Here is a 115343-nt window from a genome sequence, read left to right as displayed (position 1 = left end):
GATTAGCCAGCACGCACCGAGCCCACCCAAAACCAGTGATTGCCGCTGGCGAACTGCTAACCCTAATGCTTGGGCCAAATGGGGAGCAATAAGAGGTGTGGTTGTGGCATATCGCAAAAGCCAAATAAGCACGAGGCCAACAGGTAGGATCCCGAGTAACCATAGGGGCGAAAGAAACATAAACTCAGACATGATGTCTCCTCAGCATCATCAAAATGATAGAAAGTAACAAACTTAGTGCTAACGGATAGCTGAATATTTCTTTTTGAGGTCGCCACACATGAGTCGCTTGCTGAATCGGTTCAAGTTTATCGATCGTCTGATAAATGGTCTGTAAATCCTGTTTATCACGCGCTCGGAAATACTGTCCCCCCGTCAAATCGGCAATCTTTTGTAATGTTTCTTCATCAAGATCTTCAGCAGTATTAATACGACGCGTCATAAAAAAATCCCTGACCATCATTTCACCTGCACCGACACCCACCGTGTAAATCGTGGTGTGATACTGTTTGGCGATTTGCGCCGCTTCGATAGGGTCAAGTACGCCTGCATTGTTACTGCCATCACTGAGGAGGATCATCACCCGCTGCGGGGCATCACTCTCAATAAAGGTTTTGGTCGCGAGGCCAATACCATCGCCGATGGCAGTTTGAGTGCCAATCAGACGTAAAACGGCTTGATTAAGCTGTTGAGCGACGGTAGTTCTATCGAGAGTGAGCGGTGTTTGTAAATAGGCGTGATCCGCAAAAAAAATTAGTCCGAGACGATCGCCTTGCCGCTGAGCGATAAAGTCACTAAGTACCTGTTTGACCGCCGTGAGACGATCGATATAGTCATCGCCCATCTGCATGTCTTTTTGATTCATAGAATAAGACAAGTCGACCACCAACATCATGTCTCTATGAGGCTGAGAGTGTGTAATGGGTTCACCATACCAAACAGGGCGCGCAGCCGCTGCGACGAGGCTTATCCAAAGTGTTAGCACCAAACCTTTCATCAGCCATTGCTGTGGTTGGTGGTTATCACTGGACGGAGGAAGATAAGCGAGAGGTACTGCAGTAGTGGGTGGTTGCGGCGGTAAAAAAAAGTACACCAGCAGTGGCAGTGGCAGTAACGCCCACAGCCACCACCATACAAATTCAACGTTTGCCAAGGTTTCGTAAACTCCTCTTTGTTGGGGGCAACGCTTTATCTATCCACAAGTAGCAATCCGCAACCAAACGCTCCGGATGCTCGATGGGTTGTTTTTGATATAAGGCTTGTTGCCATAACGCGAGATTTGGCACAAAGAGTGGTTGCCCCAATTGGTTATCTAAAAAAACGTACCAGTCATGGCCCGTGAGGTGAGCAATATCTTCACGCGGGAAATAACACAGCGCGGCTTGTCTCAGCAATTCAATCGCAGAAGAGGGGGTTTGATAACCCGCAGGCATACCGAGTAAGCGTAATGCGGTTTTCTTCGGAGCGAGACGCTTACGTTTCCAGTGAATCAAAAAGGCAACCAGCAAGATAACGCTAACAGCGGCTGCCGCGCTTACCCACCATCCCCACGCTAATGGCCACCAAGAGGGCAAAGCAGGAAGATGAAGAGCATTAAGGTCGAGTAGTGATGAGGCTGCCTGCATTTAATTTAGAGTCCGGATAGTTGTGGTAACAAAGGCCGCCCACAAGAGAGTAGGCGATAGTCCATTGCCATACGTTGGCTCAATAATTTTAGTTTTAGTTTCTGAGATTCAAAGGATTTTTTGATACCGTCGCGGGTATTATTTGCTGAAAAGTTGAGCCAGAGCGTGTGTTGGTTATTTCTTACACGTTCTCTACCACGAAAAGCGGTGATCCCTTGCTCCAATGGATCGGCAATCTGTACTATTCGGACTTGATTATGGCGACTTAATCGACTCAATAGTGGCTGCATTCCGTCATCATAGCGTACGAAATCGCTGAGCAAGATAATCTCACTGCCTTTAGGACAGAGTCGATCAAGCGTGAGTAAGCCTTCCTGCATGGAAGAATTTGACGCAGTGGTCGTCTGCTGCGCTTGTGTTTGTCTACTGATTAGTTCAGATAGAATACGTAATGCGCCATTACGCCGTGCGGTGGGTTTTAGTTCAATTAACCGGTTTCCAAGATCAATAACCGCGCCAATTCGATCTTGTTGCGCCACGGCTAACCAACTGATTAAACTTGCCATATGAGCGGCTTGCACGGATTTAAACAGTAAAGTTGAACCAAACTGCATCGAAGGGCTAAAATCGACATAAAGAATAACGGGTTTTTCTCGCTCTTCACAAAAAAGCTTAGTGTGTGGTTTACCCGTTCTTGCTGTCACTCGCCAATCAATGCTTCTAATATCATCGCCAGCCTGATACTGGCGCACTTCAGCAAAATCCATCCCACGACCAAGTTGACGGCTTTGGTGTTGACCGAGCAATGGGGCCCACAAACTTTTAGCTGGAGGGAGCCATTTTACGGCCTGTTGCTGGTAAGGCAGTAGTTCTTCAAGGCATAAGGTAACGCCATTGGCGTGCTCAGGTAATGATGATAGAGAAAGATTGGTCATCTATTTATCCTAGGCGCTGCCGACTAATGTCAGTAAGTGAGCAATAACTTGGTTAGGCGTGATGCCTTCTGCTTGTGCTTGATAAGTTAACAGTAATCGATGGCGAAGCACGGGATAGATCATCGCTTGAACATCCTCCGGGCTGACAAAGTCTCTGCCACTGAGCCAAGCATGAGCACGAGCACAACGGTCTAAGGCGATGGTTGCGCGTGGGCTAACCCCCATCTCAATCCATTGAGCTAGTGTTGGGTCATACTCACTGGGATGACGGGTGGCCATGATAAGGCGGATGATATACTGCTCGATGGCCTCAGCCATATGGATATTGAGTACGGTTTGTCGGGCAGAGAAAATATCCGATTGACTCAAGACGGGCGGAGTAATAGAACGCTGTCCCAGAGCTTCTCCACGGTTAAGACGCAAAATAGCCAATTCATGTTCAGCGTCAGGATAGTCAACTTCTAAATGCAATAAAAACCGATCCAACTGCGCCTCAGGTAAGGGATAAGTCCCTTCCTGTTCAATCGGGTTTTGTGTCGCCATCACCAGAAAAAGAGGCGGTAGTGGGTAGGTTTTACGACCTGCGGTGATCTGTTTTTCAGCCATTGCTTCTAGCATTGCCGCTTGTACCTTGGCTGGAGCACGGTTTATTTCATCAGCGAGAACCAGTGAATGAAAAATAGGCCCAGGTTGGAAGGTGAATTCTCCCGTTTCTGGGCGGAAAATATCGGTACCGGTTAAGTCTGCTGGCAGTAAATCAGGGGTAAATTGTATACGATGAAACTCGCCTTCAATGCATTCAGCCAGTGATTTTACCGCACGAGTTTTTGCTAATCCTGGGGGGCCTTCAACCAAAATATGCCCATCCGCCAGTAAAGCAATTAGCAACTGTTGGATTAATGAAGATTGACCAATCACTTGCTGGTTTAAATAGTCTTGTAGTGTTTGAAAGGTAGTTAACTGCATTGACCTTAAACTCCCGATAGAAAAATCAGCTTTTGGTCAATGTATTACCCGAAAAGTTCCCACCAATACAGCAAAAAAATGCGGTACTTGAACCGATGGGTGATGATTTCGACGCCGACATTACGATGAGAAATGGGACGAAGTTCGGTATATAAATAAATGATTGGAAGAATACTCACCAAATTGCAACCCATTTCGTGATTTTTAATGGTTTTGTGCTAAACATCTAAGTAGCAAAACTTCGATTTTATTAGTCTCAGCAGACATTGTTTGGTGAAGAGGATCCCATGCTCAAAAAATTAAGAATGACATCAAGGCTGATCATTGTGTTCAGTATTCCTTTGACCATCAGTTTGTTACTGGCTGCTTGGATAGTAACCAATCAAGTCAGCTCCAGAGTGGTGGGGTTAGGAGAAACATCAGTCAGCCGTACGGCGCAAAGTAGTTCGGAAATGGTCAGCAGTTGGGTAGAAGCCCGCATGGCGGTTGTCCGCTCCTTGGCACAAACAGAGACGTTAGCTTCCGGAGATACGCAAGCCATTTTTAACTACGTTAAACACTTTGGCAAAAACATGAGTTCAGAATTTGAAGTGATGTTCTTTGTCGATTTAAAAGGGGATGCTTACCACCACAACGGCGTTGTTGCGAGTCGAGCCGATCGTGGTTACTTTCAGCAGTTAGTGGTACAAAAAACTCAGCAGTCACTGGTCAGTGACCCGCTTTATTCGGGAACTTCAGGCAATGCGATCATTGTTTTGGCTCATGTGGTAAAAAATCATCGTGGTGAAGTGATTGGTTTATTAGCCGCAACCGTAACGCTGAATACTTTGACTCAACTGGTTGATAGTGTCGCTACCAATAATGCAGAAGCGTGGCTGGTTGACTCGCGCGGTGTCTATGTGGCACATAAAACGGCAGCCAAACGCCTAAAAGATAATGCAACTCAGGACAGCAACACGGCTTACGCACAAATGAGTAGATTAATGGTTGCCGGTCAATCTGGGTTAACCGATCTGTATTTAGAAAATAAGCAACATTATATGGTGGCTTACCATCCGGTCGCGAATACCCCGGGTTGGTCGCTCGCGGTTGCTCAACCGTACGATGATATTATCTCTACGGCACGTGAATTAACCGTCACCTTGTTACTGGCGTTTGCGGTGACCTTGATTTTATTAATCGTCATCATTCTTTTGGTCGCTAAAATGATTGTCAGACCAATCAACGAAACGCGTGAGGCACTAGAGCAAATTGCTGCGGGAGATGGTGATTTAACTCAGCGTCTTAATGAAGAGCGCCACGATGAGTTTGGCGATTTGGCGCGCAGCTTTAACGCGTTTGTGGGAGGGGTGCATAGCTTGGTAAAACAAGTGGCTGAAGCTTCCATTCAGTTAGGTGCCGCGGCTGAGCAATTGGCGGTTTCAAGCCGAGAAGCGAATGATCAAGTACAGAAACAACGTCACGAAACGGATCAAGTGGCTACCGCGATGACAGAAATGGCCGCAACGGTGAACCAAGTTGCAGAAAATGCCGGTAATGCGGCTCAAGCGGCGGACCGTTCAAGTAAATTTGCTCAAGAAGGTGAAGTCGTGGTGACGAAAACCACTAACGAAGTCCTGTCCTTAGCGAAAGAGGTACAAACCGCGGTTAATGTGATAGAGAAACTACAGCAAGACGCAGATTCTATCGGCAAAGTGCTTGAGGTGATTCGTAGCATCGCTGAGCAAACGAACTTACTGGCTCTTAACGCAGCAATTGAAGCTGCTCGAGCTGGTGAACATGGCCGAGGCTTTGCGGTGGTTGCAGATGAGGTTCGAACATTGGCAACACGTACGCAAAGTTCTACCGAAGAAATTCGTGACATTATTGAGAAGCTACAATCAGCGTCGAAGAATGCTTCGCAAGTCATGGATGGTGGTTATCGTAAGGCTAATGAAGTGGTCGACTGGGCCGAACAGGCTTCGGAAAAGCTGCGTGAAATTACCACCGCAATCATTACGATCAATGACATGAACATCCAAATTGCGACGGCAACCGAGCAACAATCAATAGTGGCTGATGATGTAAACCAAACACTCAACCGAATCAGCGGTGGGGTAGAGCAATTATCCGATGGCTCAACCCATATTGCGGCGGCCAGTGATGAGTTGGCACGTTTAGCGACGGATCTACAGAATAGAGTCGGTCGCTTTAAGGTTTAAATTTTACTCTTTTCAATCAACATCGCCCCTAAAACTAGGGGCTTTTTTATATCTTTTCTACCTAAAAATCGAGTCATAGTCACTACCATTATTACTCTCAATGATCCTTAAAGAGCAATCGACAACGGCATCAATTTATTGAAAAAGTGTATGGTTGATTGACGGTCTCGCTGTCGCCTTACGCGATTGGAGTATTGATATTTGGTGAATAATTATTAGTTTTTAATGAATTGAAGGCTTACCATTATGGTGGGATGTGCGTAAATATGAATTGGTTACCGATTCTATTATACTCCTGACTTGATAATGTTGGTTCTACCCCCTGAAGGGATATCTATATAAGGTTGTACTATGTTTACATTCAAAAACATGACCATAAAAAGTAAGGTTGTGCTCGGTATGACGCTAGCCGTTTTAGCGTCGACGACCATTCTTGGTTTAATGGCTCAGCATCAAGCTAGGCAGACGCTAGAGCACCGTTTGGTTGATATTGAGCTCCCAACGATGCTGCATCGAATTGCGGAACAAATTGATCGAGACGTTAGTACCCTATTGCAAGCTTCTCAACAGATTGCAAACAATGTGTTTATTCAAGAAGTGATTGCGACCACCGATAGAAATGCAGAGCAAGAAGCTCAGCTTGTTCTTCAGCTCAACAATATTCGTCAGCAATACCGTTTAGATGATGCTTCAGTGGCGAATCGAGAAACGGCTTTTTATTGGAATCAAAATGGATTTCTCCGCCAATTGAATCGTCAGCAAGATGGCTGGTTTTTTGGTTTCACGGACTCTCAACAGCCAACGATGGTCAGTATGTTTAGAGAGCCGACTGGTGAGGTAAAACTGTTTGCTAACTACCAAATTGTCAATGGGATTAGTATGTCGGGTTTGTCTAAATCAATGGATGACATGGTACGTTTATTGACCAGCTTTAAAATTGAACAAACCGGCTTTGTTTATCTGGCGAATGCTCAGGGTGAGATTCAAGTTCATCATCAAAATGATAAACATCAACGTTCATTAAGCCATATTTATGGCCCACAAGCCTCATCTCTACTTAATAAATCAACCTTTAATTTAATGACGGCTCAAGACAGTGGTGAAGAGGTATTTGTTGCCAGTCTCTATATCCCGAGTATGGATTGGTTTGTCGTTGCTTCTGTGCCTGTTCGAGAGGTTTTTGCTGATCTGAATAGCATGGGACAACGGATGATATTATTAACCTTGATGGTGGCCGGAGGGTTCATTGTTGTGGGGATTATTTTGGCCAACAGTATCGCCAAGCCTATCCGTCATATCGCTCAACGATTTACCGATCTCGGACAAGGCGATGGCGACCTGTCTCAACGTATTGAGATTGAGGGCACCGATGAAATTGCTCAGTTATCACAAGGATTTAATGGTTTTATCGATAAAATTCATCAATCGATGAAAGAGGTTTCTGCGACGAGTCGAGCGTTGCATCATGCCGCTGCGAATGTGTCGAACAAATCGCAGACCACGTTTGATAATAGCCAACATCAGCGTGAACAAACGGTTCAAGTGGTGACAGCGATGAATCAAATGGGTTCGACAATTAGTGAAATTGCCGCCAATGCTGCTACCGCTGCTGAAACCGCTAATGAGGCGGCAACCAGCACGCTACAAGGCAAAAAAGTGATCACTCAAGCCAAAAACACCATTGATCGTTTAGCTACTGATATCATGAATACCGGTGAAGTGGTTGGACAGTTGGCGAAGAAAACCCAAGATATAGGTAGTATTTTAGATGTGATCCGAGACATCTCTGATCAAACCAATTTATTAGCATTGAACGCAGCAATCGAAGCTGCGCGTGCAGGCGATCAAGGTCGTGGTTTTGCGGTGGTTGCCGATGAGGTTCGTAATTTAGCCAGTCGTACGGCAAGCTCGACCGAAGAAATACAAACTATGATTCATCAACTACAAGCTGATGCGAAAGCGGCGGTACAAGCGATGGAAACGGGGAGAAGCGTTTCAGCCGAGGGGGTTGAATTTACCCAATCAGCCGCTCAAGAATTAGAAATCATTTTACTGAAGATTCGAGACATTACTGATAGAAATACTCAAGTTGCCACGGCGACAGAAGAGCAATCGACGGTTGTTTACACCATTAATAGCAATGTTGAAGAAATTAATGTTGTGAATGAGAAAACGACGGTGACGGCAGAGCAACTCGCTCAAGCGAGCCAAGAGTTAAGTGACTTATCGCAGCGTCTTGATTCGATGGTGAGTAACTTTAAACTCTAACGTAGTCTAGCTACCTTGTGGTGACTTAAGTAGACTACAAGGTTTTTAATTGAAGAGGCATACTATGAAAGATATTGAACAAGAGTTAGAGAACATGACCGCTCAGCTTAGCGACCAACCTGAAACACCACTACCAAGTTTGGAAGAACAGCGTGCTTTGGTGGCTGAATTTAAGCGTTTAGAAGCGGCTGGTGAACTAACTCCAGAAATATTAGAGCAACATTTTGGGCCGTTTTTTGCTGCCAGTGATGCCCCTGTACACTAATTTTCTTTTTTTATTCAATCACAAAGGCGCTTTACTGCCTTTGTGATTTTCTGCCTATACCGTACGACGAGCAAATGTGATTTCTTGACGGTTTTTTAATCCATCCTAAACATTTCGTTGCCTAGCGAAAGCGTGATTCTACGCCTTGGGTCTCCACCATCAATAATTCCATAAAGGGGGATGGCGCTTTGCTCCAGCAACCTATAATCATGGTCACTATAATCGAATTGTTCTAGCGAGCTGCATTCATTGATTTTTTAAGTTTTCTTTCGCTGGCTAGATAAACAGGAGTATTCAAGATGATCAGTTCTCAGCCGACGGATGTCATTTTACATGTTTTTGATTGGCCTTATGCCAAAGTCACCGAGCATGCGTCAAAGATTGCCAAAGCAGGCTATAAAGCCGTACTAGTTTCACCGCCGATGAAGTCTTACCAACAACCGAGTGGTACTCCTTGGTGGCAGCGTTATCAACCACAAGATTATCGAGTGATTGATAATCAATTGGGCAATACCAGCACGTTTCAAGCGATGGTTACGAGTTTAGAAGCGCTGGGTTTATGGGTGTATGCTGATGTGGTATTTAATCACATGGCCAATGAATCAACCCATCGCTTGGACTTACAATATCCAAGTGATGACGATCTTAACGACTATGCTCAGCGTGATGAGTATTACCAACAACAACGTTTGTTTGGTGACTTATCTCAACCCCTGTTTACCGAAGATGATTTTGTCGAAGCCTTTGGTATTAAAGATTGGCAAGATAAATGGCAAGTGCAAAACGGACGTATTTCAGGTGGTCCACATGATGCAGGTTTACCTACATTACGTGATAATCCTCATGTCGTTGCACAGCAGCAAGCCTATCTGTTGGCGCTAAAAGCAATGGGCGTGAAAGGGTTTCGGATTGATGCTGCCAAGCATATGACCATTGAGCATCTCAAGCGTGTATGGAGTGAAGAGATCACTCATGATGTGCATATTTTTGGCGAGATCATCACCGATGGTGGCGCGACCAAAGCGGAATATAAACTGTTTTTAGAGCCCTATTTAGAGCAAACCCGTTTGGGAGCTTATGACTTCCCCTTATTTCAGACCGTCTTTAATGCGTTACAGCCGAAAGGCAGTTTAAAGGCGTTAATTGACCCCTACTGTTTTGGTGAAGCGTTATCGAAAGAGCGCGCTATCACCTTTGCTATCACTCATGATATTCCTAATAACGATGTGTTTATGGATCTCGTGATGTCAGAAACGTTAGAGTCGCTGGCGTATAGCTATATTCTTGGTAGAGATGGCGGAGTACCGTTGATCTACACGGATTTAAACCCCAGTGGACTCTGTGCTCGTAATGGAAAACCGCGTTGGCAGAATGCTTGGTGTGATCCTAAGATTTTGGCTGGGATTGCCTTTCATAATCAAATGCATGGGCTACCCATGTTACCTATCGAAGCCAGTGATGATCTATTGGTCTTTCGCCGAGGTGAACAAGGGGTCGTGATCATCAATAAATCGGCTCGTAGTCAATCCGTTGAGCTTAAGCAATGGACGAATGGATTGTACGATCTCTACACTGGTGAGACGTTTGAAGCCCAAGGTAGTATGACGACTATTGAAACGCCAGCAATGAGCAGCCGAATGCTAGTGCTTCAGCGCTAGTGGATGAATGGTATTCTTTTGATGAAAAAAGCGCCTCTTGAATCGATAAGTTGATATCAAGAGGCAAGACGTCGTTAGCGAGATGTTTAGAGAGTTTAAGCCGTTTGAATCGTTAATATCTGTGCATTAACCAGAAGCGAGTTACCTTATTATTTTAGTAATGATGACGAAAAACGCCAATGAGCGGCTCAATAAATGTACATTTTATGGTTTTTGCTGGAGCAGTCTCTCATTTTTTTTCTGATCTTTCTCTCTCATTGACTCATCCATCCCCTGTGACTAATCCACTAAAAACTGATTTATAGCAAGTTATCTTATTAGCAAAGACGTACTATCAAAAGTAATCAGTAGCGTATCAAGCCACATCGTCTCCGTCTATTGGGCGAAGATGGGCTTTGATGTTGTATACGTTTTTAATTGCCTTGCCAAATAGTGAGTATTTACTATGCAGAATCTTGTTGAGCGTTTTTTACGCTATGTGACTTATGATACCCAATCTAAGCCGAAAAATACGCACACGCCCAGCTCCAGTGGGCAAATGGTTTTTGCGCGGCACCTTGTTGAAGAATTACAGCAAATAGGATTGAGTGAGGCGAGTGTGGATGAATACGGCTATGTAATGGCCTGCTTGCCCTCTAATGTTCACTATACGGTTCCTGCGATCGGGTTTATCGCTCATTTAGATACGGCACCAGACGCTTCAGGTAAACACGTCAAACCGCAAATTGTCGAACATTATCAAGGGGGAGACATTGCTCTTGGTAAAGGCGATGAAATTCTCTCACCGATTCAATATCCAGAGCTGCATCAACTTCACGGTGAGCACTTAATCACTACCGATGGCCATACCTTGCTCGGCGCTGATAATAAGGCAGGCATTGCCGAAATCATTACCGCCATTGAGATGCTGATTGCCGATCCTTCCATTCCTCACGGTGATATTTACATCGCTTTCACTCCTGATGAAGAAATTGGTCGTGGTGCTGATCATTTTAATCGGCAAAAGTTCGCAGCAGAGTGGGCCTACACCGTTGATGGTGGTCCTGTCGGGGAGCTGGAGTTTGAAAACTTCTATGCAGCCACCGCTCAGGTTATTTGCCACGGTGTTAATGTTCATCCTGGAACGGCGAAGAATAAGATGGTGAATTCGATGTATCTCGCCAGTGACTTCATTGCCATGATGCCGATGCAAGAGACACCAGAGCATACCGATGGCTATCAAGGTTTTTATCATCTTAAATCCGCTAAGATGAGCGTTGCATTATCACAGTTAGATTACTTAATTCGTGATTTTTCACGTCAAGGTTTTGCCGATCGTAAAGCATTTATGCAGCAACAAGTACAACGGCTTAATCAACGTTTGGCTAAAGGCCATATTGAATTAGTCATAACGGATCAGTATGCGAATATGAAAGAGCAAGTGATGGTGCACCCACATATCATTGAATTAGCCCAATCCGCGATGCTTGAGTGTGGTATCTCGCCAATCATTAAGCCTATCCGTGGTGGAACAGATGGTGCGCGTTTATCTTTTATGGGATTACCTTGCCCGAACCTTTTTACTGGCGGCTATAACTTCCATGGTATTCATGAGTTTATTACTATTGAGGGAATGGAGAAAGCGGTTCAAGTGATTGTGAAATTAGCAGAGAAAACCGCACAGCGTTACGCATAAAGGTTTGTTGTCAATCAACGCTAAGGGATCGCTTTAGCGTTTTTTTATGGTTTTTGGGTGCCTAAGCAACTTCATGTAGGCATAAGACCATCAATACGGTATAAAACACTCAATAAAAAAGATAATGGATTAGGAATTTTTACCATGCAACATCTCTACGTCGCCATTGCGTTTTTACAAGAAAATAAGTTGATATTAACGCTACTTATTATTTTCTTGATCATGGCACTAAAACGGTTAGTGCTATCGCAAATTCGTGGTGAAGTCTCTTTTTTGACTGAAGAGCAGCGTAAATGGATGTCACGGACCAAAAATGGTGCTTTTGTTGCCACGATTTTAATTTTATTTTTACTCTGGAAATCAGAGATCAGTCAGTTTGCACTATCAGTAACCGCGATTGCCATTGCGATTGTGGTGGCTTCAAAAGAGATCATTCTTTGCTTCACCGGTTCAATTCAACGCGCCAGCTCTCGCTCATTTCGTATGGGGGATTGGATAGAAGTGGGCAAACTGTGTGGTGAAGTGATTGAGCACAACATGATGGCGACCGTCATTCAAGAGATTGATTTGCAGCATGGTCAATACCATTACACAGGCAAAACGGCGACGCTACCTAACAGTATGTTTTTTACTTACCCAGTGAAAAATTTAAACTTTATGAAGCGTTATGTCTTCCATAACTTCACCATTATTGTGCCCCGATTCGTTAATTTGTATCCCTTGTTACCGATCATGTATCAGCGAATGGAAACGCATTTTGCTCATTTTATTGATGTTGCTCGGCGTTATAACAATATGATTGAGAAACATGCTGGCGTTGATTTACCCAGTGCTGAGCCGCACATTGAAATTTCCAGTGCAGGGGCGGGCGAGCAAGTGGTGCACTTTATGATCTTTTGCCCAACCGATAAAGCGAACCAACTAGAGCAATTGATCCGCCGAGATTTTATGGAGGCGTATGAAAAAGCTTTTCCACCTGAGCCAGCCGTAGCGCAAGAACTTGCCCAAGAGAGTGAGAGTTAACGCGTCAAGTCATTCAATACTGTGGTTTCTGTGCAGTTGTATGCCGAGTCGTTTGGCAAGACGAGTTAAGTTGGCACGATCCACATCGAGTCTTCGTGCCGCTTGAGCCCAGTTGTATTCTGCTTCCTCCAACGTTTGACAGATCAATTGACGTTGAAACGCATCGGTTGCAGTGCGTAAGCCCAATGATTCCTGATCTGACGCCCTGACAGCTTGCTCGGCACAAGCTTGTGGAGGATGAGTCGCGATTAAAGACTCATCGAGAGTCCCGATTTCCATTAAATCAATGGTCACTAAGGATTGGTTAGGCTTTAGAGCGCGAGCTTTGAGTGCGGAACGATTAATGACATGCTCTAACTCTCGAACATTGCCAGGCCATGAGTAATGGATCAGGTAACTGAGCGCTGGGGCGGCGATTTTTAATTGCACGATACCGAGTTTGCGTCGAGTTTGTTCCAGAAAGTACCCGACTAATAAGGCAATATCACCGGTGCGTTCACGAAGTGGGGGGACCCAAATGGGGTAAACACTTAATCGATGGTAAAGATCGGCTCGAAAACGACCGGCTTGAACCTCTTGTTTTAAATCCCGATTCGTTGCGGCAAGAATACGAACATTGACGGTTTGTACCGTATCTTGACCGACAGGTTGAATCTCATTGTTTTGTAATACACGCAGTAATTTACTTTGCGCTAATAAAGGCAATTCACCAATTTCATCTAAAAATAACGTTCCCCCATCGGCTAAAGCAAATTTCCCCATTCGATGACGTTCAGCGCCGGTAAAAGCGCCTTTTACATGCCCAAATAGCTCACTTTCGACTAAATTTTCAGGGATAGCCGCACAGTTCACATAGACCATAGGTTGGTGTTTGCGAGCAGATAGCTGGTGAATGGTACGCGCAACCAACTCTTTTCCGACTCCTGTTTCACCATGAATCATAATGGTGAGATCGGAGGGAGCGACAACGTGGATATCCGACATCATGATCCGTATAGCATCACTATTGCCAATGATGTCCCCTTTTTCTCGTTGCCAGACATCTTCGTTGAGGGCTTCTAGACGCTGCTGGCTATATTTAGCCTGAGCTTCCAGTTGTGAGAGAGTCAATGCTAACTTCAATGTTGAGGCCGCGATCGCCGCTAAAGCCTCTAGACTGCGCATGGGTATGTCATTAAAAGCATTGGGGGTGAGGCTATCGAGGGTCAGAACACCTAATAATGCATCGCCAAAGAGTAAAGGTAGGCCCATACAAGCGTGAATAGGCAGATCATCGTCATGCTCCATCAGTAAACCATCAAAAGGATCGGGGAGTGGGCAGTCGGCTCCGAATCGCACTGGAGAGCTCGATTGGCAAATAATATCCAGTCTCGGGTGCTCTGAGATGATAAAACGCCGCCCCAGTGTATCTCTGGTTAAGCCTTGCATCGCTAGTGGAATAAGCGTGTCATTTTGCCGTGACATCAACACCACACAGTCACATTGAATGGTCTTGCGAATCGCATCCAATAAGCGATGAAAACGATCTTGATCGTTAATACCGCTGGCTAAGCCAATCGTCATGTCTACTACGGTGGAAACAGAAAAATCTTGCATGGTCATCGCTCCTTTTGGACATGATAGAGTCAAAATGACCAATTTAAAAGAAGTTAATTTGACATGATTTTATAGGTGTCTGTGTAATTATCTTTTAATAACAATAAGTTAATTTTTGGCATTGAACCTGCAATGGGATAGTGGAAGTCAGTTTATTTTCAATTATCTTATATCAGGAGACGTCGATTTATGCTCAACAACCATACTATCGCAATCATTAAAAGTACGATTCCTTTACTAGAGTCTGCAGGACCCGCACTTACGGCTCATTTTTATCAGCGTATGTTTACTCATAACCCTGAATTAAAAGATATTTTTAATATGACCCATCAAAAAACAGGTCGTCAAAGTGTTGCTCTGTTTAGTGCTGTCGCCGCTTACGCTAAAAATATCGATAACTTAGCGGCTCTCACTAGTGCTGTTGAACGTATCGCTCATAAACATACTAGCTTTAATATCCAACCGGATCATTATCAAATCGTCGGTCATCATTTGATTGAAACATTACGAGAGTTAGCACCAGAGGCTTTTACGAGCGAAGTAGAACAAGCGTGGACAGAAGCCTATCTCTTCTTAGCACAAATTTTTATTGATCGAGAAGGTGAGCTCTATTTACAGCGTAAACAAGCGATCGGCGGTTGGTCTAATGCACGCGAGTTTATTGTTGCAGAAAAGCGTCCAGAATCATTATTGGTGACCAGTTTTATCCTAAAACCCAAAGATGGTTTACCAGTACTTGCTCATCAAGCAGGTCAGTATATAGGATTAGAAGTGAAACCTGCGGGGCATCGATATCAAGAAATCCGCCAATATTCGTTATCTCATGCGACAAACGGTGAGTATTACCGGATATCGGTCAAGCGTGAAGGAGCGGACAATCAAAACGCGGGGGTAGTCTCGCACTATTTGCACGATAACGTTCAAGTTGGCGACTCGGTTGCTCTATATGCGCCAGCGGGTGATTTTTACTACGTTGAGCGTCAGCGTCCAGTGGTACTTATTTCTGCTGGCGTCGGTGTTACTCCGATGCAAGCGATGTTACAGACTCTTGCCGAGCAGGATAAAAATCAGGTGCATTATTTATACGCTTGTCATGATCGACAGCAACACACCTTTTTAGAAGAAACGGCGACACTCATCGCAGCCCAGCAAACCTCAGGCAAAGAATGGCAACAGCAGGTTTGGTATTTACGTGGTGAAGGCGCTAACACGCATACTGGTCAAATGGATTTATCAGCCGTCACTTTGCCAATTAATGATGGGGATTATTATCTCTGTGGTCCACTTGGTTTTATGGAAAATACAGTAAAACAGTTGATGAGTTTAGGCGTTGATGCGGAACGGATTCATTATGAAGTGTTTGGCCCTCATGCCGAGCTGAATCGTTAAGATATGAGAATATAAAATGAAAATAGCCAGCTAAAAAGCTGGCTATTAAGTATTAGGTTCGTCTATTACAGGACTTTGATGCTTTCAGCTTGAGGGCCTTTTTGACCTTGTGTGATCACAAACTCAACTTTTTGGCCTTCAGCCAAAGTGCGGAAACCTTCACTTTGGATAGCACTGAAATGAGCAAAAACGTCAGGACCGTTTTCTTGTTTAATGAAGCCGAAACCTTTAGTTTCGTTGAACCATTTAACGGTACCAGTAACAGGAGTAGACATAGTAAAAATCCTAAAAAACATTTTGTATATAGGCCGAATTCGGCACGGATAGCATGGAAAAGTAGCTTGCTATTGCGTACGACACGACGGGAGTTACAAGGAATCCAACGAAACAATGTGTATACAACGAACTTCATTTCTAGCTGTCAGTGAGTCTAGATCAATCTGTATCGTTGTCAATTGGAACTTGCGATGAATTGCAAGAGTTTTAATTATTTTTTGCTCTAGGTGTCATTTCTGTGTAATTGATCATGTACTCAGTTCACTTTTAGCTCCAGTATGGGGGAATCTTTGAGCGTTTATTGCTTGTTAAAGAAAGGCTTGTTATCGCTATAGCGCGAAAATGGCTCTGTGAGCTAACCTCAAGAGTTCAATGATCAACCTTGTCTTTTATTATGCAAAGGCGTACATAATAAAGCGTTAATATGAGGTGTGGGTCGAGGTGAGTAGAACGGCCTCATTTTAGCGGCATATTTCCTCCTTTCACTAAGGTAGGCCACGATGAAAATATTAATCATTGCTGCGGTCTCTTTATTCGTCGCTATTCTCGCCTCCGCCGAGCACTTTCCTTCGTTATTACTTGGTTCTCTTACTGCTATCACGGCCGTCGCCGGGTGTTATGGTTTGGCGTTTAGTCGCGCACGATTTCCCGAACAAGGATTACTGCTGCTTTTTTGCGGTTTACTATTTAAGTTTGCGATCACCATTATTGGTGTCGTTTGGGGGATGGCGATGGGTTGGATGACTTCTCCTGCGATCTTTGCACTCTCGTATTTAATTTTCTCTATCGCGGCGACGTCATTAGGCTTTTATCTTCGCTCCCGTCAACGGGCCGCTCCCTCGCCAATGACTAAATCGTGATGTTAAGCTTACGGATAGCTTGGCTATATGACTTCACCGTATCGAGTAACGTCATCAAATGGTTTTTAAAAAGTGCCATTTATCAATAATTAAATCACGATAACCTAGTACGCTGATTCGATTTGGGTATACACTTTTAATTAATAAAAGCTAACAATAGGTGGTGGTATGTCTTACCCAGTGTTGATCTGCGATGATTCTGCATTAGCCCGAAAACAAATGGCTCGTTCTTTACCCGCTTCGTTGAATGCAGACATCACCTTTGCTGTACATGGTGTTGATGCATTGGAGCAGCTTGATAAGCACTCGTTTAAGTTAATGTTCTTAGATTTAACCATGCCAGAGTTAGATGGTTTTGAAACGCTTGAAGCTATGCGAGCGCGTGGTGACCAGACTCCCGTCGTGGTGGTCTCTGGTGACATCCAACCCAAAGCCAAAGAGCGAGTGATGGCGCTCGGTGCTCGCGCATTTATTCAAAAACCTATTGATAAAACGATCTTAAACGATGTTCTGCGTGAGCTGGTTGAGCCGCCGACGCAGCCGCGTATTGTCACGCCAGTTTCGATTGATCTGCCTATCTTACGGCGTCGTGATGTTTACATGGAAGTGGCTAACGTATCGATTGGTCAAGCGGCCGACGCGTTGGCACGCCATTTTGATGTATTTGTTGAGTTACCTTTACCTAATATCAATATCTTAGAAGTCAGTGAACTGCATATGGCTTTGCGTGATCTGGCCGATAATGTTCAGGTTTCTGGTGTTTGTCAGGGCTTTAGTGGTGAAGGGATTGCTGGAGAGGCTTTGGTGTTACTCAGTGATTCCAGTGTCGCGGATTTAAAAAAATTAATGAAAGTCCCGGTGGACAGCGAAGAGTTGGAAGAGCTTGAATTATTAATGGACGTTTCGAATATTTTGGTCGGCTCATTTCTTAATGGGCTCGGTCAACAATCGGAGGTGCGCTTTTTTCAAAGCTCGCCCGTCTTACTTGGTCAACATATTTCGATAGACTCGGTGATTCAATCAACCGCAGGTTCATTTACCAAAACCATGACTTTTGAGGTCAGCTATAATATTGAAGGCACCTCAATTCGTTGTGATCTGCTGTTTATGTTTGTCGATGAGTCGTTGCCGTTGCTCGATAATAAACTGGCTTATCTAATGGAGGATTTTTAATGCTTTCTCTCCCTGCTGAATTTGAGCAATTCCACTGGATGGTGGACATGGTCCAGAACGTTGATATGGGATTAATCGTCTTAAATCGAGACTACGAAGTACAGGTATGGAATGGGTTTATGACCCATCACAGTGGTAAGCATGGTCATGATGTGATTGGCAAATCTATCTTTACTATTTTTCCTGAAATCCCGTCAGACTGGTTTAAATTAAAAACCAAGCCCGTTTATGACTTAGGCTGTCGCAGTTTCATCACTTGGCAGCAGCGCCCTTATCTCTTCAAGTGTCGTAATGTCCGGCCCATTACCCAACAAGCGGATTTTATGTACCAAAATATCACTCTTAACCCGATGCGTACGCCGACAGGAAAAATCAATTCTCTTTTTCTGTCTATTCAAGATGCGACCACCGAGGCGTTGGCCTCTTTACAATCTCGACAGTAAGTTAACGCTATGTGTCTCATCTAGTGTTGTAGGAAAATTATCATGCCTTTGCCCAGACTTTTTTATACCCCACAGCAAGTCAAACAAGGTGAACAGTTAGCCGCTAAGGCGCAAGGTTTAGAAATGTTTCGGTTGATGGAGCGTGCTGGCCAAGCGGTATTTACCATTGCTTTAGCTCAGTATCCGGCTTCTCATCACTGGTTAGTGTGTTGTGGCAGCGGCAATAATGGTGGCGATGGTTATATTGTTGCACGGCTGGCTCAATCGGTGGGTATTCAAGTCACGGTATGGCAGTTCGGCGATCCTGAATGTTTACGTGATGATGCACGAAAAGCTTATTATCACTGGTTAGATAGTGGCGGAGAAGTTTTTCCTTGTAGCGATACTATTCCAGATCATATCGATGTGATTATTGATGGATTACTAGGCATTGGTATTAAGGGAGCCGTTCGTCCTAAATTGCAAGCGGTGATCGAGACGATTAATGACCATTCAGCCCCTGTCGTTGCGATTGATGTGCCATCGGGGTTATGCGCTTTGACAGGATGTGCGCTTGGTTGTGCTATTTATGCGCAGCATACGGTGAGTTTTGTCGGCTTAAAACAAGGTTTAGTGACAGGGAAAGCGAGGGATTATGTTGGCCATCTGCATTTTGCAGGGTTAGGCATCGAAGAAGCTTTTAATGCGCAAAACTCCCCTACGCTGAAAGCTATCGATGTCAAGTCACCTCAGCGTTATTTACAGCCCAGATCAAGGACCGCTCATAAAGGTTTGCATGGTAAGGCGCTCTTTATTGGTGGTAATAGTGGTATGGGTGGCGCCGCCATTTTAGCGGTGCAGGCATGTGTGCGAACGGGAAGTGGTCTGAACGCAGCCTTGGTTCACCCTGGAAATACCACAGCGATGTTGGTCAGTTGCCCAGAGGTGATGGTCGCCAGTTGGTCGGATGCCAGTTTGCTTGAACAACGTTTAGCATGGTGCAGCGTGGTTGCCATTGGTCCTGGTTTAGGACGAGATGAAAAAGCGCAACAGCTAATCAGAGAAGTTCAAAGCCTCAATAAGCCGAAAATAATGGATGCGGATGCGTTGTATTTCCTCGCTCAATCCGCCTGTTTCGATCAGCAGCGAATTATCACACCTCACCCTGCAGAGGCCGCAAGAATGCTCGCGACCGATGTTGAAATTATCGAAGCCGATCGTTTTCAGGCCGCACGCGCCTTACAGCAAAAATACGGCGGCGTTGTGGTATTAAAAGGCGCTGGTACCTTAGTCTATGATGGCGAAAGCCTGTATGTCTGCTTGGCGGGTAATCCCGGCATGGCGAGTGGTGGTATGGGGGATGTGTTGACTGGGGTAATTGCTTCCCTACTTGCGCAAGGACTCTCTTTGTTTGATGCGGCTAAAGTAGGGGTTTTGATCCACAGTCAAGCGGCGGACCAAAACGCCCATGAGCATGGCGAAAGAGGGCTCATCGCGAGCGATCTCATTCCCCATTTACGCCGTTTAGTTAATCGTTGATCAACTCATTGCCGGATAGCTTACCTTGGCTAAATACTAGAATATTATTTAACGTGGTTTGCGCGATATTATTTAACGCATCTTCGGTCAAGAAAGCTTGGTGTCCGGTAAAGAGTACATTGTGGCATGATGATAGACGGCGGAACACATCATCAACAATCACATCATTAGACTTGTCCTGGAAGAACAGATCTTTCTCATTGTCATACACATCTAAGCCTAATGAGCCTATACGACCACGTTTCAACGCTTCAATTGCCGCCGCAGAATCAAGCAGTTCTCCGCGACTGGTGTTGATGATCATCACTTTGTCTTTCATCTGATCAAACGCTTGCTCATTGAGCAGATGATAATTTTCTTTCGACATGGGGCAGTGCAACGTGATCACATCACTATTGGCGTATAGCTCAGGCAGCTCAACGTATTTTGCCCCTAATTCAAGCGCCGCTGGATTTTGATAAGGGTCGTAGCAAAGCACCGTCATACCAAGCCCTTTTAAAATCCGCATGGTGGCAACCCCAATTTTCCCCGTACCGATCACCCCAACGGTTTTACCATAAAAGTTAAAGCCGACTAAACCTTCTAAAGAGAAGTTGGCTTCACGAGTACGTTGGTAGGCTTTATGAAAACGACGGTTAAGGCACATCATTAAGCCCACGGTATGCTCAGCCACCGCTTCTGGTGAATAGGCAGGGACCCGCACTACCTGTAAACCTAATTGTTTCGCTGCTGCCAAATCAACTTTATCAAAACCGGCGCAGCGCATGGCAATTAAACGAGTGCCACCTTGATAAAGTGTTTGCAGCACTTCTGCATCCAATTCATCATTTACAAAGGCGCAAACAACTTGGCAATCTTTAGCCATTTGTGCGGTCTTTTGGGTTAAACGGAAATCATGAAAATGAAAGGTGAGCTGCTGAGGGTCAATAAATCGGTTGAAAGAGAGTTCATCGTAGTTTTTCGCGCTAAAAAAAGCGACATTGATCATGGTGCTGTCTCCTCAAATAAGATCAGGCGAGTCAAAATAGTACGCACTAATGAGTATCATTGTTCTCGGTATAAACCTAATCGTAATAAAAATAAACCCCATTTTTTTTCTGGGATAGAGAGGTTCAGCCAGTGTTTCAGTCACATTCATCTCAAGAAACCGTTGTCGCAACCGTTTGCAAACGAGGTCTGCCATCACACTTTTACTAAAGATCAAACATAAAATGCCACAGGCGGGTTTTATTGCTCAAAGCGTTAAATAAAACACATTTAGAAGATTTGGTGTTAACTTGTTGATTTAACGTGTTTAATGGACTTTTTTTGCGTGTGGGTGGGTGTCGTTAGATAAAGGATATGAAATCTTCGCTAGCGTAGCACAAAAAAAAGTGAAATATCAGACTTGCCGGAAAGAAATCACGCCCTATAATGCTGAAAACCGGAGCGTCTGCCAACGCTCCGGTTTTTTTGTGTCCGAAACATACTCAGGTCTGCCAACTTGGGTATGCCGCACCCTTGCGCTAAGGCACAAACAGTGAATTAACTAAGGAAATAACCATGCGTATCGAACAAGAACTTAAGTTAGGTTTTAAAGATGTCCTGTTTCGCCCGAAACGTTCTACTCTCAAAAGTCGTTCTCAAGTTAACTTAACCCGCGATTTTACCTTCAAGCATAGTGGCCGTCAATGGTCTGGCGTGCCTGTGATTGCCGCCAACATGGACTCCGTGGGTAGTTTCGCGATGGCGAAAGCTCTCGCTGAACATGGGGTCATGACCGCGATTCATAAGCACTACACAGTGCAAGATTGGGCTGACTTTGTGCAAACAGCGAATAGTGAAACCTTAAATAAGGTGATGGTTTCTACCGGCACTTCACCGCAAGATTTTCAGAAAACTCAAGATATTATGGCATTATCGGATGATCTGCTGTTTATCTGTATTGATATTGCTAACGGTTATTCAGAGCATTTGGTCGATTACGTACAGCAAGTGCGGGCGGCCTTCCCTGATAAAGTGATTTCTGCGGGTAACGTAGTGACAGGGGATATGTGTGAAGAGCTGATCCTCGCTGGCGCGGATATTGTTAAAGTTGGTATTGGTCCAGGTTCGGTTTGTACCACACGGGTGAAAACGGGCGTGGGTTACCCTCAGCTCTCGGCGATCATTGAGTGTGCCGATGCTGCCCATGGTTTAGGCGGTCGTATCATCGGTGACGGTGGCTGCGCTTGTCCGGGCGATGTGGCGAAAGCTTTTGGCGGCGGCGCTGATTTTGTCATGCTAGGCGGTATGTTAGCCGGTCATGAAGAAGCGGGCGGTGAGCTGGTGGTGAAAGACGGCGAAACCTTTATGAAGTTCTACGGCATGTCGTCAAAGAGCGCCATGGAGAAGCACTCTGGCGGCGTAGCCGGTTACCGCGCTGCGGAAGGTAAAACCGTATTATTACCATTTCGCGGCAGTGTCCACGGCACCATTCAAGACATCCTCGGCGGCGTGCGCTCAACCTGCACTTATGTCGGCGCAGCGGAGCTTCGCGAGCTCACTAAGCGTACAACGTTTATCCGCGTGTTGGAGCAAGAGAATACGGTGTTTGGTAAAGAGAAGTAAGCCAATACTTCGAAAATAATGAACACAAAAAGAGCCGTTTCTAACGGCTCTTTTTTAATGAAGTTGTAATCACTGAATGGGTGACTTTCCCCCATCGTTTGCGCTATGTTGCGAAGCTTATGGTTATCCACATCGCTATTCATCAATGTGTGGTCGTAGGATGGATACTTCTATAAGTCGCAGCTTTACTTTTAGTAGCAACAGTAGCAAGCCCTTGCGTACGCGCTAACCGCTCTACCCTGTCGGGTAGCATTCGCAGAGCCAAGGTTTTTTTGAACAGTCTTTTAAGTTACGGATAGACATAGATAAACGATATTTTACTGTGTGCAACAACAGTATAAGCGCAATCGCTATCAAACAATGTTCAATATCGGATCAAAAGCACAAAAGGTCAGTAATTGTGTGCAATATATTGTAAGTTCTTACTGTGCTTTATCAATAAGCAATATTTATCCTCTTCTATATTTATGATTATTAAGGATATGTTTATGTCTTGTTCTCGATGCATGTGAGACAAATCTATTCAATTGATTGGTGACATAGGTTAATATCTTATTCAAGAAATCTTATAAGTTGACCACTTAGATGAACGAGAATACGAACTGATGTTAAACCCACATTCTTTAAGTAAAAAAAGAGAGCTGGGTGCTTATTACACACCACCAGAATTAAGCCAAGTTTTAACCGATTGGGCTATTGTGCGTTCGTATGAAGACATTCTAGAACCAAGTTTTGGTGGTTGCGGTTTTTTTGACAGCAGCATAGCAACGTTGCGGCGCCTTGGTTGTAAATCTCCAGAGAAACAGTTGTATGGAGTGGATATCGATGGCTATGCATTCAGTATTCTGAGTGATAAGTTTGGGCAGATGGTCGAAACCTCTAGCCGCTTTATCCAAAATGATTTCATATCCGTTCAGCCAAAGGATTTTTTGGTAAACGAGTTTGATGTGGTATTGGGCAACCCACCATATGTCTCGATGCATAATATGACGGAGAAGCAGAGGGATGCATGTGAAATTGTTCTACGTGAATCGCCTTTTTCCGGCTTAACCATGGGGCGTAATGCAAGTCTATGGGCCTTCTTTTTACTTCATTCATTAAGCTTTCTTAAAGAAGGTGGACGCGTTGCTTGGGTTCTTCCAAGCAGTCTACTACATGCAGACTACGCAAAAAGATTGCTAGCAATACATAGAAGCCATTTTCAAAGTGTTAAGGTTTTAAAACTAGCGGAGCGCTTTTTTAAGGAAGAAGGTGCGAAAGAGACATCGGTTATTTTAGTAGCAGAAGGTTTTAGTGCAGAATCAATGGAAGATACCCACTTTTCTGTGACTTCGGTAGAAAATGTGATTGAGCTTAAGCGAGCTGTTGAAAGCCAGTTGCAAGCAACAGAATTAGGCATTGATGGGTATAAGCTAGATTTAGTTAGCCAAGAAGCAAAGAAAGCATACTTTGATTTGATGAACTCTGAGAGTTCTAAGTCGATTGGCCATTACGCAGATATCAAAATTGGCATGGTAACCGGTGCTAATAAATACTTTATTGTTGATAAAAAAACGGTAGAGAAGTTTTGCTTGCCTGATGATGTGCTAAAACCTGCAATTGGAAAGTTTTCTTTTTTTTCAGGGATCACACACGATATGCGGAACCATAAGAAGCTCCAGCGTGATGGCTATAGAGCCTATCTAGTGTGCCCTACAGAAGAACATATGCAGAACCCTGAACATCCAGTATCAAGGTATTTAAATCAGATCACGCAGCAAGAAAGAGATAAAAACAGGACCTTTGCAAAACGCCCACATTGGTTTGCACCAGGTTACGGCATTGATGGTGTTGTTGCAGATTGCTTCATGTCTTACATGATCCACCTTGGGCCAAGAATGGTTGTAAATAGGGCTAAGTTAAACTGCACGAACTCTATCCATAAAGTGCTTTTCCGAGAAAAGACGCCTGCATTAGTTAAACAAGCTTTTGCAATGACACTACTTTCTACGTACTCCCAGTTTTCAGCAGAGATTGAAGGCAGAGCCTATAGCTCAGGTGTTCTCAAGATAGAGCCCTCAGCTGGCAGAAACATAAAAGTACTATTTACTACTGAATGTATTGAAGACTTGGTAGCAATTAAAAGGGAAGTTGAGAGACAACTACAAAAAGAAGACTATAAACGGGCCACGGAATTGGTGGATGATATCCTTATCAAGCATGGTTTAATTACGATGGAACAATGTCAGTGTTTAGGTTCAGGTGTTAGAGCTCTTCGACTTGAACGTTACAAAGGAGTTAGAAGTTTCAATGAATAATAAATCCAAGCTGAAAAAAGAACTTCTTGAATTAATAAGCAATAATGATGATGCAAAGTTAGAATATGGGAAAATTCTAGAAGTTGCAGCAGAATTATCAACATATGATGAAGATAATGCAAGATTTTCTGTAGATGGCAATCTGGTTAAACGTTTAGGAGAGCAATTAGTAGCCAAGAAAACTACAGCTTTAAGCGAACTCATTAAAAATTGTTATGATGCTGAAGCTAGTAAGGTTGAAGTGATATTTGAAAATACTGATCAGCCTGGTGGAAGTATCACTATTTCAGATAATGGCCACGGCATGACAAGAGAATCATTAATAAATGGCTTTATGAAAATTAGTACTTCAGACAAAGAAGATAATCCTGTTTCTCCAAATTATGAAAGAGCAAGAGCTGGACGAAAGGGTATTGGCAGATTTGCAGCTCAGAAAATAGGGAATTACTTAACAATAATAACCCGAACGAGTGTAAATGAACCTTACTTAGTTGTAGATTTTGATTGGCAGGAGTACAAATCAAAATCTAATTTGCTGTCTATTGGAAATAAAATAAGAAATAGTTACGAGGATTATGGCTTCGAAAATGGAACTAGATTAATTATTTCCGGAACTAAAGAAGTCTGGAGTGAAGCTAATCAGTCAACAGCATTCAAATACACGAGTTCTGTAATAAAAAACACACCAACAAAATTAAAAAATGGTCTAGTTGACCCGGGTTTTGCACCTACCTTTTATACTAAACTACCAATTTCAAATGAATTATTGCCAATAGCTTCCGACAATGCTGAGTTTTTAAATAAAGCAACAGCACATATTGAAGCCTCTATTACAGAAAATGGTAATGTGAAAGTAAATATAAAAGGTGTTGAAGATGACAGTTTGAACGATGAGTATGTAATAAGTGAAATAAAATCTGATGTTTTAAAATCGGCAGATTTTAAGTTTAATGCTCACTATTTTAATTTTGGCATAGGTACTTCTAAATATCTATTTACATACATGGATGAAAATAGTGGAATAAAATTATATAGAAACGGGTTTTATGTCGCACCATACGGTAATAAGTATAACGATTGGCTGGGTTTAGATGATTCGGTTCGTAGAAGAAAAATATTGCCCCCACACGCAAATGCTAACTTTATCGGTGGTATAGACATTACTGATATCAATGGAGCTTTATTTGATGAAACATCAGGCCGAGAAGGTTTGATTGAAAATAACTATTTTGAAGAGTTGAGACATATTGCGTATGAGTTGATAACAAGCGCTGTTAGAAGAATCGCCTCAGCACAAGGGAAAAAAGTTACTGCTAGTCAAAAAACGGGATTTAGAAAGAAAGAACCAACAATCGAAGAAAAAATTGAACTTTCGCAATCAAAACTTAGAGCGACAGCTGAACAAATTGTAAATATAGCTAAAGTTGAAAAAAATAGGGATCTATTTACGGTTGATGCTGAGAAAAATTATGATAGACCGACGGTTGATCCTGGAATGACAGTAGCTCTTCACGAAGGACTTATTGAGCAAGAAGCTTATATCAAAGAGCTTATTGATGAAAAAAATATGTACCGAGTTCTTTCATCCTCTGGATTGGCTATTGGTGAGTTTACTCATGAAATTCAACTATATTTAAACGCATTAACACTGAACGGTAAACAGCTTCGACGAGCAGTGTCAGGTAATGAAGAGGCTTTAAAGTCAGCAAATAAGATAGAATCTAATATTGAAATGCTTGTTTCGTATACAGACTTTTTTACCGATACAATAAGAAATAATTCTCAAAGAGCCAAAGAAGTATTGGAAATCAGAGAAGTGTCAAAAATGTTTTTCGATGCGATGCAACCAACTTTGACACGTAGAGCTTATGAGCTTATAACAGATTTTGATGGTGATGACTTTTGGACAAGTCCAATGCATATTTCTGAACTATCTTCAGTATTTATTAACCTGTTTACAAATGCATGTAAAGCAATAGTTCGAGCTAATCAATCAACTGGCAAAATCAAAGTCGCTGTAAAAACTGTTGATGATTCTCATGTCATTCGTTTTGAAGACAATGGAGATGGAATACCTAAAGAGAATTGGGGTAAGGTTTTTAGTGCTTTGTTTACAACAGAACTTTCAAAGGGAGCTTATGCTATAGAAGGTTACCAGATGCGTGGAATGGGGCTTGGTCTGACCATTACTCAAAGTATTGTCGATGGGTTTGATGGTGATATAGCAGTAGTGGAGCCGTCAGATGGTTTTAATACTTGTATACAAGTTGTAATTCCTAAAGCAAAAGAAGAAGAGATACCAGAAAATGTCTATTAAATATTTGTATGTTGATGATGATGAAACTCGAAAATTAGAAGAGTTAATTACTGAGCTTGAATTTCACGCTGATGGTCAACTCAAAATTACGCACACGCAAACTCGTCCAATGAAAGAAATTCAACGGATGTTTTCTGAAGGCGGTTATGATGGCTTAATGATTGATCAAAAACTGGATGCAGCTAATGAAAATGGAGATGTAGCTGGTTATTGGGGGACATCTTTAGCTCAAGATTGTAGAACTGAAATGATTGGAAACCAAATGGAAGTAGCTCCGATCGTTTTGTTCTCTAATGAAGATGTATATGTTAAGTATTTTGATAAAGACCAAAGTGCGCACAATTTATTTGATTATACAGTGGGAAAAACAAAAGTATCGAAAAGCGAAAGCTATGCACATCAAGCTAGTCATATACTAATGGGCTTAGCCAATTCTTATCAGATAGCTAAGGAGAATGTTATTCCTAGAATAGGTTCAAGTGCAAAAATTCAAGAAATACTAGAGCCTCTTTTGAATTGGAATAGTAATATTTACAAATATTGCGACAAACGATTTGTAGAGTATGCTGAATCTAAGTTGGAAGATATTCATACTCTTATTTCTTTAATATTACATAACTTAGTAAGAAGTGCTGGAATGTTAGTTACTGAGTCGATGTTGGCAACGCGCCTCGGCGTAGATATTCAACGATCAGAAGGATGGGGTGAATTTAAAGCTTTACTAGAAGATTGCAAATATGAAGGGGTATTTTCGTCTTTAAAAGATCGTTGGTGGTTCTCTTCGATAGAAGATTGGTGGTATGACAATGAAATTAACAACCAGCCATTAAGAGGTTTAACAGCGACTCAAAGAGTTGAATCAATCAAAGAAGCCACTGGATGTGAAGGTTTAGTTTCTCTGGTACCAAAATACACCAATGGAACTCAAAGTGAGAAGTATTGGGTAAATTGTATTGTTTCTGATACGCCATTAGACATATGTGATGCGATCTTGGTTAGTAAACCTGATCTAATGTCTTGGGAGCAGCCTATTTACTTAGATCCTCAGGTTACTCATGACAGAGAATATGATAGAAATAAATACCCAGTTCACAAAGATTACCAAGATAAAGTTAAACCTCTATATGAAAGGTTGACCAAAGATGGCAACTAAAGAAGAAACAATAAAAGGTGTTAAAAAATTGATATCAGTTATTGATTCATCTAACAGTCAAATTGTCGAAAGTACTGCGCCTTTATATCAATTAATTAACACTCTTGAACGAACAAAATCGAGCAGAGGACTTCACTACACTCTTGATAGCTTAAAGTTTGTGAGTGTTTCTGAACAACAATTTATATGCCGTGATACTTGGAAAGCGGGTTCTTTAGATGTAAGACTTCATATAAGTGTTCGTTTACGACCAAATTTAGATTTTGAGTTTGGAAATGTAGATGAGTCGGTCATAGAGATCACTTATGAAGCGATTAATCATAAAGATAAAATTGCTCGGGGAGCATGGCATTTAGATTGTCATGGTCATCATACTGGTATACCTGACTTTATTCATCCGAGTAACCATATCCACCACGGAGGTCGTAAGGTCAAAGACAATACGCAAGACTACGGTGAATTAGTGTTATTGGATGCTCCAAGACTAATGCACCCGCCTTTGGATATATTTCTTGCTTTTGATTTTCTTTTGACTAACTTTATTGAACGTAGAGTATGGCAGAGTTTTCGGGAAGACAGTCGATATAAGGAACTAATAAAGTTAGCGCAAGTAAAATGGTGGAAAAAATACTATCAGCAGATTGCTGATTATTGGAATCATCCAACTAGTGGTAAAGGTGATGTTGAAAAGAGAGAAAAAGCACAACTCTCTATCCCTTATTTATATGTTTAATTATAACTGGAGTGAATTAACGAGCTTAAAGGAGGCAAAAACGAAATGTGTTCAGAGCAATCTGACGATAAGCCACCGCCGAGTTTAAAAGTCGCAACTTTCCTTCACCCGCAAACGGTTTTTGTTATCGCGATTGGCGATGACTTGCGCGTTATCGTCAATCTCGCCAAGTTTTTTTGTTAAGCGATCGTACATCACTACGTTGACGGTTGCGGCGAGATTCATGCAGCCGTGAGTGGGGATGTAAACAACATGATGGGCTTTGTCGACCACCTCTTGCGGCAGTGAGCCATCTTCTGGGCCAAACAGATAAATGGCTTGTAACCGTTCACCAGTAGGTAATTGACTTTTGTCTACAGGCCAATAACGTTTGGGTATGCTTGACGAGCCGAGACCGCCTGTACGATCTGCGTCAGTACAGACAGGCTGGATAGTCCACGTTTCTTGCAGGTTTCTACCAACGTATGCATTCGATCTCTAAACTTATCACCGCGTCTGAGGTGGTACCAAAGCGAATTGGTGTTGATTACGCTTGATACTCTTTCATTGTTTCAACTAAGTTATCCAATGAAAATCCACGATATTCAATGTCATAACCTTTTAGATTTAACTTTTGCAAAAGGCAGTGAGATTTCTCTATTAATTTGGCCTCACTGTAACGTTTTTGCTGTCTCTTTACTTCGGCAATGAGTATTTTCTTATCTAAGTCATTAATAGCCACTATGTCGATTTCATTGTGACCTTTTGCATCCCAGTACCCACCAATCTTTCCGAACTGCTTTGATTCAACCAATATCGCGACGAACAGGCTCTCTAATTCCAGACCAGAGTACACAGTGAAATCTCGTTCAATATATCTTCGGATGTATTCGTAGTTCTCCATCTCAACGGCACTTTTGTTGGCATGAATGAATCGAAACCAAAAGTTTAGAAACGGATCGGAAATAGAGTAACGAATATCTCGTGAGTTCTCTTTAGAGCTAATCGGGCGCTTTTTGGTAATAACATCAAAAACTTCATCAAGCTTTTCCAGATGGACACCGACACTCATACCTAAGAAGTTTTCAATTCGAGCTCGGCTTGTATTGCCTTTTGATATCGCACCAAGAATATCGAAGTAAATTCTATGCTCTGAGCCAAAATCTTCAACGAGTCGATGAGTGCCTTCTTTTATTAGTGGTGAAAACTCGGAGATTACCGCCTCAAATAGGTTATCGTTTTCAGCAGAAAATCGGGTTAACCACTCAAGGTATTTTGGTATTCCGCCAGACAGGCACCACCATCGAAGCATGTTTTCAGCATTAAATTGATCGTGATCTTTCATTACCTCGGCAATATAAGAAGGCTGCAAAGGTTGAATTTTAAAGAATCTATCATCACGATTGAATAGAGGTTCGTCTTTGCCTTTGAAAATTTTTGTCATCATGCTGTAGAGGGATCCACAACACACTAAGTGCATCATTGAGTCCCTCTTGTTTGCATCCCATAAATTTTGAATATCGGAGAATAGAGCAGGGTTGACGATGTCGATATCTTGAAACTCGTCAATAATGATGGTTAGAGGTTTTTGTTTTGTGTAATCCAACAAGAACTCGATGATATCTCGCAATGATTGGGGCTGGAAAAACTTAACGCCAAGCTCACTATTGATGATTTCTGCGAATTCTGCCACTAAGGAGTTTTCACTCTTTCGGCTTATGAAAAGGTAAAGGAATTGGGTATTTTCTTGTTGAAAAGCTTCGTTTAAAAGACGGGTTTTACCTACGCGTCTTCTTCCAACCATTACGCTAAGTTGCCCCTTTGTTTTTACTATCTGCTCAGAAACCGTTTGTAGAGCTTTTAATTCTTTCTGACGGTTATAAAATTTTTTCATTGCGTTCCACTTTTTTCACGGACTAGCAATAGAATAGAACATTAGTCAATTACTGTAAATAAAGTTACCGTAAAATTAGTTACAGTAACTTTATTTACACTGACTTATATGCCATAAAATGGTCTTCAGGCATGAAAAGTGTTGATTTTACTAGCTGTCAATCTAGTATCTTGATTCCGTTAGCGTTGAATTCTCAATATTAGGCTAACAACTTTTAGAGCAGCTGTGCGTTACGCTGATCACCTCTCAGTCTGTTTCTGGGCAAAACCTTGCTAGAGCAAAAGATAAACGACGACAGAGCTCACTTGCTGCCGACCAACCACTTAAATAATAAACGTCCGATAATTATCGGACGTTTATGTGTTGGTTTTCCAAGGTAATCACCCACGGTTTAAGTCCATAAGCTTCGTATTAAGAAATCCTTTAAAAATAGGAAAAATGTTTGATGTTGTAACCGTTTTTATATAAAAGATTACTGCGGATGATAATTGTTAGTATTTGTATCTATTGATGATGTGAATTTATTTCGCTGGCTTGTTTTTTATGAATAAGAGAGTGGTTGATGAATAGGAATAGTCATGTTGTTTGAAGAACCCAATGCACACAGCAACCCAAATCTTCATCAGGTTTGTCGATGGCTTTCTCGCGATGGTTGCAATATTGGTGATAACAGGTGGTGGCAACAAATGGCGTCTGAAGGGATGCCGATAGTGATGAATGCTGAGGATGAATACGCTGATGTGATCTTTATTTGGCGAGAACCGAGAGGTTCAGATATCCGAGAAGTGTACATTGACATTAATGGTGTCACCGACCATCACAGTTTTACTATGGCCAAGCTTTCTCAGATAGAAGGTACGGACGTGTGGTTTTATATCGCTGCTATTAAGCACACTTGGCGCGGTGGTTATTCTTTTATTCCAGTCCCTCATCAACTATGTCAGCCAAGTTATGTTGGCAGCTATCAAGAGAAAAGGGCTCAGCACCGTGAATGGTTAAAAAAACTATTTCCGTTGAGTTGTCGTGATGAGCTTGGCAGAAATCGATTGGATCATTGCCTGTGGGGAATGAGCAAAACACCGCTGCATATGCCTAATGCTCCGTCGCAAATCTATTGGCAAATTTTTGATCAGAATGGCGGTAACCGTACCATTAAGTCGAGTTTCTCCCTCAACTGGCAGAGTAGGATACTGAATAACAGCCGCAGTGTATGGCTGTATTCCACCACACGCGATACGCAGAAAACATTGCCTGTCGTTTTTATTCTTGATGGCCGTTTTTGGTCTGAGTCGCTACCGATATACGACGCATTGTCATGCGCGACTCAGCAAGGTGTGTTACCAGAAGCCCTATATGTGTTGATTGATGAAGTGGATGGCCGTCTGCGAAGTGAAGAACTTAGTTGTAATCCGCTGTTTTGGCAAGCACTGATACAAGAACTATTCCCTTTAATTTCGGGTTATTTCACCATTAGTCAAGATCCCGAGCAAACCGTAGTCGTCGGTCAGAGTCTCGGTGGTTTGGCTGCTATGTTCGCTGCATTGAATTGGCCTGAGCGTTTTGGAGCGGTCGTGTGTCAGTCTGGATCATTTTGGTGGCCAGATTTTTCTCTGGTTAAACCGCCTAGTGACTATGTACCACCTGAGTCACCACATCTTCTTAGTGATATGAGCCGACAGATACATCAAGGGTTGGGTCGTCACTGCTGTTTGAACATTTTTATCGAAGTAGGAAGTGGCGAAGACATCATGGTCGATCTTAGCTTGGACCTATACCACCAACTCGCTGCTCAACGGCACAATCTTCAATACCGAGTCTTTGATGGCGGGCATGAACGTCTATGTTGGCGTGGTGGCATCATCGATGGACTCTCTTACCTTTTTTCATTACCGCCGAAACGGAGTTAGACATGTCTGAACAATACGTTAATCCTTTTGATAATACTGAAAATCAGTTCACCGTCTTGATTAATCATCATGGTCAATACAGCTTGTGGCCTGAATTTAAGCCTACGCCATCAGTCCCTTGAAGCGTATCTTGATGAACCCTAACTGACTTTGATAATGCGAAACAGGTGTTCTACCTTTGCTCGGATGCTGGCTTTTAGGTATTCGATTTTGAGCATTGTCTTGTTCTTACGAGGATGCTTTTTCGGTGCCCCCATGATCTCACATCTGGAACTTATTCGCTTCTTCCCTAAACATTTACCTATGTAAGTTTTGTTTCAGCTCTCATTCAGGCGATTGTTCCTTGATCAGTAACGATGGGTTCTATTTTGGCTGTCTAGTCAATACGATACAGAAGGCGAATAATCTGACGGAGAAGTATTGACTAACCCAGTATGGAGACCGTTGAAATGCCTTATAAAATAACGTCACTCGACCCTTTTGGGGTTATGGTTGAAGCGCAACACTCTTCTACCCATGTTGTTGAGCTTGATATATCGAGCTTACGCCATTTGTTTGAGCGTCATCAGCTCGTGCTCTTACGGGGCTTTACGGTTTTTGAACAGGCTGAAGATTTTGCTGATTATTGTGAGCAATGGGGAGAAGTGAGCATATGGCCGTTTGGCCGAGTACTTGAGCTGATTCAAAAAGAGCAGCCCGAAGATCATATTTTCGACAGCAGTTACATGCCGATGCATTGGGATGGTATGTATCGTCCGCAAGTACCGGAATATCAGATTTTCCAATGTGTCGAGGCTCCCTTACCCAGTAATGGTGGGCGGACAACGTTTTGTCATACCATGCTTGCCTTAGACAATGCTTCGGAGCAGGAGCGATCATTATGGCGGAAAGTGACGGGACACTATCAACGTAAAATGGAGTTTTATCACAGTAAAACGGTTTCTCCGATCGTGATGCCTCATCCATATAAAGGCTATGACGTCATTCGTTATAACGAACCCCATGTGGTCGACAATGGTGATTTATTGAATCCCCCAGATGTCACGTTATCGGGCATTTCAGATAGTGAAGCGATGGCGTGCCATCAAAGTTTACGCCGCGCTTTGTATGACCCTCGCAACTTCTATGCACATGAGTGGCAGTCAGGAGACATTGTTATTACTGATAACTTCTCTTTATTGCATGGCCGCGAGGCTTTCACATCACATACCCCACGGCATATTCGTCGTGTGCAGGTTTTAAGCAATCCGCCTTACCATAACCCTAGTTTGGAGTCGTACGAATGTCCGCAAGAGTAGTTGATATTGTTATTATTGGTGCAGGTCCGGTTGGTTTAATGAGCGCTTACTTAGCGCAGCGATGTGGATTGAGTACGGTTATCATTGATAAATCGTCAGAGCCATTACAGGTTGGTCGTGCTGATGCGCTTAATGCGAGAACGTTACAATTATTAGAAATTGTCGATCTGTTTGAGCCGCTGTATCCACTGGGTAAGCCTTGTAATACCAGTTCCGTATGGGCAGATGGGCAATTTATTTCCCGCCAATCTTCATGGTGGGAAGCGTTGGAAGGCTGCTTACATCCGCATTTTTTGATGCTTGGTCAGTCTTATCTTGAGCAGCTACTGGACGATAAACTTACTTCATTGAATGCCCCTGTATGGCGTCAAACATCGGTGAAGGATATTGTCATTAATCCAGAAAAGTGTCTGACCGAGCTAACCAATGGTGAGATCATTGAGTCGCGTTTTGTGATTGGTGCCGATGGCGCTCAGTCGTTTGTTCGCCAGAGGTTCACTATTCCTTTCCAGATAGTGCGTCCGGAAATTATTTGGGCTGTGATTGATGGCGTTATTGACAGTGACTTCCCCAAAGTCCCGGAAATTATCGTCTTTCAAGCAGAGACTTCGGATGTCGCGTGGATTCCTCGTGAAGGTGACATCGACCGTTTTTATGTCCGAATTGATACGCATGACTTTACCGTAGAGCAAGTGATCGAAAAAATTAATCGTGCTATGGCACCACATCAATTAAGGTTTAAAAAGAGAGTGTGGTTCTCTCAATTTGCGGTCAAAGAGTCCGTTGCTGAGCGTTATGACATAGAAAATCGCCTCTTTTTAGCCGGAGATGCTTGTCATGTTCATTCTGTCAATGGCGGGCAAGGTTTGAATACCGGATTAGCCGATGCGTTTAATTTGATCTGGAAACTGAACATGGTCCTAAAAGGTCATACGAATGAGTCACTGTTAACCAGCTATCAAGAGGAGCGTCAACCCGTTGCCCAGAGTGTAATTGCCAGCTCGGGTGAGTTAGTGCGCTCGACCAAGTTTTCTGCAACGAATACTCATGCGCAAGATTACGTGAAAATAGTCGAGAAGCGTTCGGGCAATATTACCGGAATGGGCATTCGTTATGGTGAACAAGGATTAGTCGGTACGCGGATATTTGATTTTGTATTCAATACGCCAACGCAAAAAACTCGGCTTTATTCATTGCTGGATTATCGTCAATGGACATTATTGATCGCAAGTGATACCGATTATGAGTTGAATCTGCCAGAGTTTATTAAGGTGATTCGAATTGGCTCTCGGGCAGAGTATGCTCCTTATTGGACAAGTCAAAATCCGTATACTGACCAAGCGTTATTAATACGTCCAGATGGCTACATTTATTCAATCCATAATTTGCTTGATTTGAATGTGTGGTTAGCAACCAGTATCGAGACAATACCGAATAGTTTATTCGTGCAACCTGAGCTTTAAGCGGTGAGGACGATGATCGTCCTCACCAAAAGACAGTTGATGGTGGCGCAAATGATTTTCTTATTTCTTTGCCACTCATCGACTATCTAAACGCCAGTGATGTTACCGACGACTCATTGTATGAGGAAAAGTAGTCGGGTTATTTATTCTCCATCATACTTTGAGTGATGCTATCAAATAATCAATAAAGCACCGTACACGAGGCGGAATATTTTTGCGACTTGGGTAGAGAATATTCATTGTTGTGCTGACTTGGTAAAAATCGGGAAATAACCGAATGAGCGATGGGCCGGGGATTTTATCAATTAAAAAATGAGCGATAGGGCCAATCCCTAATCCATTTTGAATCATTGCCATAACACCCAGCGGCGCATTACTGGTGTGCTTAGGTTGTAATTTTATTTGCTGCTCCTGCCCATTATGGTTAGTTAATGTAAGAATATTATTCGGTAAATTTAGCCGAGATAGGTAAACCCAGTCGTGATCTTGTAAATCGTCTAGGCAAGTGATCGGCTTGGCGTTATTGAGATAATCTTGGCTGGCGTAAATACCTAATTCAAAAGGAGCAATCACTCGGCCTACCATCGACGATGACGTCAACTCACCAATTCTAATCACTAAATCGAGGTTAGATTCGACCATATCTTGCAGACCATCATCTAAGCAAAGATCAAAATTGACATGTGGATACTGTTGATAAAATTCATTTAATAATGGATTGATCAGAAAGGTTCCAACGTCAATCGTCGTTCCAATACGAATTGTTCCTGATATCTCTGACGCTAAATGATTCACTGCTCCCAGTGCTTGATCGGCGATATTCAGTAAGCCACGGCTGTATTGATAAAAAGTGCTTCCCTCGGTAGTCAAACTAATTTTTCTGGTTGTTCGATGAAGTAGCCGCACATTGAGTTTTTTTTCTAATAGAGTGACTTGTTCACTGACTTTGGATTTCCCCATGCCGAGTGACTCTCCCGCTAATGTGAAGGAACCACATTCGACCACTTTATTAAATATGGCAATACGTTTTAATTCATTAAGCATTACTGTTCCCTTATTGGTAACTTTGGGTTCTATTTTTGTCATCTAGTCAAACTGCGTTGTCATCTAAATAATGACACAGTCGATTAGAGAGAATTTGAATGCTTTGGTTTCGATTTAATAATAATTAAATTATTAAAACCCACCTATGGGAGCGGTTCCATTTTATGGATTGACAACAACCTAAATTGTCATCGTTTATTCAGTGTTATGAAAATAATTAAGGGCTGGTTATGCTTGATGTTTACCGAGAAACAGAGATAGATAAAATCACGTTTATTTTATTTGACCAAATTATTGCGCAATGTGATGCATCGTATCAAGGGATTGCTACACTAAAACAGCAACTGCGTGATTCGATAAGAGAACAGAAAAAAATAAAATTACTATTACCTGCATTCCCATGTAAAACCAATAATTTAGATAAAGTAATCAGCCATGAGCCTGATATGGGTGAATATCTAGTGTTAAGACGCTTTTTACAGTGTCTTCGTGATATTGAAGCGGTTTATTCTCCGGGGGTCGTCTTATATATTTTTTCAGACTACCATACATTCTCAGATTATATTGCCGTTGATTTGTCTCATCATTATGCGTATTCTGATGGACTAAAAGAAATGCTTGTCAATATGCATGCTGAAGATTTAATAAAAATAATTAATTTTGAAGATTTTAAAGAGTTTGAGCATCTTTGTGATACCGAGTATTTTTCTGGATTACGTAATATGTTTTCAGAGCCAGGCTACGCTGAAAATTTCACTGAGTTAAAACTTAGGAATAATAAAATGAATCAAACCTATCTAGGTTTGAAAAAATTCATGAATCAAGATCAAAAATATGTATTGTCAACGCTTTCTTACAAAGAGCGTCGTCGTCGTTTAGCTGAAATTGCTAAAGGAATGATGATACAAGGGAAAGCTCTAGATAACTTTCTAAAACAAAAGTTTGCCGATTCGATTCGTTTGAGTATTCATGAGCATCCAATGAATGGAAAAAAGTATTCGTTATATTTATTTGCAGAGCGACAATTTAAAACACCTTGGCATAGCACAGTACTTTTTGATGCAAGCCAAGGTAAAATCATGATTGATACTAAAGAAAATCATCTCAAGCGTGCAGGCATTATTTTACCTATGTTCTATAAGGGTAAAACATGGTGTTATTTACAATTAACTTGCGTTGATCAATCAATGAGTCACGTTGTCAGCCAAATTCGAGCAGAGTTACATCATGAAAAAGCAGGTTTACGTTTAATCAGTCCTACACCTTCTTTATCGGTGTCTGTCTTGAACATTAATGAATTGAGCCAACTGGTTAAAGAGTTTGGTTCGGTGTTATTGCATGGTTTTGCGCCTTTTCATCATCCAGATGATTTATCGACTTGGTATCTGCAACATCGTTCTGCTGTCATTTGGGGTAATGATAGCGTTGTTGAAAAATTGTCCGGTGAGGCGCTACAGCAATCTATTGGTTGGCAATTCGCCACTTTATCCGATGCGATGGCTAATGGAACTTATCGATACGATTACGAAGATATTACTCCTCATGAATATGCTCTGTATTGCGCTTGTTCAGAAACGCCTGTCCATATGACTACGATAGATGCTGGATTAGCGCCACTAACCTTACGTGGTCAAGAACGTGAGCAACTACGAAAGAGCACGTTATATCCAATAAAGCATCACCAAGACTACGCGGAGCAGGAATTACCACCATTGATTCGTTATTGCCAAGTATCTCGGCAAGATATTTTGCGTTGGCAGGGTCACTCATGTGGTCAAAATTCAACAATACGCTTACCGCAAGTGGATGGGCGATCAAATGGAGAGCTGATTGAACAGCGTCTTGACCATTTATGCACAGAGCCGTCTCTTTGCTTTGAACATACTTTGGTGGCAGGGGATATTCTTTTCGTTAATAACTTAACGACACTGCAAGCGAGCTATTCGTTATCACCGAGCAATCAATGTTGGCGTATTCAATTGCAGCCACCATCGATCAACTCACCATGGCAGCCACACAACCGTATAATGCAAAAGGCCGTCAGTGAAGTAGTGTGAAGATACATTGATGTCCTGATAAAAGGCACAACAGCTATCACGCTGGGTGCCTTTTCTGATTTGTCTTACCAGTGATATAGAGGAAGAGACAGATAGTTATCTCTTGGAGACCTATTGCCTCGAACCGGTGAACGGTATTTAACTAACAGCCTGCCCAAGAGCAATAAAAAATGGCACGTTAAACAGGACATTGAAAGGAAAAGTAATGCCTAGTGCTGCGGTGATCGACATCCCTGCATTGGCTTCGGGCAGGCTTTCTTTCATCGCGGCTGGGACAGCAATATACGATGCACTGGCTCCAAGTACCGCCATCAGCGTGATCCCGCCAGCGCTAAACCCAAGTAGCATGCCGAGCCCTGTGCCCGCTAACCCGCCAATCATCGGCATCAAAATAGCAAAGCTGATTAAAAACAGACTGTTATCCCTAAGTGTTGCCAATTGCTGACCGGCGATCAAGCCCATTTTCAGAAGAAATAACGCTAAAATAGCCGAGAAAAGGTCAATAAACAGTGGCGAAAGCTTGTGAACGGTGTCTCCTCCTACATAGCCAATCACTAAACTGCCAATCATTAATAATAGGCTGGGATTGGCGAGGAGTTCTTTTTTAAGAAAGTGACGATTAATCAGCGATACGCTGCCTTTGGCGAGTATTAAACCAACGATGATCGCGGGCATTTCCAATAACACGACAAACAGAGGGAAGTAAGCTTCATACGGGATCTGCTTAGCTTCGAGCAAGGCAACCGCGACGGCATAAGTTGCAACACTGACGGAGCCATAGTGAGCGGCAATCGCTCCAGCATTGATTTTGTCTAACTGACCAAAATACCGCAGTAGCGGATAAGCGATCAGGGGCAGCAACAAACCAAATGCCACCACAATCAAAGCCATCACGAGAAGACTTGCTGCGATATGCGCTTGTAAGGCAATACCGCCTTTAAGACCTATCGCAATCATCAATATCAGACTAAGGGTTTTATACAGGTTATCTGGGAAAGGAATTTTTGCGCCCAGTAGCTGGCAGACAATACCTAGGATAAAAAAAGCAATTACCGCATCAAGCACCATGTTTAGTGCTCTCCTTGCTTGTTAAGCTGATGGTTGGCATTTTCGTTTTTACAGAACGATTAAACGCGGTTTTAAGCCCTTCAAACGCGGTATAACTTGCTAGCAAAGTAGCACAAACAAGAAAACTAAAAGCGTTATACCCGATGGATAAACCTACATAGTAGAAGGTTATCAGCATCATCACTGTGGTCATTGGCAGTGCCATTGTACGAAATCTCATCACACTCTCCTGCAAATTTTTCAGCATGTTATGCTGTTTTAACAATAGATAAAAATAGATAATAACTAACTTTTATATAGGTAATACTCTATATTAAGTGAGTGACGTTTGTCGGAGGGGAACCATGGCATCGAGATTACACGCTCATATTGGCACGTTTCGCCAGCTAGAGATCTTATTAGCGGTTTATCATGGCGGAAGTATTACTGCCGCGGCAGACAGTTTATTTTTAACTCAACCTACGGTTTCTATGCAGTTAAAAAAACTTGCTGAGGCGATAGGCTTACCGCTTTATCAACAAGTTGGTAGAACACTTCGTTTTACCGATGCCGGATTAGCCACGGTAGAAACGGCGAAAAAAATTCTCCAAAACTGTGAAGAATTGGAGATGCGTTTATCTCGTTTTAAAGGCCTTGAGTCAGGGACATTGAAATTAGCCGTAGTGACAACGGCAAAGTATTTTATTCCTCATTTACTTGGCCCTTTTTGTCAGCGCTACCCGGGGATTGATATTCAGTTGACGATAGCCAACCGACAGCAAGTGATGGAGCGCTGTGAGCATGGTGCCGATGATTTTTATGTGTTTAGCCATTTACCCGAAGGGTTAGAGCTGGACGTGATTGAATTTATGGCCAATGATTTGGTGGCGATTGCCGCGACGAGCCACCCTTTCACACAACAAGAGAGGGTGTCATTAGCCGAGTTTTGTCAGGAAGATTTTTTGATCCGCGAAGTGGGGTCGGGAACCCGCTATGCGACGGAAGCTTTTTTTAAGAAACAGCCCTATCAGCCTAATATTAAAATGACCATTGCCAGTAATGAGGCGATTATTCATTCTGTATTAGCTCGCTTAGGTGTGTCTATCTTGTCTGCTCATACCTTAGCGTTTGGTAATATATACGGTGTTAAAGTGATTAACGTCGAGTCGTTACCGATCAAAACCAGATGGTCATTCTCGTGGACTCGCCAGCGCGCCTTATCTCCGATTGCCGAGGTTTTTCTCAATTACGTGCAAGCAGAAGGGCGTGAAATCATTCAGCAAACGGTGCAATTGTCATAGCGAGTTGGTTGCTTGTCTAAAGAGTAAAGCCTGTATTGGCAATCATGATGATTAATAAGGAATATAAGTATGAAAAAGTGGTTATTACTGATCACGATTGCGATATTGGGCGTGGCATTTTTTGCACTCGATCTTAATCAGTTGCTGACCTTAGACGGTGTTCAGCGTCATTTAGCGCAGTTTGAACAATGGCGTAGTGATGCGCCTTTGCTGGTGGGGATGCTATTTTTAGCGATCTATGTGCTAGTGACTGCCTTGTCGTTACCGGGAGCTGCGGTGATGACGCTCGCCGCTGGGGCGTTATTTGGTTTATGGTGGGGAACATTGATCGTTTCTTTTGCTAGCACCATCGGTGCCACCTGCGCTTTTTTAGTTGCGCGTTATTTATTGAAAGAAACCGTACAACGGCGTTTTGGTGAGCGCTTACAAGCGCTGAATCATGGCGTAGAAAAAGACGGAGCCTTTTATTTATTTACCCTACGACTGGTGCCTATTTTCCCCTTTTTTCTGATCAATATTTTAATGGGCTTAACCACGCTTCGCGCCGTAACCTTTTACTGGGTCAGTCAATTGGGAATGTTGGCCGGAACCCTTGTCTACGTTAACGCTGGCACCCAACTGGCGCAATTAGAGAGTCTTGGGGGGATTTTATCGCCAGCGATTTTATTCTCGTTCGCTTTGTTAGGGATATTCCCTTTGGTCGCGAAAAAAGTGGTCGAGAAAATCAATCAACGCCGGCGAGTCAGTGAATAGCGGTTATCGTTACCCTGAACGTGAATCGGATATTAATTTAACGACGGCTTTGGCGACTGCGTGCCGCTCTTTCTTTATGAGCGGAAGCCGCTTTAGCTTGTGATTTCAAAATCGAGTCTACGGTTAATTCCATCGGCTCTTTTGGCTGTAAGCCATGAGGGAAGGTACGTGCCCGTGGTGATATATTGAACTCTTCACTGGAAGCGCGAGGCATACGTTTAAAACGATACAGATAAAAGTTTTCTAACTTTTCTCGTGCCCAATCGGTTTTGTTTAAATATTTGACACTACTGGCTACCGAAGGGTTGGTATGAAAACAGTTAAAGCGCATCGCCGTATCTAAAATATCCCAGCCATAAAAATCCACCAGCTCTTGCAGTAAGGTTTCTAACTTAAGGCCGTGTAATGGATTGTTTTTTTGTAGTTCGATTCTTTCTTGATCAGTCATGATAACCGGCTCCTAAGGGTAAACGGTAGATAGGGTAGGTATAGCAGGATTTGGCAGATATTGGTGATGTACTTGTTCATCCTTGCAGAGGGTGCGCATTCTAGCAGAGTTGATCGTACTTCCCTATGATTATCTCTGATCCGTTAACACTATCCCCTTGCTACTTGAAGTTGCAACGATGTCAGTTCAGCTCGTTTTAATATTGATGCTGATCGAGAGTCGTTTATCTGCAACTCCAAGTCGTTTGGGTATCACATCATTTAGGAAGCGGATGAATGAGTGGTAAAATAGTGCAAACGTTCAACCAATAAATCGACAAATCCCTGCCGATCAACATCAAATAACACGGTCGCATTAGCGGGATGATTGGTGAGCTGATAACGATCAACCACGGTCATGCCTTGCGTGTATTCACCTTGAGTTTCAATACCGACCCAGCATCTTTGAGCTTTAAACAGTTCAGGGGCCAATAACCAAGCGATGGTGCATGGATCATGCAACGGTGCGCCTGCTAGCCCCCATTTGGGATCACGATGGTAAATCATAAAAAAGTCGAGCAGTTCGGCAACGACACCAGCAATCGGATTATCAATTTTCCGAATACGTTCGATATCCTCATCCATGATTTGCGCCCGATGGGTGACATCGAGGCCGCACATGGTGATCGGAATACCAGATTGAAAAACCAGCTTAGCGGCTTCTGGATCGACATAAATATTAAATTCCGCGGCCGGAGACCAGTTTCCGGTTTCAGCGCCGCCGCCCATTAGGACAATTTCTTCAATTTTCGGTATTAACTCACGATGTGTGGCCAGCAGTAGGGCAATATTCGTCAGTGGACCCGTTGGCACTAGAGTAACGGGTTGTTCACTTTGTCTAAGGATGTTAGCCATGAGCTCAACGGCGTGTTCCGCTTGGGGAGCAAAGCTGGGGTCAGGTAAGGTTGGTCCATCCAGACCACTTTCACCATGAACATTATCGGCAATGATCAGCTCTCGCATCAGGGGCTTTAATGCCCCACCGGCAACCGGAATATCACTTCTACCCAGTAAGGTAAGAATACGTAAAGCATTATTTAAGGTTTTCTCAGGGGTTTGGTTACCGGCACTCGTGGTCACCGCTTTGATTGCTAATGATGGAGAAGCGCACGCTAGAATTAACGCAATGGCATCATCATGGCCGGGGTCGCAATCTAAAATAATCGGACGTGTCATAAAGAAGGGTACTCCGTTTGTTTTTAGACTTCAGTGTATCGATTTTGCGAACCACAAAGTGTGAGTCTGTCGCTGAAACGAAGAAACCTAATGTAAGCGAAGAAGAAAAAGTGTGAGGTATGTAAAATTAAGTTATTGAGGATTGCTATTTAAGAAGCGTTGCAGCTCTTGTTCATCAACAATAGTTAGTCCAGTCGCGGTTTTTTCCACTAATCCTTGAGCGATCAATTCGTTGACTGCTCGGCGATAGACTCTGCTTGAGGTGCCAAATCGCTCGGCTTCTTGACTCGCTTTGCTAAAGCTCCCCAGCGCCATCGTTGAGCGTTGGCGTAAAAGTAAGTCATAAGCAATGTTATAAGTCAAAGGATGAAGCAGGCGGTTAGTGTAGATCTCCATTGAATCTCGGTAATCTTCCGCCAACGCAGCGGCAAAATACACCATCATTTCTGGATGCTGTTCAAGGGTTTTTGCTAGCGAAGCTAGACAAATAATATCGACTTGTAGATGCTCATCGGCGGTGACCGTCCACTGACAGGGCGTTGCGGTAAAAAACTCCATCTCACCAAAAATATGATAGTCGCAGTTAGCCTCTCCTAATTGAAATCGTCGCCCGTTAGCGGCGAGAATGCTCATTGAAACGCGCCCGCCGGGAACCACGTAAATATGCTCTAATGGTTCACCTTGCTTAAGAATATCGCTCCCAGCATCGATATAAGCCGTGCTGATTTGGCATTGATAAATGAATGTCTTAAAGGCTTGCTTTTGTTCTTCAAGGTAAGCATGGAAGCGACCAGATGAATAGGGAGTTATTTTCATAATCTATCGACGAGAAATCAGGATGCTCAACGTTAGCTTGATTAGCCACAGGTCGCAAGTTTTGCCTTCTCTGATGTAAAAATCAATGAGCGCTAAGAGATGAGATAAGCAGCGGTATCGTAGTCACCGCTGCTTAATGCGCTTGCAGGAAAAATTAAACGCAGTGACTCAAGGCATCTAACGCTGCCGTTGCGGCAAGCTTTTCACCTGCCATCATCGCTTGATCAGCGTTAACGTATTGCGTGACGCCTTGCTGTACATCTTGCTGGTACAAAACGACATTATTGAGCACAGACGCAACTTGTAAGCCACGTAATCGACCTACGGTAAGCAACGCTGATGTTTCCATATCTGCCCCCAAGACTCCTTTCTTATTCCAATAATGGCACAGGTTTTGTTCTTCATCGGTATAAAAACTATCGTGTGAGCGAACCAATCCAAAATGGACCGCTGTGGGCTGCTGTATTAAAAATGCGTGTAAGCGACTCAGAAGCGAAAAGCTGGAAAATGCAGGGTAGGTGCCTGCAATATAGGCTTTTGACCCGCCCTCATCCCGCACCGCGGCTTCCGCGACAATCAGATCACCCAGTTGAATGTTAGCCTGCATTGCACCAGCAGAACCAACGCGCACAATATGGCTGACACCGCACTGCTTTAGCTCTTCAATCGCGATAATCAGTGAAGGCGCTCCAATACCAGTACTGCATACGGTGATCTGTTGCCCATTATAACGACCATTGAATAAGCGGTATTCACGATTTTCAGCAATCAGCTCAGGATTATCGAGTAGCGCCGCGATTCGATTGGCTCGATTCGGTTCCCCACAGACAATCACGCGATTGGCGACTTGGCCATAGGCGACATTGATGTGAGGCTGAATCATACCGTGGCCTCTTGAACTTGGTTTGCTGACGTCACAGTTTGGTTATTACGTTTTGCAGTACGAACCCATTGCCGAGTTCCATTCGCGGCAATAAACATCAAAATAGCGTATTGCACAGACATCGCATAAACACCTTGAGTCGCATAAATACCGACGCTGATGATATTAATCACAATCCATAGCATCCAGTTTTCGACATATTTACGTGTCATTAAAATTTGCGCGACGATGGATAACACTGTCATGGTTGAATCCCAAAATGGGAAAGCGTCCGGCTCTAACACAGGTTGCGCAAGTTCGGCTCCTAATCCATTCATGATCTCGACACTAATGTTCGCGAGAGCCAAAAAGAAAGGATCAATATAAACCGTCAGTAAGCCAATGCTGACGATACTCATGCCCGCCGTGATCAGTAGTTTTTGTTTGCTTAACCAACGAACTTGTAAAATATCACCTTCCGCGTTGGGTTTTGTCCATGCGTACCAACCGTAGACATTCGCGCAAAAAAAGAACAATTGAAGCAGTAATAAACCGTAGAGTTGAATTTGGAAAAAGATCACGGCAAATAGGGTGACGTTGAGCAAACCAAAAAGATAGTTGATGGTTTTTTCTTGGCTGGCAAACCAAATGCACAGTAAGCCAAATACTGTACCAAAAGCTTCGATCCAGCTCATGGCATAGCCAGAGCCAATCGGGATATTAACCAGTGTGTTATTAATATCGAGTAGAGCAAAAAGATCCATAGTCATTACCGTGGTGATTTATTTTGTGCGCTTATATTAAGTGGTTCTTTGCGTTAACAGGGAGGACATATGTCCCCCTGCGATTGAGAGCGATCATACATTTAATCAATAATCTGTTTTTATAAAGGCTGAAAACCGGCTTATTTACTCTTCATATTTAAAGCGCGTGGTTATTTGATAGTCCGAGATAGTTAAATGCGACCGACTGCAAGGGTTACCTTGGTTATCAGAACCGACCGATAACTGTTTGTCTTGGTGATCGAAAACCACTTCAACATACTGACAATCCTCTTGGCCATCACGAAGAAAAGGATTGTTAACGGTTGGTTTGACACTAAAAGAATGGGGATCTGGTGCGTCTAGCGTGAGTGGTGAGTTAACGCTCGGTCGAGCATCAGAGGCCAGATAATCGTAGCTTTCTTGATAATCAAGATAAGGATTATGAGTGGCTGGTAATTTGAAAATGAAACTGTCTTTTGCTGGAGCGTCAAGGTCTAAGGTCTGTGCCGCTTTATCGCTATTGCTTTGGCTAAATATATCCAATTCTTTTTCAGACGCTGTCACGGATAGTGAAATCAATAACAGTGTCCCAGCCAATTTTGAGAGTTGATGCAGTTGCATATGAGTGCCTTGTCCATCTTTTGTTATCAATATCTGGGAGCAGTACCATATACATTTTTTTACAAAAGTAAATAAATTTAGGGATTGCAAAGACAGCGTTTTACTGAGTTGGATTTTTTACTGCGCAGCTTTAATTGTGATATTTATCACGTCTTTTTGATTTTCACTGTATGGGTTAAACGGTAGTTTTTAAATCTAACGTGTTAATAATTATAAGTATATTGAATTTTTTGGTTATTTTTAGCACAATCATAACTTAATTTTAGGTTAATGCAAATGATAGTAATTGTTATTCGTATAAAGTAGTATTGCGCACATTGTAAATCTGTTATTGATCAATAAGGTAATCTCTCAGATGTTGACTAAAACGCTACTTTCTACCTCAATATTGCTTGCTCTTTCCCCTGCGGCGTTTGCCGAAAAAACAACTCAGTTTGATGAAGTGGTCGTCTCTGCGACACGGACGGCACAAAGTAAAAAGGATGTATCAACTTCGATAGAAAGTGTTTCTTCGGCCGATCTTGAAAATATGTTGGCAGATAATTTACAACAAGCTTTTAGCTATACCCCTGGTGTTGAAGCTGAAGCCGAGGGTCGCTTTGGTATCTCAGGATTTACTATTCGTGGCATGTCAGCTAGCCGAGTTAAGATGATGATTGACGGTGTTCAACAGCCTGTTCCATACAATCCAGGGGCAGCAGAACAGCGTAAATATCCGAACACGATTGAGATCGATACTTTACAAGGGATAGAAGTTAATAAAGGCGCTTCATCAACGCTTTATGGTTCTGATGCATTAGGTGGTGTCGTTTTGCTACGTACTAAAAATCCATCTGATATCTTGAGAACTGAAGGGGATGAACAGCGTTTTGGGATTAAATCTGGCTATACCTCGGTTAACGATCAATATAAAACCACATTAACATGGGCAATGCGCCAAGATAAGTTAGAAACGTTGTTGATGGCAACTTACGCTAACGGAAATGAAACTAAAACACATGGCTCAGGTACAGAAGTAGAAGGCCCTGAACGAGGAGCTCAAAATCCCGCTGATTCAGAGCTTGGTAATCTTTTGGCTAAAGCCTTCTATCAAGCTAACGATCATCATCGATTTGGATTAACGGTTGAATATTATAAAAAACAGTACGATGAAGACCGATTAAATTATAACGGATATACCATGGCACCGGGCTTTACCTATTCCGATAACTCAAGTAAAGATACCAACCAGCGTTTGCGTATTGGTCTTGAGCATAAATGGTTGATGGATAAACCGTTTGCTGACTCTATGGATTGGTCACTTAACTTCCAAGATTCAAATTCGTTATCCAAAAACTATGATACTACACAACGCAACGGTCGTCGTTTACGTGAGCGAGAAGCAAGCGATAAATCTATCCAATTTGATGGTCAATTGTCTAAAATTACTGAAATTCACGGTAATCTTCATGAGTTCACTTATGGGGCCAGCTATCTTAACAATGACTTTGATCTAAAAAATACCGATTATAGTTTAGACTCTGGGACTTCACGTCCAGGAAGCACGGGTGTACCAGACGCTACGATTAATCAGTGGGGAATATTCTTACAAGATCAAGCCTACTTTATGCAAGATCGCCTAATTGTAACCGGCGGTTTGCGATACGATAATTTTAAGGCTAAGCCGGACGTCGACTCGGGATTTTCGAAGGCTTATGAAGCAAGCAAAAACAGCGCAATCACCGCTAAACTAGGTTCTGTTTATCACATTAATCCTCATTTATCGGTATTTGGACAAATCAGCCAAGGATTTAAAGCACCTACGGTTTATGATCTTTATTATTTCTATAACCAAGGTGCTGTTATTGAAGCTAACCCAAATCTTAAAGCTGAAAAAAGTCTTTCCTATGAGCTCGGGTTCCGTGGGCAAAATAACGCAGCGAATTTTGAATTCACCACATTTTATAATGAATATACAGATTTTATTACTCAAACAAAAACAGGTGAGCTAGGCGGTAAGGACGTTTTTACAAAGCAGAATTTAGATGAAGTCACTATTTATGGTGCCGAATTGAGTTCTCGAATTGAGCTAGATAAAGCTCTAAATATTCCACAAGGTTTTTATACTCGTCTCGCTATCGCTTATGCGGATGGCGAAGATAAGAAAACCGGTGATAGTCTAGACTCCGTTGCACCATTGATTGGTAATATAGGTTTGGGATTAGAGCGAGAGCAATATGGCGCATTATTGAATGTTAAAATGGTAGCGAGCAAAACTAACTGGCAGCTAGCAACTAATGTTGATGCGTCGGGATATACTCTTGTAGATTTAACGGCATACTATAAACCGATGCAAGATATAACTATTCGCGCAGGTTTGTTTAATGCGTTCGATAAAAAATATTGGTTATATAATGATTTAATTGGACGAGATTCAAGTTCATCGGCTCATGGTAGTGCATTCAATATCGACAGTAAATCACAGCCAGGTCGAAACTGGGGGATTAACGTCGATTATCAATTCTAATTTTTATTAGCGACATAACTAGGTCAGCTGCTGACCTAGTTATGCTCAATATTTTGAATTCAAGTTTAACGCTAAAAGTCGTTCCGATATGATCGTTTCAGAAGAGAATGGACTTATCCGATCACAAAAAACATTCATCTGGCATATCTCAATCTAAACTCTTATTCATTGAAATATAAGGTTTTACTGAAATTTTCATCTCTTCTTCTCAAATAGCCACATTTTGTAAATGATAATGCAATTGATAATTGATATTGTTTAGTTGTTGGGTAATAATCTCCCCATTAAGGCGCTTAGTTTTGATTTGGAGCACGACGTGAATTTCCCCAGATATTGTGTTGCGGCGACACTTTCACTTGCCATTCATGGAACCCTGCTGTTGATGGATGATGAAGCCAAAGTTTTTGCTATGCCAGCTGGGAATCAATCGACCTCGGTATCGCTCAACTTTGTTGCTCAGCCTCAAACTGTACGTCATGAGCAGCCGGTGTCATCGCCAACTGAACCTAAAAAGCAGAGTAAGCCAAATACGCCTAAGCCAGAGCAGGAAAAACCTCGAGAAGCGAAAAAGGTAGTAAAGCAGGATAAGCCTTCTCCTGCGACTCAACCGTTGGCGAAAAAAACAGCATCATCATCGTCGTTAGTCAAGGAAGAACCCACCAATGAGTGGCAAGAGAATAAGGAGCCTGCGCCAGCGCCCAGTCGTAGTGGGGTAACCAATCAACCTACGCTTGTGGAAACGCCCTCATTTCTTTCGCGCCCCACACCGCCTCACTACCCAAGGCTGGCACAAAAGCGTGGTATTGAGGGGGTGGCTTTATATGAAGTGTGGCTGGATGAGCATGGCCGACAAATTAAGCAAATTTTACTCTCTTCATCGGGAGCTCAATTACTCGATCAATCGGCGCTGAGTGCGATTAAACAATGGAAATTTTCACCTTACACGGTGAATGGGCAAACCATGGCTCACCGTGTGCAAATCCCTGTACGTTTTAAATTGGAAGGATAATGGAACTACTGACTCAACTTGAGCAAGAGCTTGGCCTGATGGCTTGGCCATTATTTTTGTGCTCTCTTTTCGCGACGATGATTATCGTTGAACGTCTAATCCAAGTGTTATTTACCCTTGGGGCCAGTCGAGGTTCGATTGGTGCGGCGCTTAATCAAATTTCGCCGATGCACAGCGATCAAATTGAAGCGCTAGCAGAGGAGTTATCGACTAAACGGTCACTACTTTACAAAGGGGTCGCGATGCTGCTAGCTCATCACGATTTTTCTAAAGGGCTACGTGAAGATACGGCGGGGATCTGGCTTCAAGATAAGCGCCATCAGCTTCATTCCGGATTACGATTATTATCCCTGATTGGTGCGATCAGTCCATTACTGGGTTTATTAGGTACGGTACTCGGATTAATTGAAATGTTTAAAGGTGTCGCGCTTTCGTCTGGCAATATTACACCGAATGATCTCGCCGATGGATTAGGGATTGCGATGCGCACGACGGCAGCAGGTTTATTGATTGCCGTCCCTGCGATTACCGCGGCTCAATTACTTGGTGCATGGGCAGATAGAGTCATGGCGAAACTTGAGCATACTTTAAACTATGTCAATTTATGGCTTGAAGGGGTATCGCTACAGCATGACTGCACTACTAAAAATGGACGTTGTAGCCATGCTAATCATGTCGTTGAAAAAACAGCGGTCAATCCATCATGATTAAAACGCCGCCAACGACAGAATCATCACTGATGCCAGATTTAACGCCATTATTGGATATTATCTTTATTGTCATGGTCTTTCTGCTACTGACCGCAGCGGTTAAGTTTACGTCATTAGACGTGTCTTTACCGAGCACCGATTCACCTGTGGTCAGTGAAATCAATACCCAATCCATTACGGTGAATATTTTGGCTCAACAGCCGTATTGGGCAATCGATGGTACCACTTATGTTGCTTGGCAAGATTTTACAGAGGCGTTATTAAAGCGCAGTAAAGCCAGCGCAAAACCGATTGTGATTGCTGCGGATAAAACCGCTCAAGTACAGAATTTGGTCAAATTACTGGCATTTTTACAAGATAATGGCATTGCAGCGACACAGCTTTTGACTGATGACGATTAACGTAGAGTTTGAAACTGATTGCGAAACGTTTTTGGTGTCATTGCTTTAATCGCTTTAAATTGGCGATTAAAATTGGATAGATTACTAAAGCCAGTTTTCTCAGCAACCAGAGCAATGGGAAGCGAAGAACTGGCTAGCAGCTCACAGGCTTTACCGATGCGAAACTGTTTAAGATGTTCAGAAAAGCTCATCGAGTAGTGTTTTTCAAATAAGCGATAGGTTGAGCTTTCACTCATATGCAGTACACGGCATAAATCAGTGATTTTTATTGGGTCAGCGAAATGAGATTCGATATAGCGTTTGGCAAGGTGGACTTTTTTGTGTGCTTCACTGTTGGCACTTAATTGCGATAGTCGGTAGCTAGAGGCTGATAAACGCTGAGCATCTTGATCTTCCGCCATGATCAATAACGACTCTACAATTCGTAGCGCCTGATAAGAACTGGCTAACTTTTCAATATCACTCAACTGGTTAGCAATAGCCTGAGCCGTTGCGTGGCTCAGTTTTAAGCCGTAGGCTGAACCTTCAAGTAAACGTTGAATAGACTGTGTCGGTGGTAAGATAGCTTGAATTTTATCAATCCATTCTGGTTTAAACCATACAATCGTTGAGTGCAGTGCTTGCGCTTGTTTGTGGTGTAGGCGCCCAGTGATCATATGAGGCAAGCCGGGGCCATATAATAATAAGGTGTGATCGTCCACGGTACCGCTAGCATCCCCTGCAAAATAGTTTCCCTGAAAGTTTTGGTTCGGGTTGTGATAGAGCACCAATTCATATTCCGTATGATAATGCCACGGGCAAGAAAACTCTTCCGTATCCGCTTGGCAGTGATAATGACGGATAACCCAGTCATGGTTTAGGCTCTGCAGTACATTTTCAATCAAAGGGCGCATAGCTGTTCTCCATCTATTGGCTCTGATCATAAAGGCTTAGCCTTTTCTGTCAAATGATGTATTTATTTTGACGGTTTAGTATTAAAAGTGGCAGGAATAACATCATTTATCTTATCAGGATTGATTACACTAGCGGCGTGTTCTCCTACAACTTAAAGCGGCAGCGCCAAGCAACTTGGGAACATGGTAATTTTTATTGTCATCCCTAAACCACCGCCTTGGGCGGTGGTGATTGAACCTTGGGGCTATTGCCCGAAGAAGTGCCCATGTTAGAAGTAAACCTCTTATTCACCATAAATAAGAGGAAACAAAAAACATGGGCGATTACAGAAGTTCATCACATGTCCAATTTTTGGGCAAGAGGTTACTTTGTTGATACGGTTGGCGTAAATGAAGAAATCATCAGACGGTGCGTCAGACACCAAGACAAGAAAGATCAAGAATATGAGGCGCAGTTAGAGTTGAAGATGAACTAACAGCGCGAGTATGCCCCCTTTCAGGGGGCTGTAAACCAAAGCCGCCTTCTAAGAAGGCGGATTTTTACTTGTGACTCGTATCGGGTTACCTCCTGCCATTGGATAGCATGACATGTATCAAGATAAAACCGCCTTATTGTTTATCATGACCGCCTTAGTGACGGGATTATGTGGAGCTTTTTTTTACCCATTATCGAGTCTATTTATTGTTGAAGCGCTCGGTGCTTCGCCGATGATGCTGAGTCTATATATGGTGATGGCGGTTGTGAGTTCCGTGGTGGTGTCGCAGTGGTTAGCCAAACAATCGGATCGGCACTGGCAACGCAAAGTAATTTTATTGGTAGCACTTGGCTGCTATTTGATCACTGTAGTTAGCTTTACCCTCATTCGTAGTTATTGGTTAGCGATTGTTGTGGTGACCTTATTTGGTAGTGTAAGTGGTGCGTCGTTTGGTCAACTGTTTGCCCTCGGACGGGAATACGCAGATCGCCATGTGGCAGATAAAACCACCTTTCTTGCCACGATGCGCGCAGGGATTGCGATTGCTTGGGTGTTTGGCCCTCCTTTGGCATTTATGCTCAAAGCCAGTTTTGGTTTTAATGCGGCGTTCAGTGTTTCTGCTGTGATTGTGACGATTGCTATTGTGCTGATTGCTAAATATTTACCGAAAGGTGTTGAAAAAGCGTCAGCCTCAGATCCTGCTGCCGCGTTATCATTACCCAAGCAAGGGGCGGTAAAGCGGCTTATCATTTTATATTGTATGACGATGGTGTTTACCTTTGCAGCGAATAATTTATACATTACCAGCATGCCTTTGTATCTTTCACAAGAGTTGCTCGTTCCCGCTCATTGGTTAGGCTTACTGTTTGGGATGGCAGCGTTATGTGAAATACCAATCATGTTGCTGGCGGGGAAATTAGCGCAGCGTTTTGGTACGACTCAACTTCTGTGCGCGGGTATAATGAGTGGCATGGCATTTTATTTGATTATGCTAACCAATACGACCTTCACCACTTTATTATTAGCGCAAATCCTCAATGGCTTTTTTATCGGTGTCTGTGCGACTTTAGGCATGGTGGTGTTGCAGGATATGATGCCTGATCGTTTGGGGACAGCTTCCACACTGTTTTCCAGTATTCTTAGTATTAGCTCATTAGTGGCGAGTGTAGCGTTGGGTGTCGTGGGTGAGCTGTTCAACTATTTCAGTACGCTGTATGTCTCGCTGATTGGCGCTGTGGCGGCATTAATCTTGCTCAGAGTTTTTATATGGTTAGCCGCAAAGCACGAGCAGCGCGCTAGCGTTACTTCTAACGCGCTGAGCTAGCCTTAATGAAGGTAATCATTAAGGCTAAAGCTTGAATGGCAGATTAACGAGGTTTTTTTTGGTTACGTTGCTGGGCTTTACGGGCTAACTTTTCAGCTCGTTTTTGTTCGATAATCTGCGCGGTATCGCTGCCAATGTGCGCTTCACCTCTTTGTTTGGCTAACTGCACTTGTTTTTCTCTTTCACGAAAGCGTGCCAGTTGTTCTTCGCTATGAGTGCCAAAGCATTGTGGACAACTAACCCCTTGTTCAAACTGTTCACTTTGCTTATCTTGTTCGGTAATCGGTAACCGGCAGGCATTACAGATTTGGTAATCACTTTCTTGTAATCCATGACCAACCGCGACGCGGCCATCGAAGACATAACAATCACCTTGCCATAAGCTCTCTTGCTCTGGCACTTCCTCTAAGTATTTTAAAATGCCACCTTCGAGGTGATAAACCTCTTCAAATCCTTGTTCTTTAAGATAAGCGGTGGATTTTTCACAGCGAATGCCGCCGGTACAAAACATCGCTACTTTTTTATGTTTCTCAGGATCGAGGTTTTGTTTTACATAGTCGGGAAACTCACGGAAAGTTTCGGTATGTGGATTTTGAGCATGCTTAAAGGTGCCAATTTGGATCTCATAATCGTTACGAGTATCGACGACCAGCACTTCAGGATCGGAAATCAGCGCATTCCATTCTTTCGGCTTAACATAAGTGCCAACCACATGACGAGGATTAATACCTTCAACTCCCATCGTCACGATTTCTTTTTTGAGTTTGACCTTGCTGCGCTGAAAGGGCTGCTCTGAAGCCAAAGATTCTTTATAAACGGTTCCTTTGAGGCAAGGCTCTGTATCCAGCCAAGCAATTAAAGCATCAATGCCTTCTCGTGATGAGGCAACCGTGCCGTTAATCCCTTCGCTAGCGAGTAATAATGTACCGCGGATATGATGCTTTTCCATTAGCTCAAGCAGTGGAGCTTGCAGCGTTTGGTAATGGTTAAGCTCGACAAACTTGTACAGAGCACAGACAACATAGTGACTCATTGGGGACCTTTTAAAAACCGTATAAAGAGTTGGCGCGTAGTATAGCGAAGCATGGCTTGTACAAACACGGATAGTTTATAGGGGTATAAGCGGTACTTTCGGATAAAAATCGTGACAATTGAATGGAGGTTGTGTGGACTGAGATGAGCAGCATTGGCTCAATATTCATCTTGTTCAGAAATTTCGTATGTTATTGTCAGTTTATATGGGTTTCCATCACAATTTTTTTCTCTAAACTAAGCACTATCTTAGGAAAGACAATAATTCTTTGTCTAAATTGAATCGTTAAATTTATTGAGGAAAAGACATGAAATCACTCATTACCAAGCTGGTTGAATCAAAATCTGGTTACAGTACACTGGCTTTACGTATCCCGATTGGGATTGTTTTTATGGCACACGGCGCACAAAAGTTATTCGGCTGGTTTGGTGGTTATGGACTAGAGGGAACCGGACAATGGATGGCATCGATCGGTTTAGGCCCGGGTATGTTGATGGCATTTCTGGCCGGCAGTGGTGAGTTTTTTGGTGGTTTAGCCATTTTACTGGGTATTTTGACTCGTCCTGCTGCAGCGGTACTCTCTGTAACTATGTTAGTGGCTATTTTTGCGGTTCATTTTGAGCATGGTTTATTCATGTCGAATGGTGGTTACGAATTTGCATTAGCTTTATTGGCGGCCAGCGTGTCGTTAATGATGTCTGGTGCGGGGAAATTGAGTATCGATCAGTTTATTTCTCAACGTCTGCGTGGCTAAGTCAGTGTATCAGCCTCAAGGCTGGTAATGAGTATCGAGATTGATAAAATGCCGACTTTGTACAAGTGCGGCATTTTTTGTTGTTTAGTTTATATCGAGGTTTTAAGTGCGACTGGGTAAGTGAAGAAAATAAGATGGATAAAATTAAATAAGAAGTGCAATAGCACGGCAACCCACAAACGACCACTGCAATAATAGATCGCACCATAAAGAGCACCAGCTAAGGTGGCAAATAGTACTAAAGTGACGCCTCCAGCTAGGTGGGCTAAGCCAAATAGACTACTCGCAATAATAATACCTAAACAAAACCCCCACTTATCCGTTATTTTTTGTTGCAAATAGCCGCGGAAGAACGCTTCTTCTGTAACGCAGGTCAACAACGCATTATTAAGAGCAAATAACCACCACCATGTAGGGAGCGTTAACTCTGGTTTAATCGCACCGAATCCCCAAGCAAGCAATAACAAACTAAATAATGGTAGTGAAAGTAAAACCACTTGCCGCCAAGGAATGCGCTGCTGATGACCTAATAGGGTAGGATAAGCCAGCAGAAGGGCAAAGAAGATCATCGGTTTATCGAGATTAAGATAGAGATTGAAAGGGACACTATTCGGTCCCGCCAGTACCCCATCTAAGACTTTAGGGTTTTCAAATCCTGGGATAATGTGTAACAACAATAAGCCGCACCAAACGAGCAAAGTACATTGTGCGACGGTTTGCCAACGCTTGGCGAGCGATGGCGTGTAATACGCGAGTATCAGCCCTAGTGAAACATACAAAAACGCGAGACTAGAGAGGCGTCCTATGAACCATGCTCCAAGCAGTGAGAGAGCGAGTAACGAGAAGGTGAGTAAAATACGTTTTTGAAAGCCCACGATTACGGCCAGCAACAAGGGTATCCAAATCCATAAAGAGGGATGAATTAGCATAAAAATATTCTTAACGTGTGGTTTATTATTGAATGTTTATAGGGTCTGTTGACCCTTTGCGATTAAAACGTTTTTAGCTGAACCCTTCGGGCTGCGTTTATGGTTCCTTTCTACGGCGTTATCGGCTTCTCAGGTAGAATAACTACATTTCTCTGCCTTGTATAAAGAAGCCACAAATTGCTGAAAAATCAGCTCAAAAGGTCAGCGGACCCGAAGTATAGAGAATGATTAGCTGTCATCATATTCTACCAGTGAGCTGAGGTTTATTCGCTAGGTTGAGGTTGTAAGGCACCATAATTATGGTGCCTATTTACACTGTAAAACTTAATTGAGTTTGACCAAAGCAAACTGTTTCTTACCACGTTGTATCACGTAATAGCGATCAAACAGGGCAAATTGACTACTGAGCTGTTCTTGATCCATACGCTCACCATTAATGCGAATCGCACCATTGGCTAACCACTCGCGGGCTTGACGTTTTGAGCTAGCTAATTGAGTAACCAACATCAACTCAATTAGGCTATCCGCGTTATCTGTCTGATAACAAGGCAGCCCATCCAGTTCCAACTGCTGCAACTCAGCTAAACTCAGTTGGTTCATCTCACCACGAAATAGCGCTTGAGTGATGCGCTGCGCGCTTAATAAGCCTTCTTCACCGTGTACAAAGCGAGTTAACTGTTCAGCTAACACTTGTTGGGCTTGTGGCTTACCCGTACTGGCTTTGTCTTGTTGCTCAATGAGTTCAATATCGGACAGTGACAAAAAGGTGTAGTAGCGTAGGAAGCGATACACATCAGCGTCATCGGTATTGAGCCAAAATTGATAAAAGGCATAAGGTGAGGTTTTGTTACTATCGAGCCAGATAGCCCCACTCTCTGTTTTACCGAATTTAGTGCCATCTGATTTAGTGATCAAAGGTAGGGTTAAACCATGAACCACTTGATTATTAAGCCGGCGGGTAAGGTCGATTCCGCTGACAATATTACCCCATTGATCATTACCGCCAATTTGTAATCTGCATTGATATTGTTGATTCAAATGGGCGAAATCAAATGACTGTAGCAGGGAATAGCTAAATTCAGTAAACGAGATCCCCTGATCTGGACGGCTTAACCGTTGCTTGACCGATTCACGGTTGATCATCGTATTGACGGAGAAGTGCTTACCAATATCACGGAAAAAATCAATCACATTGATTTTTGTAATCCAATCGGCGTTGTTGACACAAAGAAGTGGCTGAGTCAGGTGTGGGGTCATTACCTGATCAATTTGCTGAGCCAAATCATTGACCCATTGCTGCACGGTGGTTGATGGGTTCAATGTTCGCTCCGCGGCTTTAAAGCTGGGGTCGCCAATCATCCCCGTTGCGCCACCAATCAGAGCAATGGCGGTATGCCCAGCATCTTGAAAGCGCTTCAACATTAATAAAGGAACTAAGTGACCAATATGTAAGCTGCCAGCAGTGGGATCGAAGCCGCAGTAAAGTGTTTGTGGACGGTTCAAGAGCTCGCTGAGCTCGTCGATAGGAGTGCTTTGTGCCATTAAGCCTCGTTGGGCTAATTCATGTAGAAAATGTGCTGAGTTCATACGGCCTTTCATCTTTTATAGACTGGATTTGGCCAGAATACGGATAAAATCCATCAGAGACGATGTCCCTAAAGGGATAGATAGGGCAATTTTATCGATGAGAGGAAATAATCGCTGACGTAAAGCTGATAGGGCGCGTTAACTCTGCTCTCAATAGCCTTTGGTGATCAAATGGTTTAAAAATAATTGGAATAATTCACTTAATGATGAGATTTGCAATTGCTGGTAAATACGTTTGCGATGATTTTTCACCGTCCCGTGACTAATGCTAAGCTGTGCGGCGATTTCTTGTGAATCGAGTCCTTGAACCAATAACGTGGTGATTTGCTGCTCACGAGGAGTCAGGCAATCGGTGGCAAAATCAGCGATCGCTGCTGCTACCCAGTGACGTAAATCATGCTCTGATTGACTGTTTTCTGCCAGAAATAATGCTTGTGTCCCCCAATGTTGGCGGCATAACGCCTGCAAAACCGTAAAACTCTGCTTTAAGCCATTAATTTGTTGCTGTGAAATAGGTTGATCGGTTTGTAGCATGCCTAAGTAGATAACGATCCAGCGATTATCCTCCAGATCGACGGCAATACAAACTTCATCTTGCCAACCGGTTTTTTGATAAAAATCGACATGATAATTTTCCTGCAATGGATTGACGGGCTTAAACTCGCTACGTTGTAAAACACCAGTTTGTTGTTGCTCAACGATCGCGACGTAAAAGGGATCATATCGATACGAATGGGTTAAATAGTGCTGAAATAGCAATTGACGTTGTGAGGGCAGTGAATCATAGAGATAAATCGGATGCTTATCTTGGCGATAGCCTAGGATCACAGCGCAGTCAAAAGTGACAAAGCGCTTAAGCAGTTGGATAAACTGGGCGGTAAACTGGGGGGTTTTTAATGCCGCGATGACCTCGCCAAGCGTTTGATATTCTTGAGTCTTCATACTATAGAATCAATCTCGATTTGGCAGGGATTGGCGCATCTCATCCAGTCCACCAGCATCATAGATATGAGTAAAACCTTGTCTAATTAAGCGTTGTTTGGCGAGATTAGAGCGGTTACCGGTGCGACAATAAAGCACGATAGGTTGGTCTTTGGCAAATTGGGTTAAGCCAGAGTTCATAATTTCACTTAGTGGAATGTGCTGAGCGGAGTCAAGATGCCCTTGCATAAATTCTTGTTCAGTTCGAACATCAATCAACACTGCGCCTTCAGCGATCATGGACCAAGCCATTTCAGCGCGTGGTGAAGCGCCAGCGGTTCCAGATAAGAGAACGCCAATCAATAGCGCTATTCTAGTCAAGCGTAAAACGTAACGTCGCATTGTGCTCTCCAATCAAAATGATAAATTAAGTGTTCAACCGCTCTGTTTGCCTATGCTCATGGGGATTCACTCACTTGCCGCCTACCTGCAACGTCAAGTCGTTTGGGTATACTTATATACGATAGATGGGTTCGTTATTTCAATCATTTCGCAACAGTATGCCTATTTTGCTATTTTTATTCCATAGGGTGTGATTACCTGTTGCGCCAAGTGGTTTGGTGATGACGATTCAGTCGTATGATGTGGCTGGATTGTGCTATGTACATAGTGATTTTGTGGCTTAGCTCTCCCCCGTGATAAAAAGGACTAAGTTTTTTTGTCGATTAGCCGTTAAACTAGAAACACTTTTCGCTTTAGAGACAGATAAGGACATACTCATGAAAAAGTACTTTCCAACCTTAAGCTTAGCGGCTTTATTGTTGGCTGCTGCTGCCCCCGTTTATGCTCAATCTACCCCTTTTAATATGACGGCTAGCGCTGGTCCTACACAAGTGTCTTATGGCGGGCAAAGTGCAACGGGTTATCAATGGCAAGTTCGAGGCTCCTACCGTTTGACGCCATTTAGTTCGGTTAACTTAGGCTATGGCGAAACGAACGCCGATTTAAAAGATAAAGAAGGTGATAAACACGCTTATAAAGCTTATACCGTCCCGCTAACTATGACGCTGCGTCACCCTATCCAGATAGGTGATGTTTATTTACGAGCGGGTGGTCAATACTACAATCGGACTTATAAAGACGTTGAAAGTGATGGGTTTGGTTTGACTGGAGCCGTAGGAATCAATCTGAATAATATGGACGGTTCGAATTTTTCTCTAGAAATTGGTTATAGCACCCAAGGAAGTGCAGATTCAACCTCAATTACTATCGGGGCTGGGATTGGCTTTTAAGCGTATTGATTGAGCTTGTGATTCACATACTTGCTTCCCATAGCATCATGTCTACCGAGTCGCTAACCTCGACGTCATACTCGCTATACCCAACTACTTGGAGTTGCAGGTAGGCGGCAAGTGAGTAAATCCCCATGAGCATAGAAAAACGATGTGATTGGGGGAAACGAACGTAGCCAACACCGCTGCTGTTTCAAGTAGGAAGGGTATAAACAGCGAGGACTGTCGAGTTTATCTTTTACCAATAAGCCGATTTAGTGATGATAAGTCATCACGGCGAGATATTATCAGTTCACTGTGACTGATTCTTCAGCATCAAGTTTTTTGATTATCGCATCAATCGGCATCGCTCTTGCGTAGACATACCCTTGAATTAAAAACACACCTTGTCGAGCAAGATAATCGACTTGGTTGATGGTCTCTGCGCCTTCTGCGATTAACTCAATATTGACTGCTTTTGCTGAAGCAATAATCGAGTCTAGTACGCTCTTTTTCACATCATCGGTTTCTATCGTATCAACAAACATTTTGTCTATTTTTATGCTACGAATATGCAAATGTTGTAAATAAGAAAAACCCCCATAACCTGTACCGAAGTCATCAATTTTGAACTGATACCCTTTTTCCATCAGTAGAGCGATCTCCTTGCTTGCTGCAGTTAAATCGTTGATAGGAATGCGTTCGGTCAATTCAAACTTTATACGCTCAGATTGAGGCCAATGTAGGGAACTGAAAAGAGTTGAAAGATGGCACTTTTCAACATGCTCAGCGACCAAATTAATACTGACCCAATGTGATATTGGTAAATGGTCTAAATCACGTAAGACGATCTTAATGATTTGATTGGTGATTTTAATGATTAATCCTGTACTTTCAGCGGCATAAATAAATAAATCTGGGGCGATTAATTCGTGACCTTTTTGCCAACGCAGAAGTACTTCGTAACCGACAATTTTTTCAGTCCGGCTATCGATGATGGGTTGATAATAGGGAAGAAATTCATTGTCACGAATCCCTTTTTCAATTAAGCCTTCGATTGAATTGCGGTAATTTCGCATAATCCAATAACCGCCCATCAGTAAACCACCGAATAAAAGGCTCAATGGCGTGCCCCAGATCAATAGGTTATGTTGTATATACTGTTTTAGGGCCTGCCCCGCCCAGAGAGCTTGTGTATTGGCGGCTGTAATGCCTTGCACTGACATGTTCAATGAATAAGCATTAGTTTCGTTGAGAATGGCTTCATTGCCTCTTTGAACTAATAATACGAGATGCTCTTGATTGACAAATCGCGCTTCATAATAAAAGCAGCCGGAACAAGGTTGATTGAGCTTGCTTTGTGTCCAACTGCTATCTAAAACCCAAATTGCTGTATTACCTTCTTGAGAAAATTGGATCATTAGTTCACTTTCTGTACCGGCAATGTCTGGTGTTGCCGCGAGAGAAAATACCGCTGCTCCTTTATTATGATTTAGATCACTCAGTGCAGTCCATTCTAATGGATACCCAAGAGTTGAGCACTGTTTCCCTTCATTGGTTGCGATGCCCATAAAACGGATATAACGACTGTAATAGTGGGGATCGCGAATCACTTGCCAGTCATGATCGCCACAGTCAAATTGCAGTTGTTTGATCTGCTGCTGAATCATGGTTTGTAACTCGTTACTACGCAGGGTCAAATAACGTTCGATTTGGGATTTTTTTTGCGTCAATAATAAGTTTGTAGCGTAAGAACTAATCAGTGGAAAAGTGGCAAAATAAATCAAAAGTGGCAGAAGCAACAAAGAGAAAGTGCGTTGTCTTGTGCGATTGACTGGCAAGATTTTCATCCCTAAAACGGTCGTGTGTTTACATTACTTTAGCACTCTTTGTGTTACCCTCAGGTGTTATCTGAACAGATATTGCGAAAATGCTGTCTCACTAATGAGAATATTGTCTATTTAATGAGAGTGAGTTCTTATTATGGTCAAATCAGCATCAGGTGCTTATTGATGTTTATTCACGGAAAAATTTTGAACACTAAGACAATTTTTTGTTGCTATTCTCATAACTTGCTCCACAAACGCTATCTTTATAGGAGCCTGCTTTGGCAGAGTTTGATGCTGTTTCGCATGCACTATAGGTTAAAAATACCAAGCCGTTTGTCTTTATTTAGGGTCATCATTAAAGGAGATGATTATGGAAAAACACTCACCGAACACCGCGACAACGAAAGTCCGCCGCCAAGCCTGGCATAGCCAATCTGAGCAAGATATAGTCCAACAGCTCAATACCAATACAGACAATGGCTTATCATCCCAAGAAATTCAAATTAGACTAGAGCGTGATGGACGAAATGTCATTACTGGTCAGGCCATGATGCCAGCATGGAAACGCTTACTATTACAATTTCATAATCCTTTGATTTACATATTGTTAGTCGCAACGTTAGTCACGACCATCTTGGGTGAATACGTTGATGCTGGGGTCATCTTATTGGTGGTTTTAATCAATGCGTTGATAGGTTTTATGCAAGAAAGTAAAGCCGAGCAAGCGATTAACTCACTCAAGAAGATGCTGTCTTCCAATACAACAGTGATCCGCGATGGTAAAAAACAGTCGGTGGTTACCACGGATCTTGTGTGTGGCGATATTGTCGTTTTAGCATCGGGTGATAAAGTGCCTGCCGATATTCGTCTTTATCAATGCCGAGATTTACAAATTGATGAATCGACCTTAACGGGGGAATCGGTGCCCGTTGAAAAGCAGTTGGGCGAGCTTGAACCAGATACCGTATTAGGCGATCGGCAAAATATGGCTTTTGCAGGCACGTTAGTCACTTATGGTACCGCTCAAGGCATTATTGTCGCCACTGGCGATAACACTCAAACTGGCCAAATCGCGAGCATGATTGCCGGAGCCACCCAGTTAGAAACGCCACTCACTCGGAAAATCCATGTATTTAGCCAATTATTGCTATGGGTCATTTTAGTTTTAGCAGGGGTAACCTTTTTTATCGGGCTTGGTTATGGTTTACCTGCTGCGGATACTTTTATGGCAGCCGTTGCTTTGGCGGTGGCCGCGATTCCGGAAGGTCTTCCTGCGGTGGTTACCATTACGCTAGCGATAGGTGTACGTCGCATGGCAAAACGTAATGCGATTATTCGTAAGCTATCAGCGGTAGAAACGCTTGGGTCGACCAACGTCATTTGCTCAGACAAGACGGGGACTTTGACCGAAAACCAGATGACGGTGCAAAAGCTTTATGCGGGAGGCTCTGCTCTTGAAGTAACAGGCAGTGGTTATGCTCCGCATGGTGAAGTTTCTGATATTTGGAAAGAGAATACGGCTTTTCAACATTTATTACGTGCGGGATTATTAAATAATGATTCGCGGCTGTTGGAAAAAGAAGACCGTTGGTTGGTAGAAGGTGATCCAACGGAGGGGGCACTGATCGCTTGCGGATTAAAAGCGGGATTAGATAATGCGTCTTGCCAGCAAACTTACCGTCGTCTCGATACCATTCCTTTTGAGTCTGACCGTCAATACATGGCAACTTTGCATCGTTTTGATGATCAACACAATTTGATTTACCTCAAAGGTTCGGTAGAACAAATCAGTCGCCGTTGTCGTCAGCAATTGATGTCTGATGGTAGTGTCGTAACACTCGATCACGATAAGCTGGATGAGCAAGTTACTCAATGGGCGAGTCAAGGGTTGAGGGTATTAGCGTTTGCGTTGCAGTGGGTTGATCATCATGAACAAACGTTGCAGCGTTTTAATCAACATGAAGGCGAAGCGAATCTTATTTTTTTAGGCTTGCAAGCGATGATTGACCCCCCTCGTGCCGAAGCAATTGAAGCGATTAAGACCTGTCAAAAAGCGGGTGTTCAAGTCAAGATGATCACCGGCGATCATGCGCTAACAGCGAAAGCGATTGCCTCTCAAATCGGTATCGCCAGTGATACTCACTCTGATTTTGGGGCGGTATTAACGGGTCAACAGTTGAGTGCATTAGATGACGAGCAGTTGATGCGAGCTTGTCGTGAAGTTTCGGTATTCGCTCGAGTGGCACCCGAGCAAAAGTTACAATTGGTTAATGCTTTACAATCTCACCAATTGGTTGTCGCGATGACAGGTGATGGCGTCAATGATGCGCCTGCTTTAAAGCAAGCGGATATTGGTATTGCCATGGGGATCAGCGGTACTGAAGTCGCGAAGGAAGCTTCGGACATGGTACTGACCGATGATAACTTTTCATCGATTGAAGCGGCAGTAGAAGAGGGGCGCAATGTTTTTGATAATTTAATCAAATTTATCACGTGGATTCTGCCAACGAACCTAGGCCAAGGATTAGTGATTATGGTGGCGATTGTCTTTGGATTAACATTGCCAATTTTACCTGTACAGGCACTGTGGCTTAATATGACCACTGCCGTTTTTCTTGGCTTAATGCTGGCTTTTGAACCCAAAGAAGAAGGCATTATGCAACGGCAGCCTCGCGAGTTAAAACAGCCGATTCTCAGCCGAGAAATTGTCGGTCGGATTATTTCGGTCAGTAGCTTATTACTATTGGGGGCGTTTGGGTTATTCCAGTGGTCAGTTGCACAAGGTGCGAGTTTAGAAGAATCGCGCAGTATTGCTGTTACTCTGTTTGTGGTGGTGCAAAGCTTCTTTTTATTAAACTGCCGTCGTTTGAATGGTTCGATTTTTACTATGTCATGGCAGACCAACCCATGGATTGTCGTTGGGATTGCCTCAATGATTTGCGCACAATTGGCATTTTTATATTTGCCGTTCATGAACGTGCTATTTCAAAGTGCGCCAATTTCGGCTAGCTATTGGGTGGTGATGGTCGCTTACGGAATTGCAGTCATGATATTGATTGAGCTTGAAAAAATGCTTTGGCGACGCATGAAACGCTAAAGGTGACGTTAACTAGCCCCCAGAGTGTCGATACACTGAGGGCTTAACGTCTGGCGTCTGCTTGTTTTATGCTTGTAACTCATTGAGGACGTGTTGTAATGATGGCCGAATATGGTGGCCAAGTGCGCGGATACTGTCATTAGGTTCGACGAGATCTGGGATTTGAAACGTATGCATCTTGGCAGCCATGGCCGAGCGAACACCATTATTGGAATCTTCAAATGCCAAACATTGTTGAGGATCTACCGATAGTCGTTGGGCTGCCAAAAGGTAGATTTCAGGATCAGGTTTACCATTGACAACTTCACAACCCGTAGTGAGGGAATCAAAATAGTGATCAAGTTTGGCTAAGCGTAATTTAATGGTAGCGACTTCTTTTTGCGTTGACGTGGCGACAGCAGTAGGAATATTGTGTTGCTTCAGCCATTCCAGTAACTCAATGACCCCTTCTTTGACGGGAATTGGGTGATGTTTAACGACCGCGTCGTAGCCTTTGCGCCATTCTTTGTGCAACCGTGGATAATCAAGATCGGGACCATAGCCTGCTTTTAAACCTTGCTCAATTCCAGCGGCGTTGCAGCCAATCACAGAGAGGTAGACTTCGCGCAGAAAAGGAACACCTACCGTCTGGCATGCTTGTTCAAATACTCTTAAACACACGCGTTCGGTATCAAGCAGTAGGCCATCCATATCAAAAATAGCAGCATTATAATTCATAAAAAACCTTTGGGCAGAGTGAAAGAATGATCATTATCTTTATGTGATAGTAAACGTTGATATCGTCTTATTAATTGAAGTGACGTTATGAACAAATCCAAGTCTATCTCTGTGATTTTTGGTTATATAAATCATCTAATTAGCCGAGATAGTTTATAACACTTGAGTTATGATAGATAACGATCCATTTTTCAGTATCATCGTCAGTCGCTCTAAGCTGAACAACAGCTCTGAGTTATTATTTGGCAATCTTTGGTAGGGTAAACAACATTGAAGTCAATATCAATCAAGCAGTGGATGCCTGGGTTATATCAGCTTAAGCAGTATGAAAAAGTGTGGTTGTTGGATGATGTTCGTGCCGCCTTTTCAGTGGTGGCAGTCGCACTACCTGTCGCGATTGCTTACGCTCAATTGACAGGGGTATCGGCGATTGTTGGCCTTTATTCCTGCGTACTACCGATGATGGTGTATGCGTTGTTTGGTACTTCTCGACAACTAATTGTGGGGCCTGATGCGGCGACGTGCGCGGTAGTGGCCGCTGTAGTTACACCTCTAGCCGCTGGTGATCCGACTAAACACTGGCAGTTGGTCATTACCATGACGGCGATGACCGGTTTTTGGTGCTTAATTGCGAGTCGCTTTCGTTTAGGTCTTTTTGCTGATTTCTTATCTCGCCCTATCTTACTTGGGCTACTCAATGGCGTAGCATTAACCATTATTGTTGGGCAGCTAGGTAAAGTCTTCGGCATTAAATATGAGCAGCGTTATCTATTAGAAAGAATCATTGAAGCTCCCCACCGTTTATTGGATTTACACTGGCAAACGGTGTTGATCAGCGGAATAACGTTACTCGTTTATTGGTTATCGAAACGCTTTCGACCTGCGTGGCCTGCGGCAATGTTAGCCATCGTGGTTGCGGCTATTTTGGTATGGTTCACTAAACTTGATCGTTATGGGGTAAGTGTTGTTGGGGTTATCGAAGGTGGCCTACCGATTTTTCAAGCGCCAGCATTTAATATTGGTATTACTCGAGAACTGGTTGTGCCTGCACTTAACTTAGCTGTAGTGAGTTTTGTGAGTATGATGCTGACTGCGCGCAGTTTTGCGGCGAAAAATGGTTATGATATTAATCCGGATAAAGAGTTTCGAGCGCTTGGTTTAGCAAATTTAGCGTCGGCTTTTTCACAAGGTTTTGCGATTAGTGGGGCGGACTCGCGTACGGCCGTGAACGATGCTAATGGCGGAAAATCGCAATTAGTATCAATCATTGCTGCTGTAGTGATTGGTTTTGTGGCGATTTTTCTTTACCAACCACTGCAATATATTCCGAGTGCGGCATTAGGAGTCGTCTTGATCATTGCTTCAATGTCATTACTGGATCTCAAAGGGGTTTGGGGATTAAGAAAACGCAATCGTGATGCCTTCTATCTCTCGTCGATTACGTTGATCGCGGTGCTGGTCGTAGGGGTAATTCCTGGTATTACGCTTGCCGTCTTATTAGGATTATTCCAATTTTTACGTGTGGTGATGCGCCCGAGCGATCAGTGCTTAGGCTTGGATGAAGACGGTACAATTCGTACCATGGATGAATCCAGTAAAGCGTCTGCCATTCCTGGCCTTTTGTTGTACCGTTTTAATTCACCATTAACTTATTTTAATGCGCCGTACTTTAAAGCGCGTTTATTAGAAAAGATCGATCAAAATCAAGGTGAACTGAGCTGTGTGGTGATTGACGCCGTAGCGAGTTTTACTCATTTGGATTTAAGTGTAATGGCGGTACTGGCTGAAACACAGACGTTACTTAAAAAACGTGGTATTCGTTTAATTCTTGCCGGACGCAAGCGCAGTCTACGCCAATGGTGTGAAGCTGCGGGCGTCCCTGTTGGGGATGGCGGACTGGTGTTGCGTGCGGATATGTACTTGGCGATTAAGTTGACGGGTTGTTATCAACATGCCGTTGAAGAAGGTCAAATACCAACCGTACAGAAAGAACCTAATCCAGACGATCCGCCTAAGCCTATTCCTGAGGTTGCTTAAACAATTAGGCCCGCGATTATGCGGGCCTAAATTTTTGCTTAGAAGCCTTTAATATTTTCAGCTTCTAGCTCAGTAAAGTATTTGACCGTTTTGACCTTAAGTTCTTGAGTCGCGGGAGCATCACAAACAATCACCGCTTTAGGATGCAATTGTAGCGCTGATACGGTCCACATATGATTCACACAACCTTCAACAGCGGCTTGTAAGGCGAGTGCTTTATTGTGTTCGGTTACGAGGATCATCACTTCTTCAGCATCTAACAAGGTACCAACACCAATCGTTAGCGCATATTTAGGTACTTGTGAGATATCACCGTCAAAGAAGCGCGAGTTAGCAATACGAGTATCTTCAGTTAGGGTTTTTATGCGAGTACGTGAAGAGAGTGATGACGCAGGTTCGTTAAAGGCAATATGTCCGTCATTACCCACGCCACCCATAAAGAGATTAATTTTACCGTAAGATTTAATTTTATCTTCGTAGCGTTTGCATTCCAGCTCATGGTCGTCAGTATTGCCGTCTAATAAGTTAATATTTTGCGGCTGAATGTCGATATGGTTGAAGAAATTATTGTACATAAAAGAGTGGTAGGACTCTGGGTGATCTTCAGCAATACCTATGTACTCGTCCATATTAAACGTCACGACATGTTTAAAGCTGACCTCACCAGCTTGATACAACGCAATCAGTGCTTTGTAAGTGGCTAGCGGCGTTCCTCCGGTTGGCAGCCCAAGTACAAAAGGGCGATCGGCAGTCGGTTTGAAAGCATTGATACGTTTTGCAATATGTGCCGCAGCCCACTTACCTACCTGTGCCGCTTGTTGTAATGGAATTAATCTCATCAGTTACCCCTAATTATATTTATTGATCCCCTGCGACTTAAAGCTGTTATGGTGTGAGGTAATGCTCACCCATTTCTCTCAGTGCTACGGATACGGTGCTAATTACATTAATTTTCATTATAAAATAAGTTGTTCGTAACGGCTATGCTTTGGGTCAAATTTTTTTGTTTTAGGGAGATGGATTGCTTTTTATCAGCCAATGAATGCGTTTGTCCTCCACTTACATGAACCGTTTGGGTTAATTTTATTGAATGATAAAAAGGAAAAATTCACAGGGTGAATTAAGTCTCTTCACTTTAGATATTGCTCTAAGCAGAATGGTAATGTGGATATTTAGAGTGAATGAGTGGCAAGAAATCATCCCATTATCCATACTAAATGGGAGAGCACTTAAGGGAGCTACTGCAATGAAAAATGAACTTGAATCAAGCAAAATACTGCACGCTTACGAAAAAGTGATGGAACACGGGACACCGACAGAATTTGGTAAAATTTATGAAGGCATAGAGGCCTTTTCTGATTACGATGGATACACTGTGTATCTGCGAGGCAATGGTGTTGAACTCAAAGTGGGTTTCCATAATACGTATCATTTGGATTATGACCAAGAGCATTTACGCGACAGTTTTCTGAAAAAAATTGCGCTATTGGCTAAATAGATTTCTTTTATCAAGCCACTTTCCGCCTACCTGCAACTCTAAGTCGTTTGGGTATATGATGCGATAATGTGGATAGAATCTGGGAGAGGTAGAGTATTGATGCCTTACTGGCTGTTATTGATATCAAAAACAAAGCCCCGAGCAAAAATAGACTAGGGGCTTTGGGAGAAAGATTCATTGGGTTAAAAAACCAATCACTAATGTAGCGTTTGAGTCATCAAGTGCAAGGCATTGACCATCGAGCTGTGACTTAACACGCACTACGGGCTTAATTTGATGAGCGGTCTGCTATCATTCGTAACGATTAATCTTCTTCAACCAAGCTTGGTTCATCATCAGTATAATCATCGGACGCATCGGGTTTATTACGTCCATTTAGGGTATGGAAGCGTTTACGACCGCGTGATAGACGTACATACTTCATCCAAACTCGCTCGATCTTACTGCTCGCTAGTTCTGGATTGGCTAGTACTTCAACAAAATGTTGTTCTTCAGCGTTTTCTGGGACTAGCTCACCGGATTCAAGGCCAAGCATAGTATCTCCGTAAAGGATCAGCAGTTCTTCTTCACCTAAAGTGAAATCACCAGACTTGGCAAAACCGCGGGGAAATTTTTTGGTATCGTAAAAACGTTTTTTACCGTGACGAAAGACTGTTTCAGACATATCAACCTCGTGTGAATACGCGGAGTACTTAAAGGTATTTTAGGCTCAATGTTCCAGTGATACGGCGTATCTCTGAGGCCATTTAGGTACACCACTACTTAGCTGTGGATTACGGCGAAAGTTAGGCGCAAACTCTGGAAAAGAAAAACAAAAATTTTTTATCGTCATAATTGTCGTTCCTTGTTAATCTTCACCAGTCATAGCAGAGGATTCAATAATGGACGTAAAAGTCTTTCGTACTTTTCTTGAACTGGCTAAAGTTCGTCATTTTGGACGGGCAGCGGAAAATCTTTATTTGACTCAAGCTGCCGTTAGCGCTCGAATCAAACAGTTAGAAAATTATTTTGACGCGCAGCTGTTTAGCCGCGATCGAAACAACATTAAATTGACGTCAGCTGGTGAACGTTTGGTCGGTTATGCAGAGGTCATGGTCGCAACGTTACAGCAAGCTAAGCTTGAGCTCTCTTTAGAGAGCGGTAAGGCGCTACAGCTCACGTTAGGCGGAACACCCAACATATGGGATGCGTACTTGCAAAACTGTCTAAGCGCGGTGACTGATGCGTTCAGTGGTTATGGCTTTAAAGCTGAGGTGATGGGGAGAGAGCAACTGAACCGTCAGTTACTTGAACGCACGCTGGATATGGCGTTTGCCTTTGATCAAATTAAAGCCGATGAGCTGCAATGCAAGAAAGTCGCCGACTTGGTGTTAGTGCTTGTTTCAACTCGACCAGATACTGCTGATAGCGTTTTTGAGAATCGTTATGTTTATGTTGACTGGGGAATGCGTTTTGCTTCCGAGCATGCCGATAGGCATCCTCGAGCACCTGCGCCATTCTTACGGACTTCGACGGCGCGTATTGCTTTAGATTTTATTTTAGAGAAAGGAGGGAGTGCTTATTTACCCGCATCGGTGGTTGCTCCCTTCATCCAATCGGGACAACTGTATCGAGTGGCTGCCGTTGCCGATTGGTATTGGCCAATTTACCTGAGCTATCGAAAAAATAGTTCATCCATCGACGCCATTGTACAGGTTGAAAAATTAGTGCAAAACATCGATCCGTTGACGGCGTACAGTTTGCAAAAAGCGGCTGAATTGAACGCGACAAAAACGGACGTTGATTAGAGGCGACGATTGAAAATTCTTGAGGGTTACTGAACGACATTGAGAGTCGAGTGTGATGGTGATGGTTGAGATGAGGAAAAGTAAAAAGGGTAAGTTTTACTTACCCTTTTTACTGAATCGAACAACTTACTTGGTGTAAGACTGAGCAATATTATCGATGCGCTCGTTCGCGCGTGCTGCTTCTTCTTGTGCAGCGAGGGCTGCATCAGTTAGCGAGGCATTTTCACTTTTCAGTGCTGCAATTTGACTATTGAGTTGACTGACTTGGTTGTTTAACTGATCTAGCTTAGTCGTGGTTGCTTCGTCAGGACCTGATGCACAACCGGCTAGGAGAAGTACAGAAGACGCTGCAGCGGCAAGTAACATTTTGTTCATATTGAACTCCTTGTTGATATTTATCAAATACGCCCTATACATTATTGTTCACTTGACCCTGGCGATCCGTTGCTACTTGAGGTTAGCGTGGTGTTGGCTCCACAAGCTGGCCCATGCTAATGGGGTTTACTTATCTTGCCATCGACCTGCCACTTCATGTGCTCCGGAGAGGCATTGACCAACCGCCTAGGTGTATACCATATAGTAGCGAGTTAAAGTGTAGACACTATTTTCACTCACGACTATAGATTAAAAGTCAAAATAACCCAAAATTTTATACCTTAATCAATTGTTTGGGCTTTGCCTCAATGTTTTATGACTTTGGTATTGTTTAAAACAGAGAATATTTTATGGGATTGCTATCTATAGCGGTCACATTCAAGTTATTATGTCACTTGATACCCAGTCGTTACTTGACGCTATAATCAGAGGTTGGAAGCCGCATTCACTTTATCACAGAGCCTATATGTAGGCGGATTGAAGGAAGCGTCATTTCGTTAACTGTCGTTGCAAGTGATTTGGTATACTACGTTTGATATTTTGTTGACTGCCTACTTTTCAGGCGGCGTTATTTTTATTGGAGAATCCTTTGCAGTTTAAAGAATTAGGCCTAGACAATCGCTTATTAAAAACATTAGCACATTATGACTTTAAGCAAGCGACCGATATCCAGCGACAAGCTATTCCTGTTGCGATGGCAGGTAAAGATTTATTGGCTTCGTCCAAAACGGGTTCGGGGAAAACGTTAGCCTTCTTGCTTCCAATGCTGCATAAAGCGCTAAAAACCAAAGCGTTATCTGCACGTGACCCTCGTGGTGTTATCTTGGTCCCTACTCGTGAGTTAGCAAAACAAGTCTACAGTGAATTGCGTTCGGCATTAGCGGGATTAAGCTACACGGCAACCTTGATCACCGGAGGGGAAAACTTCAATGATCAAGTGAATGCCTTGCGTCGAGGTCCTAAGTTTATTGTTGCTACGCCGGGACGTTTAGCGGATCACCTTGAACATCGCTCTCTTTTCTTACAAGGGTTAGATACGCTGATTCTTGATGAAGCGGATCGGATGTTGGATCTCGGTTTTGCACCACAGTTACGGCATATCCACAATGCTGCTAAACATCGTCGCCGACAAACATTGATGTTTTCTGCCACGTTGGATCACGCAGAAATGAACACCATTGCGCATGAGATGTTGAAAGAGCCTAAACGGATTGCGATTGGTTTAGGCAATGAACAGCATAAAGACATTCGCCAGCGTTTCTATTTGTGTGACCATCTGGATCATAAAGAAGCATTACTGGATCGCATCTTAAACGATGCTGAGTATCGACAAGTGATCATTTTCACAGCGACTCGCGCAGATACGGAACGTTTAACTAATAAGCTAAATGAGCAAAATTTAAAAGTTGTTGCCCTCAGTGGTAGCCTCACTCAGACTCAACGTAATACGATTATGAGTCAATTTGAACGTGCGGTATTTAAGATCTTAGTTACCACCGATATTGCTTCTCGAGGATTGGATATTGCCAACGTCACGCATGTGATTAACTTTGATATGCCGAAACATACGGAAGAGTATGTGCACCGCGTGGGTCGTACGGGGCGTGCCGGTAATCAAGGTGATGCCATTTCTTTGGTTGGTCCTAAAGATTGGGACAGCTTTAAAAGAGTGGAAGCCTTTTTACAGCAAGATATTCAATTTGAAGTGTTAGAAGGTCTGCAAGGTAAGTTTACAGGCTTACGTCCTCGTCAGCCTCTGAATAAAGCAACGGTTTCAACAGGTAAAGTGAAAAAGCAGGTTAAAAAGCTGCCCCAAAAACCAGTGAAACGCGATAAAAGTTTTTATCAGAATGTGGCGGTGGGTGATTCGGTATTTATCCCGAAAAAGAAAACAGCGCCTAAGCCTGATGACGAATAACGCTACTCACTTTATGTTGTTCAAGCAGTCAAAACTGTCTTAGTTAGTAAGAGTCAAAACAAAAAGCGCCCTCATTATTGAGTGGCGCTTTTTGTTTGATCAAGCCTTGTGAGCTTAGAATATTAAATGTGCTACACCGACAATAACCGGTAGTGTGATAAGAGTCCGGAGAATAAAGATCACAAATAACTCAAGGATATTAACCGGAATTCGGCTACCGAGTAATAATGCACCGACTTCAGACATATAAATAAGCTGAGTGACTGACATTGCTGCGATGACAAAACGAGTCATTTCGTTATCGATTGACGCTGCCAAAATTGCAGGGATAAACATATCTGCAAAACCAACCACAATCGTTTGTGAGGCTTGTACGGCTTCTGGTACCCCTAAAAACTCTAGATAAGGAACGAAAGGTTGACCAAGAATCGCAAAGACAGAAGTATATTCAGCGATGATCAAAGCAATCGTACCTAAACCCATCACGACCGGTAAGACGCCAAATACCATATCAACCGCATTACGGATGCCTTCGCCAAACACCGATTTTACGGATTTCACTTGCGCGGCTTTCTCTAATGCGAGTGACATACCCCAAGAGAAAGCACTGTGCTGTTCTGGAATAGCATCGGCATCTTTATGTGGTTTAGTCCCATCAATAAACTCATCTTTCTTCAAACTCAGTGGTGGCAGGCGAGGGATAATCACCGCGGCAACAAAACCAGCCAAGCAAATCGCACCGTAGAAAGGCAAAAAGAGGTGTTCTAATTGTACTTGCGCGAGTACCACTAAACTAAAAGTGATCGAGACAGCAGAGAAAGTGGTTCCGACGACCGCGGCTTCACGCTGAGTATAGAATTTATCTTCATACTGTTTGCTGGTCAGCAAGATGCCGACACTGCCATCACCAAGCCAAGAAGCGGTACAGTCAATGGCACTGCGTCCTGGTAGGTTAAACAAAGGGCGCATGACACGGCTGAGTAAACTTCCCATCAGTTCCAATAAACCAAAGTTTAATAGTAGTGGAAGCAGCAAACCGGCAAAAATGAACACCGAGAATAAAGTGGGTAGTAAGCCTTCTAAGACTAATCCACCCGTGTTCTCTTCCCAAATCAGTTCTGGACCGACTTTAAAAAAGGTCATGATGATGGCTGCACCGCCAATAACACGAACCGTCAGCCATACCCAGCTTGGATTGAATAAATTGTTGAGGAAAGGGGAATTAACAATCACACGAGGCTTAAAGAGTTTAGTTGCCACTGAAGCGATGGACATAAAAGCGACAATGACCGTGATAATACTGACTAAGTAATCACCGAACAGGGCTTGTATCGATTTGGCTAACACGGCGACAGGGATTGTCAATCCACCATTATAGTAAACGGGTGCCATAAACAGGAACACACCAATTAATGATGGGATGAGGAACATCCACAGACTGGCAGCAGGGAGATTTTTCTCCTGCGCTGGTAAAGTTTGAGAGTTATCTTGCATTACTTTTCCTGTTTACAACTGTTTAATTAAAGCCATTCCTTGGCATATTAATTCACTAAACATCCCTATTTAATCAATGTGCGCAGAATAACTATTTTCAACCTTGCTTGCAATACTATTCAATAAATAGGGTTAGTTATTCAATCGTTTGCGCTAATCAAAAAACAGATAGCAGCGAATTGTTTTGTTATTGTTGCATTGGTTAAATTATTGTTTAAGTGGGCGGTGTTGTTTTTGTGAGTTATAGCACTGTTTTGTAGGAGTGGAAGGGAGTTAAGAAAGCCCTTATTATTGATCGTTTTCCATATAGTATTGAAAAACAACAAGAAATAAGGGCTGTTATGGTTGGCGTAATTTAAAGTAGAGAATTCGAGATGCGATTTAATTAACCGTAGGCTGAATCTGTTTTGCTAAGCTATCTTTTAATGCGTCTGAAAACGTAGCATAAAGATTCTGCTCACCAATTAATTCCGTTATCCCTGAACGATGCAATTTTAGTGTCACGCGAGAGTTCGCTCCTGAAATCAGCACTTGGACCTGTTTTTTCTGGAAGCGTTTGATCATCGCTTCTAGCGTTTGCAACGCAGTGATGTCCATAAAAGGTACCCATTTTAAACGAATGATTAAAATGCGTGGTGTTTCTTGGATATTACTCATCACATGTTCGAAGTTTTCTGCAGCAGCGAAGAAAAATGGCCCTTCTAGAGCATACACGGCAATATCACGTGGTAATTGAGACAATCCATGCTCTGCAAGTTCTTGAGTTAAATCTGGGCTTGTACTGGCTTTAATTTCGACACTGGAGGCCATGCGTTTGACAAAATGTAAGGTCGCGATGATGACCCCAATATTGACAGCGACCACTAAATCGGCGAATACGGTCAATACAAAAGTGATCAGCAAAATAGCCACATCTGCCTTTGGAGCGCGTTTTATTAATTTAATAAAATGTGGTGCTTCACTCATATTCCAAGCCACGACAAATAAAATGGCACTTAACGTTGCTAGGGGAATATTGACGGCCAGTGGCGCTAAGACTAATAGAATCACTACAAGAGTCAGAGCGTGGACGATTCCGGATAACGGGCTATTGCCGCCATTACGCACATTGGTGGCGGTACGAGCGATAGCGCCTGTTGCTGCAATGCCCCCAAATAGTGGGGCGATGATATTCGCCATGCCTTGGCCGACTAACTCTTGGTTGGAGTTATGTTTGGTGCCGGTCATGCCATCGGCGACGACAGCAGAGAGTAGTGACTCAATAGCGCCAAGCATTGCGATAGCAAAAGCAGGACCAATCAGTGATAGCATTTGACTAAACGTAATGCTTGGCATTGAGAATTCCGGCAAACCTTGCGGAATACCACCGAAAGCAGAACCAATGGTGCGCACGTCATCAAAACCAATCGTATATTGAAATACAGTGACAACGACTAAAGCCAATAGTGGTCCAGGAACCTTACTTAACTTCGGAAGTTTTGGCCCCCAAATAACCAATACAAGTGAAAATAGGGCGAGCAGGGTGGTCGTTACATCTAGGCTGGGCAAGGCATAAAAAAGCGCAATAAGTTTTTGATGGAAATGTTCTCCGGTAATTGCCGGTAAACCAAAAAACTCTTGCCACTGTCCAATCCAAATGATGACCCCAATACCACTGGTAAAGCCCACAATGACCGGATGAGGGATGTAGCGAATAATACTCCCCAGTTTAGCAAGACCAAGAACGAGTAATATCACACCAGCCATCATGGTCGCGATTTGTAGGCCAGTAATACCATATTGAGTGACGATGCTGGCTAAAATAACAATGAATGCGCCTGTTGGACCGGCGATTTGTACTCGCGAACCACCGAACAAAGAGACAATCAACCCAGCAATGATTGCCGTATAAATGCCCTGCTCAGGTTTGACCCCTGAGGCGATGGCGAATGCCATGGCTAAAGGTAGGGCAACCACACCAACAATCACACCGGCACTGATATTTTTTATCCACTGGTTGGGCTTGAATAAGCCAGCTTTATAAGAGTCATAAATGGCAAACATTGATCATCACCTTAGAAAAAGAAGGGAGAAATAGGGACGCGGAGGATTCTACGCTCATTTACCCTCCTGTAAAGATTGAAACGGGTAGGCTCGGTGTGAATGGTTCACGTTGTTTGGGGATAGTAGTTGAGCATGTATGCAAGCGCGCTTATAATCTCTTCAGTTGTTCAAAATTGATACAAAATAGAAATGGAGTTTGTCATGATCAATAAACGTTTTTTTAAAACTAAGAATGAAGTGGAAGTTACTTTTGAACTTGAGGCCCCTCAAGATGCTGAGCGCGTAGATATTGTCGCTGATTTTTTAGATTGGCAGCCTCAAGCTATGAAAAAAACCGCAAAATCCAATGTGTATAAATTTAAAGCTCGTTTGCCTAAGGATGCAGAATTCCAATTTCGTTACCGACTGAATGAGCAGCAATGGCTCAATGATGCACAGGCGGATCATTATGTTGCCAATGAATTTGGCGAGGATAACTGTCTTGTCCGTACTTATGAGCCAGCCTCTCATTAATTCATGTTTATAGCGGTTTGCTCTTAAGTCAACATACCTAATAGTTGCTTAAGCTTTTGCAGAGGATTTCATAAGATTGTTGTTACGTTAATGATAGTGTCAATGAGATGCATAACTTAGCGTAACAACGATTTTTCATCGAAAGAAAACAGTGATAAATCGAGCCTTGTTATCTTCGTCTGGAGATTTCTTTTTTCTGAGTCTTGCTTTTTTTCTGTCGATTAATTCAACTTTAATCAATAACTTTTCATAAATAAGCACACTTTTACTGATTATTTACCATACAAAAGGTGACTTTTTGTCGAGAAAGTCTTACTCTTTTGTCTCTTTTAACAGTACCAACGGGTTAAATTGTGCTATCCAAGTCTCTTTTTTTGCGCTTCTCTGCTTTATCTAAACGTAAGAAAGTCTCTGTCATCGGTTTACCTCTACTCGCGTTGGCCGCTATTTCATCTTCAATCAACTCTACGACCTATTCAAAAAAGGTCGCCTTGTCTGTTCCTGAATCACATATTGTTGAGACGATTATTGCGGATGCGAGTGAAGCCAAAGTGGCTTATCCCGATTACGAATACCAAATCAAATCCGGTGATAATTTAAGCACTATTTTTAATCAGCTTGGATTCCGGTACCAAGATTTAATGAAAATCATGGAGACAGATTTAAACTATCTGGCTCTTGATACTTTGCGTCCAGGGAATATTTTACGCTTTTGGAAATCTCCTGGCAGTCAAGACCTTGCCAAGATGGAACTTGAATTTAACGTCGTCAAGCGTGCGGTTTATACACGTCTCGACGATGGTAATTACGATTTCTCTGAGCTTGAAATTCCCGGGCAGTGGCGCGAATTTGCGATGATTGGCGAAATACAAGGCAGTTTTTCTCAGTCAGCAAACCAAGTCGGTTTAGGCAGTGCGGATATTGATCAGATCGTGTCACTGCTTAAAGATAAAGTAAATTTTGGTCGCGATCTTCGCGCTGGCGATCGCTTTGAAGTGGTATTATCGCGTCAGTTTGTCGGTGAAAAATTAACCGGTAACCGAGAAATACAAGCGATCAAACTCTACAATCGTGGCAATGAAATTACCGCCTATCTTTATAAAGATGGCCAATACTATGATAGGGACGGGCAAAGCTTACAACGTGCTTTTCAACGCTACCCTACCACCGGTCAATGGCGAATGTCGTCCGGGTTTGATCCTAATCGCCGCCATCCCGTGACCGGGCGTATCGCGCCACATAATGGGACTGATTTTGCTGCACCAACCGGAACTCCGGTTGTCGCTACTGGTGATGGTGTTGTCGTGATGACGCGTAATCATCCCTATGCGGGTAATTATATTACTATCCAGCATGGTAGTACTTACATGACCCGTTATTTGCACTTGAGTAAGATTTTAGTGCAAAAAGGACAAAAGGTGACTCGCGGCCAACGTATTGGATTATCGGGTGCAACGGGACGAGTAACAGGGCCACATATTCATTATGAATTGATTGTTAGAGGCCGACCTGTCGATCCTATGAAGGCCAATATTCCGATGGCCACTTCGGTTCCTAAGCAAGATATGGCGAACTTTATTGCACGTCGTAATGAGTTAGACCGTTTATTGGCTCAGCAAGATAGTATGCTTGCGGCAAGCAAGGCTGGGTCGGACTCTGATAGCTAACGATTAGGCTGTTCAATTCAATTGATGAACAGCCATTGGTCTAATCAATAGCTATCAATCCCCCCAAGTAGTTTCATTACAGCTTGGGGGGATTGTTTTGTAAGTAGTTCACCATCGCCAGTGGCTGCTGAGGTTTAGAAAAATAATAACCTTGAATTGCGTCACAACCCATCTCATATAATTTGTCCAACTCTTGCTGATTTTCTACTCCTTCGGCAATGAGGTCGACATTCAATTGTTTAGCGAGTTGAATGATTAAGCTAATGACATGCTCTGATGTTTTATTGCGTAGTAGATTACGAATGAAAGTGGCATCAATTTTGATACAGTCAATGGGATAACTGTGAATATAATTTAAACTCGAATATCCAGTGCCAAAATCATCTAATGCAATTTTAAAGCCTAGCTCTCGTAATAAATTTAAGCGTTCAGACACCTCACCTGTTTGAGTGAGTAACACGCTTTCGGTCATCTCAATAATAAATTCTGAGGGGTGGAATCCATACTGTTGAATTATTAAATTGAGATGATTTAAATAGTGAGAGGAGTGAGCGAACTCATGGGCTGAGCAGTTGATGCCTAAAGTGACTTTATAGTTAAGCTCTTTTTCTAGTACTTGTTTGGCTTGGCAAGCCAATTCGATAATTCGTTCGCCAAGTTCAATAATTAAACCAGATTGTTCGGCTACCTCGATAAACTCTAAAGGGGAAATCGAACCAAGTTGTTTATTATTCCAGCGTGCTAAGACTTCAAAATAAGACCAGTTAGGCCGATTTCGAAAAACAATCGGTTGTATTTCAATATAGATTTCTGACGTACCTGTTAATGGATTATCGAGCTGAGCGCGTAACGCACTCACTACTTGGGTTCGTCGATAATAATAGTCATTTAAGTGCGTGTCATAACAGCGAACTTGCTGAAGACGCGTTTTTTTACAATCTTTTAAGGCTAAACTAGCATTAAGAATCAATTGATCAGCGGTCATCGGCGGCAATGATTTTTTAGCAATACCGATACTCAAGCGGATTTTAATATGGTGATTGGCATCGCGATAACCTTGATTCAATGTATCGATGATCAGCTGACAAATTTTGAGCGGATCATTGGAAAAGGTAATAAAGGCAAACTCATCTCCCGAGATTCGGAAAACTTGATTCTGTTTATTCACATAATGAAAAATGACATTAGCAACAAACTTAATGACTTGATCGCCAATGTAATGGCCGTAAAGATCATTAATCGATTTGAAATTATCAATATCGAGATAAGCGAGAGTGAAAGATTGATAATTATTATCTACTAAATATTCTAGTTGGTCGGATAAATAGTTACGGTTGAAAAGGTTGGTTAGGCTGTCATGAGAAATTTCATAACTCAACTGTTGAGCGAGACTGTTAAAGCGTTGGTTCATCCATTGATGGACAAGATGATGGCGAACAATGCGAGCAACGGTACAGTGAAGTTCAATCGCCGCATCAAGGGTTATGGGTGGCTCATGAAACGTCGATAGGAGAATACCGAGTATATCGCCATTATCAGCATAAAGCGGAACACCGATATAAGTGATGACTGCGGCATGGTAGAGCGAATGATTATCGTGAAATGGGCGATGAAGTGCATCGTTATGAATGACATACTTTTGTTTACTTCTGATTAACTGCTCATAAACGGTTCCTTTGAGTGAGTAATCGCAGGCAAGCGCATGGGGCTCTTTACCCGCATAGCTCAACGTCCTACCTTTATAGAGAGATTTATCAACCTCTATTAAATAAGTCGCCCAAGAATTCAAATGGCTATGCAAGGCCTGTACTGCACGTTGATAAAGGTCTGAGCTATCTAGTAAAAGAAGCTCATTAATTGTATCAAGACTCGCTGTATTTTGAGTCAAAACGCTGGTTGCTACCATAACCCTCTCACTTTTATTAATCTTTATGGTTACTATAAATGGTCGCATTCGATTATTAATAAAAAAGCATTCATAGCATTTGATTGCAACCTATCAACTATGGATGAGGATCGGTCATTTTTCCACCGTTGCCATCAGTAATTGCTTAGCTGTATTTTGTGATGAAAAATCAATAACGATGACATAAGTCGTCGTGAGGCAGAGATCGAACAGTACCATCACCTAACCTTCGCATCTTGTAGTGACTTGGGTATAATTACCTGACTCAATTTATAGGAAATATCATGCAACAGAATCAATTTGAGGCTTTGGTTGAAAGCCTTTGCCAATGGTCAACGCTTCCTCAAGTTCTTGAGGTACTCAAACAGTCGGATGATCAAGACATTGCTGAGGCCGCCGCTTCGTTAACGGGACAATTTGCGCTGGCTGAGGTTGACGGTGAACAGCGTATCTATCACGTCACCACTGAGATTGATGAGCAAGGTCAAGAACAGGAGTTTGTCGAGCATGTGATGAATGAAGGTGAGGATGTAATTAAGTTTATTGCTTGGTTTTTTGAGTCTCAGTTTTCAGTTAAGCACAAAGAGACTTACCAGGCTGCAGGAAAAACCTATCAGCAACCGAAACGTACAGTGAAGTAATTTAACAACATTAATTTGTGATCTAAGTCTTGTTTTGGCTTTTTGTTATGCTATTATCAGCGCATTAAGTAATTAAATTACAAAAATGGGTGAGGTAATATCATGGGTAACGATTTAGGTTCAGCCTATATTGGTCAACTTATCGCCAAGCAGATGATGCATGAAGCGTTGTACGGTAAGGTAAAACCAAAGAAGAAATCTTTCATTAAAAGCGTATGGAAAAAGCTCAGTAAGTAAGCTGGGTATAGAGAATATTAAAAAGCCCTGAGTCATCGACTCGGGGCTTTTGGCTATTTTTTCGCTAATGAAATAACGTTATTGAGTGGCTCATCTTGTGGTGAAAGCGTTTTTGGATGCTCAAGCAGCCAAGTTTGCAACGCATCGTATCCCCCGATGTATTGCCCATCTAACCAGATCTGTGGAACGGTGACTGGAGTCTTTGCCCCAATGATGGCTTTGACTTCAGGGATCATTCGATAGAGAGCAGCACTATTTTTGACGACATCAAAATACTGAAAGCGAATGCCAGCTTCCTGTAATGCGAGCTTGGCTTTTTGACAATAAGGACAAGAGGCTTTACCGTAAACGATATTGCCTTGCAAGGTATCACGTTGTACCCACTGTTCGATTACCGCTTGTATGAGAACCCCTCGGTTGAGGGCTTCACCTTGGCTAATCACTTTTCCTTCGACAATCACAATCGGAGCGTGCCAAGCACCGTATTTCAGTGGTTCCCACCAATGACTAAGCCAATCTTTGCTTTGTAAATTGATCTCGATTCCAGCCAGTTCATGGGTAAAAGTATCCTCAAGGATATCGTGAGTAAGCGTACATTCACCACAGGGAATATTGACTTTGAAAGGTCCGAATTGACCAGCCCAACGGTATAGAGTGATGTTGATTGGTGTCGCCATAAGTAACCTCGACGGTGGCTAGAGAAGTGAGCGGTTGACCGTATCTTTAAGCGGCTTAGAAATAACGTCCCTTAAGTATATAAGAATTTTTATGGGTACAGAGAGTTTATCGTCAGAAAAATAAAACGACCAATGGGGTTGGAGCCGTTGAGAGATAATTTTTGACAAAATGAGGCCATCTATGCGGATACGGCAGTAATAGCAATGAAAAGGGCCAAGCGGAGCTTGGCCAAAAAGGACAGTATGCAATGGAGTTTATGAAACATTAAAAATCGTAACGTAATCCAAAACGTAGAGTATCTTCACTCTGAGTCTCAACGCCATTGACGACAACATCATCAAGGTTGTTCAGTTTATAAGAGATGTAGCTACGTAAGGCAGAATTGAATTGATAGTAAGCGGCAAGTTCGAAGAAGTCTGCGCTATCTGTTTTGTTTCCGGAGACTTTATCTTCACTTTTGCCATAAACGCCTTTCAACGTCATCTGTTTGTTTAGCTTATAAGCGGCGGCAAGCTCTAGAGCATTAAATTCACTATTGGCTTTATCATCATTATCACCAAAAGAGTAAGTTGCTCCTAGCGATAATGCATCAAGTTTGTAGCCCACGCCGAGTAACCATTGATTTTGCTTGCCTTTACCGACGCCATTGTCACCGGCTGAGTAGGCAGCACCAAGATCTAGCCCGATAGGTAAAGAATACAATCCAGAAATACCATATAAATCGGCATTATCTTTACTACTGGCGGCATAGGTTGCTTGCAGATTAAGTGCGTCAAATTGACCACGGTACGCAATCACACTGTCTGTTTTATCAGAGGCTGAGCTAATGTACTGTTGGATCCCTGAAAACTCAGTGGTATCGGTGAGGTCAGAAATTTGTACCGCTGCCATGTTTTGCTTACCGAATGAAAGATCACCGATATTGGTTGCAAAACCGACATACATGTAGCGATTTTTAAACTCGGAGGTTCCGGTATTTTGTTCAGCTTCGTAAAAAGCAAATCCTCTTAAGTCATCGGCAACTTGAGTTGAGCCTCTTACATTCAGACGAGCACGCGTACTATCTTTCATCGTCCCATCAATTTCTGCGCCTTTATCACCGATAAAATCACCACGAAATTCAACGCGGCCACCAATTCTCAACTCCGTGCCATCAGCGCTATAAACGGTTGCGGCTAAAGATGATCCAGAGACCAATGTGGCGAGAATGGCGGTTGTCACTGCTGCTTGTTTCATTATTATTACCCTATTTAGTAAATTGAGCTTCATGCTCTATGGTTGGTTTGAGAGTAAGGTAGAATGTTTAGATGACGATTTGATTGCTCAAATGTGACGATTAGATTTTGTTTTTATTGAAGAAAAAAGACTCGACGATGTTTTCATTTACGTTCACTGCAGGTGGGAAGTGAATCTATTCATAGCGTGTTTTTGATGGTTATCTTTCGACGAAGGCTTGGCGATTTTTTAAGATAGGTTACACTTTGTGCTCACTCATTATTCAAGGACGAGCGATGAACGCGGTACGTTATGAACAACAATTGGTTTACCCATCAAAAATACTGTGTGTCGGGCGTAACTATGTCGAACACATCAAAGAGCTCAATAATTCGTTACCAGAGCAAATGGTGGTCTTCAATAAGCCCAACAGCAGTATTGCAAAACAATTACATGCCTATCATCAAGAAACCTTGCATTACGAAGCGGAGATTTGTTTTCTTATCCGCAATGGTGAATATGCGGGTGTCGGGCTTGGGCTTGATTTAACCAAGCGTGCTTTACAATCTCAGCTTAAGCAAAAGCAGCTACCTTGGGAGCGGGCGAAAGCGTTCGATGGCTCGGCTGTCTTTAGCCGTTTTATTGATTTAACAGGGATAGATATCGCCACTTTACAGTTAGAGCTATACATTAACTGTGTACGAGTACAATGTGGCGGCGTTGCGCAGATGATTTTTTCTCCCGCGCAGATTTTAAGCGATCTTCAATCTTATACTACCTTGCTGGATAACGATGTGGTGATGACGGGAACGCCACAAGGGGTTGGTGAGGTGCATCGCGGCGATGTTTTTCTTGGCCGTTTAAAATCTGCCGAGCAAACCTTGATCGAAGTGGAATGGTTGGCTGAATAGCTACCTCAATAGCAATCTCACTGGGTTTAAGATAGAATCTGCGACTTTGTGCTGCTATTGAGCGATGATAATGATTGATTTGACTATTTTACCGCTGTATCTCACCGCGGTGATTGCGTTGCTGTTAATTCCCGGCCCCGATATGCTGTTAATTGCCAGTTCTAGCTTGAGCTATGGGCGTAAAGTCGGGGTGTTTGCTAGCTTAGGTAATGCGACTTCGGGCGTTATTTTAACTTTACTCGCTGCCCTTGGTGTCTCGGCGATGGTGGCAATGAGCCCAGTCGCGCTCACTATTTTGCAAGTATTAGGCGCTGGTTATTTGTTGAAAATGGGCGTTGATTGCCTGCGCACTAGGGCCAGTATTGCGCCAAGTTTATCAACAGAAGTCACCTTGAGCAGCACGTTTTACCAACGCGCCTTGGTGAGTAACTTGTTAAATCCCAAAGCGTTAGTATTTTTTGTGATGTTTTTACCCCAGTTTGTGTCGAGCAATGTGCCGGCAAGCTCTGGTGAACAGATGCTGGTGCTGGGGATTTTACTCAATATCTGTGGGTTACTGTTTAATTTACTGTTGGTGGGTTTAGTCGGTTGGGGCGGGCATGTTTTGCTCGAGAATGCCAAGTTTCGTTTATATCAGCATAAGCTGATGGGCGGGATCTTTTTCTTGCTCGCCTTATGGATGCTGAGTGACCTATTGCTTAACTTTCTGTCTATTTAAAGCCATTGCAGCGTTATCTCTTGTTATCAACCCTCGCTTTATCGTTATAAAGCGAGGGTTGAATTTATTTATACTAGGCTGTTTTGATGTTCGCTGATCAGCAGTGCCATTTGTTCTTCAGCACGTTGTTCAGCATCAGCAAAACTCTCGTCTGCGGCAAATGTTCCAACCACTTCATAGTAGCATTTCAGTTTCGGCTCGGTTCCTGATGGACGAACAATCACTCGCGCTCCGTCTTGTAAATGATAAATCAGTACATCACTACTTGGCCAAGAGAGTGGTTCTGTTGTGCCATCTTGATGATGACGAACGGCGAGTTTTAAATCATCGTAACTGACGACAGGCTTACCAGCAATCGTATGCGGAGGCGTCGCACGTAGACGATCGCCAATGGGTGGCGTGTCTGGTGCTAAAGCAATACTGCGTTGTGCTGTTACGTACAAACCGTGTTGACGATATAACGCTTCTAGTTGATCCCAAATGGTTTTACCTTGGCTGTACAGCTCTGCCGCGAGTTGGGCAAAGGCGACCATAGCGGATAAGCCATCTTTATCCCAAACGCTATTACCGACGGTGTAGCCTAAGGCTTCTTCGTAAGCAAATAGGAACGGATGTTGCTCTGATTGTTTGGCCATTGCCACATTGGTTAACCATTTAAAACCGGTTAGTGTTTGGTAATAAACCGCGCCATGAGCGGCGGCAATTTTACTGAGCAGGCTAGAAGAGACGATGGTATTTCCGACCAGTGGTGCTTGGTGTGCGGTATGCCGGAGCAGATAATCCCCCAGCAATGCACCGACCTGATCGCCCGTCAGCATTTGATAACCGCCTGTAGGTTTGGCCACGGCAACCGCGAAACGGTCGGCATCGGGGTCATTAGCGCAGGCGAGCTCGGCATTCACCGATTCCGCCAAGGCGATGACTCTATCCATCGCACCGGCTTCTTCAGGGTTAGGGAAGTTAACTGTCGGGAAGCTGCCGTCGGGCTCGCGCTGCTCTTTGACGCTCATTACCTTATTAAATCTAGCATCAGCGAGCAGGGTTTCTGCCATTTCGGCACCGACGCCGTGCATGGCGGTATAAGCGATGGTCACGCTAGACGGATCGGTGTGATGCTGTAGCAATGGACTGGCGTTAATGGTTTGTCGATAGGTTTGGTAATAATCATCTTGCAGCCAAACCAATAACCCTTGTTGCTGGGCTTTATCCAATCCTAGAGTTGGAATGCTTTGTGTTGCGGCTAAATCAATTTGACTGGCAATGCCTGAGTCATGGGGAGCAATGATCTGCGCGCCATTTTCCCAGTAGACTTTAAAACCATTGTACTCTGGCGGATTGTGGCTGGCCGTTACGACCACCGCGGCTGCGGCTTGAAAATGTTTGACCCCAAACGCCACTACCGGAGTAGGCGCTACTTTATAGGTAAGATACACCTTAATGCCTAAAGCGGTCATTACTGAGGCGGTATCTTGAGCAAATTGCTGTGAATCTGGGCGGCCATCATAGCCAATCACCACGCCTCGTTGTTTGGCATTGTCGACTTGTTGGATCAGATAATGACCCAGTCCGACAGCGGTTTCTTGTATCACTAAGCGATTCATGCGGTTAGGGCCGCAGCCGACTTTACCGCGTAGGCCAGCGGTGCCAAATTCTAAGCGGGATTTAAAGCGATCTTCAATTTCATCCTGTTGTTGGTTATCAATTAAAGTTTGTAATTCTTTTCGGGTACGAAGGTCTGGATCTTTTGCTAACCAGAGCGTGACGTTATTGTTCATCGTGGTCACCTTTGATAGATAGTGTCAGTGGAGACATTGTAAGTAATATTTATTCTCATTAATGGGCGCGCAATCGCTAAACGCTTTATCTTCTTGCTATAGCAACGGATGTTCAGTCAACTCAGCAGCGTCAAGCAAAAAGGCCAGCCATCATTGGAGTCGATTTAAAAAGTATATTCAAGTCACTTGAAGATGAACATATTTAAGGGTGTAAATTTTAAATTACACATTGTTGTTTTTGTATTGAGTGGGTGGTGGTTGAAAATTACTAAAAATAGTGCTTGCGATTGCTTGGTGAAGTGGTTAAGTTACTTACAGAGCATAACCGAGCAGTGATGGGAACACCTGCAGTAATCAGTAATAGGAAGAAGTAAGCGATGTATCAAACCGATGATGTCAATATAAAACGTATCAAACAATTGCTGCCTCCAGTAGCCGTATTAGAGAAATTTCCTGCCAGTGAAGCTGCTTCTTCAACCACATTTCAAGCCCGTGAAGCGATTCATAACATTTTACATGACCAAGATGATCGTTTGTTGGTAGTGATTGGCCCTTGCTCCATTCATGATCCTAAAGCGGCGATTGAATATGGCCAGCGCTTGAAAGCCTTGCGTGATGAGTTAAGCGGTCATCTTGAAGTGGTGATGCGGGTATATTTTGAAAAACCGCGTACTACAGTTGGCTGGAAAGGACTGATTAACGACCCGTATCTCGATGATTCTTATGAAATTAATGATGGTCTACGCATTGGTCGTAAACTATTACTTGATTTAACCGATATGGGAATGCCAACCGCCAGTGAGTTCTTGGATATGATCACGCCGCAATATGTCGCGGATTTGATCAGCTGGGGAGCGATTGGCGCTCGTACAACCGAGTCTCAAGTGCATCGCGAGTTGTCTTCGGGACTTTCATGCCCAGTGGGATTTAAAAATGGCACCGATGGCAATATTAAAATTGCTACTGATGCGATTCGTTCTGCCAGTGCTTCGCACCACTTTTTATCGGTGACTAAATTTGGTCATTCGGCGATTGTAGAAACGGCGGGTAATCCTGATTGTCATATTATTCTACGTGGCGGCAAAGAGCCTAATTATAGCGCTGAACATGTTGCGTCGATTAAACAAGAGCTAGAAGTCTCCGGTTTAAAACAGAAAGTGATGATTGACTTTAGTCACGCCAATAGCTCTAAGCAATATCAGCGACAAATGGTGGTGGCAGATGACGTTTGTGCGCAGCTACGTGCTGGTGAGCACGCCATCTTTGGTGTGATGATTGAATCTCATCTAGTGGCTGGTCGTCAGGACTTAGTCGATGGTCAAGCACCGACGTATGGGCAGTCAATTACTGATGCATGTATCGGTTGGGATGATACTGAAAAAGTATTGCGTCAGCTTGCGCAAGCGGTGGAAGCGCGTCGTAATCTGTAAGGGATTTCGTTTCTGGTCGATAAAAAATAGGCGCTGAATCAGCGCCTATTTTATTCAATCAACTTAACTATTTGGCCTCGATACTTCATCCAATAAATACAAAATGGATTGATAAGGGATCCCGCTGTGATGGGATAAGCCGATTTCACAAGTCCGACTATTACTAAAACCACGTTGGCAAGTTGCGGGTACTTGTTGTTTTAGCGAGTGAACGGCAGCTTGGTTGAGCTCTGGCGTGGTAAAACCCTTATCGCCAGCAAAACCGCAGCATTGAATATGCTCAGGAACAATCACGTCTGATACGCAAGCTTGCGCGACCGCTAACATGGTATTCTCAAGCGCCATTTTACGTGAGCTACAGGTGAGGTGTAGCATGACCGTTTCTTGTTTTGGAGTAATGCTTAAATGCTCTAAAACATACTGGTTGATAAAGCCTGCTGGTTCAAAAATCTGCATTGGCTGGGTAAAGTGATCCATACTGCGTTTTGCACATGGACTGGTATCGATGAGGACTGGATAGCGGCCCTGTTCACTGGCTTGCCACAATGCTTGTTCTAATTGCTGCGCTTTTTGGGTGGCAATATCAAACATCCCCTTACTGTCATAAGGCATACCACAGCATTGAGAAGAGACATTGTTTGGGATAATAACCTCAAAGCCGGCTTTGTTGAGCAGGGATAAAGTCACTTCCGTTAGTGGCCGTGGATCGAGAGCGTCGTTGCCTTGCGCCATCGTCCGGCTGGCGCAAGAGGGCAGATAAACGACTTTTTTATCGCGTCTCGGTAAATTAGCCGCGTGTTTTTCCAGTGGATAGCGATTGGCGCGAGGCAGTTCCGCTGTCCACAAGGGCGTTTTGCCTTTGCTGATTTTGCGTAAGCTTTGACTGAGCTGACTGACTCGCGCTTCTCCGCAGACGTTAGTCGCCAGTTGATTGACTTTAAGCCCTGTTGTCACCAGTGCGGTGGTGGTGGCGAAATGATCGGCTGTCCAGCGCGCAATCGGGGTAAATTTGGCGTATTTTGCTTGGCGCAGTTGTTTAATTAAATCGCCCGTGTTGATGCCCACTGGGCAGCGCTCGGCACATAGGCCCGTGGCGGCGCAAGTATCGATACCTTGATACTGGAAAACATCCGCCAGCTCGCTTGCGGCAACCTCTTCTCCGGCTTGGCTGCGACGTTGTAATTCGCGATACAGCACGATCCGCTGGCGAGGAGATAAAGTCAGCGTCCGTGATGGACACACTGGCTCACAGAATCCACATTCAATGCAGCGATCGACCAGTGGGTCTGCAGCTGGCATGGGTTTGAGATTTTTGAGGTGCGCATGAGGATCGGTGTTGATGATGACCCCAGGATTGAGCAGCCCTTGCGGATCAAACAGACTTTTGATGCGCTGCATAAGAGCGTAGCCTTCTTTGCCCCATTCTAGCTCGACATAAGGAGCCATGTTACGCCCCGTACCATGTTCCGCTTTTAACGAACCTTGATATTTGACCGCGACCAGTTCCGCTACCGCATCCATAAATGCGCCATAGCGGTCTATTTCAGCTTGCTGTTCAAAGCCTTGAGTGAAGACAAAGTGCAAGTTGCCTTCTAAGGCATGACCAAAAATGATCGCTTCATGATAGTGATACAGATCGAATAGGGTTTGCAGTTCACGAACGCCAGCGGCGAGTTTTTCAACTGGAAAGGCCACATCTTCGATGATCACTGTCGTGCCGACTTCACGGACTGCGCCGACGGCAGGGAACATGCCTTTACGAATGCCCCATAGGGTAGCAACAGTCTGGTTATGGCTAGTAAACGGCACCGATTGAATGATCTGATAATCGCTGAGGCTGTCGATAATCGTTTGGCACTGACTATCGAGTTCGACTTGTTGACTGGCGTGTGATTCCACCAATAAAGCGCAGGCCTCGATGTCGAGTTCGGCAATAAAGTCTGGCATGCCAGGTTTATCGGCGACAGAACGGAGCGCACGACCATCCATGAGTTCCACCGCAGCAACTGGCGTACTGGATAAGGTGGTCACCGCTTGGCAGGCTTGTTCAATAGTGGCAAAAACCAAGAGCGCTGAGGCTTTGTAGCGATGTTCAACTACGGTGTTATAGGTAATATCAGCGATAAAGCCGAGTGTGCCTTCCGAGCCGATGAGAAGATGCTCGATGATCTCGATCGGATCGTGATAGTCAATGAGCGCATTAAGGGCATAACCGGTGGTATTTTTTAAGCGATATTTGTGACGAATTTGTTCAGTGAGCGGAGTATTGGCGCGAGTGTGCGCGGCTAACGTTTCAATGCCCGCGAGCAAGTCTGCTTTGCGGCGTTTGAAGTCAGCAATACTTTGCTCATCTCGGGTATCAAGCACGACGCCGTCAGCAAAAACGATTTTCATGCTATCAACGGTACGATAAGAGTTGTGCGCGGTACCGCAACACATGCCACTCGCATTATTAGCGGCGATGCCGCCAATTTTACAAGTATTGATTGAGGCGGGATCAGGACCAATTTTACGTTGGTAAGGGGCAAGGTATTTATTCGCGTCCGCGCCGATAACCCCCGGTTGTAGGCGAATTTTATGGCCGTCATCAAGAATTTGATGCTCACGCCAATCATCGGTTAAGGTGATTAAGACAGAATCAGACACCGCCTGACCAGATAAGCTGGTGCCAGCGGCGCGAAAAGTAAAATGAATGCCCAGCTCAGCGCAGCTTTGAATAGTAAATATCACTTCATCAAGAGACTGTAAACGTAAGACGATTTTAGGCACTAAGCGATAAAAACTGGCGTCAGTACCATACGCTAAACGCTGCGCTGGCTGAGTAATGATGCGCTCACTAGCAACGCGCGTTGCCAGTTGAGTGATCAGTTGCTGATAGTGTGAGGGTAACTCACTCATGTTGAACTCCTGTTTTCACTACGGACTAACGGTTCACCAAAGAATCACGGGAGAGATCTTGCACCCGTTTAGCACCGGTTAAGGTCATTGCAACGCGCATCTCTTTGTCAAATAAATCCAGTAAATGTTCAACACCGGCTTGACCTTGCGTCGCTAATGCGTAAATAAAAGCGCGGCCCAGTAAAGTGCAATCTGCCCCTAAGGCAAGCATTCTGACCACATCCAATCCACTACGGATGCCAGAATCGACCAGAATTTTTAAATCGCCTTTTACCGCATCAGCAATCTTAGGTAATGCCTGCGCAGTAGAGAGTACGCCATCTAACTGACGTCCACCGTGGTTAGAGACCACAATGCCATCAGCGCCAAAGCGTACCGCATCTTTGGCATCTTCGACGTCTAAAATGCCTTTGATCACCATCGGGCCATCCCAGAAGTCACGGATCCATTCGAGATCTTGCCAACTGATTGACGGGTCGAAATTGTTACCCAACCAGCCAATATAATCTTCGAGTTTAGTCGGCGTCCCGCGATAGGTCGAAATATTGCCCAGATCGTGTGGTTTACCCAATAAGCCCACATCCCATGCCCAGCGAGGATGTGTCATCGCTTGCAGAATGCGTCGGCTTGCCGCATTGGGACCGCTCATTCCAGAATGCATATCACGATAGCGCGCACCGGGAACGGGCATATCGACCGTAAACACTAAAGTCGTCACGCCTGCCGCCTTGGCGCGCTCTAAGACGTTTTTCATAAAGCCGCGATCTTTCAATACATAAAGCTGAAACCACATTGGACGAGTCAAGGTGGCGGTGACTTCTTCAATCGGACAGACCGACACCGTCGATAGGGTAAAGGGAATTCCTTTATTGGCGGCAGCGTGCGCGGCTTGCACTTCACCACGCCGAGCGTACATGCCGGTTAACCCTACCGGAGCTAAGGCGATAGGCATGGCCAGCGATTCACCAAAAAGCTCAGTCTCAAGGCTTAATTCAGACATGTCATTGAGTACCCGTTGGCGTAGGGCGATATCGGCTAAATCGGTAGTATTTCGACGTAATGTGTCTTCGCGATACGAGCCGCCATCAATATAATGGAAAAGAAAAGGCGGCAGTTTAGCTTGGGCGGCAGCGCGAAAATCAGTCGAGGCGGAGATGATCATGGTTTGTATCCTTATAACAACGGGATCGTGGATAACCTAATAAGTAAGGCGCGGCAGCGAGCGTTGTGTGTTGGCTACCGCGGTAAATATTAACAGCAGAATCGGTCGGTCATCAGCGTTCAGCGAGCATCAACACATCGCTGAAATTAAACCCGTACACGACCACCATGCCGATAATGGCAGTGGCGATGAGATAATACGCCGTCGGGATGATGGTTTTACGCAAGGTGGCTCCTTCACGGCCCAGTAAACCGACCGTGGCTGAGGCTGCGACCACGTTATGAATCGCGACCATATTACCGGCAGCGGCGCCCACGGCTTGCAGTGCGACGACGACCACGGTAGAGATATTCAGTGTCTGCGCCACTTCAAATTGAAACTGGCTAAACATCATGTTTGAAACCGTGTTTGAGCCGGCAATAAAAGCGCCTAAAGCACCCACGGTGGCGCTAAGCGCAGGAAAGGCTTGCCCAACTAACCCGGCAGCGAAATTGGCGGTAGTCACAGGCATGCTGGCCAGATCTGCGCCATTAATACCGGAGTTGATAAAAATTCGTACCATAGGAATAGTAAAAACCAACACAAAACCAGCCCCGACTAAGGTTTTACTCGATTCACCGACGGCTTTTAGTAATGGCGTCACACTGCGAGATTGTAAAAGCACCGCTAATAAGGCGACAAAGACTAAGATGCCACCGGGCAGATAAAGCGGATCAATCGATGTGCTGACTCCGGTCTCGCCAAGGATGTTATTAAAGCTCAGTTGAACGCTAAGCAGCATGGCTTTGAATTCACTGCTGACCCGGCTAGCAACCAGAATGACCGCCAGTAACACATAGGGTGCCCATGCTAAGGCCAGTCCCATAGGCTTGGCTTTCATCTCATCAAGATTCATTTTTAAAGATCCCAGCCATTCGCTAGGCCATTCTTTTTCAGCCGGAAATTCCCAAGTGCTTTTCGGTACTAAAAAGCCCTTTTTCGCGGCGGTGACGACAACGGCTAAACTGACTAATCCACCGATCAGTGAAGGGAATTCAGCGCCTAAAAAGACCCCCGTTAGCGCATAAGGCAGCGTAAAGGCCAAACCGGCAAACAGCGCAAAAGGTAAGATATCTAACCCTTCGGTCCAACTGCGGTTTTTACCGAAAAATCGCGTCAGCATCATCGCCATCAGCACTGGCATGAAAATACCAACAACCGCATGAGTGAGTGCAACACCGGCGGTGATTTGCTGTAAGTAGGCGTCCCAACTTGAACCATTAGCCACTAAGGTTTCGCTAATGTTGTGGGTATCTAGTCCACGGTTAACGCCAACAATGATCGGCGTACCCACCGCTCCGAATGAGACTGGCGTTGATTGAATCATCATTCCCATTAACACCGCGGCTAAGGCAGGAAAGCCAATCGCAACCAACAAAGGGGCGGCAATCGCTGCCGGAGTCCCAAAACCAGAAGCGCCTTCGATGAAGGAGCCAAAACACCAAGCAATGATGATCGCTTGTACGCGACGGTCGGGGGATATATCGATAAAACCGTTGCGAATAGTAGCAATGGCGCCGGTGTGCTTGAGAGTATTGAGTAGCAATATTGCGCCAAACACGATCCATAACACGGAAACGGTGATGCCGAGCCCTTGCAAGGTTGAAGCGAATACGCGAGTTATCGACATATCCCAAAAAATCAAAGCGATAGCAACCGTTAAGGCAAATGCGACCGGCATAGCTTTTTTGGCTGGCCAATTTAATCCGACCAATAGCACGGCTGCGACAACAATGGGTGAAAACGCAATCAGCGCCAGTAGGGTGTCACTCCGGTGTTGGTGAGGTTGTGGGACCCTATTTAAAGACAACTTGCCATTAAATGCAACTGGTTATCATTTGCGTCTTCATCATTGGCGCTGGTGCTTATTTGTCCACTTAAGCGTGAATTAGTAGTAAGTCACTAAAAAGATTGTGCTTTTCTTCTACACTTAAGCTACAAATAAAGAAAATTAATTTAAATATAACAATCATAAAAAAATAAGGAGGGGGTATGGCGATTCAAAATTTGAGTGTTGAGCAGCTCTATCACGTTGCAACACTAGATAATTTGCCATGTAAATCGACCAAAGAGTTAGCTCCCATTGATGAGATTGTTGGTCAAGAGCGCGCGCAAAAAGCGGTTGAATTTGCGATGTCGATAAAAGAAAAGGGCTATAACATTTATGCCATTGGACGTAATGGATTGGGTAAACGAACCATGATCTTACGTTACTTAAATCGCCATCAGCCAGAAAATAATGCGCTATTTGATTGGTGTTATGTAGCTAATTTTGATGATATTCGTACACCACGAGTGCTTAAGCTTCCGTCTGGTGTTGGCCAAAAATTTCGTCAAGATATTGAAAAGTTGATGACCAAATTGGTCAATGCGATTCCGTTAGCGTTTGATAATGAACTCTACTTTAGCCGAGCGGACCGCTTAAAAAACCAACTCGCCCAAAAGCAGGAACAAGAATTAGCAGCCATTACCTTACGTGCCAAAGAGCGTGATATTAGTTTAAGTATCACTAACCAAGGTGAATATCAGTTTGTCGCCATGAATGGCGAAGAAATGCATACCGAAGAAACGTTTGATGCGCTGAGTAAAAAAGAGCAAGAGCATTTTGCGCAGACGATTGATGAGTTAGAAGTCAGCTTACGCAATATGGTCCGCCAGCTCACTGAGTGGGAGGAAGCGTACAGCGAAAAAATTAAAAAGCTCAATGATGATGTGACGCTCGATGTGATCAGTCATTTTATTAAACAGCTTAAAATCGATTATTCTAAGTACCCTGAAATCAAAAGCTACTTAACCGAATTACAAAAAGATATCGTCGAAAATGTTGAGATCTTTTTGGATGAAACGGGAGAGCAAGGGGAGCTCGCTACCGCGGCGTTGGATAAAAAGTTACCACGTCGTTATAAAGTGAATGTACTGGTTTGTCGCGCGTCGCAAGAATTTCCGGTGGTGGTCGAAGAAAACCCTAACTATCACTCCTTGTTTGGCTATATTGAAACGGCGACCTATAAAGGAACGGTGTTTACCGATTTTTCACTGATCCGCGCTGGTAGTTTACATAAAGCCAACGGCGGCGTACTGCTAATGGATGCGGTTAAAGTATTAGAGCAGCCCTATGTATGGGATGGCTTAAAACGTGCTCTGCGTTCACGTCAGCTCAGCTTCACCTCGCTAGAAAAAGAAGTGACTTTAACCGGAACGGTATCGCTCGATCCTGAACCGATACCACTAGATGTCAAAATCATCTTATTTGGTGATTATCGTACTTATGAATTATTAACGCATTACGATCCGGAGTTCAGCGAGCTGTTTCGAGTCACCGCTGATTTTGAAGACGAGATGAAGCGTACGCCAGAAAGTGAGCTGCATTATGCCCGTTTCATTTCAAGTATTGTCCATGATAACAATATGTTGCATTGTGATCGCAAAGCGATTGCGCGAATTATTGAACACAGTTCGCGAATGACCAGCGATCAAAACAAGCTCTCTTTGCATTCCGCGCATATTGCCAATTTATTGCGTGAGTCTAATTACGTCGCTCGCCAAGCCAATTCTAATATGATTCGCCAAAATCATGTGGAAGAAGCGCTGTGCAACCAACAAATGCGAGTCAATCGTCTTCAAGAAGGCGTAATGGAAACCTTCCTTAATGGCACTACATTACTGCAGACCGAAGGCTCTGCGGTGGGGCAGATCAATGCCTTATCGGTGTTAGCGACCAGCGATCATGCCTTTGGTGCACCAAACCGAATTACGGCGACCACATCGTTTGGTGATGGCGATATTATTGATATTGAACGCAGCGTGGATTTAGGGGGCAGTATCCACTCAAAAGGAGTAATGATACTTTCTGCTTATTTAAATTCGGTGTTTGGCCGAACGGCGCGAGTACCGTTAACCACCACCATTACTTTTGAACAATCGTACGGTGGGGTGGATGGCGATAGTGCCAGCATGGCTGAGTTTTGCGCTATTGTGTCAGCATTTTCCAAGCAACCCAATCGGCAAGATATTGCGATTACTGGTTCAATGAATCAGTTTGGTGAAGCTCAGCCGATTGGCGGTGTTAATGAGAAAATCGAAGGCTTCTTCGATGTGTGTAATATTAAAGGCCGTCATTCTCAACAAGGCGTGATTATTCCTCGTTCTAATCAGCATCATTTGATGCTACGGGCGGATATTCTCAAAGCGGTGGAAAAGGGTGAATTCCATATTTGGGTGATTGACCATGTGACAGAAGCGATAGAGCTCTTTACTGGAAAACCCGCTGGTGTTGCAACAGAAGATGGCAGCTATCCCGTGGATACGATTTTTGGTTTGGCTCAGGCTAAATTAAACGCACTACGCAAATAATCATAGGCTGGTCGTCACGCTTAACCTTCTTAATGGCTCCTTCGGGAGCCATTATCGTTCCCTGAAATGCTCTGAGACGGCTGAACGACGGCTAGGTCCAGGTTCAGTGGAAATGGTGTGCTCATAGCCTGCACGTATAAAACGTTGGTGAGGCAGCGGAGGTTCAACTCGTCGCATCTGCGGTGAGTCAGTGGTTCCCGAAAGTTGATAAATCGTTTCGCCAGTGCCAGTTCGGATGGCGATCGTTTTGCCATCAAATTCAAATTGCGTGGCAATTAAACGATGATCACGAAATACACCTTGTTCATTAAAGGTGAGAACTTCAGTTAAATGGCTTGGTGCACCGATTTCAATCCAAGAACCGTGCACGTTCTTCGGATTAATGTAATCGCGATAACTAACGATAATTAATAGCGCAAATCCGACAGATAATAGACTTAATATTAGCCAGAAGAGGACTTTAAATAGAAACGATTGACTATCAGGGCGGTATTTTCGGCTAGGTTTTTTTCTAATAACCACATCATTCTCTCAAAGTATTTAGGATTTATTACGTAAAGCCTTTAGGTAAGCTCAGTATAGCATATTGTCATTAAAGCTAAGCTAATGATATCTTGAGTATCTGTTAAGTGATGAGTGGAAAACGCCACTCAAACTATTTTATCTCAGAAAAGGAATACCATGATTAAGGAAAATAGCTACTTTGATGGCAATGTGAAATCTTTAGGTTTTCAGCAGCATGGCGAGTCAATGACCGTCGGTGTGATGGCTCCTGGAGAGTATACCTTTGCGACGGATGCTCCGGAAAAAATGACCGTTATCAAAGGGTCATTAACCATTAAACGCACGAGCGATCAACACTGGTTAACGTTTCATAGTGGAGAGTGTTTTGACGTTGATGGTCATTCATCGTTTGATTTACAAGTGTCGCAAGCTACTGCTTATTTGTGTGAATTTTTATAGCCGTGCGTTTTTAGGTCATAATAGACGCTGACGTTTCCAGCAAGCCAAAAAAAGCCACACTCATTAATGGGTGTGGCAAAAACAAAAATATCCGGCAGTGGTTTTATTTTTGTTTAATAACCGACCTTATGGTCGAATGGACAGTAAACTTACTCTTCCTTTCTACGTACAGCGGCAGCTGTCTTTGTTTCGTCATCGAGTTTGTTGATGAGGGCTGACCATAACTCTAAGTCGTTTGGGTATAGAGTTATCAGGCAATTAGTAGGTGGAAAATAATCCTGCATTATAATCAGCAATCGCTTGTTCAATCTCTTGGTGACTATTCATCACAAAAGGACCGTAATGAACCACCGGTTCGTTAATCGGTTCCCCCGCTAAAATCAATACACCGCTGGCTTCGTTGGCCGATAATTGAAGTGCAGCGTTGCGAGAAAGTACCGCGAGTTCGCCCTGTTTTAAGCTCTTGCCAACTACATTCACCGCGCCTTGATACGCATAAAGCAACACGTTGTAGTGCTCAGGGATGACTAAAGCGATATCACTGGATGATTGAGCACGCCAGTCGGCAACGATAGTGGCGACGCCAGTTTGAGTTAGCGGACCTTGCAACGTTTGCCCGTTGATAGCGAGCTTTCCAGCGATGAGTCTTAGCGTACCCAGTGCATCTTCTGAATATTCAGTTATCGTTTCAGGTTGAAAATCATGATATTGAGCCGGTGCCATTTTGTTTTTCGCTGGTTGATTAATCCAAATTTGGAAACCGTGCAATTGACCTTGTTCCATGATTGGCATTTCGCTATGAATAACCCCTCGGCCCGCGGCCATCCATTGGGCACCGCCACTGCGTAATTCGCCGACATTACCCATTTGATCGCGATGTTGAAAGTGCCCTTGCAACATATAGGTTAAGGTTTCAATACCTCGATGAGGATGAGGAGGGAACCCTCCAATGTAATCGGCACTATGATCCGATTTCAATTCATCTACCATTAGGAAAGGGGAGAATCTGCCATGGTTAAAACCAGCGACACGACGAATTTTCACTCCGTCTCCATCCGAGGTCGCTCGGGCGGGAATTAGCTGTTCGATGACTCGTAAGGTGTTCATGATCGTGCTCCATCATTAGAGGATGATCATAGCTTACTGGTTGCTGGCTCAAAAAGGAGCACAGAGAGTTGAGGATGTCATTCAAAATTTTTGAAGATCAATAGTCTCTTTCGGTACTTTTCCGAACGTAAGAACGAGGTTGGCGTTCATAGAGACACAGATCAACCAATGATCTGTCTAAATGTGAGATTGATTCTTGGTTGGCAGGATTGACGAGTTTTAGGAATGGTGTGCTGCCAATAGTGCTGTGTATCTCCAGCCATCACTAATAATGAGCCATGGCTGAGTTCAAAGATTAATTTTTCTTTACTTTGCATATGGCGCAGCGCAAAGCGCCGAGTTGCGCCTAATGATAGTGAAGCGATGACGGGTTGGTGACCTAATTCCGGTTCATTATCTTGGTGCCAACCCATCGAATCTTGACCATGACGATAGAGATTCGCCAGAACCGAATTAAATGGCTGATTTGCAACTCGTTCACATTGTGCTTTAAGAGGGAGTAATGCTGGTGCCCACGGTTGCGGCGCTAAACTTAAGCCTGAATAGCGATAAGCTTTTTCACCGTACCAAGCGTGCAGGCGAGGCTGCATGATTGGTTTACCAAACATCATGATCGCTTGTTGTTGCCAGTTGAGTTCAAGCGACAGGCGTTGATAAGCGTTATCGGCTTGTTCCATGGATAAAAAATCTGGGATCCACAGTAATTGTCCATCATTGATCGTTAGCCATGATGGCGTTGGTGTAGATTCAGGGATAGAAACTGGAGTTGGCATCATTATTCTCAGTTAATCATTTTTTGATAGGTTGGATGTTTCAAGGTTGAGAGAAACCGAGAAGTAGAGGGTTACCGGATCATTGCATTTTGCACCGAATTTGCAAAATGCAAAATCACTATGAGATCGGTTGTAATGAAACGGACGCTTTTTCGCCATATTCGCCTTAAATTGCTTGATTAAGTGGTTTGAAAAAGTTGGCACGCTATGTGCTTTATAATATATGACCCTTTTAAGCCGAGGGTCACCTAGCCAACTGACGTTGTTAGTGAACCTCTTTGTTCACACAAAATATAGCCAATCGCACCTTTTTGCGGTTGGCTTTTTTTTACGTTGTTTTTCTTGTCAACGATCAACGCTGCTCGGTTTGATTGGCGCATTTATCGTAACAACTGGGTACTCTCGGGCACACCGCACCACGTGAACAAATCAATCTTGCTTGATTATCAATCCCACGCTCAATCCAATTAATATTGAGAATTTTTGCAATGGTTAGCAAATCTTTTTTAATGTGTCTCGGGATGATGGTTGAACCTCCTTGTTGAACACAAGAGGCTTTGAGTTCTTCGGCAATCGAGCGGGCATCGCCACCTTGAGCATTAATGGCGGGATTAAGATCAATGCCAGCACATAGCACACGGTTATTCCCTGCAGCATCAGACATATTCATTGATTCACAACAGTAAATACGCGGTTCATCACCGACATTTAAAATGGAAATTTGTGCTGAGCTACCGGGTAAAGGCTCAGATAAACGACGAAACACCGCCCAGTGTTGGCAAGGGTCATCAACTTTACGCATATTTCCCCAAGGTAGAGGAATGCCATTACCACGATACACCGCTTTAAGTTTGCCTTCGCCATAGGCATCAAAATAGTGCCAGTGAGGGTAGGGAGAGACGACGGTCATCCGGCGCATGGCAACCGAAGGGGATACTCCGGCTTTTTGATGTACGGAGATTTCATAGCCATTACGATCCAACAGTTGGCGAAAGGGAACTTTGGGGCATAATAGAGCGCCAGCAAAAAAGCTCGATTCAAAATCACGCCATGCTTGCAAAATATCTTGTGAGTTAAGCTCGGAGGTTTGCTGAAGATCGCTCTGCGCTTCCCAGCCATGAGTATGCCCAACCGAAAGCACACTTTTTAATCCCTCTTTACTGTGTAAAACATTATGGCCAATGTACACCGCTAAGTCGTATTTCAGGCGTGTCGGATACTGTTTTAAAATCTCATTAAGATAAATGTTTCCCGGTGGTTCAAAAAAAGAAGTGACTAACTGTTTGGCGCTGATCCCCAATTCATCCACCACATCATGCGGTGTACGTGTCACCCAACGTATGGTCAATCCTAGGCTTTTAGCGATATCGATTAAATCTTCTACGGCCAAATTAAGACGTTTTAGTCCAACCTCCTCTGCCGCACGTTCTAGATCGGGGAAGTGATTTTGTAAACTTTCTTGATGGGCCCGGATCAGCAGATGAGCAAACTGGCGGCCGGTGATCCCGGTTTGTGAGAGCATTTCGGGAATCGCTATCTGTAAAATATCATTCGAAAACAGAAAACTAGGTTCTAGAGCCATGCCGCTAATGCCGCCTCGATTACCTTTATTAGGGGTTATGTCGGCCTGTTCGGGTTCGTCGTCTAAAAACCAACGCGGATCTTTTTGAAAGACTTCAGCAATCACTTCGAGCATTTCTACACTGGGAACTCGCTTGCCTCGTTCAATCATAGAGAGATAAGAGACGGAAGGAGCGTATTCAGGATTAACCCGTATACAGCGCGCTGATAAATCTTCCATGGTTAAGTGGTTGCGTTTACGCAAGTTTCTTACCTTGGTGCCTAAAAAATGTGACTGTCTGACTAAGCTTTTTGATATGGCCATTTTGTAAAATTCACATTGTAAAATTTTTGTTGTGAAATTGTAGTAAAAAATCCGCTAGTCTACAAACTAAGCCAGTCACAGAATTGAATGAAAATTAAACATCAGTTTGAAGTAATGGCTCTAGGACACAATAAATAGTTATCCACGAGGGAACGACAATGAATATGCTGACATTCGATAAGACTAACATTCAATCAACTCAACATCCGTTTATCGCTGAAGCTGTCTTCGCCGTGGAGACAACCAGCGCAAATCAACAACGAGAAAGACAAGCCAAAGCTAAGCAATTAATGGATCGTTTATTTCCGCTAGAAAGTGGTTCGCATCAAGAAGTCACCAGTTATGTCATCGATTACCACCATGTACTGGCGTATTTTAAAGATGGTCGTCACAGCGGTTTACAATATCCGAAACAGTTTGTCGCCTTTACCGGCAGTAAAGATCAGCCTTGTTCAATTCTCTTTCGAGAAGGGGATGGAAGCCATGTTGAACTGCTATTAGGTTGCTTACGCGGTACTGGTTGTGTGGAATTGGTTGAGATAGAAGATATTCAGTTAGAAACCTGCACCACGTTTAGCCAGCAAATCAATAATCAAATGGCTAATACTGCGATTCGTCATTGGATAAGCTTGATCAAAGGGAATGCGCACGGTAAAGCGCAAGCCTGTAGCGAAGATAAAGAATATACGGCAAAAAGTGGTGAAGACTACTGTCTTAATTACGCTTTTCACTTATAAATTTGCCATTAAAATCAATAATCTGGTTGGGCGACTTGTTTTAAGTCGCTGACCATCTACCTTGATAGTGGATTGAATGGGTATTAATTAATGGCCTGCTTTTATGGACTCTCGATGGCGATTTTAGAGTGGCATTACTCGGTTACGGCCAAGATTTTTGGCCTGATAGAGCATTTTATCGGCCCGATCAACTAAAGTATCAGCGGCTTCCAAACTTTGATATTCGGCGACGCCAAAAGAGGCAGTAATATTACCAATTTGTTGACCTGATCGGCGATCGCGAACCGAAAGCTTTTCAATTGATCGACGTACCGATTCCGCGAATTGACGAGCACTACGTAAAGTCATGTTAGGCAGCAGAATAACAAATTCTTCACCACCAAAACGGTAGGCCGTCATCGCTTCGCGGCAATTACCTTGGATACGCTTGGCAATCGCTCTTAATACCGAATCACCAAACAGGTGACCGAAATCATCGTTATAACTTTTGAAATGGTCGATATCTAACAAAATAATGCTTAGCGCTTGTTGAGCATGAAGCATGGCCAGTAGATCGTTATTAAAAGCGCGTCGATTATATAACCCACAGAGTGGATCAAAGAGCGCGTCTTTCTGTACTTCTGCCAATTGACTTCTCAGCTTAGAGATTTCATCGCAAGCGGTTTTGAGCTGATTGTTTAAAAAGCGGGTCGAATGGCGAATGTCACGTGACTCACTGACTAGCTGTCGAATAACGCCCATGACTTCCTCTAAAGAAAGATCTTCTTTCTCTACCCGTTCTAAATCGCAAAAGCTTTTATCGATAATGGCTTCAAAAGCTCGTGTATCCGTCATGGTATCAGACATTGAGCTGGCGACTTCACTGGCTAAAATTTCCATATTCGCGCGCAGTTCACTGACGGTCGTTTCTGCTTTAGAAGCGATGAAATTTTTGTATAACAGGTCGCCAGAACTGGGCGGACATAAGCCAAAATGCGCTAAAACGGAATCCATTTCTTGATTTAACTGCGGGATAGCATGATCGACATAAGTATACCAAAGCGCGTAGTTAGCAGGTGTGGCGGCAACATGATGCTTCATCATCAGAGGAACCGCTTTTTTAAGGTTGGCAGTGGATTTTTTAAAAACTTCATCAGGCATGGGTTTACCGTCACTAAGCGCTAATCAATTCTATGGGCTAAGCGTAGCGGATTTTTGCTCATTTTGCTGCAAAAATCCGCCGATCTTGCTGTTATCGTGGATTACATTGAGAGGGATGACGAGCGTTGCGATTCAAGTTTTTTCGCTCCTCTGAGCATCGCTTCGATAAGTTCAGTGGCGTTAAATTTTTCTAATGCCTCGTGTGCGCCAACTTGATGAGCGCGGTCGACACAAATTTCACTCGACAATGAGGTGTGCAAAATACAATAAGCGTGACTTAAGCGAGAATCGTTTTGTACCTCAAAAGCCAGCTCATAGCCATCAAGCCCGGGCATTTCAATATCACTGACTAAAAGGTCAATCGCATTATGCTCATCAGCTAGGCGGCGCATTAGTTCAATAGCCTCCAACCCATTTTTACAAATCTGATAAGGAATGTTGATTCTATCTAACGCATCGGCCAGTTGTTTACGGGCAATTGATGAGTCATCAACCAGTAAAATATTCAGTGGTTTAAGCCGCTCACGTTCAATATCGGTCAGCATCGGCACTTTGGTGGATTCGTATTGTGGGTAGATTTTTGAGAGCAGCAGTTCGACATCCAGTAGTTGAACAATACGATCTTGATAGCGAGTGATCCCGGTAACAAAGACATTATTGCCCGCTGTCACTGGTGCTGATTCAATCGATCGCCAATTACATTCGATGATCTTTTCAATGCCGCGTACCATAAAGGCAACCACAGTGCGCAGGCAGTCGGTGACAATCAAATAACACTGTTTATATTCTTGAGGAGTAATCGGTCTAAATCCAATGGCTGCGGCCATATCAATCACTGGTACCGTTAGATTACGTATCGTCACCGTTCCCACCACATGATGATGAGAATACGGGATTTGCGTCATCGGTAAATAGGGGACAATTTCCCTTACTTTTAACGTTCCAATAGCAAACAGCTGTTGCTGTGAGTTGAGGGTAAACATCAACATCCCTTGCGACTGATTTGCTTTACTGACGGTTTTGGCCATAACACACTACTCAAAAATAAACACACTACACCCTCTATAGTAACTGAAAATTGCTGCTTCGTAACGCTATTGAGCTATTTTTAGCAGTTAAAGCTTCTTGACGAGCGATGAATATCGAAAAGATGCATTAGGTTACGGCTTTGGTTAAAATAAGCAGCTTTGTTATTAGATCGAGTATTTCCCTATGGCGAAAACAGCCGCTGCATTACACATTTTAGTCAAGCACAAAGAGCAAGCTGATGAATTACTACAGCAGTTAAAAAAAGGCGCTAAGTTTCAAACCTTAGCCAAAAAGCATTCACTTTGCCCATCGGGTAAGCGTGGTGGTGATTTAGGCGAGTTTCGCCAAGGACAAATGGTTCCTGCCTTTGATAAAGCGTGCTTTCAAGGTGAAATTTTGACGCCGCAATTAGTAAAAACCAAGTTTGGTTGGCATGTAATAAAAGTACTTTACCGTACCTAGTGTTGTAGTGAACTGTTCTTTTCTACTGAAGCTGCCACGATGCGCCAGCGTCTTTCGAGCCAAGTCTATTGTTTCCATACTCATGATGACTGACTCAATCAACATCGCTGAATGCGCTTACGGTTAGCTTGCTTTTTGTGTGGCACGCCTAGTTTGCATTAGATGATTGTGTTGCTTGAGTATTTATTGTGACAAAGTTTACAGATTTTCATCTTTTTAACCAAAAAAATTCACAAATTGATTTCCATCAAAATAGTGTGGTTTTTATATGCTACTGTGCGCGCCAACAAAAAGAATAATTAGCCCAACAAAAGGAAAGTAGCATGAAAAAAACAGTCTGTGGATTAGCTGTCCTTACCGCTTTAGCTTCAACTTCAGTGCTTGCTCATCAGCAAGGGGATATTTTGGTGCGTGCGGGTATCGCTAGCGTGGTACCTAACGATAGCAGTGATAAAATTCTTGGTTCGCAAAATGAACTGTCGGTGAACAGTAATACTCAGCTGGGCTTAACGCTCGGCTATATGTTGACGGATAATTTCAGTATTGAGTTATTAGCCGCAACGCCTTTCTCGCATAAGATCTCGACCGATCTTAGCGGTTTAGGGGATATCGGTAAAACTAAGCATTTACCACCGACGGTGATGGTCCAGTACTATTTTGGTGAAGCGGGCAGCACATGGCGTCCTTATGTTGGCGCTGGTGTTAACTACACCAATTTCTTTGATGAAAAATTTAATGATACTGGAAAAACAGCCGGGCTTAGTGATTTAAAACTGGATGATTCTTGGGGTCTAGCGGCCAATGTTGGTGTCGACTATATGCTCGATGATAACTGGTTCTTTAACGCATCAGTTTGGTACGCCAATATTGAAACCACAGCAAAATATAAAGCGGGTGTTGATGCCCAATCCACTGACGTGAAAATTAATCCTTGGGTATTTATGATCTCTGGCGGTTATAAGTTCTAAAAAATTGACTTGATAACGCTCAGCAACAATAAAGGCAGGAAATCCTGCCTTTATTGTTTTCTATTTTACCGCTTTGCGGTTTGGTTAATTAATGCAATACGGTTTCTGGAATCGCCCCATTCAATTGGTTATCAATTAAAAAATCAATGGTTTGTGCTTGCATTTGACCATGGTGAAGAGCATCAGACCCATCATCATTCTGTGGGGCAATAAAGGTTGAATGCTTAGCCGTGGTATTATACTCAATAAAGACGCTGCTTTGCCCATTCACGGTTGGTGTCGTGCGATTGATCGTCGTTAATCCAAGTAAGCTCGCCACTGGCTCTGTGCCAGCAAATGGCAGTATACCTGCTTCTTTGGTGACATTCGGCACTGTATCGTCATTGTGAACTTGAGTCAGCAATAACGGCGTTGTAATGCCCGAAGCTAAATTCGCCATTGGATCTATGCTGTCGAGCACCGATTGAGCGGCAAAGCTAAACTGAGCAAACAGTGCGTTTAATTGCGCTTTTTGTAGTTCAGTTGCATTTTGTTCAAAGATACCGTAACACGCGGAGTCAGTTTGCCCAATGCAGTATGTGTCTGCAAACGCCTTATACTGAGCAGAAGTCAGCGCTAAGTTATGTTTGATCTGCGGTGCAAAAGCATCAGAACCAAACAGAAGTGGCGCGATACGACCACCAGAGTTATGGATCGCTGCGGCGCTAAAGTGATAGAGAGCATTCGCTTGAGGATTACCTAAATCTTGCTCACTGGCTGCCAGTGCGGACAGCCCGACAATACCACCTAATGAATGACCGAGCAGTTTAATCTGTGAGCCTGTTGCAATATTGACGTTCTCAAGGGGCGAGCCGATGAAAGATGATTGTGACAGGGTTAGCGCAGCGCGCAGCGCGCAGCGCCAGCACGTCCAAAATACTTTGACGCACGTTATCACGGGCCACGGGTAAGTTAACTAAATTTAAATAGGCCAGCACATTGGTATTGGCTGAGCGCTGTTCGTCTAAACTGCGCTCTCCGTGCAGTGGCATATCAATCGCAATCACCGCTAAACCCGCTTGAGCAAGGCGAAACGCAAACGCGTAGGCATTTTCTTTGGCTGAGGTAATGCCGTGCTGATAAATGACCACATTTTTAACTTCGCCCGTTTTGGGAGTAAAAAGTAAAAACGGCACGGTTTGCAGTGATTTAATGCTGGGCAGCGGTGAATAGCGGGTGATCAAACGCTCGCTGTCTAATCGGCTGCCATCGGTTTTCGTGAGCTCAAGACCGACTAATTTCATCTGCTGTTCTTGACTGGTTGCAAGCTCGGTAAGATCAATACCAGCGCCGATCAATTGCGCGGTAAGATGAGCCTGCTCAACAGGGTCTTTTAACGCTGCTGAGATTTTCGCTAGGCTGGGGGAAGCGGCGCTAAACGCTTGTGTGTTCCAATTTGCGCCGGTTTCAAGGTAGTAAGGCAGAGTCACCGCGCCATGAGTGACGTTAACCGATTGACCGGTATCAGTGACGGACTGATCATAAGCTGCAATGAGTAGGTTCTTGGGAGCCTTGATATATTGTTCAAAAGCCTTATCTGCGTTAAGCGCTTCAGCAAAAGGCTTGGGATCTTCAAAGGTCATTTGATAAGCATCATTTTGATGGACAAATGTTTGCTGCCAAACCGCTAATGGGTTTTCTTGCCCCGCGCCGTAGGCCGTTGCGGCAGCTACAGCGCTTAAGGTTTCACCGACCGATTGGGTGCTAAACCAAGTGCTGTATACGATCTGTTCTGCATTAACACCCGTCGCGCTAAACAGGGCTTCCGTGCCATGGGTGATTTTCTGCAGCTGTGCCAATTGTCCTTGGCTATAAATGCGCTGCTTAGATTTAAGGGTCGCATAGCTACTCGAGGTGCCGATTGGCTCGCCTTGTGCGTCTTTAACATCACTGGTGATGGCTAAAATATAGTTGCTCGCTGGGTTTAATGGCTTAGTTGGGTAAATGGCGATCTTACTGGTCGCGGCATCGCTAAAGGCGACAAAGTCAACATTAGCTTTCGGTTGTGGATTACCAGTCATCGAATCTGTCAGTTCAACTAGATAAACACCGTCTGTGATGGCGCCAGTAGCCAAATTGCCGCCAGTAAAATCCAGATACAGTGGCATAGTGGTTGACCAGCCATCGAGCTGATTCATGGCAACCCGTGGATTACTGGGCGAGTTGTCACCATCCGTGGGTAAGTTTAAAGTACCATCTTGCGGGTTCATCAACGTATAGGAGGGTAGCGGCACCGAAGGGTTCGCGCCGCTCAACTGAAATTTAATCTGTGTTTCGCGAGTTAATGCCTTTGCAATATGTGGCTCATAGCTAATGGTCGGTGCGCCAGAGCTTTGCGTGTCATCGCCGCATCCCGCTAACCATAGAGCCGAGCAGAGTAGGGAAATTTTAAGTAGTTTTTTCATGGGTTTCTTAACCTATTTAGAACTGGTAATTGAGCTGGATGGCACTGATATAGGCATTGGCTTTGGTGTTGAAATTCAAGCTTTGGCCTGCGGCGTTGGTTTCGGTGAAGTTACCTTCCTTGCTTCTTACTAATGCAAAGCCCGCATCTAGGGTCATGGCATCATTCAAGGTGTAAGTAAAACCGGCTGAATACCAGTAGCGGTCACTATCTGGAATGCTCAAGGTGGCTTTACCCGCTTGTTCATCAAATGCTAAACCAGCGCGCAGTGTCCAATCATGATTAAGGCGATAGGTGGTGCCAAGGGACCAGCGGCCGTTGTCTTTATAGTCTTCTGGTTTTTGGAAGCAGACACCGTCTTTACACTCTGCTGAAGTCGCTTTGAGCTCTTTGAATGAACGCCATCCGGTGCGTTGATAGCCATAGTGAATCGCCCATTGGTCATTGAGTTGATGAAAGGCGGATATTTCCCAAATTTCTGGTAGATCAAGTTTTAAGCGGCCGACGACTTCGGGCTTGCTAGCTGCGCCAGAGTTATAGCTAGAAAAGGTACCATCATCGAAATCGAGTTTGACCTGTGAGCGGTAGGAAAACCCAAAGCGGTGGTTTTCATTCACTGAGTAAAGTGCGCCAATATTCCAGCCATAACCTAAGGTATCGCCTTCCATAGAGATCAGCTTATCACTTTGTTGACCACCTAAAGTGGGCGCTAAGCCACCTTGGTGACGATTGAGCTCTGCATGGGCATAAACAAGATTAATCCCAGCGCCCAAACTAAGATGTTGATTGACTTTGTACGCTAGGCTCGGGTTGAGGTTAACCGAAATCAACGCAGTGTCGCCTGCCATGTCACCAGCATAAATGTCGGTTGGGTAATCGGTTGCTACACCATAGGTAGTGAAAAGGCCGATTCCCCAGCTCCACTGTTCATTAATTGGGCTTAAATAATAAGCCGCTGGAACCACTTGGAGAGGAGCGATATCCGACATTTTTTGTTGATTGCTCAGATCATAAACATCAACTTCAGGATCGATGATACTCAGGGCGCCAGAAAATTGCGCACGTTCAAAACGAGTCATTGCCGCAGGGTTGCGAGCTAGCACACTGGCGTTATCTGCCACCGCGCCTTCACCAGAAAAAGCTCGGCCAAGACCGGAGGCGGAATGCTCGGCAACTTGAAAGCCAGCGCTGTATACTGAGCTGCTGGCTATAACGGTAAGTGCAACCAGAGTTCGGGGAAAGGTTTTCATTCTCGTGTTCCTAAGTCTGTATTATCGCCCAAAATAAGGTGCGGTAGCGTCAATTGAGGTGAAGTGGTTGATTCACTCGTCTAAGCTAGTGTGCGGGTGAATCAACCATTTGACCGATGATTAGCCACTTCTTATTTAGTCGGCATAGTATTATTGCAGCCCTTTTTACTTGAAGTTGCAGCGGTGTAGGCTTCGATGCGTTCACCATAATCAAACGGTGTATTTATGTTCATCAGGTTTTACTTACGGGGTACCTAGCTGAAACTTCAGGCCGTTCAGGTCTGTAACATCAAAAAACTAATGTTAAAAATTTGTTTTAATAATGTCAAATGTTTGGTTTTATTAGTGTGAGGGGCGGATTATAAAAGTACATTTCATCAATGTCTTATAGAAATTTTGTGGTTGTACCAGTAGGAGATTGAGCGTTAGGCTAAGATTTTGTTTGAAATGACCAGAAAAAAGCAGTTTAAGCTGCTGTTTATTAGAGACTAAACAGCAGCTTGGTGGGTTTTAAAAACAGAGCTATTGGCCGACAAAGGCGACGACGACGCGATTATTGTCTAACGTACGTGAAAAGACGTAAGCATTGTCTTGTGGGATTGGTTGATGAACTCCTGCACCAATTGCAGGGTTATTTTGGCGAAATTGGCCTAAGGTTTGCCAGTGTTGCAGTAAGGCTGCGCGATCGTTATCCCACTGCCAGTTCATTGAAGAGCGAGTCCCTTGATGAAAATCATCCGCATAAGGACCGACTTCGCGAGCGACTTCATCACCATAGTAAACTTGGATTGCTCCTGGAGTGAGCAGCAGAACATTCGCGGCATTACGCTGCATCTCAAGTGATTTAAAGCGCCCAAAAAATAGTTCCGTGTCATGAGATGACATGTAACTGACCGGATTAAAATCAGCATGTTTGGCGAGGGTTTGCGAATAGGCTTGGTACACATCCTCCATGGTGCTTAAACAAGCGGCGCCGCGGTCCATTCTTTTTTGTAAATCGAAGTTGATCAGCGCATCGAAACCATCATCAAAATATGGGCTACGATAAGCACTGTGCGCCCAAACTTCGCCCATCATCCAGAACGGTTCACCTTGTTTGCCCTGTTTGGCGCGCCATTCATCAAGGCGTTGGCTAGCGGTTGATTTCAGGCGTTGCCATACTTCCCCTTCGACATGTTTAACGGTATCAATTCGATAGCCATCAATACCAAAACGTTTTACCCAATCGGTTTGCCACTCAATCAGATAATCAGTGACGGTATAATTGTCGCGTGCTTGGACTCGTGTTCCCGGATTATTGATTAGCCATTGAGGCGGCGTGACAGGCACGTCAGCTTCAGTGAGAAAATCAGGCAATCCCGCTAACGTTAAGGTTAAATCGCTTGAGCCCGGCGCTGGATAACCCGGCAGCCCGGCACGTACCCAATCTTTACCCCACCATTGCTGCCAATTTGAGTTTTGATAATCAATATATTGATGAAAACTGTGCCACGTTTCGCCAGTTTTTGGCGTCCAATCGCTCCATTTTTCAGGCAGAGTGCTAGATTTGACAACGTCAATGCTATCGAACTGCAAATCCGCTAAAGTCGCGTAGCCAGTATGGTTGAGTACCGCATCGAGTAGGACTCTTATGCCTCGCTTATGGGCTTCTGCCACTAAGGTGGCGAGATCTTCATCGGTGCCGAAGTTTTCGTCGATTTTGGTGAAATCTCGCGTCCAATAACCGTGATAGGCATAAAAAGGAAAGGAGCCACTGTCTCCTCCACCAATAAAGCCATGTACTTGCTCTACGATCGGAGATAGCCAAATCGCATCGGTGCCAAGGCTTTTAATGTGATCGAGCTTTTTAATTACCCCTTTGAGATCGCCGCCATGAAAGGTACCAATTTCTTGTTGGCCATCTTTTTTACGGCCATAACGGTGATCGTTACTCGGATCACCGTTATAAAAACGGTCAACCATAACAAAATAGATATTGGCATTACGGTAAGTGAAAGGCTGTGGCTCACTCTTTAGCGGAGCAAGCAGAATAAGCCCGCCACTGGTTGGGGAGGGTGTTAAAGAGACCTGCCCGTTGTTGACCGTAACGATTTGACCGCTCATCGCGTCTTTTAATTCAGTGCCTTCAGCAAAACTATCGGCTAAGGTCAAGGTAACCTCTCCACCTTGATATTGCTCACAAACGACCGAAGGTAGCGGGCGTTGAAATTCGGTTTGTTTCGCTGTGGTTGGCTGACGAACAAAGGCAAGGGTTTTATGTTGGTCATCAAAACTGAACGCATAATCACCAGTAAAGCGGATATTCAGTGGTAATTCTGTCACGGCACCACAGTTAAGCTTGATGGGAGTATTAAAACGAACGGCTTGTTCACTGTCAGCGTGACAGTCGCCCTCAATACCACTGATTTTTAGCGTGTAGTTATCCTTGGCTAACGGTATGACTAACGGCGTTGTCGCGCTGAGTGGGAAATCTCGACTATTGGTGGTAGTCGAAATGGTGATATTGGGTGAGGCCAGTACCGCTGGTGCGGCTAGCATCATTGCGTAGGTTAGCGTGTGCAGTTTCATTCTTTTTATTCCTTGAATGATGATATCCCCTGCCAATGGCAATTCACCGCTGTCGTAGCCAGAGGTAGAAAGACGAGGAAGAGAGTAAACCGAATTTCATCCTTAACCATAAGTGGTCGGGTATCGCTTGACATCATTCTTGCTGACTACGCCCTAAAAGTTTGATGCAGTTCACTGCTTGGCCTTTGGGGGCGTAGAGTCTAAGGCGCTTGTTGCTGAGATTAAGAATCGGCATGATGTGGTTTTGAAAAGAGAGGTATGCTCTCTTTCGTTTGTACTTTTGTACTAGAGCTGGCCGAGGAAACATACGATGGGTAAATGGCTATTATGGTTTGGTTTATTTAGCCTACCTGCTCAAGCCGTACATGAAGATTTTTTGTTACCGTTTCTCAACCCCAATCACGCTCTACCGAGCTTGTCTGAATGGCAAGAAAGTCACCAGTGGTTAGAGTGCGCTGAGGAGAGTGATCAGCTACGATGGTGCAGTGATGAATTTTATTATTACTCAACATTAGTTTGGGCAAGCATCCGTTTTATGAACGAACAGCCAGTCATGTTAGTCTTACATCTGACCTATTCGGCTCATGACTGGAGTCAATTGCAATTAGCGCTGCGCCGAGATGGCTTTCAAGTTGATCGCGTCCAGATCGCTGAGGCTATTTTTTCCGTTGATGATCAACGGAACGATAAAACCAGCTCTGACGTTGATCGCCAGTTAATCTTATTTCTTAACCATCATGCTCATCGTTTTCCTAAGCGGCAGCAGTGGTCGATGTCTGGACGACAAGTTGAGTTATTGACCGATGGTAAGGATATTGAAGTGCGTTGGCTGGCCGTGGGATCGAATGATTAAATTTAACCGATCGCTTATCGGAAGTAGCGTAGCAAGTTTCGTCTATAAAATTAAATAGAGAGCAAGGTAAAGGAGTAGAAACAATGATTGAGAAAGTTACGATGGCTTCCCAAGGTCCAGAATTTTCTGAGCTAGTGCAAGGATACTGGCGTCTTGGGGAATGGAACATGACGCCGCAATCTCGTTTAACATTCATTAAGCAGCATCTTGAATTAGGTATCAGTACCGTTGATCATGCTGATATCTATGGTAATTATCAATGTGAACGTTTATTTGGTGAGGCCTTGGCTCTTGAACCAGCTTTACGTGACCAACTGCAAATCATTACTAAATGCGACATTAAATTATGTGGTGATAGTTATCCTTCGCAAAAGATCAACCACTATGATACCAGTTCAGCGCACCTCTATCAGTCGGTCAATCATTCATTACAACGTCTCGGCGTTAATGAAATTGATGTGTTATTACTTCACCGACCAGATGTATTAATGAACGCCGATGAGGTAGCCGAAGTGTTCTCTGACTTACATAAAGTTGGCAAGGTCAAACATTTTGGCGTATCGAACTTTAGCCCAGCTCAATTTGATTTGTTACAATCACGCTTATCTAAGCCTTTGATTACTAATCAAGTTGAGATTAATCCGCTGAATATTCAAGTTGCGCATGATGGCACTTTGGATCAATTACAACGTTTACGAACCAGACCGATGGCGTGGTCATGTTTAGCCGGTGGTCAACTGTTTAATGGACAGAGTGAGCAAATTGCCCGAGTACGTCAGGTGCTTGAAGAAATACGCGAAGAGATTGGCGCACAGAGTATCGATCAAGTGGTGTATGCTTGGGTACGTTGCTTACCTTCTAACCCAGTGGTGATCCTTGGTTCCGGCAATATCCAGCGTACACAAGCTGCGGTTGAGGCATTATCGCTGACGTTAACTCGCGAACAATGGTATCGAGTTTGGGTGGCATCCAAAGGTCACAATGTGCCGTAAGTTAAATCGATTAACCTTGCTGAATGAGAAACCAGCCGCATCGAGCGTAAACGATGCGGCTGGTTATTATCAGCTGAGTGGATTAGTGATTAACCAATCACAATTTGTCCGAGCACATAGCCGACACAACACGCACTGATCACGCCCACTAAACCGGGAGCCATAAATGAGTGGTTAAAATACCATTTGCCGATCTTGGTTGTTCCTGTCATATCAAAGTTCACGGTAGCGATATCAGAAGGGTAGTTCGGAATAAAGAAGTAACCGTACAGCGCAGGCATTAACCCGATCAATAACGCAGGTTCGAGCCCCAGTGCTACACCGACCGGTAGCATCATCTTCGCAACGACCGCTTGTGAGTTCACCACAACCGACACAATAAATAATGCTAGTGCAAAGGTCCAAGGATAGGCGTTCACCATATCAATGATCCCTGAGCGAAATTGTGGCATCGCATATTGAAAATAGGTGTCCGACATCCAAGCAATACCAAAAATGGCAATTGCAGCCACCATCCCCGATTTGAAAACTACGCCTTCTGGAACCGTTTTTGGATTAACTTTAGCGACCAATAAAATAATACCGCCGAAACAAAGCATCATCATTTGAATCACGGTCGCCATATCAATCGCCTTATTACCCGAAATCATTCTGACTTCAGGGAACATGGCGATCAAAACAATGATCACAATTGAGAGAATAAAGAGCATGACAGAATTCTTTGCCGCGGCTGGGAGGACTTCATCTAATGATGTGGCGGTTGTGCTAAGAATTTTCTCTTTGAAGATGGGATCTTTTAGCCGTTCTTGATAGTCCTGATCTTGCTCGAGCTCTTTACCTCTACGCATGCTGTAGAGCGACATCAACACGGTTCCAAATAACGTCGCAGGTACCGATACCATCAAAATAGATAAGAGCGTGATGTTGTGATTAATCGTCGATAGCTCTGCAAGATAGTAAACAACAGCGGCAGAAATGGGCGAAGCCGTAATG

97 protein-coding genes and 4 pseudogenes (2 of these 101 cut by a window edge) are annotated in these 115343 nt (G+C 43.6%); 50 read left to right on the top strand and 51 right to left on the bottom strand.

Features of this window, described 5'->3' with window-relative positions:
• The 5 genes in view from FKN93_RS02840 to FKN93_RS02820 are tightly spaced (at most 9 nt apart) and all read right to left on the bottom strand, a layout consistent with a single transcriptional unit that may run on beyond the window.
• On the bottom strand, window positions 1-192 hold the 5' portion of the coding sequence (locus tag FKN93_RS02840) for a VWA domain-containing protein (RefSeq protein WP_170904430.1). Its footprint begins 1617 nt before the window's first position; the window shows 192 of its 1809 coding nt (coding positions 1-192); the start codon lies at window positions 190-192; its stop codon lies off the left edge, out of view.
• Window positions 185-1153: a VWA domain-containing protein gene (locus tag FKN93_RS02835; protein WP_170904429.1), complete on the bottom strand. Its 969-nt coding sequence runs from the start codon at window positions 1151-1153 to the stop codon at window positions 185-187. The genes FKN93_RS02840 and FKN93_RS02835 overlap by 8 nt, the downstream gene beginning before the upstream one ends.
• On the bottom strand, window positions 1140-1625 hold the full coding sequence (locus tag FKN93_RS02830) for a DUF4381 domain-containing protein (protein ID WP_154170870.1): 486 nt from the start codon (window positions 1623-1625) through the stop codon (window positions 1140-1142). The genes FKN93_RS02835 and FKN93_RS02830 overlap by 14 nt, the downstream gene beginning before the upstream one ends.
• A 5-nt stretch (window positions 1626-1630) precedes the next feature.
• Window positions 1631-2560: a DUF58 domain-containing protein gene (locus FKN93_RS02825; RefSeq protein ID WP_154170871.1), complete on the bottom strand. Its 930-nt coding sequence runs from the start codon at window positions 2558-2560 to the stop codon at window positions 1631-1633.
• A 9-nt stretch (window positions 2561-2569) separates the two neighbouring features.
• Window positions 2570-3526, bottom strand: coding sequence for a MoxR family ATPase (locus FKN93_RS02820; RefSeq protein WP_158137133.1), 957 nt, complete (start codon window positions 3524-3526; stop codon window positions 2570-2572).
• A 287-nt stretch (window positions 3527-3813) separates the two neighbouring features.
• On the opposite strand from FKN93_RS02820, the gene FKN93_RS02815 reads away from it, so the two are divergent.
• The 6 genes from FKN93_RS02815 to FKN93_RS02790 all read left to right on the top strand — a co-directional run bounded on the left by FKN93_RS02815 (window position 3814) and on the right by FKN93_RS02790 (window position 12616).
• The gene (locus tag FKN93_RS02815) at window positions 3814-5727 is read left to right on the top strand and encodes a methyl-accepting chemotaxis protein (RefSeq protein WP_154170872.1); all 1914 of its coding nucleotides are present in this window, start codon (window positions 3814-3816) and stop codon (window positions 5725-5727) included.
• 351 nt (window positions 5728-6078) lie between these two features.
• A complete protein-coding gene (locus FKN93_RS02810) occupies window positions 6079-7995 on the top strand; it encodes a methyl-accepting chemotaxis protein (RefSeq protein WP_170904428.1) in 1917 nt (638 codons plus the stop codon).
• Between the two features lie 64 nt (window positions 7996-8059).
• Window positions 8060-8260 carry a restriction endonuclease subunit S gene (locus FKN93_RS02805; protein WP_154170874.1) on the top strand — a complete coding sequence of 67 codons (201 nt, stop codon included), beginning with the start codon at window positions 8060-8062 and terminating at the stop codon, window positions 8258-8260.
• Window positions 8261-8559: 299 nt separating this feature from the next.
• Window positions 8560-9918 (top strand): alpha-amylase family protein, encoded by a 1359-nt coding sequence (locus FKN93_RS02800; protein ID WP_154170875.1) that lies wholly within the window; start codon window positions 8560-8562, stop codon window positions 9916-9918.
• A gap of 445 nt (window positions 9919-10363) precedes the next feature.
• Window positions 10364-11593: a peptidase T gene (pepT, locus tag FKN93_RS02795; protein WP_170904427.1), complete on the top strand. Its 1230-nt coding sequence runs from the start codon at window positions 10364-10366 to the stop codon at window positions 11591-11593.
• 144 nt (window positions 11594-11737) lie between these two features.
• Window positions 11738-12616 (top strand): mechanosensitive ion channel family protein, encoded by an 879-nt coding sequence (locus FKN93_RS02790; RefSeq protein WP_170904426.1) that lies wholly within the window; start codon window positions 11738-11740, stop codon window positions 12614-12616.
• A 9-nt stretch (window positions 12617-12625) separates the two neighbouring features.
• Here the strand turns inward: FKN93_RS02790 and norR are convergent, their stop codons facing one another.
• Complete coding sequence (gene norR / locus FKN93_RS02785; protein ID WP_170904425.1) at window positions 12626-14212, bottom strand: nitric oxide reductase transcriptional regulator NorR; 1587 nt, start codon at window positions 14210-14212, stop codon at window positions 12626-12628.
• 189 nt (window positions 14213-14401) lie between these two features.
• On the opposite strand from norR, the gene hmpA reads away from it, so the two are divergent.
• Complete coding sequence (gene hmpA, locus FKN93_RS02780) at window positions 14402-15601, top strand: NO-inducible flavohemoprotein (protein WP_158137128.1); 1200 nt, start codon at window positions 14402-14404, stop codon at window positions 15599-15601.
• Between the two features lie 65 nt (window positions 15602-15666).
• Here the strand turns inward: hmpA and FKN93_RS02775 are convergent, their stop codons facing one another.
• Window positions 15667-15876: a cold-shock protein gene (locus tag FKN93_RS02775; RefSeq protein ID WP_004396923.1), complete on the bottom strand. Its 210-nt coding sequence runs from the start codon at window positions 15874-15876 to the stop codon at window positions 15667-15669.
• A 501-nt stretch (window positions 15877-16377) separates the two neighbouring features.
• Between FKN93_RS02775 and FKN93_RS02770 the strand changes: the two genes are divergently transcribed.
• From FKN93_RS02770 to FKN93_RS02755, 4 genes are all read left to right on the top strand, one after another.
• Window positions 16378-16737, top strand: a complete 360-nt coding sequence (locus FKN93_RS02770; RefSeq protein ID WP_154170879.1) for an NADH:ubiquinone oxidoreductase — start codon at window positions 16378-16380, stop codon at window positions 16735-16737.
• Window positions 16738-16905: 168 nt separating this feature from the next.
• The gene (locus tag FKN93_RS02765) at window positions 16906-17910 is read left to right on the top strand and encodes a response regulator (RefSeq protein ID WP_154170880.1); all 1005 of its coding nucleotides are present in this window, start codon (window positions 16906-16908) and stop codon (window positions 17908-17910) included.
• Window positions 17910-18353, top strand: a complete 444-nt coding sequence (locus FKN93_RS02760) for a diguanylate cyclase (protein ID WP_040905259.1) — start codon at window positions 17910-17912, stop codon at window positions 18351-18353. Before FKN93_RS02765 ends, FKN93_RS02760 begins: the two co-directional genes overlap by 1 nt.
• A gap of 42 nt (window positions 18354-18395) precedes the next feature.
• Window positions 18396-19871, top strand: coding sequence for an NAD(P)H-hydrate dehydratase (locus FKN93_RS02755; RefSeq protein WP_170904424.1), 1476 nt, complete (start codon window positions 18396-18398; stop codon window positions 19869-19871).
• Here FKN93_RS02755 and FKN93_RS02750 read toward each other — a convergent pair.
• Entirely contained in the window at window positions 19861-20859 is a 999-nt protein-coding gene (locus FKN93_RS02750) for a 2-hydroxyacid dehydrogenase (RefSeq protein WP_154170882.1), read from the bottom strand. The two genes, FKN93_RS02755 and FKN93_RS02750, sit on opposite strands and share 11 nt — an antisense overlap.
• A 554-nt stretch (window positions 20860-21413) precedes the next feature.
• Between FKN93_RS02750 and FKN93_RS02745 the strand changes: the two genes are divergently transcribed.
• The 5 genes from FKN93_RS02745 to FKN93_RS02725 all read left to right on the top strand — a co-directional run bounded on the left by FKN93_RS02745 (window position 21414) and on the right by FKN93_RS02725 (window position 28960).
• Entirely contained in the window at window positions 21414-22460 is a 1047-nt protein-coding gene (locus FKN93_RS02745) for a GMP reductase (RefSeq protein WP_170904423.1), read from the top strand.
• A gap of 605 nt (window positions 22461-23065) precedes the next feature.
• Entirely contained in the window at window positions 23066-24757 is a 1692-nt protein-coding gene (locus tag FKN93_RS02740; protein ID WP_170904422.1) for an N-6 DNA methylase, read from the top strand.
• On the top strand, window positions 24750-27074 hold the full coding sequence (locus tag FKN93_RS02735) for an ATP-binding protein (RefSeq protein ID WP_170904421.1): 2325 nt from the start codon (window positions 24750-24752) through the stop codon (window positions 27072-27074). Before FKN93_RS02740 ends, FKN93_RS02735 begins: the two co-directional genes overlap by 8 nt.
• On the top strand, window positions 27064-28227 hold the full coding sequence (locus FKN93_RS02730) for a protein-PII uridylyltransferase (protein WP_170904420.1): 1164 nt from the start codon (window positions 27064-27066) through the stop codon (window positions 28225-28227). The genes FKN93_RS02735 and FKN93_RS02730 overlap by 11 nt, the downstream gene beginning before the upstream one ends.
• A complete protein-coding gene (locus tag FKN93_RS02725; protein WP_170904419.1) occupies window positions 28217-28960 on the top strand; it encodes a hypothetical protein in 744 nt (247 codons plus the stop codon). Before FKN93_RS02730 ends, FKN93_RS02725 begins: the two co-directional genes overlap by 11 nt.
• Window positions 28961-29044: 84 nt before the next feature.
• Here the strand turns inward: FKN93_RS02725 and FKN93_RS02720 are convergent.
• Window positions 29045-29281 (bottom strand): annotated as a pseudogene (locus FKN93_RS02720) (TrmH family RNA methyltransferase); the annotation flags it as partial.
• Between the two features lie 205 nt (window positions 29282-29486).
• Window positions 29487-30833, bottom strand: coding sequence for an ATP-binding protein (locus FKN93_RS02715; protein ID WP_170904418.1), 1347 nt, complete (start codon window positions 30831-30833; stop codon window positions 29487-29489).
• Between the two features lie 578 nt (window positions 30834-31411).
• Here FKN93_RS02715 and fes point away from each other — a divergent pair.
• On the top strand, window positions 31412-32740 hold the full coding sequence (gene fes / locus FKN93_RS02710) for an enterochelin esterase (protein WP_170904417.1): 1329 nt from the start codon (window positions 31412-31414) through the stop codon (window positions 32738-32740).
• Window positions 32674-32862, top strand: coding sequence for an MbtH family NRPS accessory protein (locus FKN93_RS18070; RefSeq protein ID WP_332405806.1), 189 nt, complete (start codon window positions 32674-32676; stop codon window positions 32860-32862). The genes fes and FKN93_RS18070 overlap by 67 nt, the downstream gene beginning before the upstream one ends.
• Here FKN93_RS18070 and FKN93_RS02700 read toward each other — a convergent pair.
• Window positions 32852-32985 (bottom strand): annotated as a pseudogene (locus FKN93_RS02700) (IS5/IS1182 family transposase); the annotation flags it as partial. The gene FKN93_RS18070 and the pseudogene FKN93_RS02700 overlap by 11 nt on opposite strands.
• 204 nt (window positions 32986-33189) lie before the next feature.
• Here FKN93_RS02700 and FKN93_RS02695 point away from each other — a divergent pair.
• Together FKN93_RS02695 and FKN93_RS02690 are read left to right on the top strand one after the other, a co-directional pair.
• Window positions 33190-34038, top strand: coding sequence for a TauD/TfdA family dioxygenase (locus tag FKN93_RS02695; RefSeq protein WP_170904416.1), 849 nt, complete (start codon window positions 33190-33192; stop codon window positions 34036-34038).
• On the top strand, window positions 34023-35501 hold the full coding sequence (locus FKN93_RS02690) for an FAD-binding protein (RefSeq protein ID WP_170904415.1): 1479 nt from the start codon (window positions 34023-34025) through the stop codon (window positions 35499-35501). The genes FKN93_RS02695 and FKN93_RS02690 overlap by 16 nt, the downstream gene beginning before the upstream one ends.
• A 153-nt stretch (window positions 35502-35654) precedes the next feature.
• Here the strand turns inward: FKN93_RS02690 and FKN93_RS02685 are convergent, their stop codons facing one another.
• The gene (locus tag FKN93_RS02685) at window positions 35655-36545 is read right to left on the bottom strand and encodes a LysR family transcriptional regulator (RefSeq protein WP_170904414.1); all 891 of its coding nucleotides are present in this window, start codon (window positions 36543-36545) and stop codon (window positions 35655-35657) included.
• A 230-nt stretch (window positions 36546-36775) separates the two neighbouring features.
• Between FKN93_RS02685 and FKN93_RS02680 the strand changes: the two genes are divergently transcribed.
• Window positions 36776-38602, top strand: coding sequence for an L-tyrosine/L-tryptophan isonitrile synthase family protein (locus FKN93_RS02680; RefSeq protein WP_170904413.1), 1827 nt, complete (start codon window positions 36776-36778; stop codon window positions 38600-38602).
• Window positions 38603-38740: 138 nt separating this feature from the next.
• On the opposite strand, the gene FKN93_RS02675 is transcribed toward FKN93_RS02680, so the two are convergent.
• Entirely contained in the window at window positions 38741-39670 is a 930-nt protein-coding gene (locus FKN93_RS02675; protein WP_170904412.1) for a sodium-dependent bicarbonate transport family permease, read from the bottom strand.
• The gene (locus FKN93_RS02670) at window positions 39660-39890 is read right to left on the bottom strand and encodes a hypothetical protein (protein ID WP_170904411.1); all 231 of its coding nucleotides are present in this window, start codon (window positions 39888-39890) and stop codon (window positions 39660-39662) included. The genes FKN93_RS02675 and FKN93_RS02670 overlap by 11 nt, the downstream gene beginning before the upstream one ends.
• 124 nt (window positions 39891-40014) lie before the next feature.
• On the opposite strand from FKN93_RS02670, the gene FKN93_RS02665 reads away from it, so the two are divergent.
• The gene (locus FKN93_RS02665; RefSeq protein WP_170904410.1) at window positions 40015-40950 is read left to right on the top strand and encodes a LysR family transcriptional regulator; all 936 of its coding nucleotides are present in this window, start codon (window positions 40015-40017) and stop codon (window positions 40948-40950) included.
• 69 nt (window positions 40951-41019) lie between these two features.
• Window positions 41020-41703 (top strand): TVP38/TMEM64 family protein, encoded by a 684-nt coding sequence (locus FKN93_RS02660; RefSeq protein WP_170904409.1) that lies wholly within the window; start codon window positions 41020-41022, stop codon window positions 41701-41703.
• Between the two features lie 37 nt (window positions 41704-41740).
• Here the strand turns inward: FKN93_RS02660 and FKN93_RS02655 are convergent, their stop codons facing one another.
• The 6 genes from FKN93_RS02655 to FKN93_RS02630 form a co-directional block, all read right to left on the bottom strand.
• Window positions 41741-42151, bottom strand: a complete 411-nt coding sequence (locus FKN93_RS02655; RefSeq protein ID WP_004396952.1) for a VF530 family DNA-binding protein — start codon at window positions 42149-42151, stop codon at window positions 41741-41743.
• 260 nt (window positions 42152-42411) lie between these two features.
• On the bottom strand, window positions 42412-43365 hold the full coding sequence (rihA, locus tag FKN93_RS02650; protein ID WP_170904408.1) for a pyrimidine-specific ribonucleoside hydrolase RihA: 954 nt from the start codon (window positions 43363-43365) through the stop codon (window positions 42412-42414).
• Between the two features lie 132 nt (window positions 43366-43497).
• Window positions 43498-44181 (bottom strand): Crp/Fnr family transcriptional regulator, encoded by a 684-nt coding sequence (locus FKN93_RS02645; RefSeq protein WP_154170901.1) that lies wholly within the window; start codon window positions 44179-44181, stop codon window positions 43498-43500.
• 154 nt (window positions 44182-44335) lie between these two features.
• Window positions 44336-45064, bottom strand: a complete 729-nt coding sequence (locus FKN93_RS02640; RefSeq protein ID WP_170904407.1) for a nucleoside phosphorylase — start codon at window positions 45062-45064, stop codon at window positions 44336-44338.
• Window positions 45061-45807, bottom strand: coding sequence for a nicotinamide riboside transporter PnuC (gene pnuC / locus FKN93_RS02635; RefSeq protein WP_170904406.1), 747 nt, complete (start codon window positions 45805-45807; stop codon window positions 45061-45063). The genes FKN93_RS02640 and pnuC overlap by 4 nt, the downstream gene beginning before the upstream one ends.
• A 144-nt stretch (window positions 45808-45951) precedes the next feature.
• Window positions 45952-46428: a hypothetical protein gene (locus tag FKN93_RS02630; protein WP_170904405.1), complete on the bottom strand. Its 477-nt coding sequence runs from the start codon at window positions 46426-46428 to the stop codon at window positions 45952-45954.
• Window positions 46429-46783: 355 nt separating this feature from the next.
• Here FKN93_RS02630 and FKN93_RS02625 point away from each other — a divergent pair, with 355 nt between their 5' ends.
• The 4 genes from FKN93_RS02625 (at window position 46784) to FKN93_RS02610 (ending at window position 51054) form a co-directional block, all read left to right on the top strand.
• Complete coding sequence (locus FKN93_RS02625; protein ID WP_170904404.1) at window positions 46784-48934, top strand: TonB-dependent hemoglobin/transferrin/lactoferrin family receptor; 2151 nt, start codon at window positions 46784-46786, stop codon at window positions 48932-48934.
• 316 nt (window positions 48935-49250) lie between these two features.
• Entirely contained in the window at window positions 49251-49943 is a 693-nt protein-coding gene (locus FKN93_RS02620) for an energy transducer TonB (protein WP_158137097.1), read from the top strand.
• Window positions 49943-50650, top strand: coding sequence for a MotA/TolQ/ExbB proton channel family protein (locus FKN93_RS02615; protein ID WP_170904403.1), 708 nt, complete (start codon window positions 49943-49945; stop codon window positions 50648-50650). Before FKN93_RS02620 ends, FKN93_RS02615 begins: the two co-directional genes overlap by 1 nt.
• The gene (locus tag FKN93_RS02610; protein ID WP_110167136.1) at window positions 50647-51054 is read left to right on the top strand and encodes a biopolymer transporter ExbD; all 408 of its coding nucleotides are present in this window, start codon (window positions 50647-50649) and stop codon (window positions 51052-51054) included. The genes FKN93_RS02615 and FKN93_RS02610 overlap by 4 nt, the downstream gene beginning before the upstream one ends.
• On the opposite strand, the gene FKN93_RS02605 is transcribed toward FKN93_RS02610, so the two are convergent.
• Entirely contained in the window at window positions 51051-51947 is an 897-nt protein-coding gene (locus tag FKN93_RS02605; RefSeq protein WP_170904402.1) for an AraC family transcriptional regulator, read from the bottom strand. The genes FKN93_RS02610 and FKN93_RS02605 overlap by 4 nt on opposite strands.
• Window positions 51948-52291: 344 nt before the next feature.
• Here FKN93_RS02605 and FKN93_RS02600 point away from each other — a divergent pair.
• Window positions 52292-52423: pseudogene (locus tag FKN93_RS02600) on the top strand (IS200/IS605 family transposase); the annotation flags it as partial.
• Window positions 52424-52535: 112 nt separating this feature from the next.
• Complete coding sequence (locus tag FKN93_RS02595; RefSeq protein WP_170904401.1) at window positions 52536-53747, top strand: sugar efflux transporter; 1212 nt, start codon at window positions 52536-52538, stop codon at window positions 53745-53747.
• Window positions 53748-53790: 43 nt separating this feature from the next.
• On the opposite strand, the gene FKN93_RS02590 is transcribed toward FKN93_RS02595, so the two are convergent.
• Window positions 53791-54780 carry a rhodanese-related sulfurtransferase gene (locus FKN93_RS02590; RefSeq protein WP_004396963.1) on the bottom strand — a complete coding sequence of 330 codons (990 nt, stop codon included), beginning with the start codon at window positions 54778-54780 and terminating at the stop codon, window positions 53791-53793.
• 307 nt (window positions 54781-55087) lie between these two features.
• Here FKN93_RS02590 and FKN93_RS02585 point away from each other — a divergent pair, with 307 nt between their 5' ends.
• The gene (locus FKN93_RS02585; protein WP_170904400.1) at window positions 55088-55534 is read left to right on the top strand and encodes a DoxX family protein; all 447 of its coding nucleotides are present in this window, start codon (window positions 55088-55090) and stop codon (window positions 55532-55534) included.
• 89 nt (window positions 55535-55623) lie between these two features.
• Here FKN93_RS02585 and FKN93_RS02580 read toward each other — a convergent pair whose 3' ends face one another.
• The 4 genes from FKN93_RS02580 to FKN93_RS02565 all read right to left on the bottom strand — a co-directional run bounded on the left by FKN93_RS02580 (window position 55624) and on the right by FKN93_RS02565 (window position 59373).
• Window positions 55624-56463, bottom strand: coding sequence for a CPBP family intramembrane glutamic endopeptidase (locus tag FKN93_RS02580; protein ID WP_170904399.1), 840 nt, complete (start codon window positions 56461-56463; stop codon window positions 55624-55626).
• Between the two features lie 324 nt (window positions 56464-56787).
• On the bottom strand, window positions 56788-58050 hold the full coding sequence (gene tyrS / locus FKN93_RS02575) for a tyrosine--tRNA ligase (RefSeq protein WP_158137088.1): 1263 nt from the start codon (window positions 58048-58050) through the stop codon (window positions 56788-56790).
• 150 nt (window positions 58051-58200) lie between these two features.
• Entirely contained in the window at window positions 58201-58992 is a 792-nt protein-coding gene (locus tag FKN93_RS02570; RefSeq protein WP_161438986.1) for a helix-turn-helix transcriptional regulator, read from the bottom strand.
• A gap of 9 nt (window positions 58993-59001) precedes the next feature.
• Entirely contained in the window at window positions 59002-59373 is a 372-nt protein-coding gene (locus FKN93_RS02565; protein WP_170904398.1) for a rhodanese-like domain-containing protein, read from the bottom strand.
• A gap of 377 nt (window positions 59374-59750) precedes the next feature.
• Here FKN93_RS02565 and FKN93_RS02560 point away from each other — a divergent pair, with 377 nt between their 5' ends.
• The gene (locus FKN93_RS02560) at window positions 59751-60263 is read left to right on the top strand and encodes an outer membrane beta-barrel protein (RefSeq protein WP_170904397.1); all 513 of its coding nucleotides are present in this window, start codon (window positions 59751-59753) and stop codon (window positions 60261-60263) included.
• A gap of 287 nt (window positions 60264-60550) precedes the next feature.
• Here the strand turns inward: FKN93_RS02560 and FKN93_RS02555 are convergent, their stop codons facing one another.
• Complete coding sequence (locus FKN93_RS02555; RefSeq protein WP_170904396.1) at window positions 60551-62092, bottom strand: EAL domain-containing protein; 1542 nt, start codon at window positions 62090-62092, stop codon at window positions 60551-60553.
• A 349-nt stretch (window positions 62093-62441) separates the two neighbouring features.
• Here FKN93_RS02555 and FKN93_RS02550 point away from each other — a divergent pair, with 349 nt between their 5' ends.
• Entirely contained in the window at window positions 62442-65168 is a 2727-nt protein-coding gene (locus tag FKN93_RS02550) for a cation-transporting P-type ATPase (RefSeq protein ID WP_170904395.1), read from the top strand.
• A gap of 66 nt (window positions 65169-65234) precedes the next feature.
• Here the strand turns inward: FKN93_RS02550 and FKN93_RS02545 are convergent, their stop codons facing one another.
• Complete coding sequence (locus tag FKN93_RS02545) at window positions 65235-65885, bottom strand: HAD family phosphatase (protein WP_004396972.1); 651 nt, start codon at window positions 65883-65885, stop codon at window positions 65235-65237.
• A 297-nt stretch (window positions 65886-66182) separates the two neighbouring features.
• Here FKN93_RS02545 and FKN93_RS02540 point away from each other — a divergent pair, with 297 nt between their 5' ends.
• A complete protein-coding gene (locus FKN93_RS02540; RefSeq protein ID WP_170904446.1) occupies window positions 66183-67922 on the top strand; it encodes a SulP family inorganic anion transporter in 1740 nt (579 codons plus the stop codon).
• Between the two features lie 38 nt (window positions 67923-67960).
• On the opposite strand, the gene nagB is transcribed toward FKN93_RS02540, so the two are convergent.
• Window positions 67961-68761, bottom strand: a complete 801-nt coding sequence (nagB, locus tag FKN93_RS02535; protein WP_170904394.1) for a glucosamine-6-phosphate deaminase — start codon at window positions 68759-68761, stop codon at window positions 67961-67963.
• Between the two features lie 407 nt (window positions 68762-69168).
• On the opposite strand from nagB, the gene FKN93_RS02530 reads away from it, so the two are divergent.
• Window positions 69169-69420, top strand: a complete 252-nt coding sequence (locus FKN93_RS02530) for a DUF3081 domain-containing protein (RefSeq protein WP_004396975.1) — start codon at window positions 69169-69171, stop codon at window positions 69418-69420.
• 304 nt (window positions 69421-69724) lie between these two features.
• Here FKN93_RS02530 and FKN93_RS02525 read toward each other — a convergent pair whose 3' ends face one another.
• Both FKN93_RS02525 and FKN93_RS18050 read right to left on the bottom strand, forming a co-directional pair.
• Window positions 69725-70084: a DUF413 domain-containing protein gene (locus tag FKN93_RS02525; protein ID WP_004396976.1), complete on the bottom strand. Its 360-nt coding sequence runs from the start codon at window positions 70082-70084 to the stop codon at window positions 69725-69727.
• A gap of 45 nt (window positions 70085-70129) precedes the next feature.
• On the bottom strand, window positions 70130-70252 hold the full coding sequence (locus FKN93_RS18050; protein WP_256593216.1) for a hypothetical protein: 123 nt from the start codon (window positions 70250-70252) through the stop codon (window positions 70130-70132).
• A 49-nt stretch (window positions 70253-70301) separates the two neighbouring features.
• Here FKN93_RS18050 and FKN93_RS02520 point away from each other — a divergent pair, with 49 nt between their 5' ends.
• Window positions 70302-71207: a LysR family transcriptional regulator gene (locus FKN93_RS02520; RefSeq protein ID WP_158137083.1), complete on the top strand. Its 906-nt coding sequence runs from the start codon at window positions 70302-70304 to the stop codon at window positions 71205-71207.
• Between the two features lie 126 nt (window positions 71208-71333).
• On the opposite strand, the gene FKN93_RS02515 is transcribed toward FKN93_RS02520, so the two are convergent.
• A complete protein-coding gene (locus FKN93_RS02515; RefSeq protein WP_004396978.1) occupies window positions 71334-71582 on the bottom strand; it encodes an Lpp/OprI family alanine-zipper lipoprotein in 249 nt (82 codons plus the stop codon).
• Window positions 71583-72159: 577 nt separating this feature from the next.
• Between FKN93_RS02515 and FKN93_RS02510 the strand changes: the two genes are divergently transcribed.
• Window positions 72160-73500, top strand: a complete 1341-nt coding sequence (locus FKN93_RS02510) for a DEAD/DEAH box helicase (RefSeq protein ID WP_158145144.1) — start codon at window positions 72160-72162, stop codon at window positions 73498-73500.
• A gap of 114 nt (window positions 73501-73614) precedes the next feature.
• Here the strand turns inward: FKN93_RS02510 and FKN93_RS02505 are convergent, their stop codons facing one another.
• Both FKN93_RS02505 and FKN93_RS02500 read right to left on the bottom strand, forming a co-directional pair.
• The gene (locus FKN93_RS02505; RefSeq protein WP_170904393.1) at window positions 73615-74994 is read right to left on the bottom strand and encodes a YjiH family protein; all 1380 of its coding nucleotides are present in this window, start codon (window positions 74992-74994) and stop codon (window positions 73615-73617) included.
• Window positions 74995-75375: 381 nt separating this feature from the next.
• The gene (locus FKN93_RS02500) at window positions 75376-77037 is read right to left on the bottom strand and encodes a SulP family inorganic anion transporter (RefSeq protein ID WP_170904392.1); all 1662 of its coding nucleotides are present in this window, start codon (window positions 77035-77037) and stop codon (window positions 75376-75378) included.
• Window positions 77038-77238: 201 nt separating this feature from the next.
• On the opposite strand from FKN93_RS02500, the gene FKN93_RS02495 reads away from it, so the two are divergent.
• Window positions 77239-77550, top strand: a complete 312-nt coding sequence (locus FKN93_RS02495; RefSeq protein WP_170904391.1) for an isoamylase early set domain-containing protein — start codon at window positions 77239-77241, stop codon at window positions 77548-77550.
• Window positions 77551-77903: 353 nt separating this feature from the next.
• Window positions 77904-79217, top strand: a complete 1314-nt coding sequence (locus FKN93_RS02490) for a peptidoglycan DD-metalloendopeptidase family protein (RefSeq protein ID WP_004396983.1) — start codon at window positions 77904-77906, stop codon at window positions 79215-79217.
• A gap of 76 nt (window positions 79218-79293) precedes the next feature.
• Here FKN93_RS02490 and FKN93_RS02485 read toward each other — a convergent pair whose 3' ends face one another.
• Entirely contained in the window at window positions 79294-81123 is a 1830-nt protein-coding gene (locus FKN93_RS02485; RefSeq protein WP_170904390.1) for a bifunctional diguanylate cyclase/phosphodiesterase, read from the bottom strand.
• A gap of 284 nt (window positions 81124-81407) precedes the next feature.
• Between FKN93_RS02485 and FKN93_RS02480 the strand changes: the two genes are divergently transcribed.
• Both FKN93_RS02480 and FKN93_RS18045 read left to right on the top strand, forming a co-directional pair.
• Window positions 81408-81764 carry a hypothetical protein gene (locus FKN93_RS02480; RefSeq protein ID WP_004396986.1) on the top strand — a complete coding sequence of 119 codons (357 nt, stop codon included), beginning with the start codon at window positions 81408-81410 and terminating at the stop codon, window positions 81762-81764.
• 102 nt (window positions 81765-81866) lie between these two features.
• Window positions 81867-82001: a hypothetical protein gene (locus FKN93_RS18045; RefSeq protein ID WP_004396987.1), complete on the top strand. Its 135-nt coding sequence runs from the start codon at window positions 81867-81869 to the stop codon at window positions 81999-82001.
• Window positions 82002-82054: 53 nt separating this feature from the next.
• Here FKN93_RS18045 and FKN93_RS02475 read toward each other — a convergent pair whose 3' ends face one another.
• Together FKN93_RS02475 and FKN93_RS02470 are read right to left on the bottom strand one after the other, a co-directional pair.
• A complete protein-coding gene (locus tag FKN93_RS02475; protein WP_004396988.1) occupies window positions 82055-82678 on the bottom strand; it encodes a glutaredoxin in 624 nt (207 codons plus the stop codon).
• 265 nt (window positions 82679-82943) lie between these two features.
• On the bottom strand, window positions 82944-83915 hold the full coding sequence (locus FKN93_RS02470; RefSeq protein ID WP_170904389.1) for a porin: 972 nt from the start codon (window positions 83913-83915) through the stop codon (window positions 82944-82946).
• Between the two features lie 275 nt (window positions 83916-84190).
• Between FKN93_RS02470 and FKN93_RS02465 the strand changes: the two genes are divergently transcribed.
• Both FKN93_RS02465 and FKN93_RS02460 read left to right on the top strand, forming a co-directional pair.
• Window positions 84191-84805 carry a fumarylacetoacetate hydrolase family protein gene (locus tag FKN93_RS02465; RefSeq protein ID WP_004396991.1) on the top strand — a complete coding sequence of 205 codons (615 nt, stop codon included), beginning with the start codon at window positions 84191-84193 and terminating at the stop codon, window positions 84803-84805.
• Between the two features lie 70 nt (window positions 84806-84875).
• Window positions 84876-85523 carry a LysE family translocator gene (locus tag FKN93_RS02460; protein WP_170904388.1) on the top strand — a complete coding sequence of 216 codons (648 nt, stop codon included), beginning with the start codon at window positions 84876-84878 and terminating at the stop codon, window positions 85521-85523.
• 68 nt (window positions 85524-85591) lie between these two features.
• Here the strand turns inward: FKN93_RS02460 and FKN93_RS02455 are convergent, their stop codons facing one another.
• A complete protein-coding gene (locus tag FKN93_RS02455) occupies window positions 85592-87298 on the bottom strand; it encodes a phospho-sugar mutase (RefSeq protein WP_170904387.1) in 1707 nt (568 codons plus the stop codon).
• A gap of 377 nt (window positions 87299-87675) precedes the next feature.
• On the opposite strand from FKN93_RS02455, the gene aroG reads away from it, so the two are divergent.
• Complete coding sequence (gene aroG / locus FKN93_RS02450) at window positions 87676-88728, top strand: 3-deoxy-7-phosphoheptulonate synthase AroG (RefSeq protein ID WP_158137072.1); 1053 nt, start codon at window positions 87676-87678, stop codon at window positions 88726-88728.
• Between the two features lie 63 nt (window positions 88729-88791).
• Here aroG and FKN93_RS02445 read toward each other — a convergent pair whose 3' ends face one another.
• The 3 genes from FKN93_RS02445 to FKN93_RS02435 form a co-directional block, all read right to left on the bottom strand.
• On the bottom strand, window positions 88792-91626 hold the full coding sequence (locus tag FKN93_RS02445; RefSeq protein ID WP_170904386.1) for an FAD-binding and (Fe-S)-binding domain-containing protein: 2835 nt from the start codon (window positions 91624-91626) through the stop codon (window positions 88792-88794).
• Between the two features lie 25 nt (window positions 91627-91651).
• The gene (lldD, locus tag FKN93_RS02440) at window positions 91652-92788 is read right to left on the bottom strand and encodes an FMN-dependent L-lactate dehydrogenase LldD (RefSeq protein ID WP_170904385.1); all 1137 of its coding nucleotides are present in this window, start codon (window positions 92786-92788) and stop codon (window positions 91652-91654) included.
• A gap of 112 nt (window positions 92789-92900) precedes the next feature.
• On the bottom strand, window positions 92901-94637 hold the full coding sequence (locus FKN93_RS02435; RefSeq protein ID WP_170904384.1) for an L-lactate permease: 1737 nt from the start codon (window positions 94635-94637) through the stop codon (window positions 92901-92903).
• Window positions 94638-94819: 182 nt separating this feature from the next.
• Here FKN93_RS02435 and FKN93_RS02430 point away from each other — a divergent pair, with 182 nt between their 5' ends.
• Window positions 94820-97180, top strand: a complete 2361-nt coding sequence (locus FKN93_RS02430) for an ATP-binding protein (RefSeq protein WP_004396999.1) — start codon at window positions 94820-94822, stop codon at window positions 97178-97180.
• Window positions 97181-97231: 51 nt separating this feature from the next.
• Here the strand turns inward: FKN93_RS02430 and FKN93_RS02425 are convergent, their stop codons facing one another.
• The gene (locus FKN93_RS02425; protein ID WP_154171232.1) at window positions 97232-97696 is read right to left on the bottom strand and encodes a DUF2850 domain-containing protein; all 465 of its coding nucleotides are present in this window, start codon (window positions 97694-97696) and stop codon (window positions 97232-97234) included.
• 165 nt (window positions 97697-97861) lie between these two features.
• Between FKN93_RS02425 and FKN93_RS02420 the strand changes: the two genes are divergently transcribed.
• The gene (locus FKN93_RS02420; RefSeq protein WP_004397000.1) at window positions 97862-98143 is read left to right on the top strand and encodes a pyrimidine/purine nucleoside phosphorylase; all 282 of its coding nucleotides are present in this window, start codon (window positions 97862-97864) and stop codon (window positions 98141-98143) included.
• A 258-nt stretch (window positions 98144-98401) separates the two neighbouring features.
• Here FKN93_RS02420 and FKN93_RS02415 read toward each other — a convergent pair whose 3' ends face one another.
• From FKN93_RS02415 to FKN93_RS02405, 3 genes are all read right to left on the bottom strand, one after another.
• Window positions 98402-99250 carry a pirin family protein gene (locus FKN93_RS02415; protein ID WP_158145133.1) on the bottom strand — a complete coding sequence of 283 codons (849 nt, stop codon included), beginning with the start codon at window positions 99248-99250 and terminating at the stop codon, window positions 98402-98404.
• Between the two features lie 161 nt (window positions 99251-99411).
• Window positions 99412-100023 carry an alpha-ketoglutarate-dependent dioxygenase AlkB gene (locus FKN93_RS02410; protein WP_170904383.1) on the bottom strand — a complete coding sequence of 204 codons (612 nt, stop codon included), beginning with the start codon at window positions 100021-100023 and terminating at the stop codon, window positions 99412-99414.
• A gap of 352 nt (window positions 100024-100375) precedes the next feature.
• A complete protein-coding gene (locus tag FKN93_RS02405) occupies window positions 100376-101908 on the bottom strand; it encodes a DUF3612 domain-containing protein (RefSeq protein ID WP_004397004.1) in 1533 nt (510 codons plus the stop codon).
• 158 nt (window positions 101909-102066) lie between these two features.
• Between FKN93_RS02405 and FKN93_RS02400 the strand changes: the two genes are divergently transcribed.
• On the top strand, window positions 102067-102645 hold the full coding sequence (locus FKN93_RS02400) for a malate synthase (protein ID WP_004397005.1): 579 nt from the start codon (window positions 102067-102069) through the stop codon (window positions 102643-102645).
• A gap of 123 nt (window positions 102646-102768) precedes the next feature.
• Here the strand turns inward: FKN93_RS02400 and FKN93_RS02395 are convergent, their stop codons facing one another.
• Window positions 102769-103785 (bottom strand): GGDEF domain-containing protein, encoded by a 1017-nt coding sequence (locus FKN93_RS02395; protein WP_004397006.1) that lies wholly within the window; start codon window positions 103783-103785, stop codon window positions 102769-102771.
• A gap of 101 nt (window positions 103786-103886) precedes the next feature.
• Window positions 103887-104813, bottom strand: coding sequence for a chemotaxis protein (locus FKN93_RS02390; protein ID WP_040905299.1), 927 nt, complete (start codon window positions 104811-104813; stop codon window positions 103887-103889).
• 184 nt (window positions 104814-104997) lie between these two features.
• Here FKN93_RS02390 and ppiC point away from each other — a divergent pair, with 184 nt between their 5' ends.
• Window positions 104998-105276 carry a peptidylprolyl isomerase PpiC gene (ppiC, locus tag FKN93_RS02385; RefSeq protein WP_072671031.1) on the top strand — a complete coding sequence of 93 codons (279 nt, stop codon included), beginning with the start codon at window positions 104998-105000 and terminating at the stop codon, window positions 105274-105276.
• A gap of 323 nt (window positions 105277-105599) precedes the next feature.
• Window positions 105600-106244 carry an outer membrane protein OmpW gene (gene ompW, locus FKN93_RS02380; RefSeq protein ID WP_170904382.1) on the top strand — a complete coding sequence of 215 codons (645 nt, stop codon included), beginning with the start codon at window positions 105600-105602 and terminating at the stop codon, window positions 106242-106244.
• 88 nt (window positions 106245-106332) lie between these two features.
• Here the strand turns inward: ompW and FKN93_RS02375 are convergent.
• The 3 genes and pseudogenes from FKN93_RS02375 to FKN93_RS02365 all read right to left on the bottom strand — a co-directional run bounded on the left by FKN93_RS02375 (window position 106333) and on the right by FKN93_RS02365 (window position 112505).
• Window positions 106333-108688: pseudogene (locus tag FKN93_RS02375) on the bottom strand (VolA/Pla-1 family phospholipase).
• Window positions 108689-108704: 16 nt separating this feature from the next.
• Window positions 108705-109937 (bottom strand): outer membrane protein transport protein, encoded by a 1233-nt coding sequence (locus tag FKN93_RS02370; RefSeq protein ID WP_170904381.1) that lies wholly within the window; start codon window positions 109935-109937, stop codon window positions 108705-108707.
• Window positions 109938-110459: 522 nt separating this feature from the next.
• A complete protein-coding gene (locus FKN93_RS02365; RefSeq protein WP_170904380.1) occupies window positions 110460-112505 on the bottom strand; it encodes an alpha-amylase in 2046 nt (681 codons plus the stop codon).
• 310 nt (window positions 112506-112815) lie between these two features.
• Here FKN93_RS02365 and FKN93_RS02360 point away from each other — a divergent pair, with 310 nt between their 5' ends.
• Both FKN93_RS02360 and FKN93_RS02355 read left to right on the top strand, forming a co-directional pair.
• Window positions 112816-113358, top strand: coding sequence for a hypothetical protein (locus FKN93_RS02360; RefSeq protein WP_170904379.1), 543 nt, complete (start codon window positions 112816-112818; stop codon window positions 113356-113358).
• An 83-nt stretch (window positions 113359-113441) separates the two neighbouring features.
• The gene (locus FKN93_RS02355) at window positions 113442-114350 is read left to right on the top strand and encodes an aldo/keto reductase family oxidoreductase (protein WP_004397014.1); all 909 of its coding nucleotides are present in this window, start codon (window positions 113442-113444) and stop codon (window positions 114348-114350) included.
• A gap of 89 nt (window positions 114351-114439) precedes the next feature.
• Here FKN93_RS02355 and FKN93_RS02350 read toward each other — a convergent pair whose 3' ends face one another.
• A protein-coding gene (locus FKN93_RS02350; protein WP_004397015.1) for an anaerobic C4-dicarboxylate transporter crosses the window boundary here: on the bottom strand, window positions 114440-115343 show its 3' portion. 422 nt of this gene lie beyond the right edge of the window; the window shows 904 of its 1326 coding nt (coding positions 423-1326); its start codon lies beyond the right edge, outside the window; the stop codon is at window positions 114440-114442.

This window comes from Vibrio sp. A8-1 (assembly GCF_013048685.1).
Lineage (GTDB): Bacteria > Pseudomonadota > Gammaproteobacteria > Enterobacterales > Vibrionaceae > Vibrio > Vibrio metschnikovii.
The sequence above is the reverse complement of the archived record's forward strand: the minus strand, read 5'-3'. Positions and strand labels throughout refer to the sequence as shown.

Excerpts from the sequence above, each read along its gene's own strand:
- FKN93_RS02805 (WP_154170874.1), top strand. The coding sequence starts at position 8,060 with ATGAAAGATATTGAACAAGAGTTAGAGAACATGACCGCTCAGCTTAGC.
- aroG (WP_158137072.1), top strand. The coding sequence starts at position 87,676 with ATGTATCAAACCGATGATGTCAATATAAAACGTATCAAACAATTGCTG.
- FKN93_RS02640 (WP_170904407.1), bottom strand. The coding sequence starts at position 45,064 with ATGATTCAGCCTCACATCAATGTCGCCTATGGCCAAGTCGCCAATCGC.
- FKN93_RS02755 (WP_170904424.1), top strand. The coding sequence starts at position 18,396 with ATGCCTTTGCCCAGACTTTTTTATACCCCACAGCAAGTCAAACAAGGT.
- FKN93_RS02730 (WP_170904420.1), top strand. The coding sequence starts at position 27,064 with ATGTCTATTAAATATTTGTATGTTGATGATGATGAAACTCGAAAATTA.
- FKN93_RS02550 (WP_170904395.1), top strand. The coding sequence starts at position 62,442 with ATGGAAAAACACTCACCGAACACCGCGACAACGAAAGTCCGCCGCCAA.
- FKN93_RS02660 (WP_170904409.1), top strand. The coding sequence starts at position 41,020 with ATGAAAAAGTGGTTATTACTGATCACGATTGCGATATTGGGCGTGGCA.
- FKN93_RS02395 (WP_004397006.1), bottom strand. The coding sequence starts at position 103,785 with ATGCCTGATGAAGTTTTTAAAAAATCCACTGCCAACCTTAAAAAAGCG.
- FKN93_RS02475 (WP_004396988.1), bottom strand. The coding sequence starts at position 82,678 with ATGGCGACACCAATCAACATCACTCTATACCGTTGGGCTGGTCAATTC.
- nagB (WP_170904394.1), bottom strand. The coding sequence starts at position 68,761 with ATGAGATTAATTCCATTACAACAAGCGGCACAGGTAGGTAAGTGGGCT.
- FKN93_RS02480 (WP_004396986.1), top strand. The coding sequence starts at position 81,408 with ATGCAACAGAATCAATTTGAGGCTTTGGTTGAAAGCCTTTGCCAATGG.
- FKN93_RS18045 (WP_004396987.1), top strand. The coding sequence starts at position 81,867 with ATGGGTAACGATTTAGGTTCAGCCTATATTGGTCAACTTATCGCCAAG.
- FKN93_RS02800 (WP_154170875.1), top strand. The coding sequence starts at position 8,560 with ATGATCAGTTCTCAGCCGACGGATGTCATTTTACATGTTTTTGATTGG.
- FKN93_RS02430 (WP_004396999.1), top strand. The coding sequence starts at position 94,820 with ATGGCGATTCAAAATTTGAGTGTTGAGCAGCTCTATCACGTTGCAACA.
- FKN93_RS02725 (WP_170904419.1), top strand. The coding sequence starts at position 28,217 with ATGGCAACTAAAGAAGAAACAATAAAAGGTGTTAAAAAATTGATATCA.
- FKN93_RS02605 (WP_170904402.1), bottom strand. The coding sequence starts at position 51,947 with ATGCGCCCTTTGATTGAAAATGTACTGCAGAGCCTAAACCATGACTGG.
- ompW (WP_170904382.1), top strand. The coding sequence starts at position 105,600 with ATGAAAAAAACAGTCTGTGGATTAGCTGTCCTTACCGCTTTAGCTTCA.
- FKN93_RS02470 (WP_170904389.1), bottom strand. The coding sequence starts at position 83,915 with ATGAAACAAGCAGCAGTGACAACCGCCATTCTCGCCACATTGGTCTCT.
- FKN93_RS02810 (WP_170904428.1), top strand. The coding sequence starts at position 6,079 with ATGTTTACATTCAAAAACATGACCATAAAAAGTAAGGTTGTGCTCGGT.
- FKN93_RS02365 (WP_170904380.1), bottom strand. The coding sequence starts at position 112,505 with ATGAAACTGCACACGCTAACCTACGCAATGATGCTAGCCGCACCAGCG.
- rihA (WP_170904408.1), bottom strand. The coding sequence starts at position 43,365 with ATGACACGTCCGATTATTTTAGATTGCGACCCCGGCCATGATGATGCC.
- FKN93_RS02565 (WP_170904398.1), bottom strand. The coding sequence starts at position 59,373 with ATGCGACGTTACGTTTTACGCTTGACTAGAATAGCGCTATTGATTGGC.
- FKN93_RS02595 (WP_170904401.1), top strand. The coding sequence starts at position 52,536 with ATGTATCAAGATAAAACCGCCTTATTGTTTATCATGACCGCCTTAGTG.
- FKN93_RS02445 (WP_170904386.1), bottom strand. The coding sequence starts at position 91,626 with ATGAGTGAGTTACCCTCACACTATCAGCAACTGATCACTCAACTGGCA.
- FKN93_RS02580 (WP_170904399.1), bottom strand. The coding sequence starts at position 56,463 with ATGCTAATTCATCCCTCTTTATGGATTTGGATACCCTTGTTGCTGGCC.
- FKN93_RS02390 (WP_040905299.1), bottom strand. The coding sequence starts at position 104,813 with ATGGCCAAAACCGTCAGTAAAGCAAATCAGTCGCAAGGGATGTTGATG.
- FKN93_RS02370 (WP_170904381.1), bottom strand. The coding sequence starts at position 109,937 with ATGAAAACCTTTCCCCGAACTCTGGTTGCACTTACCGTTATAGCCAGC.
- FKN93_RS02355 (WP_004397014.1), top strand. The coding sequence starts at position 113,442 with ATGATTGAGAAAGTTACGATGGCTTCCCAAGGTCCAGAATTTTCTGAG.
- FKN93_RS02460 (WP_170904388.1), top strand. The coding sequence starts at position 84,876 with ATGATTGATTTGACTATTTTACCGCTGTATCTCACCGCGGTGATTGCG.
- FKN93_RS02420 (WP_004397000.1), top strand. The coding sequence starts at position 97,862 with ATGATTAAGGAAAATAGCTACTTTGATGGCAATGTGAAATCTTTAGGT.
- FKN93_RS02695 (WP_170904416.1), top strand. The coding sequence starts at position 33,190 with ATGCCTTATAAAATAACGTCACTCGACCCTTTTGGGGTTATGGTTGAA.
- FKN93_RS02410 (WP_170904383.1), bottom strand. The coding sequence starts at position 100,023 with ATGCCAACTCCAGTTTCTATCCCTGAATCTACACCAACGCCATCATGG.
- FKN93_RS02770 (WP_154170879.1), top strand. The coding sequence starts at position 16,378 with ATGAAAATATTAATCATTGCTGCGGTCTCTTTATTCGTCGCTATTCTC.
- FKN93_RS02515 (WP_004396978.1), bottom strand. The coding sequence starts at position 71,582 with ATGAACAAAATGTTACTTGCCGCTGCAGCGTCTTCTGTACTTCTCCTA.
- FKN93_RS02690 (WP_170904415.1), top strand. The coding sequence starts at position 34,023 with ATGTCCGCAAGAGTAGTTGATATTGTTATTATTGGTGCAGGTCCGGTT.
- FKN93_RS02775 (WP_004396923.1), bottom strand. The coding sequence starts at position 15,876 with ATGTCTACTCCTGTTACTGGTACCGTTAAATGGTTCAACGAAACTAAA.
- FKN93_RS02655 (WP_004396952.1), bottom strand. The coding sequence starts at position 42,151 with ATGACTGATCAAGAAAGAATCGAACTACAAAAAAACAATCCATTACAC.
- FKN93_RS02570 (WP_161438986.1), bottom strand. The coding sequence starts at position 58,992 with ATGAAGACTCAAGAATATCAAACGCTTGGCGAGGTCATCGCGGCATTA.
- FKN93_RS02610 (WP_110167136.1), top strand. The coding sequence starts at position 50,647 with ATGATTAAAACGCCGCCAACGACAGAATCATCACTGATGCCAGATTTA.
- hmpA (WP_158137128.1), top strand. The coding sequence starts at position 14,402 with ATGCTCAACAACCATACTATCGCAATCATTAAAAGTACGATTCCTTTA.
- FKN93_RS02500 (WP_170904392.1), bottom strand. The coding sequence starts at position 77,037 with ATGTTTGCCATTTATGACTCTTATAAAGCTGGCTTATTCAAGCCCAAC.
- FKN93_RS02825 (WP_154170871.1), bottom strand. The coding sequence starts at position 2,560 with ATGACCAATCTTTCTCTATCATCATTACCTGAGCACGCCAATGGCGTT.
- FKN93_RS02735 (WP_170904421.1), top strand. The coding sequence starts at position 24,750 with ATGAATAATAAATCCAAGCTGAAAAAAGAACTTCTTGAATTAATAAGC.
- FKN93_RS02670 (WP_170904411.1), bottom strand. The coding sequence starts at position 39,890 with ATGAGATTTCGTACAATGGCACTGCCAATGACCACAGTGATGATGCTG.
- FKN93_RS02815 (WP_154170872.1), top strand. The coding sequence starts at position 3,814 with ATGCTCAAAAAATTAAGAATGACATCAAGGCTGATCATTGTGTTCAGT.
- FKN93_RS02820 (WP_158137133.1), bottom strand. The coding sequence starts at position 3,526 with ATGCAGTTAACTACCTTTCAAACACTACAAGACTATTTAAACCAGCAA.
- FKN93_RS02540 (WP_170904446.1), top strand. The coding sequence starts at position 66,183 with ATGCCTGGGTTATATCAGCTTAAGCAGTATGAAAAAGTGTGGTTGTTG.
- pepT (WP_170904427.1), top strand. The coding sequence starts at position 10,364 with ATGCAGAATCTTGTTGAGCGTTTTTTACGCTATGTGACTTATGATACC.
- FKN93_RS02520 (WP_158137083.1), top strand. The coding sequence starts at position 70,302 with ATGGACGTAAAAGTCTTTCGTACTTTTCTTGAACTGGCTAAAGTTCGT.
- FKN93_RS02615 (WP_170904403.1), top strand. The coding sequence starts at position 49,943 with ATGGAACTACTGACTCAACTTGAGCAAGAGCTTGGCCTGATGGCTTGG.
- fes (WP_170904417.1), top strand. The coding sequence starts at position 31,412 with ATGTTGTTTGAAGAACCCAATGCACACAGCAACCCAAATCTTCATCAG.
- FKN93_RS02400 (WP_004397005.1), top strand. The coding sequence starts at position 102,067 with ATGAATATGCTGACATTCGATAAGACTAACATTCAATCAACTCAACAT.
- lldD (WP_170904385.1), bottom strand. The coding sequence starts at position 92,788 with ATGATCATCTCCGCCTCGACTGATTTTCGCGCTGCCGCCCAAGCTAAA.
- FKN93_RS02625 (WP_170904404.1), top strand. The coding sequence starts at position 46,784 with ATGTTGACTAAAACGCTACTTTCTACCTCAATATTGCTTGCTCTTTCC.
- FKN93_RS18050 (WP_256593216.1), bottom strand. The coding sequence starts at position 70,252 with ATGACGATAAAAAATTTTTGTTTTTCTTTTCCAGAGTTTGCGCCTAAC.
- FKN93_RS02525 (WP_004396976.1), bottom strand. The coding sequence starts at position 70,084 with ATGTCTGAAACAGTCTTTCGTCACGGTAAAAAACGTTTTTACGATACC.
- pnuC (WP_170904406.1), bottom strand. The coding sequence starts at position 45,807 with ATGGATCTTTTTGCTCTACTCGATATTAATAACACACTGGTTAATATC.
- FKN93_RS02495 (WP_170904391.1), top strand. The coding sequence starts at position 77,239 with ATGATCAATAAACGTTTTTTTAAAACTAAGAATGAAGTGGAAGTTACT.
- FKN93_RS02740 (WP_170904422.1), top strand. The coding sequence starts at position 23,066 with ATGTTAAACCCACATTCTTTAAGTAAAAAAAGAGAGCTGGGTGCTTAT.
- FKN93_RS02830 (WP_154170870.1), bottom strand. The coding sequence starts at position 1,625 with ATGCAGGCAGCCTCATCACTACTCGACCTTAATGCTCTTCATCTTCCT.
- FKN93_RS02485 (WP_170904390.1), bottom strand. The coding sequence starts at position 81,123 with ATGGTAGCAACCAGCGTTTTGACTCAAAATACAGCGAGTCTTGATACA.
- FKN93_RS02715 (WP_170904418.1), bottom strand. The coding sequence starts at position 30,833 with ATGAAAAAATTTTATAACCGTCAGAAAGAATTAAAAGCTCTACAAACG.
- FKN93_RS02665 (WP_170904410.1), top strand. The coding sequence starts at position 40,015 with ATGGCATCGAGATTACACGCTCATATTGGCACGTTTCGCCAGCTAGAG.
- FKN93_RS02645 (WP_154170901.1), bottom strand. The coding sequence starts at position 44,181 with ATGAAAATAACTCCCTATTCATCTGGTCGCTTCCATGCTTACCTTGAA.
- FKN93_RS02685 (WP_170904414.1), bottom strand. The coding sequence starts at position 36,545 with ATGCTTAATGAATTAAAACGTATTGCCATATTTAATAAAGTGGTCGAA.
- FKN93_RS02360 (WP_170904379.1), top strand. The coding sequence starts at position 112,816 with ATGGGTAAATGGCTATTATGGTTTGGTTTATTTAGCCTACCTGCTCAA.
- FKN93_RS02405 (WP_004397004.1), bottom strand. The coding sequence starts at position 101,908 with ATGGCCATATCAAAAAGCTTAGTCAGACAGTCACATTTTTTAGGCACC.
- FKN93_RS02505 (WP_170904393.1), bottom strand. The coding sequence starts at position 74,994 with ATGCAAGATAACTCTCAAACTTTACCAGCGCAGGAGAAAAATCTCCCT.
- FKN93_RS02630 (WP_170904405.1), bottom strand. The coding sequence starts at position 46,428 with ATGCAACTGCATCAACTCTCAAAATTGGCTGGGACACTGTTATTGATT.
- ppiC (WP_072671031.1), top strand. The coding sequence starts at position 104,998 with ATGGCGAAAACAGCCGCTGCATTACACATTTTAGTCAAGCACAAAGAG.
- FKN93_RS02745 (WP_170904423.1), top strand. The coding sequence starts at position 21,414 with ATGCGTATCGAACAAGAACTTAAGTTAGGTTTTAAAGATGTCCTGTTT.
- norR (WP_170904425.1), bottom strand. The coding sequence starts at position 14,212 with ATGCAAGATTTTTCTGTTTCCACCGTAGTAGACATGACGATTGGCTTA.
- FKN93_RS02585 (WP_170904400.1), top strand. The coding sequence starts at position 55,088 with ATGAAATCACTCATTACCAAGCTGGTTGAATCAAAATCTGGTTACAGT.
- FKN93_RS02765 (WP_154170880.1), top strand. The coding sequence starts at position 16,906 with ATGTCTTACCCAGTGTTGATCTGCGATGATTCTGCATTAGCCCGAAAA.
- FKN93_RS02465 (WP_004396991.1), top strand. The coding sequence starts at position 84,191 with ATGAACGCGGTACGTTATGAACAACAATTGGTTTACCCATCAAAAATA.
- FKN93_RS02680 (WP_170904413.1), top strand. The coding sequence starts at position 36,776 with ATGCTTGATGTTTACCGAGAAACAGAGATAGATAAAATCACGTTTATT.
- FKN93_RS02760 (WP_040905259.1), top strand. The coding sequence starts at position 17,910 with ATGCTTTCTCTCCCTGCTGAATTTGAGCAATTCCACTGGATGGTGGAC.
- FKN93_RS02750 (WP_154170882.1), bottom strand. The coding sequence starts at position 20,859 with ATGATCAATGTCGCTTTTTTTAGCGCGAAAAACTACGATGAACTCTCT.
- FKN93_RS02455 (WP_170904387.1), bottom strand. The coding sequence starts at position 87,298 with ATGAACAATAACGTCACGCTCTGGTTAGCAAAAGATCCAGACCTTCGT.
- FKN93_RS18070 (WP_332405806.1), top strand. The coding sequence starts at position 32,674 with ATGTTGGCGTGGTGGCATCATCGATGGACTCTCTTACCTTTTTTCATT.
- FKN93_RS02560 (WP_170904397.1), top strand. The coding sequence starts at position 59,751 with ATGAAAAAGTACTTTCCAACCTTAAGCTTAGCGGCTTTATTGTTGGCT.
- FKN93_RS02590 (WP_004396963.1), bottom strand. The coding sequence starts at position 54,780 with ATGAGTCACTATGTTGTCTGTGCTCTGTACAAGTTTGTCGAGCTTAAC.
- FKN93_RS02415 (WP_158145133.1), bottom strand. The coding sequence starts at position 99,250 with ATGAACACCTTACGAGTCATCGAACAGCTAATTCCCGCCCGAGCGACC.
- FKN93_RS02790 (WP_170904426.1), top strand. The coding sequence starts at position 11,738 with ATGCAACATCTCTACGTCGCCATTGCGTTTTTACAAGAAAATAAGTTG.
- FKN93_RS02675 (WP_170904412.1), bottom strand. The coding sequence starts at position 39,670 with ATGGTGCTTGATGCGGTAATTGCTTTTTTTATCCTAGGTATTGTCTGC.
- FKN93_RS02545 (WP_004396972.1), bottom strand. The coding sequence starts at position 65,885 with ATGAATTATAATGCTGCTATTTTTGATATGGATGGCCTACTGCTTGAT.
- tyrS (WP_158137088.1), bottom strand. The coding sequence starts at position 58,050 with ATGAACTCAGCACATTTTCTACATGAATTAGCCCAACGAGGCTTAATG.
- FKN93_RS02530 (WP_004396975.1), top strand. The coding sequence starts at position 69,169 with ATGAAAAATGAACTTGAATCAAGCAAAATACTGCACGCTTACGAAAAA.
- FKN93_RS02555 (WP_170904396.1), bottom strand. The coding sequence starts at position 62,092 with ATGAAAATCTTGCCAGTCAATCGCACAAGACAACGCACTTTCTCTTTG.